Source organism: Congzhengia minquanensis, from assembly GCF_014384785.1.
GTDB classification, from domain to species: Bacteria; Bacillota; Clostridia; order UBA1381; family UBA9506; genus Congzhengia; species Congzhengia minquanensis.
On record NZ_JACRSU010000001.1, the window covers coordinates 976,194 to 1,073,544 of the forward strand.

The 97,351-nt window shown below is 45.5% G+C and carries 95 protein-coding genes, 3 tRNA genes and 1 riboswitch (1 of these 99 running past the window's edge); of the genes, 54 read left to right on the forward strand and 44 right to left on the reverse strand.

Features of this window, described 5'->3' with window-relative positions; genetic code table 11:
- Positions 1 to 1,392, forward strand: partial view of a glycoside hydrolase family 2 protein gene (locus H8698_RS04690; protein ID WP_249311366.1) — the 3' portion only. The gene continues 360 nt to the left of window position 1, outside the view; the window shows 1,392 of its 1,752 coding nt (coding positions 361–1,752); the start codon falls outside the window, past its left edge; it ends in the stop codon at positions 1,390 to 1,392.
- 54 nt (positions 1,393 to 1,446) lie between these two features.
- Here H8698_RS04690 and H8698_RS04695 read toward each other — a convergent pair whose 3' ends face one another.
- Both H8698_RS04695 and trhA read right to left on the reverse strand, forming a co-directional pair.
- Positions 1,447 to 3,174, reverse strand: a complete 1,728-nt coding sequence (locus tag H8698_RS04695) for a hypothetical protein (RefSeq protein WP_249311367.1) — start codon at positions 3,172 to 3,174, stop codon at positions 1,447 to 1,449.
- A 61-nt stretch (positions 3,175 to 3,235) separates the two neighbouring features.
- Positions 3,236 to 3,910, reverse strand: coding sequence for a PAQR family membrane homeostasis protein TrhA (trhA, locus tag H8698_RS04700; protein WP_249311368.1), 675 nt, complete (start codon positions 3,908 to 3,910; stop codon positions 3,236 to 3,238).
- A gap of 245 nt (positions 3,911 to 4,155) precedes the next feature.
- Between trhA and H8698_RS04705 the strand changes: the two genes are divergently transcribed.
- Both H8698_RS04705 and gdhA read left to right on the forward strand, forming a co-directional pair.
- A tRNA-Thr gene (locus tag H8698_RS04705) sits at positions 4,156 to 4,231 on the forward strand.
- A 90-nt stretch (positions 4,232 to 4,321) separates the two neighbouring features.
- Positions 4,322 to 5,665: an NADP-specific glutamate dehydrogenase gene (gdhA, locus tag H8698_RS04710; RefSeq protein ID WP_177678978.1), complete on the forward strand. Its 1,344-nt coding sequence runs from the start codon at positions 4,322 to 4,324 to the stop codon at positions 5,663 to 5,665.
- A 48-nt stretch (positions 5,666 to 5,713) separates the two neighbouring features.
- Here the strand turns inward: gdhA and H8698_RS13275 are convergent, their stop codons facing one another.
- Both H8698_RS13275 and H8698_RS04715 read right to left on the reverse strand, forming a co-directional pair.
- Positions 5,714 to 7,039 carry a 2-hydroxyacyl-CoA dehydratase gene (locus H8698_RS13275; protein ID WP_283245367.1) on the reverse strand — a complete coding sequence of 442 codons (1,326 nt, stop codon included), beginning with the start codon at positions 7,037 to 7,039 and terminating at the stop codon, positions 5,714 to 5,716.
- A complete protein-coding gene (locus tag H8698_RS04715; protein WP_283245368.1) occupies positions 7,036 to 9,981 on the reverse strand; it encodes an acyl-CoA dehydratase activase in 2,946 nt (981 codons plus the stop codon). Before H8698_RS04715 ends, H8698_RS13275 begins: the two co-directional genes overlap by 4 nt.
- Before the next feature lie 193 nt (positions 9,982 to 10,174).
- Here H8698_RS04715 and H8698_RS04720 point away from each other — a divergent pair, with 193 nt between their 5' ends.
- Entirely contained in the window at positions 10,175 to 10,582 is a 408-nt protein-coding gene (locus H8698_RS04720; protein ID WP_249311369.1) for a putative ABC transporter permease, read from the forward strand.
- Between the two features lie 48 nt (positions 10,583 to 10,630).
- Here the strand turns inward: H8698_RS04720 and H8698_RS04725 are convergent, their stop codons facing one another.
- Positions 10,631 to 10,846: a helix-turn-helix domain-containing protein gene (locus H8698_RS04725; RefSeq protein ID WP_249311370.1), complete on the reverse strand. Its 216-nt coding sequence runs from the start codon at positions 10,844 to 10,846 to the stop codon at positions 10,631 to 10,633.
- 96 nt (positions 10,847 to 10,942) lie between these two features.
- Here H8698_RS04725 and H8698_RS04730 point away from each other — a divergent pair, with 96 nt between their 5' ends.
- Entirely contained in the window at positions 10,943 to 11,551 is a 609-nt protein-coding gene (locus H8698_RS04730; RefSeq protein WP_249311371.1) for a GNAT family N-acetyltransferase, read from the forward strand.
- A gap of 56 nt (positions 11,552 to 11,607) precedes the next feature.
- On the opposite strand, the gene H8698_RS04735 is transcribed toward H8698_RS04730, so the two are convergent.
- The 4 genes from H8698_RS04735 to H8698_RS04750 are packed head-to-tail and all read right to left on the reverse strand — an operon-like array spanning position 11,608 to position 17,981.
- Positions 11,608 to 12,285, reverse strand: coding sequence for an SGNH/GDSL hydrolase family protein (locus H8698_RS04735; protein ID WP_249311372.1), 678 nt, complete (start codon positions 12,283 to 12,285; stop codon positions 11,608 to 11,610).
- Positions 12,275 to 13,201: a DMT family transporter gene (locus H8698_RS04740; RefSeq protein ID WP_249311373.1), complete on the reverse strand. Its 927-nt coding sequence runs from the start codon at positions 13,199 to 13,201 to the stop codon at positions 12,275 to 12,277. Before H8698_RS04740 ends, H8698_RS04735 begins: the two co-directional genes overlap by 11 nt.
- Positions 13,202 to 13,223: 22 nt before the next feature.
- Entirely contained in the window at positions 13,224 to 14,477 is a 1,254-nt protein-coding gene (locus tag H8698_RS04745) for a glycoside hydrolase family 28 protein (RefSeq protein WP_249311374.1), read from the reverse strand.
- A gap of 18 nt (positions 14,478 to 14,495) precedes the next feature.
- Positions 14,496 to 17,981: a DNA polymerase III subunit alpha gene (locus H8698_RS04750; protein ID WP_249311375.1), complete on the reverse strand. Its 3,486-nt coding sequence runs from the start codon at positions 17,979 to 17,981 to the stop codon at positions 14,496 to 14,498.
- Between the two features lie 188 nt (positions 17,982 to 18,169).
- Between H8698_RS04750 and trxA the strand changes: the two genes are divergently transcribed.
- The 5 genes from trxA to leuS are packed head-to-tail and all read left to right on the forward strand — an operon-like array spanning position 18,170 to position 22,800.
- A complete protein-coding gene (trxA, locus tag H8698_RS04755) occupies positions 18,170 to 18,490 on the forward strand; it encodes a thioredoxin (RefSeq protein WP_177680060.1) in 321 nt (106 codons plus the stop codon).
- 17 nt (positions 18,491 to 18,507) lie between these two features.
- On the forward strand, positions 18,508 to 18,810 hold the full coding sequence (locus H8698_RS04760) for a YhbY family RNA-binding protein (RefSeq protein ID WP_177680059.1): 303 nt from the start codon (positions 18,508 to 18,510) through the stop codon (positions 18,808 to 18,810).
- Positions 18,811 to 18,812: 2 nt separating this feature from the next.
- Positions 18,813 to 19,409, forward strand: coding sequence for a nicotinate-nucleotide adenylyltransferase (gene nadD / locus H8698_RS04765; RefSeq protein WP_177680058.1), 597 nt, complete (start codon positions 18,813 to 18,815; stop codon positions 19,407 to 19,409).
- Between the two features lie 9 nt (positions 19,410 to 19,418).
- Positions 19,419 to 20,369: a bis(5'-nucleosyl)-tetraphosphatase (symmetrical) YqeK gene (yqeK, locus tag H8698_RS04770; RefSeq protein ID WP_249311376.1), complete on the forward strand. Its 951-nt coding sequence runs from the start codon at positions 19,419 to 19,421 to the stop codon at positions 20,367 to 20,369.
- Positions 20,370 to 20,388: 19 nt separating this feature from the next.
- Positions 20,389 to 22,800: a leucine--tRNA ligase gene (gene leuS, locus H8698_RS04775; protein WP_249311377.1), complete on the forward strand. Its 2,412-nt coding sequence runs from the start codon at positions 20,389 to 20,391 to the stop codon at positions 22,798 to 22,800.
- A 39-nt stretch (positions 22,801 to 22,839) separates the two neighbouring features.
- On the opposite strand, the gene H8698_RS04780 is transcribed toward leuS, so the two are convergent.
- Positions 22,840 to 24,165 carry a GH39 family glycosyl hydrolase gene (locus H8698_RS04780; protein ID WP_249311378.1) on the reverse strand — a complete coding sequence of 442 codons (1,326 nt, stop codon included), beginning with the start codon at positions 24,163 to 24,165 and terminating at the stop codon, positions 22,840 to 22,842.
- 209 nt (positions 24,166 to 24,374) lie between these two features.
- On the opposite strand from H8698_RS04780, the gene H8698_RS04785 reads away from it, so the two are divergent.
- The 4 genes from H8698_RS04785 (at position 24,375) to H8698_RS04800 (ending at position 30,254) form a co-directional block, all read left to right on the forward strand.
- Positions 24,375 to 27,050 (forward strand): rhamnogalacturonan acetylesterase, encoded by a 2,676-nt coding sequence (locus H8698_RS04785; protein ID WP_249311379.1) that lies wholly within the window; start codon positions 24,375 to 24,377, stop codon positions 27,048 to 27,050.
- A 9-nt stretch (positions 27,051 to 27,059) separates the two neighbouring features.
- On the forward strand, positions 27,060 to 27,938 hold the full coding sequence (locus H8698_RS04790; RefSeq protein ID WP_249311380.1) for a Ppx/GppA phosphatase family protein: 879 nt from the start codon (positions 27,060 to 27,062) through the stop codon (positions 27,936 to 27,938).
- Positions 27,939 to 28,105: 167 nt separating this feature from the next.
- Positions 28,106 to 29,038 carry a GerMN domain-containing protein gene (locus tag H8698_RS04795; RefSeq protein WP_249311381.1) on the forward strand — a complete coding sequence of 311 codons (933 nt, stop codon included), beginning with the start codon at positions 28,106 to 28,108 and terminating at the stop codon, positions 29,036 to 29,038.
- Positions 29,039 to 29,105: 67 nt separating this feature from the next.
- Positions 29,106 to 30,254, forward strand: coding sequence for a Pr6Pr family membrane protein (locus tag H8698_RS04800; RefSeq protein ID WP_249311382.1), 1,149 nt, complete (start codon positions 29,106 to 29,108; stop codon positions 30,252 to 30,254).
- Between the two features lie 33 nt (positions 30,255 to 30,287).
- On the opposite strand, the gene H8698_RS04805 is transcribed toward H8698_RS04800, so the two are convergent.
- The 4 genes from H8698_RS04805 to H8698_RS04820 form a co-directional block, all read right to left on the reverse strand.
- Entirely contained in the window at positions 30,288 to 31,736 is a 1,449-nt protein-coding gene (locus H8698_RS04805; RefSeq protein ID WP_249311384.1) for an ADP-ribosylglycohydrolase family protein, read from the reverse strand.
- 86 nt (positions 31,737 to 31,822) lie between these two features.
- Complete coding sequence (locus tag H8698_RS04810; protein WP_249311386.1) at positions 31,823 to 32,695, reverse strand: AraC family transcriptional regulator; 873 nt, start codon at positions 32,693 to 32,695, stop codon at positions 31,823 to 31,825.
- A 231-nt stretch (positions 32,696 to 32,926) separates the two neighbouring features.
- Positions 32,927 to 33,388, reverse strand: coding sequence for a GNAT family N-acetyltransferase (locus tag H8698_RS04815; protein ID WP_249311388.1), 462 nt, complete (start codon positions 33,386 to 33,388; stop codon positions 32,927 to 32,929).
- Positions 33,389 to 34,177, reverse strand: coding sequence for an AraC family transcriptional regulator (locus tag H8698_RS04820; RefSeq protein WP_249311390.1), 789 nt, complete (start codon positions 34,175 to 34,177; stop codon positions 33,389 to 33,391).
- Positions 34,178 to 34,305: 128 nt separating this feature from the next.
- Between H8698_RS04820 and H8698_RS04825 the strand changes: the two genes are divergently transcribed.
- The gene (locus tag H8698_RS04825) at positions 34,306 to 36,372 is read left to right on the forward strand and encodes a beta-galactosidase (RefSeq protein WP_249311391.1); all 2,067 of its coding nucleotides are present in this window, start codon (positions 34,306 to 34,308) and stop codon (positions 36,370 to 36,372) included.
- A gap of 35 nt (positions 36,373 to 36,407) precedes the next feature.
- On the opposite strand, the gene H8698_RS04830 is transcribed toward H8698_RS04825, so the two are convergent.
- From H8698_RS04830 to H8698_RS04900, 15 genes are all read right to left on the reverse strand, one after another.
- Positions 36,408 to 40,100, reverse strand: a complete 3,693-nt coding sequence (locus H8698_RS04830; protein ID WP_249311392.1) for a phosphoribosylformylglycinamidine synthase — start codon at positions 40,098 to 40,100, stop codon at positions 36,408 to 36,410.
- 2 nt (positions 40,101 to 40,102) lie between these two features.
- Positions 40,103 to 41,356 carry a phosphoribosylamine--glycine ligase gene (purD, locus tag H8698_RS04835; protein ID WP_249311394.1) on the reverse strand — a complete coding sequence of 418 codons (1,254 nt, stop codon included), beginning with the start codon at positions 41,354 to 41,356 and terminating at the stop codon, positions 40,103 to 40,105.
- 66 nt (positions 41,357 to 41,422) lie between these two features.
- Positions 41,423 to 42,607 carry a phosphoribosylaminoimidazolecarboxamide formyltransferase gene (locus tag H8698_RS04840; protein ID WP_249311397.1) on the reverse strand — a complete coding sequence of 395 codons (1,185 nt, stop codon included), beginning with the start codon at positions 42,605 to 42,607 and terminating at the stop codon, positions 41,423 to 41,425.
- Positions 42,608 to 42,620: 13 nt separating this feature from the next.
- Positions 42,621 to 43,340: an IMP cyclohydrolase gene (locus tag H8698_RS04845; protein WP_249311399.1), complete on the reverse strand. Its 720-nt coding sequence runs from the start codon at positions 43,338 to 43,340 to the stop codon at positions 42,621 to 42,623.
- The gene (gene purN / locus H8698_RS04850) at positions 43,337 to 43,960 is read right to left on the reverse strand and encodes a phosphoribosylglycinamide formyltransferase (RefSeq protein ID WP_249311401.1); all 624 of its coding nucleotides are present in this window, start codon (positions 43,958 to 43,960) and stop codon (positions 43,337 to 43,339) included. Before purN ends, H8698_RS04845 begins: the two co-directional genes overlap by 4 nt.
- Positions 43,954 to 44,997, reverse strand: a complete 1,044-nt coding sequence (gene purM, locus H8698_RS04855) for a phosphoribosylformylglycinamidine cyclo-ligase (RefSeq protein ID WP_249311403.1) — start codon at positions 44,995 to 44,997, stop codon at positions 43,954 to 43,956. Before purM ends, purN begins: the two co-directional genes overlap by 7 nt.
- A 27-nt stretch (positions 44,998 to 45,024) precedes the next feature.
- The gene (purF, locus tag H8698_RS04860; protein WP_249311405.1) at positions 45,025 to 46,461 is read right to left on the reverse strand and encodes an amidophosphoribosyltransferase; all 1,437 of its coding nucleotides are present in this window, start codon (positions 46,459 to 46,461) and stop codon (positions 45,025 to 45,027) included.
- Between the two features lie 30 nt (positions 46,462 to 46,491).
- Positions 46,492 to 47,202: a phosphoribosylaminoimidazolesuccinocarboxamide synthase gene (gene purC, locus H8698_RS04865; protein ID WP_177681072.1), complete on the reverse strand. Its 711-nt coding sequence runs from the start codon at positions 47,200 to 47,202 to the stop codon at positions 46,492 to 46,494.
- Between the two features lie 15 nt (positions 47,203 to 47,217).
- Positions 47,218 to 47,712, reverse strand: coding sequence for a 5-(carboxyamino)imidazole ribonucleotide mutase (gene purE / locus H8698_RS04870; RefSeq protein WP_177681074.1), 495 nt, complete (start codon positions 47,710 to 47,712; stop codon positions 47,218 to 47,220).
- Positions 47,713 to 47,775: 63 nt separating this feature from the next.
- A riboswitch (ZMP/ZTP riboswitch) is annotated at positions 47,776 to 47,858 on the reverse strand.
- Positions 47,859 to 48,021: 163 nt separating this feature from the next.
- Positions 48,022 to 48,852 carry a sugar phosphate isomerase/epimerase family protein gene (locus H8698_RS04875; RefSeq protein ID WP_249311407.1) on the reverse strand — a complete coding sequence of 277 codons (831 nt, stop codon included), beginning with the start codon at positions 48,850 to 48,852 and terminating at the stop codon, positions 48,022 to 48,024.
- Positions 48,853 to 48,869: 17 nt separating this feature from the next.
- On the reverse strand, positions 48,870 to 49,268 hold the full coding sequence (locus tag H8698_RS04880; protein ID WP_249311409.1) for a sigma factor-like helix-turn-helix DNA-binding protein: 399 nt from the start codon (positions 49,266 to 49,268) through the stop codon (positions 48,870 to 48,872).
- Positions 49,228 to 50,937 carry a recombinase family protein gene (locus tag H8698_RS04885; RefSeq protein ID WP_249311411.1) on the reverse strand — a complete coding sequence of 570 codons (1,710 nt, stop codon included), beginning with the start codon at positions 50,935 to 50,937 and terminating at the stop codon, positions 49,228 to 49,230. Before H8698_RS04885 ends, H8698_RS04880 begins: the two co-directional genes overlap by 41 nt.
- Positions 50,938 to 51,115: 178 nt before the next feature.
- Complete coding sequence (locus H8698_RS04890) at positions 51,116 to 51,307, reverse strand: hypothetical protein (protein WP_249311413.1); 192 nt, start codon at positions 51,305 to 51,307, stop codon at positions 51,116 to 51,118.
- A gap of 196 nt (positions 51,308 to 51,503) precedes the next feature.
- Positions 51,504 to 52,190 carry a hypothetical protein gene (locus H8698_RS04895; protein ID WP_249311415.1) on the reverse strand — a complete coding sequence of 229 codons (687 nt, stop codon included), beginning with the start codon at positions 52,188 to 52,190 and terminating at the stop codon, positions 51,504 to 51,506.
- A 20-nt stretch (positions 52,191 to 52,210) separates the two neighbouring features.
- Positions 52,211 to 52,972, reverse strand: coding sequence for a hypothetical protein (locus H8698_RS04900; RefSeq protein ID WP_249311417.1), 762 nt, complete (start codon positions 52,970 to 52,972; stop codon positions 52,211 to 52,213).
- 499 nt (positions 52,973 to 53,471) lie between these two features.
- Between H8698_RS04900 and H8698_RS04905 the strand changes: the two genes are divergently transcribed.
- Positions 53,472 to 53,789: a helix-turn-helix domain-containing protein gene (locus tag H8698_RS04905; protein WP_177681092.1), complete on the forward strand. Its 318-nt coding sequence runs from the start codon at positions 53,472 to 53,474 to the stop codon at positions 53,787 to 53,789.
- A 133-nt stretch (positions 53,790 to 53,922) separates the two neighbouring features.
- Here the strand turns inward: H8698_RS04905 and H8698_RS04910 are convergent, their stop codons facing one another.
- Genes H8698_RS04910 through H8698_RS04920 form a run of 3 tightly spaced genes read right to left on the reverse strand, consistent with a single transcriptional unit; the run spans position 53,923 to position 55,092 of the window.
- Positions 53,923 to 54,369 (reverse strand): hypothetical protein, encoded by a 447-nt coding sequence (locus H8698_RS04910; RefSeq protein ID WP_249311419.1) that lies wholly within the window; start codon positions 54,367 to 54,369, stop codon positions 53,923 to 53,925.
- Positions 54,366 to 54,758: a HEPN domain-containing protein gene (locus H8698_RS04915; RefSeq protein WP_249311420.1), complete on the reverse strand. Its 393-nt coding sequence runs from the start codon at positions 54,756 to 54,758 to the stop codon at positions 54,366 to 54,368. The genes H8698_RS04910 and H8698_RS04915 overlap by 4 nt, the downstream gene beginning before the upstream one ends.
- Positions 54,748 to 55,092 carry a nucleotidyltransferase domain-containing protein gene (locus tag H8698_RS04920; RefSeq protein WP_249311422.1) on the reverse strand — a complete coding sequence of 115 codons (345 nt, stop codon included), beginning with the start codon at positions 55,090 to 55,092 and terminating at the stop codon, positions 54,748 to 54,750. Before H8698_RS04920 ends, H8698_RS04915 begins: the two co-directional genes overlap by 11 nt.
- A gap of 203 nt (positions 55,093 to 55,295) precedes the next feature.
- On the opposite strand from H8698_RS04920, the gene H8698_RS04925 reads away from it, so the two are divergent.
- Together H8698_RS04925 and H8698_RS04930 are read left to right on the forward strand one after the other, a co-directional pair.
- Positions 55,296 to 56,177: a rolling circle replication-associated protein gene (locus H8698_RS04925; protein WP_249311425.1), complete on the forward strand. Its 882-nt coding sequence runs from the start codon at positions 55,296 to 55,298 to the stop codon at positions 56,175 to 56,177.
- 59 nt (positions 56,178 to 56,236) lie between these two features.
- The gene (locus H8698_RS04930; RefSeq protein ID WP_249311427.1) at positions 56,237 to 56,425 is read left to right on the forward strand and encodes a hypothetical protein; all 189 of its coding nucleotides are present in this window, start codon (positions 56,237 to 56,239) and stop codon (positions 56,423 to 56,425) included.
- Between the two features lie 10 nt (positions 56,426 to 56,435).
- Here H8698_RS04930 and H8698_RS04935 read toward each other — a convergent pair whose 3' ends face one another.
- The 4 genes from H8698_RS04935 to H8698_RS04950 all read right to left on the reverse strand — a co-directional run bounded on the left by H8698_RS04935 (position 56,436) and on the right by H8698_RS04950 (position 59,871).
- On the reverse strand, positions 56,436 to 57,917 hold the full coding sequence (locus tag H8698_RS04935; RefSeq protein ID WP_249311428.1) for an ATP-dependent nuclease: 1,482 nt from the start codon (positions 57,915 to 57,917) through the stop codon (positions 56,436 to 56,438).
- Between the two features lie 73 nt (positions 57,918 to 57,990).
- Positions 57,991 to 58,491: a helix-turn-helix domain-containing protein gene (locus H8698_RS04940; protein ID WP_249311430.1), complete on the reverse strand. Its 501-nt coding sequence runs from the start codon at positions 58,489 to 58,491 to the stop codon at positions 57,991 to 57,993.
- A complete protein-coding gene (locus tag H8698_RS04945) occupies positions 58,491 to 58,940 on the reverse strand; it encodes a sigma factor (protein WP_177681116.1) in 450 nt (149 codons plus the stop codon). Before H8698_RS04945 ends, H8698_RS04940 begins: the two co-directional genes overlap by 1 nt.
- A 127-nt stretch (positions 58,941 to 59,067) precedes the next feature.
- Positions 59,068 to 59,871 (reverse strand): AraC family transcriptional regulator, encoded by an 804-nt coding sequence (locus H8698_RS04950; protein ID WP_249311432.1) that lies wholly within the window; start codon positions 59,869 to 59,871, stop codon positions 59,068 to 59,070.
- Between the two features lie 114 nt (positions 59,872 to 59,985).
- Here H8698_RS04950 and H8698_RS04955 point away from each other — a divergent pair, with 114 nt between their 5' ends.
- Both H8698_RS04955 and H8698_RS04960 read left to right on the forward strand, forming a co-directional pair.
- Positions 59,986 to 61,056 carry a uroporphyrinogen decarboxylase family protein gene (locus H8698_RS04955; RefSeq protein ID WP_249311433.1) on the forward strand — a complete coding sequence of 357 codons (1,071 nt, stop codon included), beginning with the start codon at positions 59,986 to 59,988 and terminating at the stop codon, positions 61,054 to 61,056.
- Positions 61,057 to 61,164: 108 nt separating this feature from the next.
- On the forward strand, positions 61,165 to 62,010 hold the full coding sequence (locus H8698_RS04960; RefSeq protein WP_177680382.1) for a hypothetical protein: 846 nt from the start codon (positions 61,165 to 61,167) through the stop codon (positions 62,008 to 62,010).
- Between the two features lie 32 nt (positions 62,011 to 62,042).
- Here the strand turns inward: H8698_RS04960 and H8698_RS04965 are convergent, their stop codons facing one another.
- A complete protein-coding gene (locus H8698_RS04965) occupies positions 62,043 to 62,609 on the reverse strand; it encodes a 4'-phosphopantetheinyl transferase superfamily protein (RefSeq protein WP_249311435.1) in 567 nt (188 codons plus the stop codon).
- A gap of 105 nt (positions 62,610 to 62,714) precedes the next feature.
- Here H8698_RS04965 and H8698_RS04970 point away from each other — a divergent pair, with 105 nt between their 5' ends.
- Positions 62,715 to 63,245, forward strand: a complete 531-nt coding sequence (locus tag H8698_RS04970; protein WP_177680384.1) for an inorganic diphosphatase — start codon at positions 62,715 to 62,717, stop codon at positions 63,243 to 63,245.
- Between the two features lie 43 nt (positions 63,246 to 63,288).
- Here H8698_RS04970 and prfB read toward each other — a convergent pair.
- A protein-coding gene (gene prfB / locus H8698_RS04975; protein ID WP_249311436.1) for a peptide chain release factor 2 occupies positions 63,289 to 64,414 on the reverse strand; the annotation gives its coding sequence in 2 pieces (ribosomal slippage) (positions 63,289 to 64,335 and positions 64,337 to 64,414; 1,125 coding nt in all).
- A 37-nt stretch (positions 64,415 to 64,451) separates the two neighbouring features.
- Positions 64,452 to 67,187 carry a preprotein translocase subunit SecA gene (gene secA / locus H8698_RS04980; protein WP_488153823.1) on the reverse strand — a complete coding sequence of 912 codons (2,736 nt, stop codon included), beginning with the start codon at positions 67,185 to 67,187 and terminating at the stop codon, positions 64,452 to 64,454.
- 271 nt (positions 67,188 to 67,458) lie between these two features.
- Here secA and H8698_RS04985 point away from each other — a divergent pair, with 271 nt between their 5' ends.
- From H8698_RS04985 to H8698_RS05065, 17 genes are all read left to right on the forward strand, one after another.
- A complete protein-coding gene (locus tag H8698_RS04985) occupies positions 67,459 to 68,448 on the forward strand; it encodes an ABC transporter substrate-binding protein (RefSeq protein WP_249311439.1) in 990 nt (329 codons plus the stop codon).
- A 97-nt stretch (positions 68,449 to 68,545) separates the two neighbouring features.
- Positions 68,546 to 69,268, forward strand: a complete 723-nt coding sequence (locus H8698_RS04990) for a glycerophosphodiester phosphodiesterase family protein (RefSeq protein ID WP_249311441.1) — start codon at positions 68,546 to 68,548, stop codon at positions 69,266 to 69,268.
- 19 nt (positions 69,269 to 69,287) lie between these two features.
- On the forward strand, positions 69,288 to 70,289 hold the full coding sequence (locus H8698_RS04995; protein WP_177680389.1) for a deoxyguanosinetriphosphate triphosphohydrolase: 1,002 nt from the start codon (positions 69,288 to 69,290) through the stop codon (positions 70,287 to 70,289).
- Between the two features lie 24 nt (positions 70,290 to 70,313).
- Complete coding sequence (locus tag H8698_RS05000; protein WP_249311443.1) at positions 70,314 to 70,973, forward strand: SGNH/GDSL hydrolase family protein; 660 nt, start codon at positions 70,314 to 70,316, stop codon at positions 70,971 to 70,973.
- Between the two features lie 2 nt (positions 70,974 to 70,975).
- Positions 70,976 to 71,224: a TIGR03905 family TSCPD domain-containing protein gene (locus tag H8698_RS05005; RefSeq protein ID WP_177680391.1), complete on the forward strand. Its 249-nt coding sequence runs from the start codon at positions 70,976 to 70,978 to the stop codon at positions 71,222 to 71,224.
- Positions 71,224 to 72,126 carry a radical SAM protein gene (locus tag H8698_RS05010; RefSeq protein ID WP_249311445.1) on the forward strand — a complete coding sequence of 301 codons (903 nt, stop codon included), beginning with the start codon at positions 71,224 to 71,226 and terminating at the stop codon, positions 72,124 to 72,126. The genes H8698_RS05005 and H8698_RS05010 overlap by 1 nt, the downstream gene beginning before the upstream one ends.
- Positions 72,127 to 72,148: 22 nt before the next feature.
- Complete coding sequence (locus tag H8698_RS05015; protein ID WP_177680392.1) at positions 72,149 to 72,445, forward strand: Dabb family protein; 297 nt, start codon at positions 72,149 to 72,151, stop codon at positions 72,443 to 72,445.
- 17 nt (positions 72,446 to 72,462) lie between these two features.
- A complete protein-coding gene (locus tag H8698_RS05020) occupies positions 72,463 to 73,248 on the forward strand; it encodes an amidohydrolase family protein (RefSeq protein ID WP_249311446.1) in 786 nt (261 codons plus the stop codon).
- Positions 73,249 to 73,343: 95 nt separating this feature from the next.
- A complete protein-coding gene (locus H8698_RS05025) occupies positions 73,344 to 74,432 on the forward strand; it encodes a Gfo/Idh/MocA family protein (protein ID WP_249311447.1) in 1,089 nt (362 codons plus the stop codon).
- 69 nt (positions 74,433 to 74,501) lie between these two features.
- Positions 74,502 to 76,127 (forward strand): hypothetical protein, encoded by a 1,626-nt coding sequence (locus tag H8698_RS05030; protein ID WP_249311448.1) that lies wholly within the window; start codon positions 74,502 to 74,504, stop codon positions 76,125 to 76,127.
- A gap of 74 nt (positions 76,128 to 76,201) precedes the next feature.
- Positions 76,202 to 76,288: transfer RNA gene (locus H8698_RS05035), tRNA-Ser, on the forward strand.
- A gap of 29 nt (positions 76,289 to 76,317) precedes the next feature.
- A tRNA-Ser gene (locus tag H8698_RS05040) sits at positions 76,318 to 76,409 on the forward strand.
- A 213-nt stretch (positions 76,410 to 76,622) separates the two neighbouring features.
- A complete protein-coding gene (locus H8698_RS05045) occupies positions 76,623 to 77,666 on the forward strand; it encodes an ArsR/SmtB family transcription factor (RefSeq protein ID WP_249311449.1) in 1,044 nt (347 codons plus the stop codon).
- Between the two features lie 396 nt (positions 77,667 to 78,062).
- The gene (locus tag H8698_RS05050) at positions 78,063 to 78,545 is read left to right on the forward strand and encodes a helix-turn-helix domain-containing protein (RefSeq protein ID WP_249311450.1); all 483 of its coding nucleotides are present in this window, start codon (positions 78,063 to 78,065) and stop codon (positions 78,543 to 78,545) included.
- 85 nt (positions 78,546 to 78,630) lie between these two features.
- Positions 78,631 to 79,899 (forward strand): cytochrome c biogenesis protein/redoxin, encoded by a 1,269-nt coding sequence (locus H8698_RS05055; protein WP_249311451.1) that lies wholly within the window; start codon positions 78,631 to 78,633, stop codon positions 79,897 to 79,899.
- Between the two features lie 141 nt (positions 79,900 to 80,040).
- Positions 80,041 to 80,502, forward strand: coding sequence for a LytTR family transcriptional regulator DNA-binding domain-containing protein (locus tag H8698_RS05060; RefSeq protein WP_249311453.1), 462 nt, complete (start codon positions 80,041 to 80,043; stop codon positions 80,500 to 80,502).
- A complete protein-coding gene (locus H8698_RS05065) occupies positions 80,495 to 81,181 on the forward strand; it encodes a LiaF transmembrane domain-containing protein (RefSeq protein ID WP_249311454.1) in 687 nt (228 codons plus the stop codon). The genes H8698_RS05060 and H8698_RS05065 overlap by 8 nt, the downstream gene beginning before the upstream one ends.
- A 34-nt stretch (positions 81,182 to 81,215) precedes the next feature.
- Here the strand turns inward: H8698_RS05065 and H8698_RS05070 are convergent, their stop codons facing one another.
- Positions 81,216 to 81,710: a methylated-DNA--[protein]-cysteine S-methyltransferase gene (locus H8698_RS05070; protein ID WP_249311455.1), complete on the reverse strand. Its 495-nt coding sequence runs from the start codon at positions 81,708 to 81,710 to the stop codon at positions 81,216 to 81,218.
- A 121-nt stretch (positions 81,711 to 81,831) separates the two neighbouring features.
- Between H8698_RS05070 and H8698_RS05075 the strand changes: the two genes are divergently transcribed.
- The 16 genes from H8698_RS05075 to H8698_RS05150 all read left to right on the forward strand — a co-directional run bounded on the left by H8698_RS05075 (position 81,832) and on the right by H8698_RS05150 (position 95,152).
- A complete protein-coding gene (locus H8698_RS05075; protein WP_177678476.1) occupies positions 81,832 to 82,149 on the forward strand; it encodes a PadR family transcriptional regulator in 318 nt (105 codons plus the stop codon).
- A complete protein-coding gene (locus H8698_RS05080) occupies positions 82,142 to 82,741 on the forward strand; it encodes a DUF1700 domain-containing protein (RefSeq protein WP_249311457.1) in 600 nt (199 codons plus the stop codon). Before H8698_RS05075 ends, H8698_RS05080 begins: the two co-directional genes overlap by 8 nt.
- A complete protein-coding gene (locus H8698_RS05085; RefSeq protein WP_249311458.1) occupies positions 82,738 to 83,535 on the forward strand; it encodes a DUF4097 family beta strand repeat-containing protein in 798 nt (265 codons plus the stop codon). The genes H8698_RS05080 and H8698_RS05085 overlap by 4 nt, the downstream gene beginning before the upstream one ends.
- Positions 83,536 to 83,706: 171 nt before the next feature.
- Positions 83,707 to 83,952 carry a DUF6061 family protein gene (locus H8698_RS05090; RefSeq protein WP_249311459.1) on the forward strand — a complete coding sequence of 82 codons (246 nt, stop codon included), beginning with the start codon at positions 83,707 to 83,709 and terminating at the stop codon, positions 83,950 to 83,952.
- Positions 83,953 to 84,216: 264 nt separating this feature from the next.
- Positions 84,217 to 84,588, forward strand: coding sequence for a hypothetical protein (locus H8698_RS05095; RefSeq protein ID WP_249311461.1), 372 nt, complete (start codon positions 84,217 to 84,219; stop codon positions 84,586 to 84,588).
- A 193-nt stretch (positions 84,589 to 84,781) separates the two neighbouring features.
- Positions 84,782 to 85,723 (forward strand): helix-turn-helix domain-containing protein, encoded by a 942-nt coding sequence (locus H8698_RS05100; RefSeq protein ID WP_249311463.1) that lies wholly within the window; start codon positions 84,782 to 84,784, stop codon positions 85,721 to 85,723.
- Between the two features lie 65 nt (positions 85,724 to 85,788).
- On the forward strand, positions 85,789 to 85,992 hold the full coding sequence (locus tag H8698_RS05105; RefSeq protein WP_249311465.1) for a helix-turn-helix domain-containing protein: 204 nt from the start codon (positions 85,789 to 85,791) through the stop codon (positions 85,990 to 85,992).
- A gap of 153 nt (positions 85,993 to 86,145) precedes the next feature.
- Positions 86,146 to 86,442: a hypothetical protein gene (locus tag H8698_RS05110; RefSeq protein WP_249311515.1), complete on the forward strand. Its 297-nt coding sequence runs from the start codon at positions 86,146 to 86,148 to the stop codon at positions 86,440 to 86,442.
- A 132-nt stretch (positions 86,443 to 86,574) separates the two neighbouring features.
- On the forward strand, positions 86,575 to 86,787 hold the full coding sequence (locus H8698_RS05115; RefSeq protein ID WP_249311467.1) for a helix-turn-helix domain-containing protein: 213 nt from the start codon (positions 86,575 to 86,577) through the stop codon (positions 86,785 to 86,787).
- A gap of 35 nt (positions 86,788 to 86,822) precedes the next feature.
- Positions 86,823 to 89,216, forward strand: a complete 2,394-nt coding sequence (locus H8698_RS05120) for a M48 family metallopeptidase (RefSeq protein ID WP_249311469.1) — start codon at positions 86,823 to 86,825, stop codon at positions 89,214 to 89,216.
- Positions 89,217 to 89,232: 16 nt separating this feature from the next.
- Positions 89,233 to 89,985, forward strand: a complete 753-nt coding sequence (locus H8698_RS05125; protein WP_249311471.1) for a TerB family tellurite resistance protein — start codon at positions 89,233 to 89,235, stop codon at positions 89,983 to 89,985.
- A 12-nt stretch (positions 89,986 to 89,997) separates the two neighbouring features.
- Positions 89,998 to 91,011: a hypothetical protein gene (locus H8698_RS05130; protein WP_249311472.1), complete on the forward strand. Its 1,014-nt coding sequence runs from the start codon at positions 89,998 to 90,000 to the stop codon at positions 91,009 to 91,011.
- A 308-nt stretch (positions 91,012 to 91,319) separates the two neighbouring features.
- Positions 91,320 to 91,637 carry a DUF3847 domain-containing protein gene (locus H8698_RS05135; RefSeq protein ID WP_249311474.1) on the forward strand — a complete coding sequence of 106 codons (318 nt, stop codon included), beginning with the start codon at positions 91,320 to 91,322 and terminating at the stop codon, positions 91,635 to 91,637.
- Positions 91,585 to 92,862, forward strand: coding sequence for a MobQ family relaxase (mobQ, locus tag H8698_RS05140; RefSeq protein WP_249311476.1), 1,278 nt, complete (start codon positions 91,585 to 91,587; stop codon positions 92,860 to 92,862). The genes H8698_RS05135 and mobQ overlap by 53 nt, the downstream gene beginning before the upstream one ends.
- A 263-nt stretch (positions 92,863 to 93,125) precedes the next feature.
- Positions 93,126 to 93,392, forward strand: coding sequence for a hypothetical protein (locus tag H8698_RS05145; RefSeq protein WP_249311477.1), 267 nt, complete (start codon positions 93,126 to 93,128; stop codon positions 93,390 to 93,392).
- Positions 93,389 to 95,152, forward strand: coding sequence for a recombinase family protein (locus H8698_RS05150; protein ID WP_249311479.1), 1,764 nt, complete (start codon positions 93,389 to 93,391; stop codon positions 95,150 to 95,152). Before H8698_RS05145 ends, H8698_RS05150 begins: the two co-directional genes overlap by 4 nt.
- Positions 95,153 to 95,660: 508 nt before the next feature.
- Here the strand turns inward: H8698_RS05150 and H8698_RS05155 are convergent.
- The 4 genes from H8698_RS05155 to H8698_RS05170 all read right to left on the reverse strand — a co-directional run.
- Positions 95,661 to 96,107, reverse strand: coding sequence for a hypothetical protein (locus tag H8698_RS05155; protein WP_249311480.1), 447 nt, complete (start codon positions 96,105 to 96,107; stop codon positions 95,661 to 95,663).
- A gap of 400 nt (positions 96,108 to 96,507) precedes the next feature.
- Positions 96,508 to 96,801: a phage holin family protein gene (locus tag H8698_RS05160; protein ID WP_249311481.1), complete on the reverse strand. Its 294-nt coding sequence runs from the start codon at positions 96,799 to 96,801 to the stop codon at positions 96,508 to 96,510.
- Positions 96,802 to 96,815: 14 nt separating this feature from the next.
- Positions 96,816 to 97,073 carry a hypothetical protein gene (locus H8698_RS05165; RefSeq protein ID WP_249311482.1) on the reverse strand — a complete coding sequence of 86 codons (258 nt, stop codon included), beginning with the start codon at positions 97,071 to 97,073 and terminating at the stop codon, positions 96,816 to 96,818.
- An 11-nt stretch (positions 97,074 to 97,084) separates the two neighbouring features.
- The coding region (locus H8698_RS05170) for an S-layer homology domain-containing protein (protein WP_249311484.1) at positions 97,085 to 97,351 on the reverse strand (267 nt) is incomplete at its 5' end.

Below are 97,351 nucleotides of genomic sequence, written 5' to 3' on the forward strand. Positions count from 1 at the left end.
GCCAACATTACAAAATTCTTAAAAGAAAGCGGAAACGTAATTACGCTGTGCGCTGAAGACGACACAAGGTCCGGCAACCAGCCCTGCGGAAAGCAGAGCAGCAAGCTGAATTCCTATGGCTGCTGCTACACCAGAACAACCGGAATTTGGCAGACGGTTTGGATGGAGGCGGTAGACGCCGCCCACATTCAAAACGTGAAATATACTTCCAATATTCACGACTGCTCCGTGCTCACCCAGGTGTATGTGACAAACGAAGCGCTGGGCTGCAAGCTGCGGGTGCGCACTTTTTTTGAAGGAGCGCCCACGGGGGAGGCCGAAACAGTGATTCACACAAACGAAGCCTGCGTCACCGTTGCGCTGTCTCAAAAGCATTTGTGGGAGGCCGGCAAGGGAAATTTATATGACACAGAAATCGAGCTGATAAAAGACGGCGTTGTCTGCGACAGCATAAAAGGATATTTTGGCCTGCGCGAGGTGTCGCTCAAAGACAAGGCCTTTTGCCTGAACGGAACCGCGTTGTTCGGCAGATGGGTGTTAGACCAGGGCTTTTATCCCGACGGAATTTATACCGCCCCCAGCGACGAGGCCTTAAAAAACGACATTTTATACTCCATGGAGCTGGGCTTTAACGGCGCCCGCCTGCACGAAAAGATTTTTGAACCCCGGTTTTTATACTGGGCGGACAAACTGGGTTACCTCGTTTGGGGCGAGCACGCAAACTGGGGCCTGAACATCACCGAGCCAGGCCAGCTGATGCACTTCCTGCCCGAGTGGGTAGCGTGCTTAGAGCGCGACTATTCCCACCCGTCTATCATTGGCTGGTGCCCGTTTAACGAAACCTGGGACTGGAGCGACTTAAGGCGTCAGTGCGACGACATTTTGCGCACGGTGTATCAGGTGACAAAGGCCATTGACAAAACCCGCCCGGTGATTGACACCAGCGGAAACTTCCATGTGATTACAGACATTTTCGATGTGCACGACTATGAACAGAACCCGGAAAAATTGAAAGAACATTATAAAGATGCAAAGAACGGTGTTCTGCTGTGCCAGGTTGAACGCAACCCAAACCTTGCTGGGCGGCAGAAGCCAAAGGGCGAGCCGCTGTTTTTAAGCGAATATGGCGGCATACGGCAAAAAAATGGAAACGAGGGCTGGGGCTATGGCGAAGCGCCGGAAAACGACGAGGCGTTCATTGCGCGTTACCGGGGCCTAACAACGGCTATCTTAGACGACGAGCTGTTTATCGGCTTTTGCTACACCCAGTTATACGACGTGGAACAGGAGATTAACGGCCTGATGACCTATGACCGAAAATTTAAATTCGACCCGAAAATTTTCAGAGAAATTAACACCTTGCCGGCGGCAATTGAAAAGAAAAACAAATAAAAAAAACGGGATATTGGCGTTTCTGCCAATATCCCGTTTTTTTATGCAAAACAATTATTTTTTCATCATTTTTTCCGAATAGCATTTTCCGTCCGCACCGCTGAATTTGCCGCATCTTAACTGAATCACTCTGTCAACAGGGGTAAAATCTGTAAGCATAATTCGAAACAACCCATTGGTTTCGCTGTGCATGGGCGTAATCATTTTATGGGCATAAAAACCGCCGCAAATTTTAATGGAATCATTGCCTTTTACATATATGGCGTCGTCTTTTTTCAAAAACATTGTCTCATCCTTGCACGCACGAAAGGAACAGTGCTCCGTCTCAATGCTTCCGCCAGGCTCAAAGAAAAAATCCATGGAGAATTGAACGCCGTCTAATCCTTTGTCCGTCTTAACGTGCAAATCAAATCCGTTTTCCGCCTTATAAATGTCAATCCAAACGTCAAATTCAGGCCGCTTGTTCAGTTCTCTTCTTTCAACGTCACGAAATCCCAAAAGCTCGTTTATTGCAACCGTTTCGCCCAGCGGCATCCAAAAGGCCGGATGCTGCTTCACGTTATGCTCCGATTTCATATACACGCGAATGCCAAAGTCTGTTTTCTCTATGGAAGCCGCTTTATAAATTGCATTAAAATAATCCATCACGAGGCTTACCCTCGGCATTTTTACCTCTCCATAATTCAGCTTTAAAAATGCCGGATTATCGCATTTTACCGTAGCGCTGAGTTTCCCCTCTTTCACACGGTAAAGCTGCGACTCTTGCATAAACCGCTCAACATGGGTTCTGATGGGCGCAGGTTCCAGCTCCGCTTCGCGCCAGTGCGGGTGTTTGAAGAAAAAATACAGGCAGGTAGACAGCTCTCCATAACCCTGATTCGTTCCCGGGCGCATGCTGTCAACGGCTATCTCTGCGGCAGCGGCATATTCCCCGTTTTGTTGTTCAATGGACATATAGATAAAAGCAGCCGCATTTCCCAATTCATATTTCTTACCATAATCCTGTCTTCCCGAAATATCGGTGTCAACGATGTTGTCAAAATCGGTGAAATCAAGACGGTTCTTCAAATTAACGTCCACAATCTTTAAAAAATCCTCAGCCGAATAAAGCTTGCTTTTACAGCATTCAGAAAGAATCAGCATTTTTTTACTCAATATCTGGTCGTAAACACCCAGACTTCTTTCGGTGAATAAACCGTCGGAATTGATGTCAATTCCCTCTTTGAGGTAGCTGTCTAAAACATCAGAAAAATCGCATTTTTCAGGTTCTAACGCCATGATCAAAGCCAGTGCGGCACAAATGACCCATCTGTGATTGGGGGTGTGAAAGCCTCCCTTTGCAACAGCCACAGCCGACGGCACCAGAAACTCCATTAACGCGGTGTAAAGCTCTGTGTCGTCCATCTGTTTGGCCGCATAAGCAAGATATCCGATGGGTGTTATGGCAAACGCGGTGTCCGGAGGGCTGTCATAATTGTTAAAGCGCAAATCAATCAGGCCGTCTTCACGCGTACACCGCTTCATATAATCCAGTGCGTCAAACAGGCGCTGTCTTAAATCGCTGCTGTGATAAAACTTTGAGGTTTTCTCATAATAAAGAAATCCAATAACCGGAATAAATTCCGCAGTTGAACAATGATCCGGCAGCGCAACCCCATATTCGCTGTAAAACAATCCGCCGAAATCGGGCCTGCTTTTGTCCGTAACCTGATTCTGAAACGCGTTGTCGGCATAGCGTTCCGCCCCTTGAATGATTTTGTTATATAAATCATTAAATTTCATTGAAATATTCTCCTTCCTGTATCAAAGGCCGCTGATTTTTTTATTTCATTAAAACGCCCGTTTAAACGACGTAAAGCAAAATACAAAAAAAGTGGAGCACGCTTCCAAACACAACAAACAGGTGAAAAACCGAGTGCATATACCGGTGATTTTTCGCCTTGGCATACAGCACCGCGCCAATGGTGTAAAGAATGCCGCCGGCAACTAAAAAGGCAGTTCCGCCAAATCCCAGCGTGAAATAGGTGGCCTTTGCCGCAAACACAATGCACCACCCCATTGCAAGATAGCAAATCATGGAAAATCTTTTATACTTTTTAATATCAATGGCGTTCAGCACAATTCCTAACACCGCGCTGCCCCAGATGACGCCGAAAATCCACCAGCCCAAAGGCGCGGAATATTCCCTGAATGAGCACAGGGCCAGCGGCGTATAGGTGCCTGCAATGAGCAGAAAGATAGAGCAGTGGTCAATTACCTGAAACACCTTTTTGGCCATTCGGTTTGGCCTCAGTCCGTGATAAATGCTGGACATGGTGTATAAAATAATCATTGTTGCGCCGTAAATCGCGCTTGCCACCACGCCATAAACATTTTTGTGCAGGGCCGAAAAAACGACGCACAGCACCAGCGCCGCCAACCCAAGGGCGCCGCCCACAATGTGGGACACCATGTTAAAAATTTCTTCGCCTTTTGTGTAGTCGGGCAGTTCCCGTTCTGAAAGTTTTGTCCGCTGCATTTTCATTTTCCATCCCCTTAACCTTTTTAAATCTATTATAAATCCACATGCAGCCGCTGTCAACAGGCACGGCGCAATATTTAAAAATCGTTTGCAAATCCCAAAAAATTTCAAATTTTTATTGACAAGCGTGCGCTGTTTATAGTATAATAAATTTCGTGCCAAATAAGGGATTGTAGCATTTTTCTCATAAATTTTCAAATTTCGGCAAAACTCTTTTTTGAGGACAACTACATACTTTATAAGCTGGAGTGGCACAGTTGGTAGCGCAGCTGATTCGTAATCAGCAGGTCGTGGGTTCAAGTCCCATCTCCAGCTCCAAATTTAGGCTGCGTTGAGATTGATACTCTCACCGCGGCCTTTTTTCATATACATCCCAAAAATCTAAATCGGAAAGCGGAGGTAAAAAAAATGTTTAAAAGCAAGTATTTAAACGACGTTATGGAAACAGTGACAAAAAGAAACCCTGCCGAGCCTGAATTTTTGCAGGCTGTAAAAGAGGTTCTGGAATCGTTAGAGCCCGTTATTGAGGCGCATCCGGAATTTGCGGAAAAGGGAATTGTTGAACGAATTGTTGAACCCGAACGGGTGATCACATTCCGTGTGCCCTGGGTGGACGATTCCGGCAAGGTTCAGGTTAACCGCGGATTCAGAGTTCAGTTTAACAGCGCTATTGGGCCTTATAAGGGCGGTTTAAGATTTCATCCTTCCGTATATCTTGGAATCATCAAATTCTTAGGATTTGAACAAATATTTAAAAATTCACTGACAGGTCTGCCCATCGGCGGCGGCAAGGGCGGATCGGATTTCGACCCCAAGGGCAAGAGCGACAACGAGGTAATGCATTTCTGCCAGAGCTTTATGACAGAGCTTTCCAAACACATCGGCGCAGATACCGATGTTCCTGCAGGTGACATTGGTGTTGGCGGCCGTGAAATCGGATTTATGTACGGTCAGTATAAAAGGCTCAGAAACGAATATACCGGTGTGCTGACAGGAAAAGGCCTTACATACGGCGGTTCTTTGGCCAGAACAGAAGCAACAGGATATGGTCTTTGCTACTTCACGGAAGAGATGTTAAAAGACGCTGGCAAGTCCTTTAAGGGCGCAACGGTGGTTATTTCCGGTTCCGGAAACGTTGCCATTTACGCAACGAAAAAAGCCACAGAGCTGGGCGGAAAGGTTGTTGCTTTAAGCGACTCTAACGGCTATATTTACGACAAAAACGGCATTGATTTAGACGCTGTAAAGCAGATTAAAGAAGTAGAAAGAAAGAGAATTAAAGAATACCTTACCTATCACCCGGAAGCGGAATATCATGAAGGCTGCAGCGGCATTTGGGGAATTCCGTGCGACATTGCACTGCCCTGCGCAACACAGAACGAAATTGATGAAGAATCGGCAAAAAAACTGGTTGCCAATGGCTGCTACGCTGTGGCAGAGGGCGCAAACATGCCTTCCACGCCGGAAGCGATTGCGCAGTTCCAGTCGAACGGCCTGCTCTTTGGGCCTGCAAAAGCTGCAAACGCCGGCGGCGTTGCAACATCTGCACTGGAAATGAGCCAGAACTCTATGCGCTATAGCTGGACATTTGATGAAGTTGACGCAAAACTGAAAGACATTATGGTGAACATTTATAAAAACACCAGAGACGCCGCTGAAAAGTATGGCAAGAAAGGTGACTTTGTTGCCGGCGCAAACATCGCGGGCTTTATGAAAGTTGCAGAAGCCATGATGGCACAGGGAATTGTTTAAAAAAAGCGAATAAAAAACTCCGGACAAAATGTCCGGAGTTTTTTTATTTTACATCTCTGCCGAAATTCCGCCGGTGGCCGGAACTGTAATTTCTTTTTCTTCCGTTTGTTCCACATCGTCCATTTTTGCGTTTGCCAGCATGAGCTTAATTCGGTTTTGCTGGTTTACCTGGCTGGCGCCGGGGTCATAATCCACCGCAACAATGTTCGCGTCAGGGTGAATGGCCTTAATTTTATTCTGCATCCCCTTTGCAACAATGTGGTTTGGCAAACATCCGAAGGGCTGTGTGCACACAATGTTTTTCACGCCTTCTGTCACCAGCTCCGCCATTTCAGAAGTTAACAGCCACCCCTCGCCCATTTTCACACCCTGGCCAATATATTGTTCTGTAATGTCCTTCTTTTCAGAAAAGCCCAGGGGCGCGCGGAACACGCCGTGGTCTTTCACGATTTTATACATGCTGTTTTGCCGCTTGGTCAGATAATGATAAGCAATCTTACTGATTTTAGCTTTCACAGCCTTTCCGCCGTAAAGCTTTTGGTCCACCACGCCGTTATAAACACAATAAAGACAAAAGTCTAAAAGGCCCGGAACAACGACCTCAGCTCCTTCCGAAACCAAAAAGTCCTCTAAGTGGTTGTTTCCGATGGGGGAATATTTTACATAAATTTCGCCCACAATTCCTACTCTGGGCCGGCGCTCTTCCCGCTTTTCCACCGCCGCAAAATCGTCTAAAATCTGCGGAAAATACTTTTTTAAATAGCCAAAGGTCGTGAGGCTCCCCGTTTCCCATTTTTTCAGAAAAAACGCCTGCCATTTTTGAATCACCTTTTCCGTGTCTCCGCTGTGGACTTCATAGGGCTCACACTGGTTTTTAATCATCATTAAAAAGTCGCCCACAATCACGGCCGTCATGGCCTTCAGCAAGAACGGAACGGTAATTTTAAAGCCTGGCGAAGGCGAAAGGCCGGAAACGTTCAGCGAGATAACCGGAACCTTGTGAAAGCCCGCCTTGTCAAGGGCTTTGCGCAAAAGATGAATATAGTTCGAGGCCCGGCACCCGCCGCCGGTTTGGGTTATCATCAACGCGGTTTTTTCCGGGTCAAAATCCCCGCTTTCCAAGGCCTGCATCATCTGGCCAATTACAATAATGGCCGGATAGCACATGTCGTTGTGCACATATTTTAAGCCTGCCTCAACCACCGCAGGCCCTTCATTTTTCAAGATATGGGTTTTATATCCGTCCTGCCTTAAAATCTGTTCGATAAAGGAGAAATGAAGCGGCAGCATATCTGGAATTAAAATGGTATGGGTATGCTTCATTTCCTCGGTGAACACCGGCGCACCGGTTTGAACTGTTTTTTCGTGCTTCATTTCGGCTTCACCTCCGTTTTTTGTTCAATGGCGCACAAAAGGCTTCTCAGCCGAATTTTCACCGCGCCGGAATTATTAATTTCATCTATCTTAATTTGTGTATAAAGCTTATCCTCCCGCTCTAAAATGCTTCGGCACTCGTCGGTTGTAACCGCGTCAATGCCGCAGCCGAACGAAACCAGCTGCACGAAATTTGCACGCTCCGACTGTGCACAGAATTTCGCCGCGCTGTAAAGCCGCGAGTGATACGTCCACTGGTTTAAAACCGACACTTTTGGCGGGGAAACAAAATCGCACACGCTGTCGTCAGACAAAACCACCACCCCCAGGGAAGAAACCAGCCGGTCAATGCCATGGTTAATCTCCGGGTCAATGTGATAGGGCCTGCCCGCAAGCACAATAATTGGCAAATCGTGCTCCTCGGCATATGCAATTCCCCTTCTGCCGAATTCCCGAACCTTTTCGCGGTAAGCGCCAATCGCCGCATAGGCCTTCTTCGCCGCCCGTTTTACCTCGGCGCGTTTTATGTCGGGATAAACTTCTGCAAGGCACTTCATCATTTGTTTTGGAAACGTATCCGGGTGATCAATCCCCAAATAGGGGTATAAAAACCGAACAGATTTCACAGCCGGCATGTTGGCGGCAATCAATTCTGGATAATATGCCACCACAGGGCAGTTAAAGTGGTTATCCCCTTTCTCTTCATCTAAGTTATACGACATGCAGGGGTAAAAAATGGTGTCAATTCCGCGATGAATTAACTCGCTAATTGCCCCGTGCACCAATTTTGCCGGATAGCACACCGTGTCGGACGGAATGGTGTCCCGTCCCAGCTCATAGGTCTTTCTGGTGGTCGGCTCAGAAAAGACAACCTCAATTCCAAGCTCAGCAAAAAATGCCGTCCAAAAGGGATAAAGCTCCATGATATTCAGTGCATAGGGCATGCCGATTTTCCCCCGTGTTCCGGGTTTTATCTTCGCTTTTTCCTCATCGAAAAGGCTCCGTTTATACTGATAGGCATTGGGCAAATCCTTCTGTGCGGCGGTCTTCAACGGTGTTTCACACCGGTTGCCGGAAATAAATTTGCGCCCGCCGGAAAACGTGTTCACTGTGAGCCTGCACTTATTGGTGCATCCGCCGCAAACTGCTTCCTTCGTGGTGTTCACAAAATTTTCAAGCTCTTCTTTCGGGCTGATGGAAGATTGCGCCTTCCCCTGCTCTTTTGCATACAGAGCTGCGCCGAACGCGCCCATAAGACCGGCAATGGTGGGCCGGGTAACCTCTTTTCCAATTTCACGTTCAAAGGAGCGCAAAACCGCATCGTTATAAAACGTGCCGCCCTGCACCACAATTTGGTTTCCTAAATCGTCAGCGCTTTTTGCACGAATGACCTTATAAAGGGCGTTTTTCACCACGCTGACGGAAAGCCCTGCCGAAATGTCGTGAATAGAAGCGCCGTCTTTTTGCGACTGCTTCACCGACGAATTCATAAACACCGTACACCGGGAGCCTAAATCTACCGGGTGCTTTGCAAAAATGCCCAGCTTTGCGAACTCTTCGGCGTCATATCCCATGGATTTTGCAAAGGTTTCAATAAACGAGCCGCAGCCCGATGAGCACGCTTCGTTTAGCATAATGTTGTCAATTGCGCCGTTTTTAATTTTAAAGCATTTAATGTCCTGCCCGCCGATGTCGATGATAAAATCCACATCCGGCCGGAAAAAAGACGTAGCTTTAAAATGAGCCATGGTTTCAACCAGGCCAAAATCCACGCCAAACGCATTTACCATTAAGCTTTCGCCGTAGCCTGTGGCGGCAGAGCCGCGAATGGTTACCCTGTCTTCGCACAGGCTGTAAATTTCAAGCAGACACTTTTTCACAGCTTCTAACGGGTTTCCCTTGTTTGAGCTGTAGTAGCTGTATAAAATGCGGTTATCGCTGTCTGTCAGCACCAGTTTCACCGTGGTGGAACCGCAGTCGATGCCGAGGTAGGCGTCCCCTTTATATTCCGATAAGTCAGCGAACTCCACCGCGGCCTTTTGGTGCCGCGCAGAAAACGCCTGATATTCCTCCTCCGTTTCAAACAGGGGACGCATATAGGTGTTGTGCCCCGTGTCGGCAGCGGCATTTTTCAGGCGCTCCGCTAAACTGTTATAAGTTAAGGCTGTGCCGCTTTCCTTTGCATATATCGCTGCGCCTGCGGCAACAAAAAACAGGTCATATTCCGGGAACACTGCATTCTCATCCGAAAGTGCCAGCGTTTCTTTAAACTGCTTTTTTAAACAGTCAAAAAAGTGGATCGGGCCGCCCAAAAAGGCGATTTTGCCCGTTAGCTGCCGCCCTCTTGCAAGGCCGGTTATGGTCTGCTCCACCACCGCATGGAAAATGCTTGCGGAAATGTCCCGCTTATCCGCGTTTTGGTTTAACAGCGGCTGAATGTCAGACTTGGCAAACACGCCGCACCGCGACGCTATGGGATAAAGCCTTTCCGCCGCAAGCCCCTGTTTGTCCATTTCGTCGGGGGACAAGTTTAAAAGCACCGCCATCTGGTCGATAAACGAGCCGGTTCCGCCGGCACAGGTGCCGTTCATACGTTCTTCCACGCCGCCCGTTAAAAACAAAATCTTGGCGTCTTCTCCGCCCAACTCCACCACAATGTCAACATCGCCCAAAAGGAGCCGTACGGCTTTTTCCGTTGCAAAAACTTCCTGCACAAAGCTCACATTTGCGCTGTTTGCCAGCCCCAAACCGGCAGAACCCGAAATTGACACGGTAAATTCTTCGTCGCCTACAAGTGCTTTCACTTTTTCTAAAATCTCCAGCGTCTTTGTCCGCACCTGGGACATATGACGCTCATAATGCGTAAAAAGAATGCGGCTGCCTTCCATTACCGCAATCTTCACTGTTGTCGATCCAATATCTATTCCTATGCTGAGACGCAAAATTAATGCCTCCTCACGATTTTTCTACATAATATGACAAAAATCAAATTTTGTCCACAATCACTTTCATTTTATTCTAATTTATCGTATTCATTTTATCACAAAATTCGCGCTCCGTCCAGCAATAAGTTCATTTTTTAACAATGTATTAACGTTTTCATTTCGGGCATATTAAACAGAGGTGATTAAATTTATGAATGAAAAATTAGCCGGCGGGCCTGTCCGTCTATTCGGATTGGCCGCGCTGTTTTTAATCGGCGCCTTTGGGTATGGCGCCATAGAAATTTTGTGGCGCGGATATACGCACTGGACCATGCTTTTCGCAGGCGGAACTTGTTTCACGATATATTACAAACTATGTGAAGATGAAAAAAATATGCCGCTTTTCGCAAAATGCTTCTTCGGCGCACTGATTATCACCTGTGTGGAGCTGATGTTCGGCACGGTGGTAAACGTTTTGCTGAACTGGAACGTGTGGGACTATTCAAACATTCCACTGAACTTTTTCGGGCAGATTTGTCTGCCGTTTTTTGTACTTTGGTTTTTGTTGTGTGTTCCAATAACTGCGCTGTGTAACGGAATTTGCAAATGGATGGCGTAAAATGAAACTGCGTTGCTCCCGGAAATTCCGGGAGCAACGCAGTTTTATTTATGTTTGTTCAGAATAAAATGTCGGATCATCACTTCTTTCGAGGAGATAGTCCAATGAAACATGAAAATAATCGGCAATCAGAATCAATTCCCGATAGCCCGCCTCGCGTTCGCCGTTTTCATAACGGGAGATGGTATTTTGGTTCATATTTAAATCCATTGCAAGTTTTAGCTGCGTTATATTTTTTTGTTTTCTTAATTCTTTTAATCTCATACACACATCCTCTTGACATGATTATACCAATTTGGTATAATCAATATTATCCCAAATTGGTATATTTTAATTTTATTATTCGGAAAGGAAAAAGAAATGTTTCTATATAAAGATGCGTGTGAAGCCGAAATTCCCGAAATTGTTCAGGTTCACTTAAAATGCTTTGAAAGTTATTTTCTCAGTTCTTTGGGTGAAACGCTGCTTGAAAACTATTACAAACAGTTTTTGAAAGAAGATAATTTATTTGTGGTTGCAAAGGATTTTAAAAATGATAAAATAATTGGTTTTTGTATGGGATATTACAGCGGTAGTCAGGCCAAAAATCATTTTGAACAAAAAAATAAAGCCGCTTTAGCAAAAAAACTTTTCTTTCTGTGCTTAAAATTAGATAGAGCAGCAATATCACGGTGTTTAAAAAAAATCTCCACTGTTTTCAAACCCAAAAATAAACATACGACAGCGGAACATGCAAACACAGCGGATTTGCTGTCTATTTGTATTTTAAATGATTATAGAGGAAAAGAATACGGCGTGTCAGAAGCATTGCTTCAAAATTTTGAAAAAAAATTAATAGAAAACAAAATAAAAAGCTACACATTATCTGTCAACAAAGATAACGGAAGAGCAAGAAATTTTTATCTGAAAAACGGTATGAAATGTATCGCAGAACATGACGGCAGCGCCATATATATCAAAACTTGTTAAAATTTGATGATATAAAACCAGGCCGGAAAGCAAATGCTTTCCGGCCTGGTTTTATGTTACTGTGAAAGGGCGCGGCTGAGGCGTGAAAAGTCGAACCCAACTTCTTTTAAAAATTCCATTGCAATCAGCGTGGCGCCTGTGCCGTTGGGGTGTACCCGGTCCCAGGTGAGGTAGCTGGAATGGCGCACCTTTAAATATTCGTCAAACACCCTCTGCAAATCAATGCAGATAAATCCATAATCCTTTGCTATGCGTTTTACTGCCGCCACATATTCATCCATGCGTTTTCGCATCATGTCCTCTTTTAACGGTTCCATGTAATAGGGCGTCATCAGCGTAACGCCTTTCACATAGGGAACGGTTCTGTCTAAAAGCTCCCGGTAGGTTCTTTCATAAATTTCAGGCGTAATGCAGCCTTTGGCGCAGCAGTCCGGCGTGTCGAACTGCCGCCACACGTCGTTAATCCCAATTAAGATGTTCACCCAATCCGGCTCCAAATCTAAAACGTCAGACTGCCACCGGTCGTCTAAATCCAAAACATTGTTGCCCGAAATGCCCATGTTCGTAATTCTGATGTTTCTTTCCGGGTAATAGCCATTGATGAAATTGCTGATTACGCGGATAAACCCTGTTCCCACGCCGTCGTGCAGGCCCTCGCCCACAGGGCGCGCTCTTCCGAAGTCTGAAACAGAGTCGCCGATAAACAAAACCCTGTCTTTTGCGTCAAATATCATTTTCTGCCATCTCCTTATTATTTTTCAAAACAGCCGCCCTTTCAGGAAGCTGAACCAGCACAATGGCGGCAAACATCAGCGTGCAGCCAAAAATCTGCGGCACGTTCATGCGCTCGCCCAAAAGAATCCAGCCGGAGAGCACCGCAAACACCGACTCTAAGCTCATCAGCATGGAGGCAGACGTGGGGTCTGTATATTTTTGCCCCACAATCTGCAGGGTGTAGGCCACACCGCAGGACATAATTCCCGAATATAAAATCGCGCCGATGCACTGCTTAATTAAGGCCCAATCAGGGCTTTCAAAGAGAAACATTGCAATGCAGTTTAACAGTCCGCAAACAAAAAACTGCGTGCAGGCAAGCTTAACCCCGTCGGTTTTCGGCGCAACCCTGTCAATGACTAAAATATGGAACGAAAACACAATGGCGCACAAAAAGGTTAAAAAGTCGCCGAAGCAAAAATTGATTTCCGCTCCAAACAGGCACAAAAAATACATTCCCAAAACCGCCAGAAGCACGCCGGACACTATTTTCAGGTTCAGCTTCCTTCCGGCAAAAATACCCATGACGGAAACAAAAATAATATAAAGCGCCGTGATGAACCCGCTTTTTCCCGCCGTTGTTTCTTTAAGTCCCAGCGACTGCAGCGTGGAAGCTACGCACAGCAGCACGCCGCAAACAGCGCCGTAAAGCAGCAGCTTTTTAAAATTGCACTTTTTATACGTTCCCTTTTTCTTTTTCCCTGCGTCTGTTATCAAAATCACGGGCAAAAGAACCAGGCCGCCTAACAGCGTTCGAATTCCGTTAAAGGTGTTTGCGCCAATATAATCCATCCCTATGCTTTGGGACACAAACGAAATTCCCCAAACCAATGCGGTAATTGCCAAAAGAAAATTACCGCGCATTTTCGTTGACATTTTACTCCTCCAAATTCACAATTTATTCTTTTATATCTTCTGTAACACACATCGGCCGAACATCCTTACTTTTCAGCGTCAGGTTCACGTTTTCCGCACGAAAGCCGTCTGCATGGCGCACATAAATTCCCCAGGCGGGCAGCACGCCGAAGTTATGAAATTCAGGATAGCGCACGCCCATTTCAGGAACTTTGCCCACAGGCGCCATGGCCTCCCCGCCTGCCATTTGCATGTCCACATTGCGGATTACAATGTTTTTAAGGCGCGCGGTTTCCGTTCCCGAAACCACAATGCAGCTTTTCGCGTTTCCCCAGGCCTCGCCTTTGTAGGTTGTGCCGATTGCGTTCACCGCGTCGCCGTGAATGTCAGAAATCAAAAGGTTTTCAATCACACCCGGTTCCTTTCGCTCATGCCCTTCATGGTAAACCCGCAGGCGCTCGCCGTTGGCAATGAAAATCGGCCCGGTGGTGTTTAAAAACGTAATATTTTGAATGGTGACGTTTTTCGCGTTTCCGCCGTCAACAGGAACAATCTTAATGCCGCAGCCGTTGCAGTCGTAAACAAAACAGTCGGAAATGGTGATGTTCTCAAAATCGCCCACCGACTCTGTGCCGATTTTGATTGCCGCCCAGTTGCTAGTAATGACACAGTTTTTCACCGTAATATCACGGCACGGCCTGTCTACCGTGGCTTTCAGGCAAATTGCATCGTCGCCGGTGTCTAGGCTGCAGCCCGAGATGACGCACCTTCTGCATGCGTCAATGTCAATGGCGTCGTTGTTTTCATTCACGCGGCTTTTAATGGTAACGTTTGTAACCGTTACGTCCTCACAGTCCATCAAATGCAGGTTCCATGCCGCGGAATCGCGAAGTTCAATTCCGTCTAACGCAATGTTCTTACAGCCAATGAGCCGCACCAAAAAAGGACGCTCCAAATGGTTGGGGTGTTCCTGGTTAAAAATGCCGCCCCTGCCGGAAATCACGCCGCCGCCATAAATTTTTACGTTTGTCACATTTTCGGCATAAATTAAACTTTTGCCCCGCAGGTTGTCCACCGCGTCGGTAAACAAATCCACGTCAGAGGAATATTCGCTGAAATCTGCCGTGCCGAAAAGATAAGCTCCTCTTTTTAAATTCAGTTTTAAATTGTCCCGCAAAAAAATGGTTCCCAGCACATAAGCTCCCGGTTCAACCGTAAGTTCCGTCCCGCTCTTTGCGGCGCTGTCAACCGCCTCTTGAAACCGTTTTGTCGTCATATTTTCAGGTGTAATGTTCATTGTTGTGTTTCGTCTCCTCTATTTTAAAATAACGTTTTTTTCTCCAAGCAGGCGCTTTAGCGCGCCAATTACATCGTCTCCCCCGCTGCACCAAAGGCTTTTTGGGGCCAGGGCCGTCATATTTTTTTCCTCCACAAAAATATATGCAGGCACGTCTCCTGTGTGCTCCGCCAAAATGGCTTTTGCCCGGTCGATTAAAAAGTCCTTCCCCAGCTCAAATTTCATAAAGAGCTTTTGCTCGCCTGCCGGAGGCTTCATGCCGTGCTCTAAGGGAGAAATGGCGTCGCAGAGAATTTTTGGCTCCTCGTCCTCCCGGAAAGACAGCCTGCCGCTGATAACAATGGGAGCATCCTCGGTTAAATATTGTTTGCACCGCTCATACACGTTGGGAAACACCAAAATTTCCGCCTGGCCGGTTAAATCCTCAGCGGTGACGAACGCCATCATCTTGTTATTTTTTGTTATCTTTGTTTTCACTCCGGTGGCTAAAGCGCAGATTTTCACTTTTGCGCCGTCTGTAACGTTCCGGTTTTCTTCAAAAACCGCCGCCACGTCCTCTCCGTCCGGGGTGCTTCCCCGCTGCAATTCAGAAAAAGACAGCGTTGAAATGTCCGCAATTTCGTCTGCAAACTCGTTTAAGGGGTGGCCGGAAATGTAGTAGCCAATGCTCTCTTTTTCCAGCTTTAACAGTTCCTTTTGAGAAAACTCTGCAATGTCTGTGGAAAAAGCGTCGGCGGTTTCTTCTTCGTCCCCCCAGAGGGACATCTGACCGGAAATGTTCCGCTTAAAGTCGTCGGCAAACGAATCGATAATACCTTCAAAATCCTTTAGCAGACAGGAGCGTTTTTCGCCCAGGGCGTCGAACGCGCCGGCCTTGATTAAATACTCATGCACGCGCTTCGTAACGTTCAGCGAAAGGGTTCGCTTTGCAAAATCGCGGTAGCTTAAATATGCCCCGCTGCTTCTGCGCTCCTCCACAATCGCCTCAACACAGCCAACGCCTACGTTTTTAATCACCGCCAGCCCGAACCGGATATCCCCGTCGGCAACGGTGAACCCTGCGGCGCTTTTGTTAATGTCCGGCGGCAGAATTTTAATGCCCATCCGCGCCGCCTCCGCGGAATAGCCGTTTACCTTGTCCGGCGAATCCAGCACCGAAGAAAGCAGCGCCGCCATATACTGGGCGGGATAGAAATATTTTAGATATGCGGTCTGGTAAACCACAAACGCATAGGCCGCGGCGTGGGATTTGTTAAAGGCATAGTTGGCAAAGTCCATCATTTCGTCAAAAATCGCGTTTGCGGTTGCCTCGTCCACGCCACGCCGCAGGCAGCCTTCAATCTGAACTGAGCCGTCTTCATTTTCCTTGCCGTAAATAAAGTTTTTGCGTTCTTCGTTCATCACATCGGCTTTTTTCTTGCTCATGGCGCGGCGCACCAAATCTGCCCGGGCCAGAGAATAGCCGCCTAATTTCCGCACAATTTCCATAACCTGCTCCTGATAAACCATGCACCCGTAGGTGACGTTTAAAATTGGCTCTAACGCAGGGTGTTTATATTGCACGTTTTCAGGGTGAATTTTGTTTGTAATATACCGCGGAATCTGGTCCATGGGGCCGGGGCGGTAAAGAGAAATGGCGGCGACAATATCCTCTATGTTTTCCGGCCGCATTTCTTTAATAAACTGTTTCATGCCCGGGCTTTCCAGCTGGAAAACCCCCTCTGTTTCTCCCCGGGAAATCATTTTATAAACGCCGTCTTCGTTTAAATTAATGTCGTCAATGTTAATTTCCTCGCCGGTGGAATCCTGAATAATGTTCAGAGCGTCTTTAATAATTCCTAAATTCCGCAGCCCCAGAAAGTCCATTTTTAAAAGCCCAAGCTCCTCCACGGTGTCTTTCGGAAACTGCGTGATTAACACATCATCATTTTTTTGCAGAGGCACATATTCCGTCAGGGGCTTTTGCGAAATCACCACGCCTGCCGCGTGGGTGCCCGCGTTGCGGATTAAACCCTCTAAGGCCATTGCGTCGTCAATCAGCTCATGAACGGTTGCGTCGCCGTCATATTTTGCCTTCAGCTCCGGATTGAGCTTTAACGCCTTGTCTATGGTCATGTGCAGGTCAAAGGGAATCATTTTCGCAATTGCGTCCGTGTCACTGTAGGAGATATCCAGCACGCGCCCAACGTCGCGAATGGCGTTTTTGGCCTTCATTTTGTTAAACGTGATGATTTGAGAAACGCAGTCCCTGCCATATTTTTCAACAACATAGTCAATTACCTGCTGCCGGTCTTCGTTGCAGAAGTCAATGTCAATGTCCGGCATGCTGATGCGTTCCGGATTCAAGAACCGTTCAAAAATCAGTCCGAACCGAATGGGGTCGATGTTGGTAATATTCAGGCAATAGCTCACCACACTGCCGGCGGCGGAGCCTCTGCCCGGCCCCACGGGAATTTTTCTGTCTTTGGCAAATTTAATAAAATCCCAAACGATTAAAAAATAGTCCACATAGCCCATGCTGCGGATCACTTCAAGCTCGAAATCAAGGCGTTCCTTCACCTCATTTGCTTTTTCGCCGTATCGTTTGTGAAGCCCTTCATAGCAGAGGGATTTTAAATAGTCAAACGCATCGCCGCTGTTTGGCACCGCAAACTTTGGCAGCTTCAGCACGCCGAATTCAAATTCCAAATCACACATGTCCGCAATTTTCTGTGTGTTAGAAAGCGCGCCCGGAACCTGGCCGAACAAAGCGTTCATTTCCTCTTCGCTCTTTAAATAAAACTCGTCGGTCTCAAAGGCCATTCGGTCGGTTTCCGCCACCTTGCGGTTGGTTTGAATGCACATGAGCAAATCCTGATATTTTGCATCCTTTTTTTCTATGTAGTGCACGTCGTTGGTGGCAACCAGCCCAATGCCGGCTTCCTGGGCGTAAGGAATTAAAAATGCGTTCACGCGGCGCTGGTCGGCAATTCCGTGATTTTGAATTTCCAAAAAGAAATTTTCTTTTCCGTAAAGGCTGCTGTACTGTGCGATCAGCTTCTTTGCCCGTTCCTCATCTCCGTTCACAATGGCCTGGGGAATTTCCCCGGCCAGACAGGCAGAAAGGCAAATCAGCCCCTCTGCGTGCTGTTTTAAAACAGAAAAATCCACCCGGGGTTTATAATAAAACCCGTCTATGAACCCGGCGGAAACGACTTTAATTAAATTGCGGTATCCCGTCATGTTTTTTGCAATCAGCACAAGGTGGTGGGTGGTGTTGCCGTTATCGTGAGACTTTATGTTCCTGTCCTTCGCCGCCACATACACCTCACAGCCGATTAACGGTTTTATTCCGGCTGCTTTCGCCTCTTTATAAAACTCAATTACGCCGCACATGTCCCCGTGGTCTGTAATTGTCAAGGCGTTCATATTCAGTTCTTTGGCTCTTTTAACCAGCGGCCCGATTCTGCAGGCGCCGTCTAAAAAGCTATATTCCGTATGGGTGTGCAAATGAACAAAGCTCATAATTCTCTCCTTTTATATAAATCTTACATCTATTGTACATTGATTCCGTAAGAAAATCAACATTTTTCTCAATATTTTTATCGTTTAGCATTTGACTTTTTTCCTGCATGCCTGTATAATATTATAGTATAAATAGGCAAACTATATTGAGCATGTTATGTGCAAACTAAAAAAAGGAAGTGTGCTTTATGGCGGCAATTCATTTGACAAAAGAAAATTTCGACGCTGAGGTATTATCCTCCGACGTTCCGGTTCTGGTGGACTTCTGGGCATCCTGGTGCGGCCCGTGCAAAATGGTTGGCCCGCTGATTGAGGAGCTGTCAGACGAATTCAGCGGAAAAGCAAAAATTGCAAAAGTGGATATCGACAAAGAGGGGGAGCTTGCTATGCGCTTCAACGTGATGAGCATTCCCACCATAATTGTGTTCAAAAACGGCGAGGTTGCCGACCAGAGCGTTGGCGCGTTCCCCAAAGGCCATTACAGCGATATGCTGACAAAACAACTTTAACACAAGGCGGTAAGACTATGATAACCAGCAAACAGAGGGCATATCTTCGTTCCCTTGCAAACGGCGTGCCGTCCATTTGCCAAATCGGCAAGGACGGAATTACGGAAAATTTAACAAAACAGCTCGACCAAGCACTTGCGGCAAGAGAAATTGTAAAAACCAACGTTTTGGAGAATGCCCCCTGTTCCGCCAGGGAAGCCTGCACCGAGCTTTCTATAATTTTGTCGGCGGAGCCGGTTCAGGTAATCGGCAAGGTGTTTGTGCTCTACCGGCAGGCGCCCGATGAGAAAAAAAGGACCATTGCGCTGAAAGGGAACTGAAAATGAGTAAAATCGGTCTTTTCGGCGGGACGTTCGACCCCATTCATTTTGGACATTTAATGCTTGCGGAACAAGTTTTAAAGGAATTTTCCCTTGATGAAATTAAATTTATTCCGGCGGGCATTCCTCCCCACAAGACAAAAAAAAAGGTGACGGATAAACAGCACCGGCTTAACATGGTGCTGCTGGCCACAAAGGACAACCCCCGGTTTTCCGTTTCAGATTACGAAATTTGCAATGAGCGCTTAAACTATTCCTATATTACGATTTCACATTTTAAAGAACAAAATCCAAAGGACGAATTTTTCTTTATTGTGGGCGGCGATTCGTTCCGTAATTTTCCCGAGTGGAAAAATTACAGAACCTTAATTTCGCTGTGCACTTTTATTGTTGTGCCGCGGCCGGGAATCGAGCCGACCGGGTATTTTGAAAAGTTTTGCGGAGATGAGGCGCCGCCCCGGGTGTTTTTTTTAACCGGATTTTCGTGCGGAATTTCCTCAACAGCAATCCGAATGCAGCTGAAAGAGGGAAAAGAAGTTTCAGGGCAGGTGCCGCCTAGTGTAGAGCAGTATATAAAAACCAACAAACTTTATATTTAGGAGCCGGAAATGACTACGGAACAAATGAAAGAAAAACTTGGCGGTATGCTGACCGACCACAGATATACACACTCTTTGGGCGTGATGGAAACGGCCGAAAAAATGGCAAGGCTGTTCGGTGCAGATGTGCAAAAGGCGCAGACAGCCGGCCTGCTTCACGACTGCGCCAAACAAATTGACCGCGAAACCCAGCTCGCCATGTGCGACAAGCTGGGCGTGCCGTTAGACGATTTAAAGCGCGAAAACACTGCACTCTTGCATGCGGAGCTGGGCGCACGCTTAGCAGAAACGGAGTTTGCCGTATGCGACAGCGAAATTCTGGGAGCCATCAAGTATCACACCCTGGGCCGCGCAAACATGACGGATTTAGAAAAAATTTTGTATCTTGCCGACATAATTGAGCCCAACCGCAGGGAGTTTGAGGGATTAAAAGAATTGCGCGCCCTGTGCGAAAAGGATTTAAACGAGGCGCTTTTGTATGGGCTGGAGCTTACCATTGCCCACATTGGCAGAAAGGGCCGCATTTTACATACACAAACCATGGAAGCAGAAGCATTTTACCGAAACCTGCTCCACAAGGAGGCTTACCATATGAAACCACTGGATGCATTTGAAAAAGCAAAAAAGGCTGTGAAGGTGTTAGACGCAAAAAAAGCCAACGACATTGCGCTTTTAAAGGTCAGCGACCTAACAATTTTGGCGGACTATTTTGTAATCTGCTCGGCAAATTCCACAACCCAGGTGCGCGCTTTGGCCGACAGCATTGAAGAAGAATTTGAAAAGGTTGGGATAATCCCGCTGTCCCGGGAGGGCAAGCAGGGGCTGAACTGGATTTTATTGGACTACGGCGATTTTATTCTTCACATCTTCTATCAGGAAACCCGGGAGTTTTACGGTTTGGAAAAGCTGTGGGACGACGCGGAAAAGATGGATGTTGATAAAATTATAAACGAATTATGAAATAATTTGGAGGCTCTAAATGGACTATAATTTTAAAGAAATTGAAAAAAAGTGGCAGGATAAATGGTATTCGGAAAATACCTTTGCCGCAAAAAACGACTTTACGCTTCCGAAGTTCTACGCCCTGGTGGAATTTCCCTACCCTTCCGGTCAGGGCCTGCACGTGGGACATCCCCGAAGCTACACCGCCTTAGACATTGTGGCGCGAAAAAAACGCATGGAGGGCTTTAATGTGCTCTACCCCATGGGGTGGGATGCTTTTGGCCTGCCTACGGAAAACTACGCGATAAAGAACAAAATCCACCCTGCAATTGTTACAAAAAATAACATAGAAAACTTTAAACGCCAGCTGAAAAGCATTGGGTTTTCGTTTGACTGGTCGAGAGAAATCTCCACCACCGACGAAGCATACTACAAATGGACCCAGTGGATTTTTCTGCAGTTGTTTAAAAAAGGCCTGGCTTATAAGCAGGAAATGCCCATTAACTGGTGCACCAGCTGCAAGGTTGGCCTGGCAAACGAAGAAGTTGTTAACGGCGTTTGCGAGCGCTGCGGCAGCGAGGTTGTGCAGCGGAACAAATCGCAGTGGATGCTGAAAATTACCGACTATGCCCAAAGGCTAATTGACGATTTAGAAGGCCTTGACTACATAGAAAAGGTGAAAACCCAGCAAAAAAACTGGATTGGCCGCTCTGAGGGTGCAGAATTGGATTTTCAAATTGACGGCACCGACGACGCCATCCGCGTTTACACCACCCGGGCCGACACGCTGTTCGGCGCAACCTATATGGTGCTTTCGCCGGAACACAAAATCATTGAAAAATATGCGGACAAACTGCAAAATATTGACGAAGTGCGCGCATACCAAAAAGAGGCCGCAAGAAAGTCAGAATTTGAGCGCACTGAGCTGACAAAAGAAAAAACCGGCGTAAAGCTTTGCGGAATTACAGCAATTAACCCGGTAAACAATGAAAAAATTCCGGTGTTCATCTCCGATTATGTGTTAACCAGCTACGGAACCGGCGCCATTATGGCGGTTCCCGCCCACGACGACCGCGACTGGGAATTTGCCAAAAAGTTTGGCCTGCCCATTGTGGAAGTGGTTGCCGGCGGCGAGGACGTGCAAAGCAAAGCCTACACCGACACCTACAGCGGCAAAATGGTGAACTCTGGCTTTTTAAACGGCTTAGAGGTGAAAGACGCCATTCGTAAAATGATTGACTTTTTAGAGGAAAAGGGTATTGGAAAACGGAAAGTCAACTACAAGCTGCGCGACTGGGTGTTCTCGCGCCAGCGGTATTGGGGCGAACCCATTCCCCTGGTTCACTGCGACAAATGCGGCTGGGTTCCGCTGCCGGAAGACCAGCTGCCGCTGACCCTTCCTGAAACCGACAACTTTGAACCCGGTGAAAACGGCGAATCGCCTTTGGCAAAAATGACCGACTGGGTAAATACGACCTGTCCGCACTGCGGCGGCCCCGCCGTGCGCGAAACAGACACCATGCCCCAGTGGGCAGGTTCCTCGTGGTACTTTTTACGCTACATCGACCCCAAATGCGACACCGCCCTGGCCGCCAAAGAAAAGCTGGACTATTGGCTGCCGGTGGACTGGTATAACGGCGGCATGGAGCACACCACGCTTCACCTGTTATATTCCCGGTTCTGGCACAAATTTTTGTATGACATTGGCGTTGTTTCTACGCCGGAACCGTATAGAAAGCGCACCTCCCACGGCATGATTTTGGGCGAAAACGGCGAAAAGATGTCTAAATCCCGCGGGAACGTTGTAAATCCGGACGACATGGTAGCAGAATTCGGCGCAGACACCTTTAGAACGTATGAAATGTTTATCGGCGCGTTTGACCAGTCTACCCCCTGGTCGATTAACGGCGTTAAGGGATGCTACCGTTTTATTGAGCGCGTGTGGAATTTACAGACAATTGTAACAGACGAAGAGGGCTTAAGTCCCGACTTAGAAAAGGCGTTCCACAAAACCATCAAAAAGGTGTCGGAAGATTTCGACAAAATGAAGTTTAACACCGCGATTGCAGCTTTAATGGCGCTGATTAACGAGATTTATAAAAAGGGCAGCATTACCCGGGGTGAATTGAAAATTTATATTACGCTCTTAAACCCCGCCGCTCCCCACCTGACGGAGGAAATGTGGGTAAACGCCGGATTTAGCGGCTTTCTGCACGACACAAAATGGCCGGAATTTGACGAAGCAAAAACAAAGGACGATACGGTTGAAATTGTTGCGCAGATTAACGGCAAGGTGAAAGACAAAATTGTGATTTCCGCAGACCTTTCCCGGGAGGAAATGGAAAAGGCCGCGCTGGAAAACGATAAAATTAAAGAGCTTGTCAGCGGCAAAACCATTGTTAAAGTGATTTGTGTGCCCAAAAAGCTTGTAAATATTGTTGTAAAATAAATTAAAAACCGCACGGGGAAATTCCCGTGCGGTTTTTATTTACTGAGTGAGAAAAAGAATGGAATTGGGTTTTAGGTGAAACACCGCTTCATTGCCGTTTAATTCCGTTATACCCGTCTTCTCAAAATCATGCCCGTCGTCCAACAAAAATGTATCAAACCCGCCTTTGCCGCCGGACGTGTGGACGGTAACTGCTTGATTTTCAGCGTTTCCGTCCTGGGGATAGTAGCAAATCACTGCGGCACACTTGCCGTCTTTTCCTCTTGCTGCAACGGTATAAAGTTCGCCTAAATCACTGTCCGCCTGAACCTGCGTGCCCATTTTTGAAAGCTTTGAAAAAATGAAAAACGGATAGTAGCCTTTCAGCGGACGGTAGGTGTAAAAATCAAATAAGCCGTTAAATGCACAAGGCCTCGCGTCATAATACATCATCATATCAATGGTGCTATTTTGTCCCAGGCACATGCTGGCCTGGGTAAACGCCGCGCCGCGCATGGAAATAATCATTTCAATGCTGTGAATGAACTGGTCCGTCCACCCCTCCACATAATTCCACTCATTTAAAATGCTTTCGGTTGTTTCATATCCTGCCCGGTTGAGCTTTTCGCGGATTACGTTTGCCATTTCGATAATGCGTTTCGGATCGGTTGTGTAAATGTGCCAGGAAAAAAAGTCTAAAGGAACGCGGCCGCCGTTTTTAGTTAAAGAGGCCAAAAATCCGTCCAGCCATTTGCCCGTTTGTCCCGCCAGCGCAGGGCCGCCGATTTTAAGGTGCGGAAACCGTGATTTTAAGTGGCGCGCCGCAACCGCATAAAACGTATAAAACTCCGCCGCCGTGCCGCCCCAGGTGCGCTTGTTGTCTGAGTCATCTGGGTCTAAATCCGGCTCGTTCCAAATTTCCCAATAGTCAATGTCCCAATGAAAGCCGTCTGCCCAGCCCTCGTTATAGTGCTTGATAATGTGTTCGCATATAACCGCCCACTTCTGGAAATCCTTTGGCGGCAGCGTGCCATATTTTTTGCTCCAGTGTTCAATTTTGCTGCCCAGACGATAAAAAATTTTCGTTCCCGCGTCTAAAGTTGTTTTTAAATATTCGTCTGTTAAGACAAAATCATAAGAATCAGGATTTTCAGGGTCACTGACGAAATCGGGAAAAACGGCACTGATGTCTACTGCATGTTCGCCGCCGTAGCTGCTGCAAAAAGATGCATCATGGTTCCGGGCATAGGGAATGTTTGCTGCGGAATACGCATCAAAATTTCCCCTTGTCTGGTCCGATTTTGCTTTGATTGGCCCGTTGTTCACCGCGTGCATGGGCTTGATTGCGCCGATTTCTTTTGTGAAGTCTATGGTAACCTCTGGCATATACAATACTCCTTTACACCATTTTTCTTTTATTATAGCACCCGCTTTCTCCATGTCAACGAAAAAAATAACGAAAACTTTTCGTTTGTCTCCTTCATGGCAAAAACTGTCCTTTTTGCGGCTCAAAACAGCAAAATATGTAGTTGAATCTCCGCTTTCTATCCGGTATAATAAAGATATTCAATATCAATATGAAAGGCGGTTTTTTTATGAATTTAAAATTTAAAAAACCAGCAGTGTTGCTTTTGGCGTTTGTGTTTTCTGCCATTTCTCTTTGCACCGTTGGGTTTGCAGAGGGCGGTTCCTATCGGGAGTTATTTTCGGGTACGGCCGAACAGAACAATTTTTTATTTGCACCTTTTAACCAGACAGGAGCAACGGTTGACGGCGAGAAAACATCCAACACCTCCGGTGACAAGGCTTTTGGCATAGGCGATTCTTATTATCAAATGGAAATGCATGCCGGTTATCGGGACGGCATGGTAATGACCTTTGACAACAAGTCGGAAAGTCTGCAGGACACAAGCGCAGGCGCTGGTTATACTGCGGAGGTAGCTTTTGATTTTCGGCCGGACAGAACAACGGATAAACCAACCAAAATCCGCCTTTATCCCGCCGATAAATCCGGAACGGTTCATTTGGGCAACAGAATTGTGCATCTCACATTTATTACCCAGCCTGACGGTGCTACCAAACTCACGGTTTATGACCGGTCCGGCTCCGCGATTTTGGGCGAGGTGAACCTTTCTGACGTTTTAGGCGACTATACGAAAAACCCGGAGCATTTCTTCCGTATCCGCGCCGTTTTCAATCCCACAGATGCTTCCGGCAGCCTTACACGGTCGTTCAAACTGTTTGTGGACGGAAAGCTGTGTTTAGATACCACATATGTGGATAACGCAAAGGAATGGCGGATTGCTGGATTTGGTATTCAGAGCGAAGCAGAATATTTTGGCGATTTGGACAACCTGACCATGTGCGACTATATTGGCCAGCGGACAGACGCAGACGGAACGGAACATATCAATGACGACAGGGCGGTTTCGGCTATCCGATGCGCTTCCATCCTTTTGTCAGGTGCCGCAGAAGAAAATGAACTTACACAAAAATTGCGCACGGCCATTTCCGAAGCAAAAGAAGCGTATCAAAGCATGACAGTTCAAGACGACTGCGACAAGCTGGCCGAAACGCTGGAGGAAGAAATGAAGACCTATTCCAATGAAGATATTTTAAGGAACCTTGTATTTTCCGACTTTACGGACGAAGATGCAGAAATGATTACAAAAGATCTTTCTCTGCCGGCAAATTACATGCCCGCAACTGGCGGTGTGTTCGACTGCTCTTTTCTTTCCGACAAACCTGAAATCATAGCAAGAACGGGCGAAGTTACCCGTCCTAAATATAACGAAACCGTGACGCTTACAGCAAAGCTCACAAGAGACACCGACGGCGCCGCCCTTGAAAAGAAATTCACTGTGCGGGTTTTGGCAGACGGTGATGTAACCCCGCTGGGAACAATTGCAGGTGATAAAACCGTTCCTCTGCCCACAGGCGGCAAACGAATCTTGTTCGGCGGAATTGCAGAGGGAGACGCTTCCGTTTCCATTTCATTCGGCGGAGCAAACACGGTTACGGTGGAAAATGCAGGAGAATTTTCTGTCATTGCGAATTTACAGACCGAAGAGCTGATTCTTTATTCCGCGGGAACTGTGCTGGAAACGAAATTGCTTGAGGGCGATTTGCAGGCCCTTTCTATTTCCGGCGGTACGGTGAATAACAGCGTTCTGATAAAAACCGACAACTATGGCTACACCGTGAAAAACCTGTTGTTTGCAACAAGCGACGGTCAGCCCAGAAGCATTCCCGTATCCGGCGGAACGGTAACGGGGGCGGAGATTGTTTGCAAAGACGATACCATTGAAAGCGCCGAAGTTCTTGCAGCAGTGTATGACAACGGCGTTTTATACGACACCAAAGCGGCGTCTATTACCAAAAGTGCAGGATATAATGAAACCTTTACATTAGAGTTTGGCGCTTCTTTGCCTGAAAATATTGAAACTGCCGTGGTTAAGCTGTTCTTTTTAAATTCCTTAGCCAGCTTAAAGCCAATTGCACCAGAATTCTCTTATGTGGTATCGGAGGAAGTGAACTTCAATCCTGTCATTTATGTGGCGGGAGATTCCACCGCGTGTAACTACAGCGACAGCTTTTTTCCGCAAACAGGCTGGGGGCAGGCCTTAGGCGGCTATTTCGACCAATCGAAGGTCACGGTGTCCAACCATGCCATGGGCGGCAGAAGCTCCAAAAGCTTCATTGACGAGGGCCGCTTAGACACTATTTTCTCCGCCATTAAACCGGGTGATTATCTGCTCATTCAGTTTGGCCACAACGACCAAAAGGACGGCGACCTGCATACCGACGCGGACACAACCTATAAAACCTATATGACAAAATACGTTGAGGGCGCTAAAGAACGCGGCGCAATTCCGATTATTCTCACCTCGGTTACACGACGGATTTATAACAATGGTATTTATGACAACGGAAATAGTCTGGGTAAGTATCCGCAGGCCGCAAGAGAGCTGGCGGCAGACTTAAGTGTGCCGTTGATTGACATGTTCAATTTCTCTGTGGATTTGGTAAACACCCTTGGCGAGGAGGACTCAAAGGACATTTTCCTGTTTATCAACCCCAACGATCCGCGGTTTACCGGCGACGAACGGTTTACCCAATCCCGCTATAACAAAAATGAAGCCACGGAAGATAACTCTCATTTTCAATATTACGGTGCAGAAGTGCTGGCAGGCTTTGTAGCCCAGGAACTGGATAACTTAAATTTGTCCCTTTCCCCGTATTACAGGCCCTACACGCCGGTGAAACCTTAAGGAGGAACCATGCGGTACGCAGTTGCAGACACAGGCTCTAACACCATTCGTCTTGGTGTTTACGACGATGAAAACGGACAGCTGAAACAACTATGCAACACGGCGGTTTTTGCCAACCTGGCAGGATTTATTCACGACGGAGTCTTAACGCCGGATGGGATTTGCGCCGCAGAGGCGGCAATAAAAAAACATCAGGAAACAGCGGCAGAATTTGGCTGCCAGCTAAACGTGTTTGCCACGGCAGCAATTCGCAACGCGAAAAACACGGAAGAAATTTGTAAAGAAATAAAAATGCGCACCGGCGCAGCGGTAGACGTATTAACCGGCGAAGAGGAAGCGCTGTTCAGCTTTGCCGGCGCGGCGGAGGATTTTCCCTGTGCAGACGGCGTAATGGCAGACGTCGGCGGCGGAAGCAGCGAGGTGATTGTGTTTTCAAACAAACAACCGATCTCTACGCTGTCTGTTCCGTGGGGATCGTTAAAAGCCTACAAAGCCTTTGTCAGCGGTTCTCTTCCAACCGAAGAGGAAATTTGCGCAATTCAGGAAGCAATAGCAAAAGCTTTCGCCGCCCAGCCAAGATTTTGCGGCGTTGTGCGGCAAAACTTGTGTATTGTGGGCGGCGGCGTGAGGGCATCCACAAAATTGGCGAAGATTTTTCTTAACGAAACAGCACTTACTGTTAATGCCGTAAACAAAATGCTAAAAATGATAACGGAAAACCCGGAGCATTCCAAAAATGTGATTGACCAAACCACGCCAAAACGTGCGCTAACCATTGCCCCCGCCATGGCGATTTATTCTGCGGTAGGCGCACAGTTTGCCTCAGAGCAGATTTTCGTGTCGGACAAAGGGATCAAAGAGGGGTATATTTTAAAAAAATTGTTATAACTGGGACGTTTCTTAAAAAACAAATTAGCCGCTCTTTGTCTTAAAGAAACGAATTCTATCGCATTGTGTATGCTAATTTTAATATTAATGTTATTGTTTTTTAATATATTGATAGTATAATTACAATAAGGATAGTATGAAAAGTTTTGGCAAAGAAGGTTGATACAATGAAACGGTGCATATTATTAATCCATGTGCTGCTGCTCACATGCGTCTTGGTTTTGACAGGCTGCAGCAAAACAGAAGCACCTCAGGCGCAGACAAGCGAATCTAAAATTTCAGCCGGCGTGTACTATATCAGCGAAAGCGGTTCAGACCTTATTGCAGAAAAGACAGAAATTCCCGACACCTCCAGAAAAGGACAGTTAAAATATTTAATTGAACAGCTGATTTCTCCGCCCGCCGGAAAAACGAGCCCCCTGTGCGACGGCACAAAGCTGAATTCCGTCACCATTAAAGACGATGTTGCAGTAGTGGATTTTTCTAAAGAATTTTCCAATAAGGACGACTTAAAACAAACCCTTGCTCCGGCAGCTGTAGCAAAAACACTTTGTACGCTGGACTTTATTTCAGGCGTTCAAATTTTAGTTGACGGCAAGGAGGCCATTGGAACCGATGGAAAACCGTTAGGAATTATCCGGGAAAACGATTTGGTAATCAACAAAGGCGAGCCTACCCAGGCCCCCAAGACAACTTTGGTGTTATATTTCAGCGATGAAAACGCAGAATATCTTGTTCCCGAACGGAGAAACGTTGAAATTGCCAGCGGCGACACGGTTGAAAAGGTTATTGTAAACGAGCTTTTAAAAGGCCCTACAGAGGGCGGACATTTTAAAACCATTCCAGCTGAGGCAAAGGTTCTTTCCATTGAAACGAAAAACAATGTTTGTTTTGTGAACTTCTCGAAAGAGTTTGTCGACAAACATTCAGGCGGCTCCGCCGGAGAACGGCTGACGGTTTATTCCATTGTAAACTCCTTAACAGAGCTGGGCACCATCGACATGGTGCAGTTCTTAATTGAAGGCGAAAAAAGAGAAGAATTCGTTCACATGGCGTTTAACGAACCAATCGTGCGGGATAAATCAATCATAAAACAATAATTGAAACGAGGGCGCCTTATCCCTTTTAGGCGCCTTGTTTATTTTAGATAAAGGATTTGAAATACATATGAAACAAACAATTTCAATGATATACCGGCTGGGGTTTATCCTGTTTTTCATTTGGGCGTCTTTTGAAAATGCCGCCCTTTCCCTGCAGGGGTTTTTCGGCTCGTTAAAAGACCTTGCAGTTTTAACCGACACCATCTGCTTTATTTGCATTGCCGTGGTGTTTGTTCTTTCTATATCCGGCCGGTTTCCGGAATTTCTTTTGAAAACGAAAGCAGTTTGCACAGCCATGGCCGTGCTTGTGCTGATGATGAATTTCACCATATGGTTTGTGCCGGCAGCCCCGGGCTGGATTTTAAAGGTTCTGCTTCCTGCCCTGATGTTTTTTGACTGGCTGCTGTTTGACAAAAAAGGTATTTTTAAGCCATATGACCCTCTGCTGTGGCTGTTGGGCATTGTTTTGCTTTACGGTATATGGTCGCTGCTTTCCAGACAATTTTTCAATTTAGACTTTTTGCTGAAGTTGTTCGGCGGCAAAGAGGCGCTGATAAAAACCCTGCTTTTCACCCTTGCTGCCGGCGCGCTGATGTATCTGACCGACCGTTTGTTTTCCAGCAAGGGCGTTAAGCTGTGGGACGTTTTCGCTTATCTTTACAGAATTCTGTTTTTGTGCTTAGAAGGCTGGGCGCTGTCGAATGCCTGCGGTCACAGTCTGCTGAACTTGTTTTTCAGCCTGAAAAATTTTGGCTGGCTGTTTAACTTTTTAAGCTTTTTGTGTATTGCAGTGGTAGTGATAACCTGTCTGGTGCGTTCCCGCGGCCTGCACGCCTCCACCCCGTTTCCCCGGGTTAAGGGCGCGTTTACAGCATCTGCGCTGATTGTGCTTTTTGGGTATCATTTTGTGTTAAAGGGCGGGTTTCATCCAAACGACCCCGTTTCAGTAATTTTGCATTATGCAGGGCCGCTGATGATGATTTTCGACTGGATTTTGTTCGATTCCAAAGGAAAATTTAAGCTTCCGGACCCTTTGTGGTGGTCTGCCGCGCCTTTTGCATATGGCGTTATTTCGCTCGTCAGCGGCGTACTGTTTCAAATTTATCCAGCCCTTTTGCCGTTCCGGCTTGAAACAGTTATCACCTTTGGCATTTTGGGCGTGCTGGCCTGCGGATATGCAGTATATCTGCTGGATTTGTGCTTTAAACGAAAATAAAAGGACGCAAATGCGTCCTTTTATTTTTTTGCGTCAGCCTAGAAATACAATGGGAACATATGCCGCCATTGCCTTTCCCGGCGAGGTAATTTCCACAATTACTTTGTTCACCGGCTCTAACCGTTCTCCGGCGGTAATGGTCACGCTCCACACCGCGCTGCCCGTGTCTGTAAATCCAGTCACGTCGCCATGTGCCACATGAATGCATTTTTCGTAAGCCGAAGCGGTAAAGCCCTCTGGCAGAATTGGTTTAAAATAAAAATTTCTGGGATCGGGAAACCGATTCTTGATGGTAATATAGGCGGTTAGCGACTCGCCCTCTTTTATCTGCGGTTTCGCTGCAAACGACACATACATCTGTGCGTAAACAACGTCTGCCCCAAAATAAGAATATGGCTTGTAAAATTCAAGCTCTTTCATTGCATGCTTTGCTTTTTTGTTGTCCTCTTCGTCAGACAGGTCTGTGGCCCCGTTTGAAATTGCGGCGTCAATCCAGTGGGCTTTCATTACAGCCGGAATCATTTTCATTACACGTTCGGTCAGCTCAGAGCAGGTGGCAGGCGCTTTCCAGCAAGATGCGTCGATTGCCTTTGTCACAATGCCGTCTCCGATATACTCGCTCCAATCAGCCGGAACGCCCTCACTTCCGTATAAAATACCCAAAAACGCCCCCACGGTTGCACCTGTGCAGTCGGTGTCGTCGCCGCAGTTGATGGCATAGATCATAGACTTTTTAAAGTCCCCCTCACCGTAAATTAGCCCCAACACGGTAAAACCGATGTTGGCAGGCGCCTGAAACCAGCCCAGATCCTCACTGTCTTTCACCAGAAGCTCTCTGGTCTTTCTGTAGTCAACCCCTTTGTCGAAAGAAGTTAAAACCAGGCGAACACTTCTCGCTACGCGGGAGTCTGCCGGTATAAAAGAAAGGGCCTGTTCAATCAGTTCCCGAATTTCCCCTCCGCGGAATGCCAGACTGTCCAGCGCAGCGGTGAACCACTCGGCATAGGTTCCCTCACTCATACCATGGTCTACCGATGCGTCCATCTGCGCATATTTTACCGCAATCTCCGGGAAACCCGGCGCCATGCACGCCCACACCTCAGAGCGTATCCATGCGCCGTTAGACGTCTTCCATTTGCTGTTATGAATTTCGCCGGAAAGCGGCGGCAGCAGCCCCGCCCGCAGGTTTGATTTTCCCACGCCATATTCGTTCCATTCCGGCGGAATATATTTGAGCCAATATTCCCCCAGCACATTGGCGTTCATCTGATATGGTCCATATTCCTCCATGGCCACCAGCCAGATGAGCTGCAAATCCAAATCGTCATTGGGCAGAATAACGCCTTTGTCTGTGACAAATCCGGAAATATCGTTCATTTCGCGCTTGCCTTCATAGGGCGTTCCCATGGTGCCGCCAATGTTTTTGCCCACCCAGCAGGCGTGGATTTTGTCCCGCAGTTCTGCTTCGTTATACGTTATCATTGTTTTTCCCTCCATAAAAAAATAACTTCTTTTTCTGTTTTTCATCATATCAAAAGAAGTTATTCTTGGCAAGCGCAAAAATTTACTTAAATTTCGTATTCAATATTGACTTTTTTTCGATATTCCGCCGGCGACATGCCGGTTTTTTCCCGAAATTTTTTATAAAACAGCGTTTTGTTGGTATATCCCACGCCCAGGCTGATTTCCTCCACGCTTTTGTGGGAATGGAGCAGCAGGCCGCAGGCCCGCTTGATTCTGTTTTCGTGAATAAATTCTGTGATGGTCATGCCGCTGTAGGCCTTAAACATTCTGCAGAAATAGGAGGGATTGTAAAAACATTGCTCCGACAGCTCGGTTAAAGACAGCTTTTGGGTGCAGTTCTCTTCAATATATTGAATTAAGTCTCCAATTTTATTTCTCGTGTCTCCCGGCTGCACCCCGCCAAACGCCGCCATTTTCCGAAACACGTAGGTTAACAGTATCATCAGGTAAGACTGAAGCACCGTTCCCGTTCCGTTTTCCTTGTGTTCATATTCCCGCAGCATGGCGAACAAACAGGATTCAACCTCCGCCATCTCACCGCCTGAAAAGCGCACCACAGGGCTTTCCTCTCCAACGGTTTCACGAAAATCCTCAAAGGCGGTGAGCGTCAGCATTTGCATGGCGTTGTCCGCATTAATCAGCTCGCTGGAAATAAAGCCGGGCTTTAAATAAATATTATAATATTCCATGCCCTTATCCGTGGTAAACGCATGGGTGTGGTTTAAATTGATAAAGAGCATGTCGCCGCGCATAACGGAATATTTTTTTCCGTCAATATACTGATGTCCCCTGCCCCCAGCGATATACACCAGTTCAACAAAGTCGTGAATGTGAATTTCTTCGTTATGGGCTGGATGAAACACCACGGCGATGTTCTCGTTTTCACAAAATACGTGGTTTTCCGTGTAGTGATGCATTGCTTTCCTTTCCGCCGCTGAAAAGGACAAGCACTCCTTTTCACCGCAGCATTTATCTTTCTGAAGAGCATAGTTTAAACATTTTTAAATAAACAAACTTCGATACAGAAAAAAATTTGACCGTCGTCATAAAAACTAGGGGAGGCTCCCCATGGGATAAACCTCCTTATGCGGTTTATCCGACTTTACAGTCCTTTCAAAATCCGGTATGAACTGCGCGCATGTTCCTCTTCATTCAGCTTCATCACGCAGCTGAGCAATATCAGGCCTTTGAACACTAAAATTCGTGCTATATGCTTCATGCTGGAAGCTCCGCCAAAATCCCTGCCCGGAAACATTTTTTGTGAGGCACGAAAGGCCAATTTCTTCTACCCCCAGATGCTTCATTAACAACCTTACCGCCTCTCGTCCATATCCTCGGCGTCTGTATATTCGACAAATAAAGAAATGCCGCAACCACCTTTCAGACACATCAATCAGCGCATAACCGATAGTTTCTCCATTTAACTTGAACACAAATCCCGTATAGGTATCCCCTTGCAACCAATGATACATACGGCTTTCCAGTTGTGGATCTGCCATTGTGCTGTCGTCACCGCCGTCGTCAATTAATTGCCGATTCATCAAAGCCAACACAGGACAATCGGCAGGCGTTGCTTGCTCAATCGTTATCATCTTATTTTCACACAGCATTTACACGTCACCCTCTCCTAATTCATTTCTACTAAATGCGGGGCTATAACCATACCTCCTCCGATAGCGCAGGCAAAAATAGCTTACGTCGTCAAATCCGCTTTGCCGGGCGCACTCCGCCACCTTCAGTTTCCCATTGCTTTTTAAAAGGGACTGTGCATGGGAAAGGCGCATATCCATAATTTTTTCAAACGCCGTCATGTTCCAGCGAAGCTTTGCCATGCGGCAGAATTTCGATTTGGAAAAGCCTGTTATCTGCACCAAATCGTCCAGCGTAATCTTTTCTGAAAAATTGCGGATCATGTAAAGCTCTGCTCTGTCCATTGCGGTTTCTTCCGTTGTCGCGTTGCTTCTGAAAAACTCAATGATAATGCGGTAAATCATGGTAGACATTACGGTTTCCCGGTGCTTTCCAAAATATTCTACACTTAGCTCCTTTAAGAGTGCAAGAAAGTTTTCCATGTCTGCCTGGCTGCACACCAAATAGCCGCGGACGCCAAAATGCTGGCGGATTGCGGCAAGCGCATCTCCCCGGAAGGTTACCCACGCCGTTTTAAACGCGCCGCTAAAGCCACGATATGCGTGAGGCACATTATTTTCAAAATAAACGGCGCTTCCGGGCTTTAAGGAAAACCGCTTTCCCTCGCAGCAAAACACGCCCTCGCCGCTTAAAACCAGCATAATTTGGTCAGAATCAAACCCATTTGGCCGAAATACTTCTTCCTGTTCGTGCTCACAGCAGATAGACGTAAAATAAAGCGGCAGATTTGCAATGGACTGTGTTACCATAAAACATCACCCAATGTGTAATATATTCATATTCAAAAACACCATTTTCATATTTACAAGGCTTTTATCGTGTTCTATAATAATATTGTAGCATGTTTTTTTTGAAAATCAAGAAGGAGCGACGAAAAATGAATAAATTTAAACCGACTTTTCCCGATTATCCCCACTTTTTACACGGCGGGGACTACAACCCCGAACAGTGGCGGGACACGCCCGAAATTTGGGACGAGGACATGCGGCTGATGAAATTGGCAAACTGCAACGAAATGACCATGGGTATTTTCTCCTGGGCGGAGCTTGAGCCGCAGGAAGGCGTGTTCGATTTTTCTGTTTTAGACACCTTAATGGATAAAATCTATCAAAACGGCGGGAGGGTAATTCTTGCCACGCCCTCCGGTGCGCGCCCCCACTGGCTGGCAGACAAATATCCTGAGGTGCTGCGCAAAAATGAGGATTTTGTGAACGAACATTTCCGCACAAGGCACAACCACTGCCCCTCCTCCCCGGTGTACCGTGAAAAGGTGCGCATCATAAACGAAACGCTTGCCCGGCGCTATGCCGGCCACCCGGCGCTAATCGGCTGGCACCTTTCCAACGAATATGGCGGCGCGTGCTACTGCGAACAATGCGCTGAAAAGTTCCGCGAATGGTTAAAACAAAAATATGGCTCCATTGAGGAGTTAAACCGCCGCTGGTGGACGCGGTTTTGGAGCCATCGCTGCGATTCATTCGAGCAAATTGAGCCGCCCATGCCAAGGGTTGGCGAAACATGCGTTCACGGCCTGAATTTAGACTGGAAACGGTTTGTCAGCGACATTACCGTTGATTTTATGAAAGCAGAAATTAAGGCGGTGCGCGCCTTTTCTGACAAACCCGTCACCACAAACTGCATGGGCTTTTACCAGGGGCTGAATTACCGCGACTTTGCAAAAGAACTGGACTTTTTCTCCAACGACACCTATCCCTTCTGGGGTGCGGGCACGAAGCAAACGGCAGAAGATATCGGCTTTCTTTCCGATTATTGCCGCGGCATGAAGCAGGGCCAGCCCTTTATCACCATGGAGAGCGCGCCGGGCATTAACATTGGCGGCATGAATTTTAAAAAGGTGAAATCAAACGGCCAGCAGCTGTTGGAGGCTGTGAAAATGGTTGCCCACGGTTCCGACTCTATTCTATATTTTCAGTGGAGGAAAGGCCGCGGCGCGTGGGAAAAGTTTCACGGCGCGGTGGTTGACCACTACGGCAAGGAAGACACACGTGTTTTTCAAAACGTTTCTAAAGTGGGCGAAATTTTGCAAAAATTAGACGGCGTTGTTGGCACAGGCGTGAAAAGCGACGTAGCCATCACCTTTGACATGGAAACCCTGTGGGCGTTAAACGGCAGCGCGGCCACCGGCGGCTGGAGCGACGATTACAACGGATATCGGAAATGTGCCGCGGCATTTTACAATGCGTTTTATGAAAGCAACATTCCAACAGACGTAATTGGTTATGAAGACGATTTTTCAAAATATAAAGTTGTGGTGCTCACTGTGCCATACCTCATGACAAAATCCTTGGCGGATAAATTGAAAAACTATGTGAAAGGCGGCGGCATTCTCATTTCAACTTATCTTACCGCAGTTGCCGACAGCACAGACTTGTGCTATTTAGGCGGCGTTCCCGGGGCGGGCCTTTCTGATTTGTTCGGCCTCAGGGTAGACGAGGTGGACTCCTATCAAAATCCCAGCGTGGACGGGCTGCATCACAACTGCAAAAATGCCGTGTCCTACAGCGGTAAGACATATCCGCTTTCCGGTATTGCGGAAATTATCGTTCCCCAAACGGCACATGCCGTCGCACACTATACCGGCGATTTTTATGCAGGCACCGGCGCCCTGTTTGAAAACAGCTTTGGCGCCGGCAAGGCCTATTATATGGGATTTGAGCAGGAGGGAGAACTTCAGAAAGCTCTCGTTAAAGCATTGATTGCCGAACTTGGCTTAAATGCTCCTATGAATATAACGTGTGACAGCGGTGTATGCATCAGAAAACGGGAGGGCGACGGGGAAAATTATTATTTTGTTATAAACGAATCGGACGAAGAAAAGAACATAACCCTCGACAAGACATATCGAAACGTGTTAACCGGAGAAGCTGTTTCCGGAAAGCAAACGCTTTCCGCCTGTGGATTTCTTATTTTAACAGACAGTTAAAAAAAGCACCCAATATTGGGTGCCTTTTTTCTTGATTATTTAAAATATTCAACTGCAGCTTCAAACATACCCATATCAAACTTGCCCGGAACGTTTTTGTAAAGCCCGTTTCCAATTCGTTCAGAGTGCCCCATTTTACCGAACACTCTTCCGTCGGGGGAGGTAATTCCCTCAATGGCAAGAACGGAGCCGTTGGGGTTAAACAAAATATCCGTGGTGGCGTTGCCGTCTAAGTCAACATACTGGGTTGCAATCTGTCCGTTTGCAATCATTTTCTGCAAAACCTCATCGCTTGCGATGAACCTGCCTTCGCCGTGAGAAATTGGCACAGTATAAACGTCGCCCACATTGGTTTTCGATAGCCACGGGGACTTATTCGACGCAATTCTCGTGCGCACCAGTCTGGACTGGTGGCGGCCAATGGTGTTATATGTTAATGTGGGGCAGGTTTCGTCTGTGTCTATAATTTCGCCGAACGGCACCAGTCCCAGCTTAATAAGCGCCTGAAACCCGTTGCAAATGCCGCAAATCAGGCCGTCGCGCTGGTTTAACAGGTTGCTTATTTCCTGCTTAATGACCGCATTTCTCATAAACGCAGTGATGAATTTGCCCGAACCGTCTGGCTCGTCGCCGCCGGAAAATCCGCCGGGAACAAACATAATTTGTGAGGTCGACAGTTTCTTCGCAAAAGCATCGGTAGATTCCGACACCGCCTGAGGCGTTAAGTTTTTAATCACAAAAATGTCGGCCTCTGCACCTGCGGTTTCCAATGCCTTTGCCGTGTCATACTCACAGTTGGTGCCCGGGAACACCGGAATTAAAACTTTTGGTCTTGCCATTTTTATTTTAGGCGACACTCTGTTTTCCGCCATATAAGAAATGTTGTCGAGCTGTTCTGCTTTCCCATCTGTTTGGCTGGGGAAAATAGGCTCTAAGGTCTCCTCATAGCTTTTTAAAAGCTCTGCGCCGGAAACGGTTTCGTTTTTTAACTGAATTTCAAACGCGTCTATTGTTTCGCCAAGCACTTCGCCTACAGAGACAGCCCCATCAAGCTCTAAAACAAACGCGCCGTAACAGTAGGAGAAAATGTCTTCTAATGTCACGCTGTCTGCAAACCGAAACCCTATGGAGTTGCCCAAACACATTTTCAGCACCGCTTCTGCAACGCCGCCCAAGCCCGGGGTGTAGGCCGCTTTCACGCTGCCCTGCCGCACAAGCTCCGACACCGTTTCATAAATTGCTTTTACGCTGGCGGCCTTCGGCAGGCCGTTTTCGTCATAGTCCGGCTTGAGCAGCGCCACTTTGTGGCCCGCTGCCTTAAATTCCGGCGAAATAATATTGTTTGTGCTTTCCGTTGTTACTGCAAACGAAACCAGTGTGGGCGGAACGTCAATGTCCTCAAAGCTTCCGCTCATGGAATCCTTTCCGCCAATGGCCGCAATTTCAAAATCGAGCTGGGCACGGAATGCGCCCAACAGCGCCGCAAGGGGCTTGCCCCAGCGTTTTTGGTCCTTCATCGGCTTTTCAAAATATTCCTGGAATGTAAGATAAACATCGCTAAACGAAGCACCTGTGGCAATGAGCTTGGAAACTGACTCAACCACTGCAAGATACGCGCCGTGGTATGGGCTCTTTTCCGAAATAAACGGATTATAGCCCCACGCCATCAGCGAGCATGTATCTGTGTGGCCATGCTCTACCGCCACCTTGTGCACCATGGCCTGAATGGGCGTGAGCTGCCTTTTGCCGCCAAAGGGCATTAAAACGGTGTTAGCACCGATTGTGGAGTCGAACCGCTCAGAAAGCCCGCGCTTTGAGCAGATGTTTAAATCCCCCGACAAGGCCAGCAGACTTTCAGAGAATCCGTCCTTGATATAATTTGTCTGATATGATTTTGGTGCAGCAGGCTCAATGTCAATGTGCTTTTCCGCGCCGTTGGAATTTAAAAATTCCCTGGATATATCAATTATTTTTTTACCGTTCCAGTTTAACACCAGCCTGGGTTCTGCCGTTACATATGCAACCTGGGTCGCTTCTAAATTTTCTTTTTCTGCAAGGGCAATAAAACGGGAAACGTCTTCTTTTGCAACTACAACCGCCATTCTCTCCTGAGATTCGCTGATGGCAAGCTCCGTGCCGTCTAACCCCTCATACTTTTTAGGCACCTTGTTTAGGTCAACACAAATACCGTCTGCCAGTTCGCCGATGGCAACCGAAACGCCGCCGGCGCCAAAGTCGTTGCAGCGTTTAATGAGCAGGGACGCCTCTTTGTTTCGGAACAGACGCTGAAGCTTGCGTTCTTCCGGCGCGTTGCCCTTTTGCACCTCTGCGCCGCAGCTTTCCAGCGACTGCACATTGTGAGATTTTGATGAACCTGTCGCACCGCCGCAGCCGTCGCGTCCAGTTCTGCCGCCCAGCAGAATAATGCAGTCCCCTGGCACGGGGCACTCGCGGCGGACATTTTCAGCCGGTGCCGCGCCAACCACCGCACCAATTTCCATTCGTTTTGCCACATAGCCGTCGTGATAAATTTCGTCCACTTGTCCGGTTGCAAGCCCAATCTGGTTGCCGTAGGAGCTATACCCCGCCGCAGCAGTGGTTACAATTTTACGCTGGGGCAGCTTTCCCTCAATGGTTTCTTTTACAGGCTTTAACGGATTTGCCGCGCCCGTTACGCGCATGGCGCTGTAAACATAGCTGCGGCCGGAAAGCGGGTCACGGATTGCGCCGCCAATGCAGGTGGCCGCGCCGCCAAAGGGTTCAATTTCCGTGGGGTGGTTATGGGTTTCGTTCTTAAACAATAACAGCCACTTTTCTGTTTTGCCGTTCACGTTCACGTCCATTTTCACTGTGCAGGCGTTAATTTCTTCCGACTCGTCCAGCTGCTCCAGTTTGCCCTGCTTTTTTAAATATTTCACCGCAAGAGTGGCAATGTCCATCAAATTAACGGGTTTTGTTCTGCCCAGTTCTTTTCTGACGTTTAAATATTGATTATATGTATCCTCTAACAGCTTATCATGAAACTTTACGCTGTCAATCGTGGTTAAAAACGTGGTGTGGCGGCAGTGATCCGACCAATAGGTGTCAATCATTTTAATTTCCGTAATGGTGGGGTCGCGGTGTTCGCCGCTGAAATAGCTTTGGCAGAACTTGATGTCGTCTAAGTCCATCGCCAGGCCGTTTTCGGCCATAAAGTCTGAAAGCTCTGTTTCGTTAAAATTGCAAAAGCCGGAAATTACGCTTACTTCGGTGGGAATATCATAGTTCGCGGCCAGCGTTTCCGGCTTTTTGAAAGAAGCTTCGCGGCTTTCCACCGGGTTGATTACATATTTTTTTACCGCGCTAACATCTTCGGCGGAAAGGTTGCCATATAAAAGATAAACCTTCGCCGTGCGGATTAAGGGACGTTCCTTTTGCGAAATCAGCTGAATGCACTGCGCCGCAGAGTCCGCCCGCTGGTCGAACTGTCCCGGCAGGAATTCCACTGCAAAGGAAACATCTGCATCGTTATCTAAATCGTTTGTCACAACGTCTAACTGCGGCTCGGAAAACACCGTGCTTTTGCAGTATTCAAACAAATCTTCTTCAATGTTTTCCACATCATAACGATTTAAAATCCGCACCTTTTCAATGCCTTTTATTAAAAGAAGCTTCTTTAAATCGTCACGCAGTGTGTTGGCCTCATGGGCAAGAGCTTCCTTTTTTTCCACATAAATTCTATATACCATTTTTATACCTCCAACGCCTTTTTCCCAATGTCGCGTCTGAAATAAGCATTTTCAAACTGCACCGTTTCGGCTAATGCATAGGCTTTGTCAATTGCGGGTTTTAGGCTTTCTGCCACGGCGGTAACGCCCAGTACCCGTCCGCCGGATGTTACGAGCTTTCCGTCCTCTATCGCCGCACCGGCAACATAAATTAGCTCCCCCTCCGGCATGGTAATTTCAAAGCCTTTTTCGTAATGGCCGGGGTATCCGTCTGAGGCCAAAATCACACAGCACGCCGCGCCATCTGAAAATTCAACGTCACAGTTTGAAAGTGTTCCTTCCCGCACACTTTTCATAATTTTTAGCAAGTCGCTTTTTAAAAGGGGCAGCACCACCTGGGTTTCCGGGTCGCCGAACCGGCAGTTATATTCAATTACCTTCGGCCCGTCCGGGGTCAGCATTAGGCCAAAATATAAACAGCCGCGGAACGTTCTGCCCTCTTTGTTCATGGCTTCAATGGTGGGAAGAAAAATTGTTTTCATGCAGAGGTCGGCAACCTCTTTGGTGTAATAAGGATTGGGCGCAACCGTGCCCATTCCGCCTGTGTTTAAACCCTTATCGCCGTCCTTGGCGCGTTTGTGGTCCATGGAAGACGCCATGGGCACAACGGTTTTTCCGTCTGTAAACGACAGCACCGAAACCTCGGGGCCGGTTAAAAATTCTTCAATTACAATGTTAGAGCCGCTTTCGCCGAACACCTTGTCCTCCATCATAGACCGAACCGCCGCTTTCGCGTCATCCCTTGTTTCCGCAATGATAACGCCTTTTCCCAGTGCAAGGCCGTCTGCCTTAATAACGGTGGGGATTGGCGCAGTGTCTAAATAACGAAGGGCCGCGTCCACGTCTGAAAACACCTCATATGCCGCCGTGGGAATATGATATTTTTTCATCAGATTTTTTGCAAACACCTTGCTCCCCTCAATGATGGCCGCCTTAGCCTCCGGTCCGAAGCAGGGCACGCCGGCTTTTTCCAGTTCGTCCACCGCGCCTAAAACCAGCGGGTCGTCAGGGGCAACAACCGCAAACTCTATTTTTTCCTGTTTTGCAAAGGCCACAATTTTGTCAATCTCTTTTGCGCCGATGTCTACACACGTTGCATCTTTTGCAATTCCGCCGTTTCCGGGAAGGGCAAAAATTTCTGTTACCGCGTCGCTCTCGGCCAGTTTTTTTATAATGGCGTGCTCTCTGCCGCCGCCGCCAACTACCATAACTTTCATGGATTTTCCGCCTTTCTATATGCAAGATGAAGTCACCCCGCTTAGTTCGCGAAGTGACTTTATTTTTTAATGGTGGAACAGCCTCATGCCTGTAAACGCCATTGCCATGTTATATTTGTTGCAAACCTCAATGACGTTATCGTCCCGGATGGAGCCGCCTGGTTCAGCAATGTAAGTTACGCCGCTTTTTGCAGCGCGCTCAATGTTGTCGCCAAAGGGGAAAAAGGCATCGCTGCCCAATGCCACGCCGCTGATGGTGGAAAGATAGGCTCTTTTTTCTTCTTTCGTAAACACTTCGGGCTTGTGGCTGAACAAGTGCTCCCAATTGCCGTCGGTTAACAAATCCTCATAGTCATCTGAAATGTAAACGTCGATGGCGTTATCCCTGTCAGGGCGTTTCACGCCGGGCAAAAACGGAAGGTTTAAAACCTTATCGTGCTGCCGCAGATGCCAGTTGTCGGCCTTCGAGCCGGCCAGGCGCGTGCAGTGAATTCTAGACTGCTGCCCCGCCCCAACGCCAATCGCCTGGCCTTGCGCTGCAAAGCACACAGAATTGGACTGGGTGTATTTCAGCGTTATCAGCGATATAATCAAATCCCGCACGGCATCTTCCGGCATATTTTTGTTCTCCGTAACAATATTCTCTAATAACGTACGGTCAATTTTAAATTCGTTTCTTCCCTGCTCAAAGGTTATGCCATAAACCTGTTTGCGCTCAACGGGATCGGGTTTAAAGCCGGGATCAATTTGAATGATATTATAATTCCCTTTTCGTTTTCCTTTTAATATTTCCAACGCCTCCGGCTCGTAGCCCGGCGCGATAATTCCATCCGATACTTCTCGCGCTATCAGTTTTGCTGTTGTGACGTCACACACGTCGCTCAATGCAATAAAATCGCCGAAAGAGGACATTCTGTCTGTTCCTCTTGCCCGCGCATAGGCTGTTGCCAGGGGGGAATCGTCAAGCCCCTCCACATCGTCTACAAAGCAGGCCTTTTTTAGTTTTTCCGGCATTTTTATACCGACTGCCGCAGAGGTGGGGCTCACATGCTTAAATGATGTTGCCGCACACATACCTGTAGCTTCTTTAATTTCTTTAACCAGCTGCCAGCTGTTAAACGCATCTAAAAAATTAATATATCCCGGCCGGCCGCTTAAAATTTCAATGGGCAGCTCGCTTCCATCTTGCATAAAAATTTTGGCCGGCTTCTGGTTGGGGTTACAGCCGTATTTTAATTCAAATTCTTTCAATTTTGCTGCCTCCTTAACTGTTTTTGTTGATTAACCGGTTTTCGGTTTTCCCGGTTTCAATGTCTATGTAACGCACATAAAGAGAAATTTTGTTTTCCTCATTTAAATTGCTCCAGAGGCTGTTTGTCAGCTCGTCAATGCTGTCGGGAATTTCCACCCGCTCCGGCTCACCGCAGAACGTAGGAATGGGCGTTCCGTCGCACATGTAGGTGTGGATAAAATGGCCCAATCCATCGTCCGGTTCATAAGAAAAGGTAAACCGGTTGCAGCCTGCGCCGTCAGGCGTGCTGCTTTTTAAAATGCTCATTTCATAGGTAAACTCGCCCTCTTCAATCGTCACCATTCCGCTGATTCGGGGCGTAAAATTGGGGCAGTCCGGCTCAAACTCACGAACTTCCAATGCTTCCGAAAACCGTGCGCCCTGGGCCAGAAAGTCGTAAATGGTGTCTGTCTGGTCGCCGTTTGTAACAATGGTGTGGTTGTCGCAAACGCGGATCGGGGAATAGATGATTAACGACGGATCCTCCACTTTCGATTCGTCAAACGGATAAATGGTTACGCTGTCGCCTTCTTCGCGAAAAATGCGGTTGCGGCTGTTTTCGCTTCTGCCCATAATAAAATATGCAATTGCGGCTTTTTTCCCGTCTTTGCTTTTTCCAATTACAATGCCGCGGCCCACATAGGTGTTGTCGCGGATTAGCTCACCGATGTTGTTAATTTTATAAATGTTCATGAAATAAATCCTTTCTGCCTGCAAATTTTCTCTGAAACCTTTTCCGCCGCCTGGGGCAAAATGATCCACTCGGCCTGCTCCATTACACGCTTTTGCAAAATTTCCGGCGTGTCGCCGTCTTCAACCTCCACGGCCTTTTGCATGATGATTTTTCCGCCGTCACACACCTCGTTCACAAAATGAACCGTAGCCCCTGTTACCTTTACGCCGTAAGACAGCGCCGCCTCGTGAACATGCAGGCCGTAAAACCCCTTGCCGCAAAAGGATGGGATTAAGGAGGGGTGCACATTGATAATTCTGCTTGGAAACTGCGCGGTGAAGTTTTCGCTTAAAATGCTCATAAAGCCTGCAAGCACAATAAAATCTATCTTGTTTTCTTTCATAATTTCAGTAAGCCTTTCTTCAAAGGCCTGCTGAGAACCGCATTCTTTTTTGGTTACTGTAAAGGCCGGAATTCCGTTCTTCTCTGCTCGGGTCAGGGCATATGCCCCCGCCCTGTTGGATATCACTGCCTTTATCTCGCCGCTTTTTAAAACGCCGTTGCTTTGCGCATCAATTAAAGCCTGCAAATTGGTTCCGCCGCCGGAAACCAAAACCGCTATGTTCGCTTTTGTTAGCATATGGTCACACTTTCGTCGGATGCTACAATCTCTCCGATGATGTAAGCGTCCTCACCGTTCTCCTTTAAAATTTTAAGCGCACAATCAGCGTCATCGTTAGAAACTACAACACTCATGCCAACACCCATATTATAGGTGTTAAACATATCCCGCTCTGGAACGTTTCCTGTTTTGGCCAACAGGTCAAAAATCGGCAGAATGCGAATTGCGCTTTTTTCAATTTTTGCGCCGAAGCCTTTTGGAATACTTCTCGGAATATTCTCATAAAATCCGCCGCCGGTAATGTGGGAAACCGCTTTTACCGTAATTTTCTCAAACAGCGCCGTCATGGGTTTTACATAAATTTTTGTAGGCGTAAGCAGGGCCTCATCCAAAGATTTCCCGCCCAGTTCCGGTAATGGCTTAGTTAAGTCGTTGTTTTCCACGTCAAAAATGCGGCGCACCAGCGAAAATCCGTTTGAATGTACGCCGGAGGACGGCAGAGCAATGATCACATCGCCCTCTTTTATGGTTTTGTTGTTTAAAATTTTCTCTTTGTCTACAACGCCCACAGAAAATCCTGCCAAATCATACTCATCTTCCGGATAAAATCCGGGCATTTCGGCAGTTTCGCCGCCGATTAACGCACAGCCGGACTGAACGCAGCCCTCTGCTACGCCCTCCACAATCTGTGCGATTTTTTCAGGATAATTTTTGCCGCAGGCAATATAATCTAAGAAAAACAGAGGTTTTGCGCCGCAGCAAATAATGTCGTTTACACACATTGCCACGCAGTCAATTCCTACGGTGTTATGCTTGTCCTGCAAAAAGGCCATTTTCAGTTTGGTTCCCACTCCGTCCGTGCCGCTGACCAAAACGGGATTTTTTATCCCGGAAAGGTCCAATGAAAAAAGCCCTCCAAAACCGCCAATGTCAGACATTGCGTCGGCGGTCATCGTTCTTGCTATATGGTTTTTCATGAGCTCAACCGCTCTGTATCCAGCCGTGATGTCCACGCCGGCAGCCTTGTAGCTTTCACTCTGACTTTTTGTGTTCATAAACGTTGTCCTTTCTTTATCTAAAAATTATTTCTTTTTGCTTTCGCTGATTTTAGTTTCAAACTTGTCCTTGCAGGTAGAACAGGGCATTTCTGTGGGATAGTTTGCGTCGAAGCATGCGCTGCAATAGCCCTCGCCAAGCTTTGAGCCGATTAAAAGCGGTAAATGCTCCGTTTCTAAAAATCCCAGACTGTCCACGCCAATAATTTCTGCAATTTCTTCAACGGTGTGATTGCAGGCAATCAGCGAATCCCTGGAGGGAATGTCTGTTCCATAAAAGCAGGGGTTTAAAAACGGCGGCGCCGAAACCCGCATATGCACCTCTGTTGCGCCGGCTTCGCGAATCAGTTTAATAATTCTTGCACAGGTAGTGCCGCGCACGATGGAGTCGTCCACCAAGACAACCCGTTTTCCCTTAATGTTTTTTGAAATCACGTTTAATTTAATCCGCACCAAATCCTCCCGGGCAGACTGTCCGGGCGCAATAAATGTTCTTCCGATATATTTATTTTTAATCAGTCCAATGCCATAGGGAATTCCAGACTGTTGCGAATAGCCAATGGCCGCGTCAATGCCCGAATCCGGCACGCCAATTACAATGTCTGCGTCCGCAGGGTGTGAAAGCGCCAAGCAGTGGCCGGCCTTAAGCCGCGCGCCATGCACGCTCACGCCGTCGATAACAGAGTCTGGCCGTGCAAAGTAAATATATTCAAAAATGCAGGACCGCTTGGGGCTTTTCCCGCAGTGGTCTTTTAAGCTTTTCACGCCGTCTTTCGAAAAAACAACAATTTCACCGGGCTCAATGTCGCGAATCAGTTCCGCGCCCACAGAATCCAGCGCGCAGGTTTCCGAAGCAACAACAAAGCTTCCGTCCTCAGTTTTGCCGTAGCAAAGCGGATGAAAGCCAAATTCGTCCCGGGCCGCAATCATTTTAGAAGGCGACATCACAACCAAAGAGTATGCACCCTTAATTTTGCACATTGCACGGTTCACCGCTTCTTCAATCGACGGTGCAGTGAGACGTTCTTTTGTGACAATATAAGAAATCACTTCGGTGTCGCTGGTGGTGTGAAAAATGGAACCCTCCAGCTCTAAATCATGCCTGAGCTCATAAGAATTCACTAAGTTTCCGTTGTGTGCCAGCGCCATTCTGCCCTTCACATGGTTCACCACAATGGGCTGGGAGTTTAATCTGTCGTTGGTTCCCGTGGTGCCGTAGCGAACATGGCCCAAGGCCGCGTTGCCCAGGCCCAGCTTCTCAATCACCGGCTTGGTAAACACGTCGTTCACCAGGCCTAAATCCTTATAGGAATGAAACAGACCGTCGTCGTTCACTACAATGCCGCAGCTTTCCTGCCCCCTGTGCTGCAGGGCAAACAGCCCGTAGTAACAGGTGGAGGCAACGTCTTGCCTGTCCGGTGCAAAAATTCCAAATACTCCGCATTCTTCATGAAGCTTTCCCATACAAAATCTCCTTAAAAAAATATTTGCTGATTACTCACCCAAAAGGCGTTTTAAAATTTCGTTGTAAGCGTCTTCCACGCCGCCTAAATCTCTTCTGAAACGGTCCTTGTCCAGCTTCTCCCCGCTGACAGAATCCCAGAACCGGCAGGTATCAGGCGAAATTTCGTCAGCCAGCACGATTGTGCCGTCTTCTGTTTTGCCAAATTCCAGTTTAAAGTCAATCAGTTCAATGTTTGCGTCTTTTAAATAGTCGGTTAAAACCTGGTTCACTTTTAATGAATACTGCGCAATTAAGTCCAGTTCTTCTTTTGTGGCATATTCCATTGCTAAAATGTGATATTCGTTCACCATGGGGTCGCCCAGCTCATCGTCTTTATAACAATATTCTAAAACCGTGCGTTTCATTTTTGTGCCTTCTTCAAGCCCTAAACGCTTCGCCAGCGAACCTGCTGCAATGTTTCTTACAATAACCTCCAGCGGAACAATAGAAACCTTTTTCACCACGGTTTCGCGGTCAGACAATTCCTCCACAAAATGAGTGGGAATTCCGTTTTTCTCCAAAAGCTTCATCAAATGGTTTGTTACGCGGTTGTTAATGGCGCCCTTTCCCATAATTGTGCCTTTTTTCTGGCCGTTAAAAGCGGTGGCGTCGTCTTTGTAAGATACGATGCAGAACCGTTTGTCATCTGTTGCAAATACTTTTTTTGCCTTTCCTTCATACATCTGAACTGTTTTTTCCATGTCTATCTTCCTCCGTTAGTTTTGATATTCTTTTTCGATGGCCGCATTTTTCTCTAAAACCTTTTTTGCATTTTCCTCACGGCTTTTTAAAAGCTTGTCCGCAAGGGCTTTGTCTTCAACGCTTAAAATTTGAACGGCCAAAAGCGCCGCGTTCTGTGCGCCGTCAATGGCAACGGTGGCAACCGGAATTCCGCCGGGCATCTGGACGGTGGAAAGCAGGGCGTCAAGTCCGTCTAAAGTTGAAGATTTTACCGGAATTCCAATAACCGGAAGCGTCGTATTTGCAGCAATTGCGCCTGCCAGGTGCGCCGCCTTTCCTGCTGCGGCAATGATTGCACCAAAACCTTTCTCTCTTGCAGAAAGGGAAAAATCTCTTGCCTCTACCGGGGTTCTGTGTGCAGAAAACACATGCACTTCAAAGGGTACGCCAAAATTTTTTAACGTGTCTATCGCCTTAGACACCACGGGCAAATCGCTGTCGCTGCCCATAATCACTGCAACTTTTTTCATAACCAACTGCCTCCTTGCAATTTTGCTTTTAAAAGTAAACAGGGCGGTCCTATCTGTTTCGGATAGGACTGCCCAGACGGTCGACAAAAAATATTGTTTTTTGCTCCCCTGTGGTAGTCCACGCTCCGTCAGTTGCAAAAAACCGCTCCTTTTTTATACATAAATAAACGAATTATTCATAAATAAAACAAAATCTAACATTATCATTTTAACACTCAGAAAGGCCTGTGTCAAGGCGAATTAAAAAAATCAGAGAGTATGACAATTGGCTTTATTCGATACCGTCTTTTTATAGTAATTTTAAATAATCTATCTTCCGAAAACTTCCTTTATCCTCTCTGTAATCCGGTTTAAATCCTTTTCCTTCACTTCCTCTAACAGCAACGGAATGTACGGCTTTTTATCATTTAATAATTTTGCTAAAAATGCATAGTCCAGCTCGCCTTCTGTAGGCAGGGCATATTTTAAAGCGCCGTTTTCCACCGTAAAATCCTTTAAATGCACCACCGCAATGCGGTCGCCATAGAGGTCAAAAGCCGTTTGAAAAATTTCCCGCTGATTTTTGTAATTGGAATCATCTAAATAATTTACCGGGTCAAAAATGACAAAGATATTGGGCATATTAAGGTCGTCTAACATGCGCTCCATGGTTTGCGGCGAATGAATGGTAAAGATGCTCACCGCCTCAATTCCAATACACACGCCCAAATCCCGGGCATATTCTGCCAGTTCCCGCATAACAGACAGAAAATCCTGATAGTTCTCCTCCGAACGGTTTTTTTCGTGAAAGCTTCCGTCTAAATTTACAGAGCCGGTTTCCGTTCCTATCATGTCTGCACCCAAAAACTTTGCATATTTTATGTGCTCTTTAAACCGGTTTACCTGAACCTGCCGCTCTTGTTTGTCCGGGCAAACCGGATTAATGTAACACCCCAAAACGGATATGCTGATGTTATTTTTATCCAGCGCCTGCTTAATTTTTCGTGCTAAGCCCGGCGAGAACGCCCCGTCTTTTAAGCCTAAATTCGTAATCGATTTAAACAGCGCAAGCTGAATGGTGTGCTTGTCAAACTGCGCAAGCTTCTCCGACAACACCTCAATGTCGCCATATTCTAAATCGTGTGCTCTCATTCCTATCATTTGTAATCAACTTCCTTTCATTTACATTCGTCAAAACATTTTGCCAAAGCGCCCAGCGCCTTTTTTTCAATTCTGGACACATAAGACCTGGATATTTTCATCTTTCTCGCAATCTCCTGCTGGGTATATGCCCGTTCCCCTAGTCCATACCGCTTAATAATAATTTCCTGTTCCCGGGGCGTAAGGCATTTATCCATGTAAGCGCACAGCTTTCTAATGTCAAGATCGGTGCCGACACGGTCTGCAATTTCTTCGTCGTCAGAGGGTAAAATGTCCATAAACGTCACTTCGTTGCCGTCTGTGTCGTGGCCCAAACATTCATTCAGCGAGATTTCCTGCTTCAGCTTTTTCCCAGCCCGCACCGTCATTAAGATTTCATTTGCTACCCCCTCCCAACGGCTCTGTTTCCGCTTCATTGGGGAGTTCGATTTCATCTTCATTTGCACCGAACAGATAGACATGGACGTTTTCCCCGTCCCACACGATTTTCTTGATAAAATTCCGCAGGGCCATGCGCTTTTGCTCTACCGTCATGGTATCGAAGGAGGAGGCAAACGAGGCCAGCAATTCCCGCAATATATCAAATTCTTCATCGGACAATACATTTTCTTTCGTGAGGCTTTCCAATTCTTCCATGCTCTTTTTAATGAATTTGTTCTTTTCGTGCAGTTCGTTGATTTGGTCGGTAATGTATCCGTTTGCGGCTGTGCCTTCCGTTTCTGCCAATTTGGAAACAAGGGCTTTGATTTCTTTTTCATTGTCAGACAGAGTTGCTTTGAGATTTTCCATTCGTTTATCATATTCACTTGTGTTGGCTGTGATGGACTTTTTCGCTTCCTCCAACTGCTTCACAAATTCTGAACTGTTTTCAGACAATTTCTTGACTTCCTCACAGATTGCCCGGTCAAGCACATTCCCGTTGGGATTTTTCATATCACATTCCTGCATCCGGCTTTTCTCTTTCATCTCACACAGATAGGAATACCGTTTTTCGCCTTCGGCATAGTCGGTATTATACACCTTCGGACGCATATAGCTCCCGCAATGTCCGCACCGGAGCAATCCCGACAGCAGCGCCATATTGCTTTTTGGCTTCCGATACGCTTTTGAAGCATTTTGTCCTAAGTAATTTTGCACCATTACCCACTCCTTTCCCGAAATCACGCCTTTGTGCTTTCCAACCGCGATAATCCATTCGTCCATATCCCGGAACTGATTGGCTTTGCCCGCTTTCTGGACAGTTTTGTTGTAGGCCATGATTCCATGTTTGCCGTCAAATTCCGCTTTATCGGCGTACAACTCCACACCTAAATCCTCATAGTATTTCCATGCGTCCTTATCCGCTATCATGTAGACGGGGTTTTGCAGTATCGCTTTGATGGAAAACCGGGTGAAATCCTTTCCCATCTTTGTTTTGAGATGGTTTTGTATCAGATAGGTTTCCACCTTCGTCAGACTGTTCATTTCGAGGAAACGGCTGTAAATCGTCTTCACAAGCTCCATTTCGTCCTGCACAATGTCTAACTTGTAGGCACTTCGCTTCTTGCCGTCAACCGTTATCTTTTGTACCTGGGTGGATTTGTAGCCCGTTGGCGTGTTGCCGCCCAGCCACCGTCCCGTCTTTGCCAGCTCGTGCATATTGTCCCGGATACGTTCCGCTATGGTTTCCCGCTCCAACTGGGAGAACACCGAAGCAATATACATCATAGCACGGCCGAGAGAGGACTCCGTATCAAATTTTTCCTTGATGGACTCAAATGAGATTTCCAAATCACTGAACTCGTCAATCAGTTTTGCAAAATCCCCGATATTACGGCTGATACGGTCCAACCGATAACAGATGATAACGCTGAATTTCTTTTTCCTTGCGTCCTCCATCATCTTTTTGAATTGGGGACGTTCGGTGTTTCCGCCGGAAAATCCCTCGTCCTCATAAATCAATATGCTGTCCTCTGGAGTATCAGGGTAGTTGACGTCTATGTACTTCTTACACAGTTCTATCTGGTTTTCAATGCTTTCGCCCTTGCCTGTAAATCTGGATTTCCGGGAGTATATGGCGATTGCAGGACTTTTTTGCTCTTTCATATTCTATCCCCTTACCTTATGTGATGTTATTATTTCTAACCATACATAATGGCTCTATTCTTATTATAGCAAATAATTTGAGAAAAAGCAAAAACTTTTTTACGAATTCGCATAAAAAATGCCACTTACAACCATTGAATACGGTCATAAGCGGCTTAAAGCAAGGGGAATATAGGTTTTATAGCATTTCTTTGATAGACATTACTTTGCGGCGACAGGCTTCCACATCATAGGAAATAGCTTCACTCAACTCTGTATCAATTTTGAGATAAGTCTTTATCTGGCCGAATGACGCTAATATACTGTCAAGCTCTTTGCTGACAACACTTTTCGCCTGTTCCACCGGGGCTTCTTCCATAATTGGTATCATATCAATATCTCTCCTTTCCTTCATAACTTCACTTATTCAGGCAGAGAATGTGTATCTTTTATGAAAATAGTAAAAGTGCCCTGCACTTGGCAAGGCACCTGTTATGATGTTATTCCCGTTTATTTTGTCCTGTAGACGTTGATTTTTTATTTTGCGGACAAGGGGGTAGGTGATTACTGCAACCCTGCTTAACCGACTAATTTAATTTTTCCATTGCGGAGTAAAATCCACCCAATACAGCGTCTAACAATGCTTCGTCCGGCTGTGCTTCCCAACGCCCGCCGTTCTTTACAACAGAAATTTCTACTGTGTTGGTAACGGTTCCATGTTTCTTTTGCATGGATTCCAGTAATAATTCCTGCATGAGTTCATCTTCGCTTGCAGCAGAGTTTTTTGAGGCCAACTTTTTATCAATCATGCCGGTCATGACTTCTTTTAAAACTTCGGACATATCCATTGCCGTTATTTCAACTGTAACAACTGCGCTTTCTTCATCCTCTTGTGTAGTTGACACTATTTTATATTTCAGATTGTCCAAAATCGGCTGTAGGATTTTTGTTTCCTCGGTTGGCTGTGTGCCCATCTGCTCCGCAATCGTTTCTACTGACTGATATGTATGGAACATGTTCTTCACTGCGTTTTCCGGCGACAGGCTGAGTTTTCCTACCACTTTTGAAATGCCAACAGCAACAAACAATATAAGAATAACAGCAACAACGGATATGGCAATCCATTTCACTTTCTTTTTGTTGAGTTTCTGCATACCTTCCTGGCCTGTCTGCTTTATTTCATCTATCTTTGCTTTATAGTCATAACTTTTGGCTTCCTCTAATTTTTCCATGCTTTTGTTCTTCATGGTATCAAATTTATTTTTATAATCCATTTTATTATCCCCCTTTTTAATCATAAACAACTGATTACAAATGTAACACACCAAACAATGAAGTAGGCCTTGCTATGATGGAACATTTCTGCACGTTTATATAAATATACAGGTATTAACCATGCATTCCCTAATACAGAAGTGTCATATCCGGCTTTTTTCAAATTATTTTCATCAACCGTACACAACACGATATTTACAATCAGAAATGCCAGAAATCCAAATGAAAATAATGCACCGATAACTGGGACAAGGGCAATAATCCATACCATTGTGTTATTAACTGTAGCTGTATTTTGTGCCGCATTATTTATGTTCTGTTGATAGTTGGTTTCCGTTGTATCCCTGTGTGTTTTTTCTGTCTGACAATCTGCTTCGGATGACGGAGCAGCACAAGTTTCTTCATTATTAGTTTGAATGGTTTGTTCCTCGTTTTTACTGCTATTTTTATAAGATTGAACAACCTCTGTAATCTTCTGTTTCCATTGCTCTTTTTGCTTACCCGTTACAATAAAACCATGGTTTTTTCCGTCGGTTGTTATAACTCGTATCATATTTGGAGTTGGCATAAGCATATTTAAGGTATTACCAGAAAATGCAATTTTAGAAAATGGAATTTCATCAAACGCTGAACCCAAATTAAATGCATGGGCTTTAAAAACCAGCCTCTTGTTTGTTAGATAGAGATGTCCTCCTTTTGAGGCAAGTCCACCTGCCTGTCTTTTGTTCGCTGGGCCTACCATAATAACTTGTTCTCCTGGCATTAAAAAATCATAATCCACAGTTTGTATCCCCTTTCATACTACATAAAATTTGTATTCGTATATTCCTGCCTTGTTACTATCTCTCCACACCGCCGGCATAGATAGGTTACTTCATAATAGGTACGGACAACAGGAACATCTTTACTGTACTTTAACCATTGATTTTTTCTCACAGTCATATTACACGTTCCGGTTTCAGTGCGTTTGACTTCTGACAGCGTACACCACGATTTGCACCGAGGGCACTCAATATCAAATATCTTCGGTACAGCATGAAGTACAACAAGACCGAAAATTGCTAATGTGCTTGATTTCATGCGAATTCACCTCCTTCAAGAAATGAATTCGTGTGGTAATTACAATTTCCTTCTTTTTCCATATTGTTTTAGCGTTATAAATACAAAAAGCGACATGATTATTATATTACAAATTATTTCTAATGTCAAGCATAAATATCAATATGATAATGAAATATCTTTTTGGTTATAATAAAATCGTTTACAAAAGAGGTGTTTCTATGTCGAAAGGTTTATTTTTATTAGCGGATAAAATAAAATCCATGCGAGAACAGTTGGGGATTACACAGGCAGAACTTGCCCGAAAATTAGGGTTGACCCGCTCCAGTATCAACGGCTGGGAAATGGGCTTGTCTGTTCCGTCAACACAATACATTGTTGAGCTTGCAAAACTATTCCATATCTCAACTGATTATTTACTGGGGATGGAGCAAGGAGCTGTATTGAATATAGATAATTTAACAGAAAAAGAGGTATCTGTATTGATTGACCTTGTAGCCTGCTTCAACGCTAACCGGGAAATACACAAAGACTGTTAGACGTACTGAAACTATTCTGAAGCTTTAGAATTTATTAACCGCCCCCTTCCCAAAAACAAAATAAAAAAGCTCTGTAAGCCGTTTATACGCTTACAGAGCCTATCAGAGGGACTTCTATTGATAGAAGCCCCTTTTAATGTTGTTCTTTATGTAGTTTATCAACTGGTTCGTTTACCGATTCCAAAACATCTGAGGAATATCGTTTCATTATTTTTTCTATGATTTGTTGACTGTATTCTTGATAGAGGGTATTGTTATAAACATTATTTTTTACATTACAGTCATTCAGAGAAATTTCAAGAGGGTCTTTTGTAAATACATCCAACCATAAAACCTTTACAACCATATTTTCGGCTTCTTCCTGTTTATGTGCAGATTGAGTTACAATACCAATCGCTTTTACACGCAACATACGTCCTCTTGGAACAAATGCTTTCACATATACAATATCGTCAACCTGGATTTGACGAAACATCACATGTAAATCGGGAGCTGCTTCCCTATCCCAATCAATCCGAATATAATCTTTTCTTAATGGAAATTCATTAATATCATTTGTGCCTACGCCCCATACTTTCACGTTAAACCCTCCAAATACTCCTTTGTTTGCTGTATAAAATATTCAGCATTTTTTATTTGTTCTTCTACATCAGCCTTGTTTACAACATAGTAATCGTCATAATCACTCTCTGTCCGTATCTGGAACACATCTGTGATAATATCTGACAAGGCTACATTTAATTTTCCGGTCTTAATGTATTCTTTCCGGAAATAGGCAATCAACCCGGAATGTTTTTTGAAATCCGTCCCCTCTAACGCAAGAATACTCCTCATGCAATGGAACACACAATAGTAGGAACGGTTCGCAGCTCCTTTATAGTCATTGCTATCCAATAATATCTTTGCAGATTTTAGGCATTGTTCCGCTTGTTCCAAACGATATTGGGACAAATCCCTCTTAGTTTCCATAGATGGACACCCCCTCGTTTGCTACATTGCGGTAAAAGGGCAGTATTTCTTGATGATTCTCAAAGAATTGCTTATCTTTCAATGCAATCGTAATCATAATATCGTGCTCAAGTCCGATTTTGCTCGCAACACGGTTAACCTGCTTCCGATATGTGCCAATCTCACCGGCAGGTACATCCGCCAGTACCATCATATCAATATCCGATTCATTGTCATAGTCCCCACGGGCGTAGGAGCCATACAAGATAATCTTGTGAAGTCTGCTCCCCAGCATATTCTGTATATTCTGTTTCACTTCCGAAGTAATCTGATTCAACTGTAACTGTGTGCACATATAGGCTCCTCCTTTCAAGACCTTTCATTTTATTTACTATATGTTCATTATAACATCCTTTGTTAATTTTTTCAATCCCATTCTTATTTATATTTAGTTTTACGCTTTAACACAAAAAAATGTCATATTTTTCGCTGATTTTGCAACGCTATCACGTTATATCCCTCTGCAACCAAAAAAATTTTGCAGAGAGGAGCTATAACATGCATGTTTATGATGAGAGAACTTTTATAGAAAGAGGGGAATTGGTAGAGCTTCACAGCAAGACACCAGCAACGGTTTATATCAATGGAAATATAGTGGAAATCGTAACGAAACGCTCTGATTCCAACAAATTGATGTTTTGCCGTAGACAGTCGAGAAGTCAATACTTCAACTCTAAGACAGGGGAATGCCTCACCTACAAACCGTATGACAAGCGGATTGATTCCACGGATGGTATTAGAAAATCTCTAACAACACTTAGACGGATTATCAACCTCAACTTCTGCGGGGATGACTCAGAACTATTCCTAACGCTCACCTATTCAGATTTTATGAATGATACCATTGAGCTATATGAGGATTTCAACCGTTTCAAAACCGCCTTACGTTATTACTATTCCTTTGAATATGTCTGTATTGCTGAGCCGCAGGACACCGGCTCATGGCATTTGCATATTCTGCTGAAACAACCGGACGGGAAGCCCCTCTATATTCCGAAATCCCTTCTGGACAAATTATGGCCTCATGGCTTTACCTATGTCAAACGGCTTCCCTTTGTTGATAACTTTGGTGCTTACTTCTATGCCCGGCTTGCAAATGCTGATACCCTAAATCCCGTTGATGATGGCCCAGTAACGAAAAGCGAGGTCAAGGGGAGCAGGCTGCGCTTCTATCCTGCCCATTTCAGAATTTACCGTTGTTCCAGAGGGATTCAACGTCCGAAGCCTGTCAAAATGAAGTATTGCGAGGCTCGGAAGCTGGTACATGACTATGAGGAAGTGGTTGGATATTCCAAGAAAATCATCCATCAGGACATTTCCGGCGAACAAACCGTCCTAAATGTCATCAATTATGAACAGTACAAAAAACCGAGATGTTAGCCATATCGTACAGGCAGTCGGTCATATACTGAATTGATGGCGTGATGGGAGGTTTTCGAATGAATGTGATTATGCACTATCCAACGGATTTGGTTGATATAGAAGAACTAAAAAACCGGGTTGCTTCCGTACATATTGAGGCGGTGAATAACTATCTCAATTGTCAGAATTACCCGGTGGAGCAGAAAATGGAACTGATTGAATCAGTGAGAAATATCATAGATAAACGAAGCGGCCAGATTACCTGACCGCTTTTGTTTATAGTAATAACGCTTCTAAACTTTTCACAAAACTTGTCATATCCTCATATTCATAAATATCTTCACATAAATATTTCACAAAATCGTCTTCTTTTATCCCAGACTTAGATAAATTGGCTAAGATGACTTTATAAAATCCCTTTCCATCACTTTTGCCTTTTCTTGTTCGTTCATCATTTTTATAATCATAAATTATGTCTCTAAGGCTTCGTTGATTAAAATACTTATCTCCTAATAGTTTAATAAATTTTGAATCTTCATTTACTACACATTTATTAAATAAATATTTCTCTATACTCTTAATTGGTAAAAAACATTTCGGTAAATCCTTGTATTCCTCTTTTTTACATATTAATTCCTTTACATCTCCGTCATATATGCTAATTATCTTCTTTCCAACACCTAACGTATTATATGTCACCATGTCATGATGTAACTTTATCATTTGGTTGCAACCACCTGCCGCCAATACACAACATAATTTGCTGGCATACAAGTTATTTTGGCGCAATACTTTTTCTACTAAGCACTTTGATAATTCATCCTCAACTAGCAAAAGAAAATCAAATCCATTTGGAATGTATAGATTTCTAATGGCATAGTTGGGGTAACATGGATTTATTATATCTACTACCCCATTATTGTTTTCAATAAGAAAAATATTTTTGGGGGATATTCTATGAATTAATTCTGCTGAATGTGTTGAAAAATAAATAATTAACTCAGTATCATTCTCCTTAATTAAATTTTCCAAAAATAACACTAATCTATCAATAGCACTTGGATGTAGAGCCAATTCAACCTCATCTATGAGAAAAAATAATTTAGAATATGTGGCTTTGATTACAAGGTTATTAATAAAATCAATTAATGAGATTAGCATACTTTCACCGCTACTCATTTTATATTGACTAATTATATTATCTTCAGTTTTTACAAAATAAGGTATTCCATTAAAACCCTCTCTTTTAGCAATCTCTCGCGATTTTATTTTCATTAATCCATTATAGTATGATTTGTCATTGTGAAGAATGTATCCTAGTGTTTCGGAAACAAAATCGTCCGCTTTGACAAGAACTTCTTGGAAATTATCTTTAGCTACAAAATCATCTATTTTGTTATAATCATGAAAACGACTTCCATAAAATATACTTCCTTCATAAAATCCATGATAATGAACACTAGTCATCAATTGATTTCGTTCATTATATTTTCCTGTTGATAGTTTTCCGGCTTTATTGGGGGTCCACTCATCTTTTTTGTTTTCCAAAGCAATATTAATATATGAATCAGGCGATATGTCATTTGACATCAACATATGTGATGATGATGTTTTTACAATAAGAGATAATGCTAACATTATTGTACTTTTTCCGCAACCATTTTCTCCAACAAGTGCAAATAGACCTTTTTCAAAAGGTAATTCAAGCGATGCAGACTTAATATTTTTAATATTCTTAATTTCAGTAGATAATATCATGTAAATCACCTCTTAAATAATAGCACTTAGATTATATAATATAATCCAGTTATTGTCTATCCTTATAATGTAATTATATATATACTTTCTCCCACGTCCCTTTAAACATTCGCACCTTTCCCTGTTCCCAGCGTTTCACCATTCCTGTCTGAACGCCCATCTTCTTAGCAAATTCAGCTTGAGTGAGATGTAAGGACTTACGGATTTTCTTCACTTGCTGGCCCTGTCCGTTATACAGGAACAAATTATAATCGTCAAGCAGTTCGGTAACTGGAACGCCGAACAGCTTGGCGATTTTTTGCATATTCTCAATTGGGTAGTAATCCCTTCCATATTCCTCATAGCTGGAATAGGTTCCCCTGTCCATCCCGACATACTCTGCAACGTCAGACTGGAACAGATTGTTTTGATAGCGGTAATAGCGGAGCTTGTCCGACACATGGGTACAGCTTTCGGGATTGGGGAACAGCAGATTGAACCGCTGTGCTTCTGTCATGGTATGGGGTGTAACGAACCGGAAGGTGTGGACATACATGGGCATGATGGCAACGCCCTTTTTCGTCTGGCGGTACATCAGATACAAATTCCTGCCGGATTTATGCAGCAGCCGCCATTTCTCTGAAAAAGAAGCAACTCTTTCCCCTTCTTCCTCCAAAAGAGCCAACTTGATAGGGTTGGTTTTTCAATACATCTTGCAGCATAAGTTGCAAGCCTAGCCTGTTTTGTATAATCAAACGAAGCAATTGCCTTAATGAGCCCAATAGTGCCGATGGAAATTAAATCGTCGTCGTCGCAGCCCGACACCTGGTTATATTTTTTCGCAATGTGGGCCACCAGCCGCAGATTTCGTTCCACTAAAACGTCTTTGGCGCCTTTGTCGCCTTTTGCCGCAAGCTCTAAATAACGTTTTTCCTCGCTGGCGGATAGCGGTTTTGGAAAGTTATTCTGTCCCGAAACATAAGATATTAGAAACAGGCCATATCTTAAAAAATAAAGCAGTGCAAAAAAACAAGAAGAAAACATATCATCTACCTCATTCATTTAAATATGTTGAAAGTATATGTTTTGCTTCCGCCCTTTTTGCCAGTCCAAACGGAATAAGTTCGCCAACATGCAAATGAGAAAAACAGGGCTTTCATTTTATATCATTTTAGTAAGAGTTCCTTTTTTCTGAAGGCATATAGTTTTTAAATTTTTTGAAATTTCTATAAAACGAGGTAAGACTGTTAAATCCGCATTCATATGCTATTTCTGTAACAGTTTTCGGCAGGCGCAGCATTTTTTCTGCCATATTAATCCGAAAAAACTGCAAATAATTTTTAAAGGTCATTCCCGTCATTTGTTTAAACAACCTGCAAAAATGCGGCACGCTCAAATTTGATGCCCGGGCCGCATCTTCAAGGGTAATTTCTGTTGAATAACTGTTCTGCACAAGCCCGAACGTGTTTTTTAACACATTTTTATATAAGTCGTTATACCGTGTTGTTTCAGATACATAATCGGAAAACCTCAGCAGCATGGAAAAGAAATTATAAAGGCTGGAAATCGCTTTATACTCATATGCCTTATCTTTTTGTGTAAGTTCTCTATGAATCTCCTCAATACAGTTTTTCATATCCGTGTATTTTGGATTTTTGTCATTAATGGGATTTTGAAACGCAATCGTTTCATTGTTAAAAATAAAGCCGGAGTCTGCCATAATCACCAGAACCTGACACGGTTCTTCCTGATAGGAATAGGTGGAATGAAGCTGATTTTTTGAAATCACAACAATATCGCCCGGAAAGGTAATGACATATTTATCGTCAATTTGCTGAATGCAATGACCCTTCTGAAACAAGAGTATTTCAATCTCACTGTGCCAATGCGGCACGACTTCAAGCTTTTCATTGTTAAGGCCCGAATACATGCTTCTTATCTTAACGTTATCCATATCAACAAATTCAAAATGCAAAACAAAGACCCCTTAAATGATAATTTTTGAAAGTATTTTAACAAAAAATGATATGAATTTCTGTTTCTATATTATATAATAATAATATAAATTTAAAAAAGGAGCAATAGTTTTATGAAAAAATTTGACAATAAATTTATTGACATCAACAGTTTTCTCGAAAAACCGCACAAGCCCGATTTTGACAACATTTTGAAAGTGTTAAAAAAAGAAGCTCCGAACCGTCCTACCCTGTTTGAATTCATTTTAAACGGCGATTTGGTAGAAGCTTTTACAAAGCACAAAACGTATGAGGGAACAGAGGAAGAAATTTCGTGCAAAAAGCTTGCCGACACCTATTATTTCTGCGGATATGACTATGCCTGCATGCATGGAAGCTATTTTTCGTTTAAAAGCGCCACCAAACACGAAGCAGGCAAAAGCACCATTTCGTTAAATCAAGGATTTGTCATAACCGACCGCGAAAGTTTTGAGAACTATGAATGGGCAAACCCCGAAGATTTTGATTATTCCCGCATTGAAATGCTAAGCAATTATCTACCCGAGGGCATGAAATTAATTATATACGGCCCCGGCGGAATTTTGGAAAACGTAATCCGCCTTGTTGGTTATGAAAATCTTTGCTACATGCTGTATGAAGACCCCGAACTTGTGGAACAGATTTTTAAAGAAGTTTCAGAGCGGCTTTTAACCTATTACGACATCTGCGCTAAGCACGACTGCGTAGGTATTTTAATGTCCAATGATGACTGGGGCTTTAACACCCAGACCATGCTTTCTGTAGACCAAATGAGAAAATATGTTTTCCCGTGGCACAAAAAAATTGCCGAACTTGCTCATTCTTACAACAAGCCCATCTGCCTGCATTCCTGCGGTAAATTCGACGCCGTTGTGGACGACATTGCCTATGACATAAAGTATGACGGCAGACATTCTTATGAAGACAACATTCTTCCCGTTGAGGAAGCATATAAAAAATACAAAGACAAATTTGCAATCCTCGGCGGTATTGATGTGGACTTTTTAACCAGAGGCACCCCGGAAGAAATTTATAACCGCAGCGCAAAAATGTTAGAATTGGCGAAAACAGGTTATGCTTTGGGTTCAGGCAACTCCATTGCGTCCTACATTCCCATTCAGAACTATTTGGCCATGATTGCCGCAGCAGTATTCAACGAAAATTGAAATTGAATAAGAATGAAAGATGTACATGCAGGGCCGGTCACAAACCGCAAAGGCTTTCATATTATATTGTAGAGATAAATTCTCAAATAATATTTATGGAGGTTCATTATGGGAGAAAAACGTTATCCCTCGCCCAGTTCACCCTGCGAGGAATTTAAAGGTTCGGTTTGTATACATACAGATAAAGTTTATGATTCATGCAAGGACAAAGACTGCATTGAAGACGCCCGCGTGTTTCTGACCGCCTGCGGCCAGGAACTGATCGACAAGGCTGTAAACGTAAAATGCAGAAAGGCAGAAATTATTTGGGCGTTCCCCGACGTGGAACCCATCCCGTTCAACAAGGGCTATTTTACAGTTGACATTAAGTTCTTCTTCAAAATTACTCTTGATGTATTCTTAGGCGTTGGAAAACCCACAACGGTTGAAGGCCTGGCCACCTTTGACAAAAAAGTAATTTTGTTCGGTTCGGAGGGCGCGGCAAAAATATTTGAGTCCCGCTACAGCTACGACAGCTTTGACGAACAGCTCTGGCAGAAGACAAACATGCCGAAAGCAGTTGTAGAGGTAGTTGACCCGCTGTGCCTGTCCGCCAAGGTAGTGGATTTGGACGACAAAATTTGCTGCTGCACAGACGACATTGACTTTACTACAATTCCGGAATGTATCTGCAACGTATTTGATGACAGGCTCGTGTTGAGCGGTGAGAAAAAGCGCGTGTTTGTTTCTATCGGCCTGTTCTCAATCGTTAAGATTGAACGGAGCGTACAGCTTTTAATCCCGGCTATTGACTTCTGCGTACCGCAGAAGGAATGCACAACATCCTGCGACGACAGTCCTTGCGATTTGTTTGACAAAATCTGCTTCCCCTTTGACGAATTCTTCCCTCCTGAAAGAGAAGACTGCGATTTTGACGACCGCGACCATGACCATGGGCACTGCTGCCGCGACTAAGACAACGAAAAACAGGGGCGCTTTAAGCGCCCCTATTTTCTTGCCACGGATACCGTGTAATTCTGATAGAAAATGGTGTCAATTGTTTTGTTTCCCACAACATTAAATTTCAAAAAATCTTGAATTCCCGTGCCCAGCAGCTTCACATAAGCTTCTTTTTTTGTCCAAACCTCAAAAAAGCGCTGTTGGCTCTTTTCTTTTCTTGACAAAACATATTGCAGTTCTGCTTTTGTAAAACACCGTCTGGCCACATTGAAATTGGCCTTTTTGTTCTGCTCCACGTCAATGCCCACAGGCTTGTCGGATATGGCGCATACCGCTAAATTCCCCGAATGGCTCAAACTAAAATGAATGTCCAACCCTTCCGCATAGGGCTTTCCGCCCTTGTGGTTTCGAAAAGAAATATCCTCCGGCCGCAGGTTTAATTTTTGTGCAATGGAAACGCGCGCCAGCATCCCGGCTGCTAACGACAGTTTTTTTGAAGGCAAATGCTTGAGCCTGTCTGCCTTTTCCTGCCGCTGTTTATCCGACAGCTGATACATTCTTAAAAATTCTTCGTCTGTCAGCTTTGAAACATCACAACAATAAAGATGAAGCACTTCTTTCACCCCAGAATAAATGTTTTAATTTAAAATGAACCGCGCATATGAATAGCCGTAAAGGTAAAAATAAATGTGCAGAGTTTCACAAAAAGGAGAACGATTATGAATATTTGGCACGACATTAACCCAAAACGGATTTCAAAAGACAATTTTGTTGCTATTATTGAAATTTCCAAGGGCAGCAAAAACAAATATGAGTTGGACAAGGAAACAGGAATATTAAAGCTGGACAGAATTTTATACACCTCAACCCACTATCCCGCAAATTATGGCTTTATCCCCCGCACCTATGCAGACGACTTAGACCCCTTAGACGTTTTGGTGCTCTGTTCCGAAAGCATTCACCCCTTAACCATGGTAAACTGCTATCCCATTGGCGTAATATCTATGATTGATAACGGTTACGCCGATGAAAAAATTATCGCCATTCCCTTTAACGACCCAAACTATAATACCTATACGGACATTTCCCAAATTCCAGCCCATATCTTTAACGAAATGACGCACTTTTTCACGGTGTATAAGGAGCTTGAGGGCAAGCAGACAGCCGTCAGCGAAATGAAAGGAGCCGCCGACGCAGTTTCCATTATTGATAAGGCGCTCATAAGCTACATTGAAAACTATTGTAAATAAAATTATAAAAAGAAACAGCTAAAAACTGTTTCTTTTTATTTTATTATTTTAAGTTTAAGTTGCCCGTGTTCGCCGCCTTTAAATAAGCGTTGATAAATCCGTCTAAATCGCCGTCCATCACAGCGCCAATATTGCCCACCTCAAAATTTGTTCTGTGGTCTTTCACCATGTTATAGGGATGGAACACATAAGAGCGGATCTGGCTGCCCCAGGCAATGTCTTTCATGTCGCCCTTTAAGTCTTCAATTTTCTCCATTTGCTCACGTTCGGCCATTTCCACCAGTTTCGCTTTCAGCATTTTCATTGCGGTTTCCCGGTTTTGATGCTGAGAACGCTCGTTCTGGCACGACACTACCACTCCGGTAGGAATGTGGGTCATGCGAATTGCAGAATCCGTTTTGTTAATGTGCTGGCCGCCGGCACCGCTGGCCCGGAACGTGTCCACACGAATGTCTTCAGGATTAATGTTTACCTCAATGTCGTCGTTAATTTCCGGCATAACATCCACCGACGCAAAAGATGTGTGCCGCCTGCCGGAAGCGTCGAAAGGAGAAATGCGCACCAGCCGGTGCACGCCTTTCTCGCACTTGGCATATCCATAGGCGTTGGGGCCGGAAAGCTGAATGGTAACGCTTTTCACACCTGCCTCATCGCCGGCCAGAAAATCCAGTGTTTCAACCGAGAAACCTCTGCGTTCGCCCCAGCGCTGATACATTCTCAGCAGCATGGAGGCCCAGTCCTGCGCCTCAGTGCCGCCTGCACCCGGGTGAATGGAGATGATTGCGTTGTTTGCGTCATATTTGCCGGACAAAAGCGTTTCCAGCCGCATGTTTTCCAAATCGGTTTCCAGTTTTTTATATCCCGCTTCAATTTCCGAAAGCAGCGATTCGTCGTCTTCGTCAATGGCAAGCTCCACTAAGGTGGACATATCCTCCCACTCGCTTTTTAATCCCTCAAAACCAGCTACTTTGTCCTTTAATTGTTTTATTTCTTGAAGCACCTTCTGGGAATTTTCCAAATCCTCCCAAAATCCGTCTTTCGCAGACACCGCTTCCAGTTCCTCAATTTTTAATTTCACTTTGGGGATTTCAAAGTGAATCCCCCATCTCTGTAATATCGTTTTCCATTGATTCCAAATCCAACCGGTATTGGTCGAACTCAACTGTCATACATTTCAGTCCTCTCGTAGTAAAATAAACCAAACAATTACTCTAAATTAGCGCCGCAGCATTTTTTATATTTTTTGCCGCTTCCGCAGGGGCAGGGGTCGTTTCTTCCCACTTTTTCTTTTGCCTTCCTCTGCGCCGGCGCCGCTGTTCCGTCCCCGGCAGGCTCAATGGGCTTTGCCACCTGAACGCGCTCTACCGGCTTTTCAATGCGGGCGTGGTAAATGAGCTTTAAGGTATCCTCGCGGATTGCCGCAATCATTTCCTCGAACATATCGAAGCCTTCAAATTTATATTCCACAACCGGGTCGTGCTGGCCATAAGCCCGCAGCGATATGCCGTTTTTCAGCTGCTCCATGGCGTCGATGTGGTCAATCCACTTGCTGTCCACCACGCGGAGAAGGGCCACGCGTTCAATTTCACGCATCATCTCGCTGCCAAACTCTTCTTCGCGCTGCTCATAATACGATTTAGCGGTTTTTAAAAGCATATCTTTCAAGCCAGCTTTTGTCAGGTCCGCAATCTCATCTTCCGAAAGCTGAAGCGCGTCCTTCGGCAGATATACGCTTTCCAAATATTCAATTAAGCCCGTAATGTTCCAGCCCTCGGGGTCTTCGTCCTCGCCGGTGTAGCGAAGAATTACTTCATCGGTGAAGTCGTCAATCATCTTAAAGATATTGTCCTTAATACTGTCGCCGTTTAACACCTTCTGCCGCTGGGAATAAATAATTTCCCTCTGCTGGTTCATCACGTCGTCATACTGCAAAACGTGTTTTCTGATGTCAAAGTTCCTGCCTTCAACGCGCTTCTGCGACGTTTCAATGGCATTGGTAAGCATTTTATTTTCAATTGCTTCATTTTCATCAAGGCCTAAGGTTTCCACAACGCCCTTTACACGGTCGGAACCGAACAGGCGCATTAAATCGTCCTCTAAAGAGATATAGAATTTAGAAGAACCCGGATCGCCCTGACGGCCGGCACGGCCGCGCAGCTGGTTGTCGATACGTCTGGACTCGTGCCGCTCGGTACCGATGATAAACAGGCCGCCTGCCTCTTTCACCTTTTCTGCTTCCGGCGCGATTTCCGCCTTATATTTGTCCATCAGCTCAGAAAAGGTCTTTCTCGCCTCTAAAATTTCCTCGTTGTCAGTTTCACCAAATCCTGTTGCTTCTAAAATCATTTCGTCGGAGTATTCGCGGCGCTTCATTTCATGCTTCGCCATAAACTCCGCGTTGCCGCCCAGCATAATGTCGGTACCACGGCCGGCCATGTTGGTTGCAATGGTAACCGCGCCGAGTTTACCGGCCTGGGCAATAATCTCCGCTTCTTTTTCGTGGAACTTGGCGTTTAACACCTCGTGTTTAATGCCGTTTCGCTTTAGCATGCCGGACAAAAGCTCCGACTTTTCAATGGTAACCGTGCCCACCAGCACCGGCTGTCCCTTTTCGTGACACGCTTTCACCTGCTCCACAACGGCACCAAACTTGCCGTTTTCCGTTTTATAAACCGCGTCAGATAAATCCTTTCTGGCAAGCGGCTTGTTTGTGGGAACAACAATAACATCCAGCTTATAAATTTCCTGAAATTCCGACTCCTCCGTCTGCGCCGTACCGGTCATACCGGAAAGCTTGGTGTAGAGCCTGAAATAGTTCTGGAACGTAATGGTAGCAAGGGTTTTGCTTTCGCGCTCCACCTTTACGTTTTCTTTTGCTTCAATTGCCTGGTGCAATCCGTCGCTGTAGCGGCGGCCAAACATCATACGTCCCGTGAATTCGTCCACAATGATAACCTGTCCGTCTTTCACCACATAGTCCCGGTCGCGGGCCATGGTGCCGTTCGCCTTCAATGCCTGGTTAATGTGGTGGGAAAGCGTCATATTCTCCGGGTCTGAAAGATTTTCTAAGTTAAATGCATGCTCCGCCTTTTCAATACCCGCTTTCAACAGCGTGGCTGTTTTTGCCTTTTCATCAATTAAATAATCTGCATCAATATCGTCATCTAACTCTTTTGTGTCGGATTCAGCCACCCTGTGTGCCTTTAAGGTTTTTACAAACCGATCCACAATCTGGTAAAGCTCGGTAGATTTGTCCCCCGCGCCGGAAATAATCAGCGGCGTTCTCGCTTCGTCGATTAAAATCGAGTCCACCTCGTCCACAATGGCAAAGTTCTGGCCCCGCTGCACCATCTGCTCTTTATAAATCACCATGTTGTCCCGCAGATAGTCGAACCCAAACTCGTTGTTTGTGCCGTAGGTGATGTCCGCCTCATAGGCGGCCTTTCTGTTCTGAGGCTCCACGTCGTGAATAATCAGACCAACGGTAAGTCCCAGAAATTTGAACACCTTGCCCATCCACTCGCTGTCGCGCTTTGCTAAGTAGTCGTTCACCGTAACAATATGCACGCCCTTGCCCGGCAGGGCGTTTAAATAGGCCGGCAGCGTGGAAACTAAGGTTTTACCTTCACCTGTTTTCATCTCGGCAATTCGGCCCTGGTGCAGAATAATTCCGCCCAAAACCTGAACATAGAAATGCTTCATACCCAAAACACGGTAAGACGCCTCCCGCACGGTTGCAAACGCTTCCGGCAGCAGGTCGTCTAACGATTCGCCTTTATCAATGCGCTCACGGAACAGGGCGGTTTTTCCCTTTAACTCCTCGTCGGACAGCGCGCTGAATTCATCTTCCAAGGCCATCACCTTGTCGGCAATGGGACGAATCCGCTTCAGCTCCCTGTCGCTGTATGAGCCAACGATTTTTTCAATCAGTTTTTTCAAAATATTTCACCTCAATCAAATTAAGTCACCAGCTAAAAATCCAACATTTAGTATACCATAAATCCATTCCCCTGTCAAAGTATTCTAAAAATTTAACGGTTTATTTATATTTCGAATACAATTATCAAAATTTCATCTCGTTTTCTGCTTTTATGGCAGATGATTCCGCCTTTTTAGTTGACAACATACATTTTGTTATGGTACTATCATGTATATATATTTTTGCCTGTTTTTGCAGGTTTTATCATCATCAAAAATTTTTGGAGGTAAAAACATGAAAAACGCGAAAAAACTTTTGGCGCTTTTACTGTCTGCTGTTCTTTTAGCGGCCTTTGCCGGCTGCGGCAACAGCGGCGGCACAGCGCAGTCCCAGTCTGAGGAAAAGAAGCTGAAAATCGGCCTGGTAAAACTGGTTGACCACCCCTCGTTGAACGAAATTAACGACTCCATTAAGACTGAGTTTGAAAAATTGGGAACCAATGTGGAGTTTATTGAGAAAAACGCCAACGGCGAAACTTCCACCCTGCCGTCTATCATGCAGAGCTTAACCGGGGCAGGCGTAGACATGATTATTCCAATTGCAACGCCAACGGCACAGGCGGCATCTGCTGCAACCTCTGCCATTCCCATTGTGTTTGCGGCAGTCAGCGCGCCAATTGAAGCAGGGCTTACCACCTCGCTGGAGGCGCCGGACAAGAACGTCACAGGCGTATCTGACGAAATTCCCGTTGAGGATATTTTCAAGCTGGCGCAGACGCTTACACCGGACGTGAAAACCTTCGGATTTTTCTATAACTCCAGCGAAATTAATTCGGTAACGGCAGTTGACAAGGCAAAAAAATTCTGCGACGACAACAACATTGCGTATAAGGAAGCAACCGTTTCTACCACAGCAGACATTCAGCAGGCCGCAAGCTCTTTGGCAAATGATGTAGACGCAATGTTCACTCCCATCGACAACATGGTTGCGTCTGCAATGCCCACCTATATCGACGTGACAAACAAGGCAAACGTGCCGGTTTATGTTGCAGCAGACTCCATGGTGAAAGACGGCGGCTTTGCCACCGTGGGCATTAACTACACGCTGCTGGGCCAGCAGGTGGCGCAGATGGCGGACAAAATTTTAAAGGGCCAGAAAATTTCGGAAACGCCCATAGAAACTATGCGGGAATATTCCAACATGGTGAACATGAAGGAAGCAGACCTTTTGGGAATTCACATTCCGGAAGATGTAAAAGCAAATTTAACTGTTTTGGTTGACTAAGTAAAACAGCCTGCAAAATTTTTGCAGGCTGTTTTTTGTTTCATACTCTTGAAAACAGCGGTGTTCTGCTGTATAATGAAACGCGAGGTGAGAAAAAATGGATACGGTTCGCATAAACCATAAAAATGTTCTTTTTATCGCCCACAGGGGCGCAAGCTGTTTAGAAACGGAAAACACCCTGGCTGCGTTTATTGCGGCTGGAAACAGAACCTATTTCGGCATTGAAACGGATGTACACATTACGAAGGACGGAAAATTTATACTAATTCACGACGACACCACCGGGCGGGTTGCAGAATCCGACCTTGTAGTTGAGGAAACAGATTTTAGCACACTCCGCACCCTGCCGTTAAAAGACACAAGCGGCAAATGCGGGCGGATTGATTTGCGCATGCCCACCCTTTTGGAGTATATCGGCATCTGCAAAAAATATGAAAAAACTGCGGTTTTAGAGCTGAAAAACAGAATCGAAACCGAAAAAATTGCAGAAATGGTGCAGGAAATTCAGTCCGCAGGCTATTTTGAAAACGTAATTTTTATTTCCTTTTATTTAGAAAACTTAATGGATTTAAAAACAATTGCCCCATCGGCCGCCGCGCAGTTTTTAACCTCCAACGAAATTGACGATAAAATGATTGCAAGCTTAATGCAATTTAAGCTTGACATTGACGCAAAAGATTCCCTTTTGTCCCCTGCGCTTGTAAAACAGCTGCACGACAGCGGGATTAAAGTAAACTGCTGGACCTGCGACGACGCAAATTCCGCCCAGTCGCTGATTGACATGGGCGTAGACATGATAACAACAAACTGTTTGGAATAATTGAAAAAGGCGGGATGTTATGACCATTCGAGCAATTTCAGAAAAAGTGGAACGGGAAACTCTGTCACCATTTGCTACGCTTTCTGAACATTCAAAAGGCAGGCTGAGACCCATCGTTGAGTGCGACATCCGAACGGATTTTCAGCGGGATAGGGACCGAATCATTCACGCAAAATCTTTTCGGCGGCTGAAACACAAAACCCAGGTGTTTTTGGCGCCGGCAGGCGACCACTACCGCACCAGGCTGACCCACACCATGGAGGTTTCGCAAATTGCCCGCACCATTGCCCGCGCCCTGCGCTTAAACGAGGATTTAACCGAGGCCACCGCTTTAGCCCACGATTTGGGCCACACGCCCTTTGGCCATTCGGGTGAAAATGTGCTGAACGAAATTTGTGCAGGCGGCTTTCGCCACTATGAGCAGAGCCTTCGGGTAATTGACTTTTTGGAAAACGGAACGGGTCTTAATTTAACGTTTGAGGTGCGGGACGGGGTTTTAAACCACGCAGGCGACCACGAGGCCGAAACCCTGGAGGGGAAAATTATTAAACTGGCAGACCGCATTGCCTATATCAACCACGACATTGACGACGCGGTGCGCGGCGGCATTATTCAGGCGGAGGCCATTCCAAAGGACTGCACCGACGTGTTGGGACGAACCCACGGCGACCGGATTGACACCATGATTCACGACATTATTAATACCAGCCTGGGAAAACCCTTTGTGAAAATGTCGGACGAAATTTATTCTGCCATGATGAACCTGCGCAGCTTTATGTTTGCTTCGGTTTACACAAACAACGTGGCAAAGGGCGAAGATGAAAAGGCCAAAAACGTGGTTTACATGCTGTTTGATACCTTTATGAAACACCCGGAAAAGCTGCCGGAGGACACAAGGGAAAATATTTCACGGTTTGGTTTAGAGCAAACCGTAACCGACTATATTGCAGGCATGACCGATAATTTCGCCATTTATAAATTCAACGAGCTGTTCGTCCCGAAAAAATGGGTTGTGAACTAATTTGAAATAAAGGACTGAAAAAACATGAATATTTTATTTCAGGGGGACTCCGTAACCGACGCAGGTCGGGGCCGGGACGTTACCGCCCCTAACACGGCGCTGGGCCAGGGCTATGCCACAATGGTGGCAGGAAGGCTGAGTGCAAAATACGATGATTTAAACTTTTTTAACCACGGCGTCAGCGGAAACCGTGCCGCCGACCTTTACGGACGCTGGCAGGAGGACACGCTGAATTTTGAGTTTGATGTGTTGAGCATTCTTTTAGGAATCAACGACGTGGGATTTTCTTTAAGGCTGGGTCGCGGCTCCGACAAGGAGCGGTTTCGCTTTCTCTACGACCGTATGATTTATGAGGCGTTAGAAAAAAATCCTGACGCAAAGCTTATTTTAATGGCGCCGTTTGTGCTGAAAATGAAGTATGCGTGGGAAAACTTTGGAACGGATATTTATGATAATTTTCACACTTGGAGCAGCCGCGTCCGCGAAAACGGCCAGGTAACCAAGGATTTGGCCAAAAAATATCACGCACAGTTCGTTCCGCTGTTCGACGTTTTCGAGTCATTGACAAAATCCGCGCCCGCCGAACGTTATTCAGTGGACTGCATTCACCCCACCGCAGCCGGTCACGAAATCATTGCGGAAGAATGGGTGAAAGCATGGGAAAAAATAAAGAAAGGAGAATAAAAATGGAATATATTTACAGACCAAAAGGCGTTTGCTCCATGCAAATTAAATTCGAAATTGACCACAATAATGTTGTGAAAAACATTCGGTTTACCGGGGGCTGCAACGGCAACCTCCAGGGCGTGTCGAAGCTGGCAAACGGCAAAAAGGCAGAGGAAATCATCACGCTTTTAGAGGGTATCAACTGCGGCGGCAAGGGTACTTCGTGCCCCGACCAGCTTGCAAGGGCGCTGCGCGAAGCAATTGGGTGATGGACGCTTTGCTATCTAACTGCCGCCTCTGTCCCAGGGAATGCGGTGTGAACCGCTTGCTGGGCGAACTTGGCGCTTGTCGTTCCGGCCCTGAAATTACAGCTGCCCGGGCTTCCCTCCACCTTTGGGAGGAACCCTGCCTTTCCGGCAAAAACGGTTCGGGAACGGTATTTTTTTCCGGCTGCAATTTGGGGTGTGTCTACTGTCAAAACGCCCAAATTTCCCGCGGAAATACCGGAAAAAAAATTTCGTCAGGCAGGCTTTGTGAAATCTTTTTTGAACTGAAGGAACAGGGCGCCCACAACATAAATCTGGTAACGGCAACGCACTTTTTACCCGCTGTGCTGAACGCGGTGGAAAAAGCCAAACAAAATCATCTTGGAATTCCCTTTGTTTACAACTGCGGCGGCTTTGAAAAGGCAGACATGCTAAAGCGGGCTGAGGGGCTGATTGATATTTTTTTACCGGACTTGAAATATATGTCCCCGCAGCTGGCTATGGCCTATTCCAACGCGCCGAACTACCCGGAGGCCGCGAAAAGCGCGTTAACTGAAATGGTGCGCCAGCAACCGGAGTGCGTGTTTGACGAAACCGGCATGTTAAAGCGCGGCGTTATCGTTCGTCATTTAATGCTGCCCGGAAATTTAAAGGACTCAAAAAAGGTATTACGATACCTGCACCAAACCTTCGGCGACAAAATTTTTATCAGCATCATGAGCCAATATACCCCGCCGGCAAAAGGGGTTAACGACTTCCCGGAGTTAAACCGAAAGGTTACGAAAACCGAATATGAAAAACTGATTGAGTATGCAATATCCCTTGGCATCACACAGGCCTTCGTGCAGGAGGGAGAAACGGCCGACGCCAGCTTTATTCCCGATTTCGACGGCCGCGGAATTTAATTTAGAGAGGAAGATTTACAGCATGGTAAAACACATTGTCATGTGGAAGTTAAAAGAAGAAGCATTAGAACATACAAAGGCTGAAAACGCCAAAAAAATAAAAGAGCTGCTGGAGGCACTGCCGGGCGTAGTTCCAGATATCTTAGAGCTGCAGGTGGGAATTAATGAAAACGGCGGCGAATTTGACGCTGTTTTGGTGACAAAATTTCCGTCCTACGACGCACTGAAAGCCTACGATATCCACCCGGAGCACCAAAAAGTGCGCGGGTTCATCGGTCAGGTTTCAAGCGGCAGAGCTGCTGTCGATTTCACAATTTAAACTTAGGAGAATTACAAATGGTTATCGATTTTCACACACACTGTTTCCCGGAAAAAATTGCGGAGCGGGCAATTGGAAAGCTCAGCGCCACCAGCGGGCTTATGCCCTATACCGACGGCACGGCGGAGGGATTAAAAAAACTGATGAAGCAAGACGGCGTGGACATCTCCGTCGTTTTGAGCATTGCCACCAACGCCGCCCAGCAGACGTCTGTAAACAATTTTGCAAAATCCATTGAAAGCGAAACAATTGTCCCGTTCGGTTCGGTTTACCCAGACGCAGAAGACGCGCTCAATGAACTGGAACGTATTCACAGCATGGGGCTTAAAGGCGTTAAATTTCACCCGGAATATCAAAACTTTTTTGTTGACGACGAAAAAATGAAGCCGATTTATAAAAAAATATCAGAGCTTGGCCTAATTTGCGTGTTCCACGCCGGGGAGGACTATGGCTACATGCCTCCCTACCACGCTACGCCAAAGCGTCTTTTGCGGGCGTTATCGTGGCTGGACACTCCGGTGGTGGCGGCCCACTGGGGCAGCCAGGGCATGGGGCAGGACACGCTGCAATATCTTTGCGGCACCGAAATTTACATAGACACAGCCTTTGGATATGGCACCACACCGAAGCCGATTCAACAGGCCATTTTAGAAAAGCACGGCGTGGAAAAAATTTTGTTTGCCACCGACTGCCCGTGGCATGCCCCGGCTATGGAGCTGTTTCAAATAGAAAGCTTGGGCCTGTCTGACGGAGAAAAAGAGCAAATTAAAAGCGGTAACGCCCGCCGGCTGTTAAAAATTTAAATTGATGGCGGCGCAGAAAAAAAGCTTGAAAAACCATTGGGCATATGGTAAAATTTCCATATGGTATATTAATCTTTTATATAAGGAGAATGATTATGAGTAAAACTTACAGAGTCGGAATTATCGGCTGCGGCGGCATCGCCAACGGAAAGCATATGCCGTCGCTATCGAAACTGGACAACGTTGAAATGGTTGCGTTCTGCGACATTGTGAAAGAACGCGCGGAAAAAGCAAAGGCAGACTATGGCACGCCCGAGGCAAAGGTTTACACAGACTATAAAGAACTTTTAAAAGACGGGTCAATTGACATTGTGCACGTTTTGACTCCTAACCGCGAGCACAGCTTTATTACCGTTGACGCATTGGAGTCCGGCAAACACGTTATGTGCGAAAAGCCTATGGCGAAAACCTATGAAGAGGCCAAAAAAATGCTTGACGCCGCAAAAAGAACAGGCAAAAAGCTGACCATTGGATATCAGAACAGACAGACACCGGAAGCACAGTATGTAAAAGGTGCCTGCACAGAAGACGCTTTGGGCGACATTTACTACGCGAGGGCACTGGCTCTGCGCCGCCGTGCCGTTCCTACTTGGGGCGTGTTCTTAAACGAAGAGGAACAGGGCGGCGGGCCGTTAATCGACATTGGCACCCACGCTTTGGATATGACCCTTTGGCTGATGAACAACTATAAACCAAAAATGGTTGTGGGCAAAACTTTCAGAAAGCTTGCCGACCAAAAAGAAAACACAGGCAACGCCTGGGGCGACTGGGATCCGGAAAAATATACAGTTGAAGACTCTGCATTTGGTTTTATTACCATGGAAAACGGCGCGACCATTGTTTTAGAGTCCAGCTGGGCATTAAACATTGCAGACCCCATTGAAGCGAAGTGCGTGCTCTGCGGAACAAAAGCCGGCGCGGATATGTATGACGGCGTTCGGATTAACGGTGTGAAATATGGACGGCAATACATAGAAAAAGCTGCTTTGGGTGCCGGCGGCGTCGCTTTTTACGACGGCAGCTCTGAATCTCCCGCAGACCGGGAAGCACGGCTTTGGATTGATGCCATTGACAAAGATACCGACCCTGTTGTTCTGCCGGAACAGGCCATTGTGGTTACACGGATTTTAGAGGCGATTTATGAGTCCTCCAAAACAGGAAAACCGGTTTTCTTTAACGAATAAACAATTCTGCGCCGGAAATTGGGTTCCATTTCCGGCGCCATTTTATAGTAAAAAAGGAACGATTGCTCTATGCGCGAAAATTCAAGCACCACCATTTTTGAAAAAAACGCACTTTCCTGCTTCCTTCTGCTGGTTTCGGTAATCGCCTCTGCGGTTTTAGGATTGGCGTTTCATATTCCCGTTGGGGCGCACACGTTTGTCACAGCAGTCATTGTCACGGGCGGTGTGCTGTTTTTCTGCGACCGTGTTCTGCTTCGTTTATTTTTGTTAAACGTTTGCGTGCTTGCCCTTTGGTGCGTGGTTTGCAATTTTATTTTCGACTGGTCCTACGACGGCATGTATTATCATAAAGAAGCGATAATTGATTTAAAAGAGGGCTGGAACCCCTTTTACCAAAGCTCCCTTGACGCCACCGTTTTTGCTTCCTATCCAGACATGGACCTCTGGCTGGACAATTATCCGAAAGGTCTGTGGCTGTTCTCCGCCGTGATTTACAGCCTTACAAACCTTTTAGAGACCGCAAAAGCAGTCAATATCCTGTTTATCATCCCGGTTTTCTCTGTGGCAGTTGACGTGATGAAAACTGTCTATCAAATGAACAGGCAAAAAAGCGTTATTTTTGGATTGCTGTTTGCAATGAACCCTGTTTTTATTTGCCAGCTCCTCACCTCATATAACGACCTGGCAGTTGGAGCAATTGTCATTATTACCATGCTTTTAAGCATGAAAATCGTAAGTGAAAAAGCGAGCAATTACACCTATCTGCTTCTGGCTGCCGTTATTGCCGTCTCCTGCACAGTGAAATTCACCGCACCGGTGCTGGCAGGAATTGTTCTGATAATTTTCGGGATTTGGTATGCCATGAAACACCGCAGGGAACCAAAACATTTGGTAAAGCCTGTGGCTGTGGTTTTAGCGGCGTTTATTGCAGGCGTTTGCCTGTTGGGCTTCGATCCGTATATAAAGCATATAATGAACCATCAAAACCCGGTCTATCCCGTTTTGGGCGAAGGGGCTTATGACATTATGAACACAAACCCGCCCAAAGGGTTTGAAAATAAAAATGCGGTGGAAAAGCTGCTTGCCTCTGTGTTTTCAAAAACGAACAATCTGCCGGAGGAAGCGCCGGAGCTAAAAATCCCTTTTACAATCCACAGCTCTGAGTGGATTCATTTGAGCAATGCCGATATTCGTGTCGGCGGGTTTGGCGTTTTGTTCAGCGGTATTTTTCTTTTAAGCCTCGTAATTTTTTTCGTTGCTTTGTGCCATAATAAGAAAATACGCATGGAAACTGCCGCCGCTTTTGCCGCCATTTTTCTTCTGCTTCTGTTTATCCCGGAATCCTGGTGGGCCAGGTATGCAAGTTATGCCTACTACCTCCCTGTATTTATTTTGGCCGAAGCTTGCAATCTGCGAAAAACAAAGGTTTTCAGTGGTGTAACTATCTGTTTGATTGCCTTAAACAGTCTTTTTTTTGCGGGGTGTGTTTTAAAAACAGGCGTGGAAGTGACGCATCAGCTTAAGGTTAAACTGGAAGAAATTAAGTCGCACCAAAAAACGGTTATTGTCAGGGTCAACGATTTTCCCACACACAGAAAGCTGTTTGAAGAATTTGGAATTGATTATGAGGTTTCTCATACTTCCTTAGACGATCCTATGATTTTTTACCGGAACACAAAATATAAATTCCGCTAAATTACCGAAAAATAAAAAAACTATTGACAAATTCCCCCGAAACTGTTATAATAATTTCGTTGTTCAGCGTATGAGGAGAGGTGTCCGAGCGGTTTAAGGAGCTGGTCTTGAAAACCAGTGATGCGCAAGCACCGAGAGTTCGAATCTCTCCCTCTCCGCCATAAGTTTATATTGTTTTTAATTTCAGTTTGGAGATGTACTCAAGTTGGCTGAAGAGGCGCCCCTGCTAAGGGTGTAGGTCGGGTAACCGGCGCGAGAGTTCAAATCTCTCCATCTCCGCCAAAGCCTTGAAAGACGATTTCAAGGCTTTTTTTATACCTCCTTTTACCGCGATTTAAGGTATAACTTTAAAGTAAAATTAGACAATTTTCTAACTTTATAGAAATTATTCTGAAAATGATTCTTTGTTTTTCATTTTTATGATAAAATACCTCTTGATTTTACAAAACCTCTATGATATAATTTGTTTACAATGTAATAACGGAGGTGTTTTTTATGCCCCAGATTCGTTTGTTAAAAGAGCCAGGTTATATTTATGATTTAATTTTTATTTTTTACCTCAAGTTTAATACAAAATTATGCATCAATAATCTTGACAGCAATGACAAAAAACTGTCTGAAAATATAAAATTTTTTAATGACTTATTAGACCAGTTTCCTGAAATTTCAGAGGATTTATATGTGTTCTTTCACGCTGTTGAAAATGGCCGTTGTTTTATCACAACGCAATATTTTAATCCGCATAAAGAACAGTTTTCTACAACCTTTAATTTTAAGTTTTTGCAGAAAGAGTTATCTGATAAAGACAAAATAATTCGCAATATGGTTCGATTTTATTTTTACGACCTCACAGATGAACAAGTAGATGACTGTGTAAATTCAAGCTCTGCGCTGTTTTCATACATTAAAAACTCGAACTATGGCGCTGAGATAAAAAGCAAGCTGTATGAGTTTTTTCATGACACTGAGCACCACATTCAAACGCTTTACTATGAGTTAATGACGAAAGAATTTATGCTTTCACAGTATTACGAAAAAAATTATCAGAAAATTCTTGACGTTTATAACCAGACTACGTTTGAAACTTTAAGCAAAAATTTGAAAGGTTTAGATGATTTAAACTTTATTAAAAAAGACAATTTAACACTATATGTTTCCTTTTGCCTTTTAAGAAAATATTGTATGAACTTTTTCGGCGTGCAGGAAGGTGTTGTTTATCTTCTTGGCTACGACTATTTTTCTGTTTTAGATTTTGTTAAAAACAAAAAGGATTTGAACTTATTAGACTTCGGCAATGCGATATGTGAAGAAAGCCGCGTGAAAATTTTGGAGCTGTTGTTAGAGCGCAGCGAAGTCACCTGCAAGGATTTGGAAAAGATTTTCAGTTTCTCCGGCTCCACGGCCTATCACCACATCACCATGATGACGAAAATTGGGGTTGTAAAAACGCGGAACGAAGGAAAAACCATTCTTTACAGCCTGAACAGAAAGTACTTTGACGCCATAATCGACGTTTTAAGTAAATATTCAAGCAAATGACACGAAAGGGGGAAAGACATCATGATTAAAACCTGGAAAAAGCCTGTTTGCTCCACCGTAAAGGCGGATCAATTATCAGCGTACATTAAGGCGGCAGCCCGCTCCGGCTGCCATTACTTTGTTGGCCGCTAAATAGCATTGAAAAAATTGCAGCAAAAACGCTGTTGCGTTTTTGCTGCAATTTTTGTTTTGCCCAGTTACTGAAAAGCATGTTTTCAGTCAGTTCGTTTACTTTCAAAAACAGTAGAGTCTTCTTTCAAAAGATATCACATGGCTATCAGGACTATGAAAGGCGCATTTTCGTTTTGGCATTATTGACAAAGACCACCCGCTGTGGTATATTTAGAGTATATAATAAGCAAAAGTAGTATTATTTTTTAAACAGGGGGCATTTACTTGAATTTTTCGCAAAGATTGCAGGAAATTATGAAAAACAATGGAATTACGAAATTTAAGTTGTCGAAACAGTTAAATGTGTCCCCCAGCACGGTTGCGAATTGGCTGAACGGAGAAAGCAGGCCTAATATTGAGCGTATTCGGCAAATTGCAGAATTCTTTAACGTTTCAACAGATTTTCTGCTAACCGGCAATAACGCTTCAAGCCAGCAGATGCTCGTATCAAATGAATCTTTTGAGCAGTTGGAACGTATTTTATTAGACGCGTTCCGCAAGGTTTCGGTCAGCGATAAAATTGCCATTCTGCAGCACGCGGAGTCACTTGCTCACAGCAGGCAAATATATGATATGATTGGCGATATTCCTCACAACGAAAATTTTTCGTTTGCTGAAAACGGAAATCATACGAAGTCTCTGCTGACTCCAGATGATGTCAGACGGATAAAAGCACTTCTAAAAAAATACGATGAGGATAATCAATAAAAAATTGGAATAAAAACTCCTGCATAAAAATGCAGGTTTTTTTATAAAATACGTTCCAGGAAGAGGAACGATAAGGAGATGTTTTATGGGATTTTCAATTGAAACCAGTGTACCGGTATTTACCGTGTTCCTGCAGGGACTGATTAGCTTTCTATCACCCTGCATTCTTCCCCTTGTTCCGCTGTATGTGAGCTATCTGGCCGGGGGGGCAAAAATGGTGGATGCAGACGGAACCATCCGCTATCCCCGCCGAAAAGTTTTGATAAATACGCTCTTTTTTGTGATTGGAATTAGCTTTGCCTTTTTCCTGCTGGGATTTGGTTTTACTGCTCTGGGACGGTTTTTCAGCGACAACCGCATTTGGTTTGCGCGTATCAGTGGAATTGTAATGATTTTGTTTGGCCTGTACCAGTTCGGTGTGTTTGGAAAATCCGGCGCACTTGACCGGGAGCGCCGGCTGCCGTTCTCACTGAACCGTTTTACCATGGGGCCTGTTCCTGCGCTGATTTTAGGGTTTACGTTCAGCTTCGCATGGACGCCTTGTGTGGGTCCCACCCTGGGCAGTGTGCTTTTAATGGCGGGTGTATCGCAAACCGCTGCAAAAGGATTTTTGCTCATCGGCGTTTATACACTGGGCTTTGTTTTGCCCTTTATCGCAGTAGGGCTTTTTACCACCACGGTGTTAGAGTTTTTTAAAAAGCATCAGAACATTGTGCGTTACACCGTGAAAACCGGCGCTGTTTTGCTGGTGCTCATGGGAATTATGACGTTAACGGGCTATTTAAACGGCATTACCGGCTATTTATCGAACTTAGGCACGGGTTTTGGAAATAACCAAAGCACGCAAAGCAGCGAACCGGAAAATCCCTCTGCCTCCCCCACTGCAGCGCCCGGCGCAGAAGAGGAAGAAAAAACAGTGCCGGCGCCGGACTTTACCTTAAAAGACCAGTATGGGAACCAGCACAGGCTGTCTGACTATAAAGGAAAAACTGTGTTTTTAAACTTTTGGGCCACCTGGTGCCCGCCCTGCAAACAGGAAATGCCGGAAATTCAGGCGCTTTATGAACGGTATGGCAAAAACAGCGGTGATTTGATTGTGCTGGGTGTAGCAGGCCCCAATCAGGACCGGGAAGGCTCTGCAGACCATGTAAAAGAGTTCCTTTCAAAAAACAATTATACCTTTCCCGTTGTGCTGGACGAAAGCGGCGATTTGTTTTATCAATACCGCATCAGCGCATTCCCCACCACATATATGATTGATAAAGACGGCAATATTTACGGCGGCGTGGCAAGCGCCCTGACCGGCGATATGATGGAAAGCATTGTAAAACAAACGATGGACGCAAACCAGTAAAGCAAAAAAAACAGGGTACAGTAATAATGCTGTATCCTGTTTTTTACCTCTTACTGTAAAAAAACAACCTGTTAGCAGAAAAGAATTTACATAGCAGCGAAATTCAGCTATAATAAGAACTGCGGGAAAGGAGCTGAAACTGTGAAAATTCGAATTGAAGTTGACGATGCAATTTCCGACGAAGAGGTCATCATCCGCTGCAGGGAAATCAGCAGCACCATTCAAACGCTTCAGCAAACCTTGCTTCAATCCCTGCAAAAGGTGAAGCTGGTCTTTTATAAAAATAATGTTGAATATTATCTACCGGTCAGTTCCATTTACTTTTTTGAAACCGCGCAAACAACCATAGATGCCCACACAAAAGACGACGTTTATAAAATTAAATATAAATTATACGAGCTTGAGGATCTGCTTCCCCGCTCTTTTGTCCGTATATCCAAATCCACTATTATAAATGTGGATTTCGTATATTCGATTGACAAAAACCTGACTTCCTCCGGCTGCGTACGGTTTTACCACACCCATAAGCAGGTGTTTGTGTCCAGACACTATTTCAAAGCTTTAAAAAACAGGTTAGACGAAAGGAGAACTTATCATGAATAAAAAAAATATTGTGTGGGGGCTCATTTTTATTATGGCCGCAATCTTAGTTGTGTGCGGGGCCTTTGGGATTTTGGGAAATCCGGTGAATTTAATTATAACGGTGCTGTTAATTCCAATTATCATTTCAAATGTAGTTCACTTAGCATACCCGGGCATTTTTTTCCCGTTGGCAATAATTGCAATTTTGTATGACGATTATCTGGGCATTCAGGCGCTTACGCCCTGGCCGGTTTTATTTATTGCTTTATTTTTAAGCATAGGGCTTTCCTTTTTGTTTCCCAAGTATAAGCATTTTTACAAACACTCGGGGGAAAAATCGTTTCACGAAATTATTAACGAAGCGGACGACAGCGTTATAAACCTTTCTGCTAAGTTCGGCGGCAGTGTGAAATATGTCAATACAAACCAACTGCAAGAGGTGAATATTGACTGCGCGTTCAGCGGAATGAAAGTTTATTTCGACCATGCGGATATGGCCGGCGAAAAGGCCTCTGTTAACGTTCGTTTAAGCTTTTCCGGCTTAGAACTCTATGTGCCAAAAAATTGGAATGTAGTAGATAATTTAGGCTGCACCTTAGGCGGTGTGGAGCGCAGAGGTACTGCTTCTGAGACCACCGACAAAACACTTGTGTTAAACGGCTCTGTCAGCTTTTCCGGCGTAACAATTATTTATGTATAATAAAAAAACACCGCTTAAATTAAGCGGTGTTTTTTTATTTCTCCTGCTTCTCTAGTTCCAAAAGCGTTTGTTTCACGTCAAGCCCGCCGGCATATCCCGTCAGTTTGCCGCTTGTGCCAACCACACGATGGCACGGAATGATAATGGAAATGGGGTTGTGCCCCACCGCACCGCCCACTGCCCGGGCTGATGTACCTTTCCCGGTTATTTGTGATAGCTGAGCGGCAATTGCGCCATATGTGGTGGTAGCTCCATAAGGAATGGATCGCAAAACCTCCCACACCGCCTGACGAAAACTGCTTCCCTTTGGCTTCAGCGGAAAATCAATTTCAGGGGCCTGTCCGTTAAAATATGCGGTCAGCCAGCTTGCGGCCTTTAAATGAACCGGCGTTTCCTGTTTTTCAGCATCTGTGGAAAGGGTTGCAGCATAATATTTTTGTCCCTCTATCCATAGCCCTGTAAGGGCTTCCCCGTCGCTGGACAGAAGCAATCTGCCAACCGGCGATTTATATTCATAAATAAAGTCCATCTTCATTCCTCCTTTTGTTTCTATTGTACCATAGTTTTCACAGGTTTTCAAAAACTTTTTCAATACTGCTTGACATATTATACTATGCGTTATATAATATAATGTGAAAGGAGGGATATGTATGGATGCGCAATTAAAACGGGGCGTTTTAGATGTCTGCGTTCTTACTGCAATCAACAAAGAGGATTCTTATGGCTACAAAATCATTAAGGACATTTCCCCCTATGTTGAAATTTCTGAATCTACCCTTTACCCCATTTTAAAGCGGCTGGAAAGCTCCGGCTGTATTACGGTTTATACGGTAGAACATAATGGCCGGCTTCGGAAATATTATAAAATAACACCGTCGGGCATGGATAAAATACGGCTATTTTTAACGGAATGGAAAGAAATTATGAAAGCATACGAATTTATAAAGGAGGAGTATGGAAATGAATAAGCAGGAATATTTAGAGGCCTTAAATAAGGCGCTTTCCGGCATCCCTGAAAGCGAAAAACAAAAAACGCTGGATTATTACACAGAAATAATTGATGACGCCATAGAAGAAGGAGAAGAGGAAGCAAGCATCATTGCGCGGCTCGATGCCCCGTCGGATATCGGCAGACGGCTCATTGATGAAACGCCGCTGCGCAAATTTGTCACAGAAGATGTAAAAAAACATAAAATCGACACTTTAACCGCCATCTTGCTGGCAATATCATCCCCGCTGTGGGTTTCACTGTTGCTGGCCGCAATTGTTGTGATTTTTGCGTTGTATATCGCGGTGTGGTCGTTGGTTATTTCCCTTTTTGCTGTGTTTGCCGCTCTTGTGTGTTCCGCAATTGCATTTCTTTTGGCAACACCGTTTGTGTTTGCCGAAGCGGCACTTAAGGCCATGCTGTTTTTTGGCTTTGCCCTCATTTCTATCGGACTTTCAGTATTTTTATTTTTCTTTTCTGTGTGGTGTTCCAAGCAGGTCATTCGCTTTACCCTGTTTTTATTCCGCAAGGTGAAAGAATCATTTGTTAAGAAAGGAAGTGCGGCAGTATGAAATCGAAAAAAATTATTATGCTCACAGCCGGAATACTCCTGCTGGGCGGAATTATAATTGCAGGCGCCGCGGCTGCGATGGGCGCGCTAACAAAGACGGGGCCTGTTCTGCAGACAAAATCGTTTCCATCCGAAGGGGTCTTTAAAATTGATATAGACCTTTCGTTTGACGATATTTACATTACCACAAAAGATACAAGCGAAATTAAAGTAACTTACTATACGGGAAAAACAAAAGATTATCGTATCAGCACCGAGGACGGTGTTTTCACAATGCAAACCATGCCCGCCTCAGAACTGAATAAGCGGTGGTATGATTATATTGATATTAATTTCCGCAATACCGGCCGCGTTACTGTTGAGCTGCCGAAAGATTTGGCGCCTGAATTTGACCTTCATACAGATTATGGCGACATTAAGGCAACAAATTTACAAGGAACCGTGCACGCCTCTGCCAACGCCGGAGATATTGAATTAGAACGCAGCGCGTTTTTAAAGCTAGAATGTGTTGCAGAGTTTGGTGACATTGACCTAGAAGATGTAAGTGCTGACGTGCTCTCCGCCGACAACTCCTGCGGAGACATCGATTTTGAAAATATTGTCAGCAATTCCATGCGCTTTAGCTGCCAGTTTGGAGATATATCGGGCACGATTAACGCAGCAAAAAGCGAGTTTACCATTTCTGCCAAAACAGAATTTGGCGACTGTAACCTTTCAAACCAGGCAAATGGACTTTATGACCTAACAGCAGAAAACGAATGCGGTGATATTAAAATTAAGTTCAACCGGCCTTAATCATTAACAAAAACCCCGCAAGCCTTGGCTAAACAGTGATAAGGAACTAATTCACTTATCAACTGTTAGCTGACGGTACCGGGGTGCATACGGAAATCCCGTCTGATTTCTAACAGGAAGTCAGACGGGATTTTGCTATCTATCAACAAAATGAACATACGGAGGTTTCTTATGAAGTCTTTACTTTCATGCGCCTATAATATGGATAACTGCTGTGTCGAGCTGAAATTCAGCGACGGCAGTATGATCGCCATTGACACTATCGCCGTGGAAAATGAGGTTGCCGACAATATGTATCAACGGTCGGAGCTGGACTATCTCATCTATAACGCCCCCATTTCTTACGCCGACCTTGTGCTGAACGGCGATCCCGAAACATATCTCAAAACGGTTACGGAATACACGCCCCTTGACTGACCTAACCGAGGTGGTATCCGAGTCTTGGTAGCTCGGATACCACTTCTTTTTTTGCCATCGCTGGAAACAATAGATTTATTCACATTTTTCCTGTATAATAATGATAATATCGTTTATTTCGCTTCGATCACGATGTCAATCGTAAAAAAATGAAAAATTTCCAAAAATTTTTGAGAAGTTGGAAAAAAACGAGCCTTCTCGTGCCCTCTGTTATAGAGGGGTATGAAAATCCCTCATAATTTTTTCAATACGGAGGATGCACAAATGATTTGGAACAGCGAATGGGAATATAACAATCAAGACTACTTGAAAGCAAAGTATGAGAAGAAGGTCTCCGGCGAATGCCCCGACCTTGCGGTCAGAAAGATTTACTGCAAGGGCTGCGGCAGGGTATTTTACACACAGATTGAAACCAAGAAGTATTGCCTGTACTCCCTGTGTGGCAACCGGGGCTATCAAAAGGAATTAAAGTGGCGGCGAAAGTATGCAAGACAAGACCGCACCTGCCAGACCTGCGGCAATACCTTTACCCCAAAACGTTCGGATGCCAAGTTCTGCTGCAATGCCTGCCGGCAGAAAGCATGCCGTGGAAGCGTTACGAATAAGGCAAGTTGTCAAGTTGACAACTTGGAATAAGCGTAACGGAATACCGCAAAATGTTACAATTACCGCAAGTGGACATTTTGCCCACTTGCCTAACCGTAACGAAAAGTCCGAAAATGAGACTTTTCACTTTCAGCAAAATCGTTACAGATGAGTCAAGTTCCCAAGTTGGTAACCTACACTATCCGTAACGCAGATAAGAATAAATCGAAGGGAGATGAACCACATGAGCCTGCGCTACAGCTTCTTCGCCGTCGTACCCGATGGCATTATCGAAATACCCCAAGGGAGCAATCTTTCATGGCTGACACTGTTCTATGCGCTTCCGAGAGAGCTTGTCGAGAAATATCCCCCTGCGCTGTCCCTGCCGAGAAACATTTATGAACTGCTTGACGATCCCGACAGTATGGAAATTGTTAAAAACGATATGTTCCTGTTGCTTGTATGGGACTGCTATGCGTGGTCTGCGTGGCAATTCTTCCAAGTGCCAAGTAAAGACGGCACATACAAGGACATCCCCGGTGATTGGAAGAACTACTCCGGTGACTTCCCATTGTGGCGGCTGTCCTATGAAATCATCAAGCATTTCCGCAAAAAGTTTGAAACGGAGATGGATTGGAGTTTCCAACGGCTGTTTCTGATGGACAGAGATGATGAACACCCCTGGCTCACCTATCAGCAGTTCAGTAATCTGATTGGCAATCTTACGGATATGATCGTTGCCGAGGAAAACTGGCAGCCGATGATCGACGAGTTCTGGAAAAACCGCAATCCCGACGATTATAGCGGCTCCAGCGTCCACAAGCGGGACTTCAACCGTTCGTGGTATCACGACCGCAATCACAGACACCTCTCTATCGAGGAAATCGCAGAGACCGGCGCTATGATCGACGGCGAAATGCTGTTTGATATTCCCAACCCATCGGCGGAGTTTGAAACAAAGGTGCTGCAAAAAATCGGTATTGAACAGTTTGAGCGAAAGCTAACAGAGCAGGACAAGCAAATCCTGCGGATGCGAATGGACGGCAGCTCACTCAAAGACATTGCCGCCGCTGTTGGATTCAGGACACCGAGCGCCGTCAGCAAACACATTGAGAAGATCGCCGGTGCGTATGAGGATTATGTGTCCGGCGAGTACGGCAGCTTTTTGGATAAACACGCAAAATAACAATTTGCTCATCAAGGCAGTCACGATAACCGTGGCTGCTTTTTTGATGTCCGAAAGGAGTTTATATGACCAGAGAACCCTTTGAAACCATGCCCGACGTGATGGATGCAAAGCAGCTTGCCAAAGCCTTGCAGATTTCCAAAGCAGGAGCCTACAATCTGTTGAACGAACCAGATTTTCCAACGCTGAAAATCGGTGGGCGAAAGATGGTGATGAAGCGAGATTTGCTCGTTTGGCTGAAACGCCACACCAACGGTCAAGAGCCGTAAAATATCAAAATTATCGAACAGAAATGGCTCAGACAAGGAATGGTACGATACAGCGTTTTCTTTTTGAAAACCGCTGATTTTGCCAAGTCAAGAACCGAGAATAACACACGAAAGAAGCTCTTGCTTTCAAACAAGGGCGTAGAAAGGAGCTTTATGCGAACAGGACTGACAAAAGCACAAAAGACCACCGAAATTATCTTTGATGAAACCGGCAATCCCGTTTTTATCCGTACACACAACACCAATCTGAAGAAACGGCTGACCGCTTATGCGGAGCAGTATCCCGATTTTTGCAAGCTGACTGAGGATGATGCAGAAATCGGTTGTAAGGCTTTTGAAATTCAAAAGGGTCGCTTCTCTATTCGGTTGACTGCCCCATACAGCGAGGAACGCCGCCAAGCGGCAAGCGAATGGGCGAAGAAGAACGGGATAGCGATAAATTGTGGTTGATTGGATAAAATATAACTGTCTTGTTTCTTGCAATTTACAAGAATATCTTGATTTTTGACATTTTCTGTGCTATAATTAGTGTAGATTATTTTCTGCAATGGTAAGCCGCAAGACTGAAACGGAGGTTGTTGTATGGCGGTCAATTACAATAAACTTTGGAAGATGATGATTGATAAAAATATGAGTAAAACAGAGCTAACACATCTTGCGGGAATCAGTACAAATGCAATGGCAAAGCTTGGAAAGAATGAAGATGTCCGAGTAAATATTCTGGAAAAGTTGTGTACCTCTCTTGATTGCAAACTGGACGATATTGTTGAGTTTGTGCCGGACTCAAGAGAATAAAGCTTCCTACAAAACCAGAGAAAGGATTCGATGCTATGTCGTTCAGTCCGAATTTATATAAACACGAATTAGATCAGAAAGCGTTTGATGCACTTAGCATTTTCCCGAAATTTGCTAAGTTGCGGGAATCATATATCGCCAATGTGGATGAGAAAGCAGCTAAAATCAATTTTCTGTCTTCTGCAATCAGACTGAGCGAAAATCAATTCCCCGAAATATATAATTTGCTTCCTCCTATATGCGAGAAGTTGGGAATAGATGTTCCCGAACTGTATTATATAAAGTACAAAAAGATGAATGCCGCTACGGGCGGTAGCACAAGCCCCTATATTTTCGTTACATCGGAATTGGTTGAGAAAATACCCGTCGAGCTGATTGCCACAGTGCTTGCACATGAATGTGGGCATATCGCCTGTCAGCATTATCTTTATCATTCCATGGCGAGTCAGCTGATTGATGGTATTGACAACAGCCCCTTATCCAGAATACCTGCTATCAGAAAATACCTTACTCCCACTTTGGTACGAGCCTTGTTGTTTTGGGATCGGTGCAGCGAGCTATCTGCTGACCGAGCCGCCGTTCTATGTGATGGCACAGCAGATAAAACAATAGATGTTCTTTTGAAACTTCACGGGTACGAAAATATCAATCGTGCAGAATTTCTGAAACAGGCTATGGATTTGAAGGCATTTGTAAATGATTCAAAGTCCAATAAGCTCATGGAGCAAATGCTAACACAGGATGAGAGTCACCCCAGATTGGCGACCCGTGCCTATGAAAGCCACGGATGGGCAAATACAGAGCAATTCCAAAGAATCCTTGATGGCACATACACTGTTGAGGAAAAGAATAGAACAGAAAATCAACCGCAGGAACAGGAAGTTGTCGCCGCTGAATTGGTTGCAGAATCGGCAAATCCGCAGCAAGCCGCAGACATTGATGCTCTCAATAATGCGCTTCGTAAGGTAAACTGCGAATTGGAAAAATATACCAGCAAAACTGACAAAGGGGATTATGCTTTTGCCGTGTTTAGTGGGATTATGGCAGGAGCGATAGATGCGTTATTTGTTGGCGAAACAATCATTACGGATGGGGATGTTGCGCTCTCACATCAGCAGGTCAACAATTTTATTCAAGAATATGCCAATGCACGGGGCTTTGACCGTGAACGTTTGAAAGATGCTATTGGAGATCTCGAAAAAGCGTTTAAGGTAGCGCAGGACAATGTTTGGAAAGGTGCCGGAATAGGTGTTTCTGCAAAAAATCACCATCTGGCTGATCTGGCACATCATCCTACTCCGCTGGGGCTTGTTTCTTCCGTAATTGTTCAATTTCTGAGGATCGGAACATTCGTAAACAAAGATGGCGAGTGGCACTTTGCCCTTGTCGAAACATCGGCAAAAGACATTGTTGAAATCCTTACCCCGGCTGTAATCACCGGCATATTGAATTGGCTGGTGTTTATTGCAACAAAAAAATATGAACAGGACGAGGTTAAAGAAATTCCTGCCGCACTCCGTAAGCTTGCTCATTTGGTGGCATCAACACCGATGATTATCGAACTTGCCAAGTGCGCAGATAATTGGTTTGGGCATTTGGTGAGTGACATGGGCGGCTCCAAGAATACTGCTGGTGGAGGCATGGGTATTCCGGGCGTGTTCATTTCTCTCTTGTACGAATTTGCCTCGCTGCCGATCATGCGGAACACTGGGCTGCCGATGTTTGTCAATGAACTTTACGAAAAGCAAAAAATTGATCTTCGCCATGAAATTCCTCTTTATAAAGCGGCGGGCAAACAAGCCATCCCCGTAGCTTTCAATGAGATTTATGTTCGCATCGGTTATTTTGTTTCCCATCTGGCGGCTGAACTCGCAGAACACGGAAGTGATGTTGCGAAGATCAACTGGAACAATGTGGTTCCTTTCCGCAACCGAACCGTTGACCGTATGCTTGCGGTTGCCAGTATGACATTTACCGTTGCAGATACGGCAGATGCGGCGGTACACGCAGCGATTGAATCTGGCGGGAACTGGGTGCTGTTTTCCGGACGCTTTGTTACAAGGTTTAACTATGTCGGTGCCGGCAGAGCTGCTGTTGCCATTGTCAAGGAAATCTCAAATGAGCGAAAAGAAACGCAGCTTATCCATGAAAAGATGATCCTGTCCGAAGCGAAAGCTGCTGTTTTCTTGGGCCAGCTCCAGCAATTTAAGGAGCAGCTTGAAGAAAAGGTTTCTCAGTATTTTGCAGAGGATATAGAAGCGTTTATGTGCGGCTTTGACTTTATGAATCAAGGTATTGCATCCAGCGATTCTGATCTGGTGATAAAAGGCAATGTTGTAATACAAAGAGTTCTCGGCAGAGAGCCGCAATTTGCAAATCAAAAGGAATTTGACGACTTGATGGAGTCTGATATTCCTCTTGTACTATGATCCGGGAGGGACGGTTATGGCTATAAAAGATTTTGGCAAGGGATTAAAAAGTTCTTTGCACGATGCCGTAGATACAGTCAAGGCAAAGGCGAAAGAAGTTGAGCTTCCCGACATTAAGGAAACAGGCGAAAAAACATCGGAGCGCATAAAAAGCCTTTTCAAAAAGGCCGAAGAGGACAAGCCTTCTGTCGAGGTGACTTCGCCGCCGCAAACTATTACAAGCATCTCAACCCACTCTGCGATTAAGCTCATATACTTCCTTATGGCGGCAGATGGAGAGATATATCACATGGAAGAAGAAAAATTTGATTTGATTGGCATGGAGCTTGACCCGGATTTCTCTAAATCCAAGGAGCAGATCATCCAGGAGTGCCAAGCTGCTTTGGACAAGGTTATAGACCCGGAAGATTATTACGATGCACTTCAAGACGGTGCAGAAGAAGCTCTGCTTTCTTCTCATAAAACGGAGGGGGCATCCATTTCTCCAAAACACCTTGTATGGAATCTTTTGTCGGTTGCCTACAGCGATGAAAAGTATAATGATGCCGAAAGAAGATTTCTGAAATATGTTGTTAGGAAACTCAACATTGATAAAGCGGTGTTCCTCGAAATGGAGAGCAGTATGTTGACACTCATGGATATTGAGCGAGAGTTGGCGTGGATTAAAACTACCAACAGACCGTATCTCACGATTGAAGCCATGGTCAATGAACTTGCGGATAGAAAGAATGTCATTTTTGAAAGTGTTTTAGATCTTATAGCATTGTAAGGAGGACGCAATATGCCGTTGCCATTACTGTTTATCGGCATTGCCGCAGCAACAGGCGGGCTTGGTGTTGGAAAGACCATTAAAGCCGGAATTGATGCGAACAATGCGAAGAAAATCAATAAGAATGCGAATGAAATAGTGGAAGCCTCTACCGAGTGGCTTAACGCTCAGAGAATGGCTTGCGGAAATTCTCTGCGTCAGCTCGGTGAAGAAAAACTATTTATTCTTAACAGTAGCATTACAGGATTTCTTGATACATTTACGAAAATTAAAAATGTTGACTTTCGTGAGTCTGAGGGATTAGAAGAACTGAAAAAGCTCCATGTTGATGAGAAAGAATTTGTGGAACTGAAATCTATGGTGAGCTTTGCGGGATCACTTGCAGGAGGCGCAGTAGCGGGAACTGCCGGTGGAGCATTGGCTGCCTTTGGCGCATACGGTGTAGCGCAGGCACTTGCCTGTGCATCTACAGGAACAGCGATTGCTTCTTTAAGTGGGGCTGCCGCCACCAATGCTACCTTGGCATTTTTCGGTGGAGGGTCGCTTGCTGCCGGAGGACTTGGTATGGCAGGAGGTACAGCAGTCCTCGGTGGGCTTGTTGCCGGTCCCGCACTTATGGTTATGGGATTTGTAGCAGGTCATGCCGCAAAGAAAGACCTTGAAAAAGCTTATACGAATAAAGCAGAGGCGTTGCAAATTGCATCTCAGCTTAACACGGCATCTTTGCAATGCGAAACCATCCGCAGACGAACTTATATGTTCTACAATCTGCTTGCACGACTTGACACCTACTTTCTCCCCATGATCTATAAAATGGAGGATATTTTCCAAGCAGAGGGTGATGACTACAAGCAATATAGCGCAGAGTCCAGAAAAGTGATTGCTTCTTGTGCAAGTACTGCCGTATCTATCAAATCCGTGCTGGACACGCCCATTTTGACAGATGATGGTCTGCTCACAGATGAGTCCGAAGCAACAGCAACAAATATCGAAGGATTCTTGCAGAACATGAGAATCAACATCTGATTAACAGTCACGAAAATCCCTTTGGAACAAAGGGCGCACTTCTATACCGGGTCATGCCCGGTATGTGCGCTCTGCGAGGCAGACAGCCCAGACACTCGAAGTCTGGGCTGTTTTGCGTCACTCCGTTCCGAACAAGCGGGCTGCACCCTCTTGCGATGCTTCGCATCTATCACCTGCGCACCAGCCGCCGTGAAGCAGTTTTGACAAACTGCTCCCCGTCGGCAGGTCTTAAAAACATATACCGAAACCTTTTACATACCGATTGCTCATCCGGGCAGTCGGTACTTTTATTTGAAGGAGGAAAGCCTATGTCCAAGAAGAAAACCATTCCCGAACTGGAAGCTGAAAAGACAGCAGCCGAGCAGAAGATCGAACAGCTCAGGCATCAGAACGAACGGCTGGACAACCGCATCCGGTATCTGAACAAGGGCGACCGCAGTAAGCGCACCCATCGGCTCTGCTCCCGTATGGGGTATATCGAGCATTGTGCCCCCGAACTGCAAACGCTGACCGAAACCGAGTTCTACGATTTATTTGAACATCTGCTCCGTCAGCCGGATGTGCGTAAAGCCATTGAGAGAGCCGTACACAGCCACAACAGCCGTATCAATCGAGGAGGTGAATAACCTGTCCCTATACCATTTCCATGTTTTCCAAATCAAGCGCAGCAAAGGACAGTCTGCCATTGCTGCCGCTGCCTATCGTGCGGGAGAAAAGCTGCACAGCAATTACTACGGCGAGGATGCGGACTACACCAAAAAGGGCGGCGTGATTTGCTCGGAGATTCTGCTGCCGCCCCATGCGCCCAAAGAATTTGCAGACCGTGAAACTTTATGGAACGCCGTTGAAAAAATCGAGCAGCACCCGAAAGCACAGCTCGCATACAGCTTTGACATTGCCTTGCAGAACGAGTTTTCTATGGAAGAAAACATCGACCTTGCAAGGCAGTTTTTACTGGATGAGTTTGTGAGCCGGGGCATGACGGTAGACTTCGCTGTTCACTCGCCAGATAAAGAGGACGGCGGCATTGCCAATCCCCATTTCCATTTTCTCTGCCCCATCCGACCGATCAACTCCGATAGCACATGGGGAACAAAACAGCGGCGGGAGTATGTGTTGGACGAAAACGGAAACCGTGTCCGTGACGATGCCGGTCACTATGTATTCAACGCCGTCCCTACTACCGATTGGGGCAGACCGGAAACCTTGGAGCATTGGCGGCAGGCATGGGCTGAACTGTGCAACGCTAAATTTGCGGAGAAGAATTTGGATTGCCGTATCGACCACCGCAGCTATGAACAGCAGGGCCTTGACATCGTTCCCACCATCCACGAAGGACCGGCTGTGCGTGAAATGGAAGCAAAAGGCATCCTCACCGACAAGGGTGAGCTGAACCGCTGGATTCGCCGTATCAACAGTATGCGAAAAAATATCGTTTCCATGCTGAGTGAGCTGTTTGCTGCCATCCGTGAGATTAACCGTGAGCTGAAAGCACCGAAAGAACCTACCCTTACCAAACTGATTACCGACTACTACAGCGGACGCAACGCCGGTGCGTGGAGTGTTTACGCCAAGGTTGGCAATCTCAAAAATATGAGCCAGCTTGTAAACTATGTCCGAGAGAATAATCTGCGTACCGTTGCCGATCTGGAAGCAAGGGTATCTGACCAGCAGGAAAAGCTGGACGCACGATCTGCTTCCTGCAAATCGGTTGAAGCCAAAATAAAAGAAATATCTGAACTTCTCCGGCAAGCACAGAATTATGCAGATACCAAACCCGTGTATGACGAGTGGTATCGCATCAAGTTCAAGGGCAAAAAAGACAAATTCAAGGGAGAACACGAAAGCTAGCTTCGCAAATATTACGCCGCCGAGCGCAAGCTGAAACCGCACTTCCACGATGGGAAGCTGCCGCTGACGAAGTGGCGAAAAGAGGTTGCGGAACTGGAAAGCGAATACGCATCCCAGCAAAAAGCAATGGATGCGCTCCGTGACGGTGTCCGCAATCTTCGTCAAGTAACCCTTGCAGTCAAAGGTGCCACAAACGAAAAGCAGCAGCTTCACGAACAGAGCAAAACCCGCCACCACGAAAATGAACTTTAAGGAGGAATTGCATGACCAACGAATTTACCACAGCATACGAACCCATCGACCTTTGCGCCTGTTTTGATATGCTCTATTTTCCACCGGAAGATTTTTTGGAGGAATGCCGCATCTACTGGCTCAATCATAACCCGTTCCACGGTACGATTGAGCGCCGCATCGGTAATACCTGGTTTACCATCGAAACCGAGTGTGCCGGAACCGAGAAACTGACCGATAAGGTCAGGCGGCTCATTTTTTCTGACAAAAATCTTGGGAAAGGGGGCTGTTGTTCATGACAGATACAAAAAGTTATGTTAATATAGAACCATGCACAACGGTTCTGTCGGCTGACCAACAACCAAAGGAGGAAATTATGTTGGATCAGCAGAAAATCACCATCATCTACTGCCGCCTGTCCGTGGAGGACATCAAGGATGACGCCAAAGACGGAAAGGGCAATTCCAAGGCAGATGAGTCGAATTCGATACAGAACCAAAAGGAACTGCTTCTTCGCTACGCAAAAGACCATGGCTACACGAATCTGAAAGTCCTGATCGACGACGGTTATACGGGTACGAATTTCAACCGTCCGGGCGTGCAGGAGGGCTTCGAGCTTGTCAAGCAGGGGCTTGTGGGCTGCTGGCTGGTCAAGGATATGTCACGCTTCGGTCGTGACTATCTGACCGTCGGACAGTACACGGATATTATCTTCCCCAGCTATGATGTTCGCTTCATCGCCGTCACCGATGGCGTTGACAGCGAACGGGGCGACAATGAGGGTTTTACCGCAATCCGCAATCTTTTCAACGAATGGTATCCCAGAGATACTTCAAAGAAAGTTCGTGCGGTGTTCCGTCAGAAAGGAACAAGCGGAAAGCACCTCGGTCAAGCGCCCTTCGGCTATATCGAAGACCCGAACAACCCCGGCTACTGGCTCGTCGATGAGGAGGCGGCAAAGGTGGTCAGACACATCTTTGCTCTTTGCATCGACGGAAACGGACCGTCAAGAATCGCAAGGATGCTTGAAAAGGAACAGGTGCTTACAGTCAAATCCTACTATGCCATGAAGAAAGGCAAGCCCCTGCCGGAATTTCCGTACCGTTGGAATGACAATTCCGTGGTCGGTATTCTGGAACGGATCGAGTACACCGGCTGCACCTGCAATTTCAAGACCTACTCCAAATCCTTCAAGCTCAAAAAGAGACTGCCTAATGCCCCAGAGAATATGTATATTCTGGAGGACACGCAGGAAGCCATCATCACCAAGGTACAATGGGACAGAGTACAGCAGCTTCGGCAAAACAAACGCCGCCCCGCAAAAGCGGAACGGCAGGGATTGTTCTCAGGTCTATTGTTCTGCGCCGACTGCGGCAACAAGCTCCATTTTGCCACCTGCAAGAGCTTTGAGGGAAAGCAGGATCACTATGTATGCTCCAGTTACAAGAGCAACAGAGGAACCTGCAGCGCACACTATATCCGTGAGGACACCCTGCGGGATTTGGTGCTGGAACGTATCCTTGCTGTGAACGCCTACATCCGCAGCGATGTGAATGGATTCAAGGAAGAATGGCTCCGTTGCAGGCAAGAGGATTGGGAAGAAGGTATCCGTGAGGACAAACGGAGAGTAGCGGCCGCAAAGAAACGCTGTGCCGACCTCGATATTCTGATCTCCCATCTGTATGAAGATTTCGTCCTCGGCAATCTGCCTATGGAACGGTACAGGAAGATGAGCGCAGAGTACGAAGCGGAGCAAAAGCGGTTACAGGACGAAATCGCCATCAGAGAAGGATGGGTCGAAGAACAGGAGAATATGAGCCACGGCCTTGACGGCTTTGTGGAACTGGTCAACAAATATGTTGACATGACGGAGCTGACACAGGCCATCGTAAATGAGTATATCCGAAAAATCGAAGTGTTTGCCTCGGACAAGTCCAGCGGCAAGCGCAAGCAGAAAATCAAGATTTTTTGGAACTTCGTTGACGAGCTTGACCTCGAAATCTTCTCTCAGCCTATCGTCTATGAAAGAATTACGAAACAAATGCAGAAAACGGCGTGACCTTCGGGTCACACCGTTCTCTGGGACAAATAGTTACTTGTCACTGTTTAGCCTTGCAGCTGCGGGGTTTTCTGGTGGGAAGAGTGAACAATTTAGATATCCTTCGCGCCGCAGGCGTACTCGCAAAAAGGTGGTAGCGACAGCGAGCCGTCGCAAGCGCGCAGGCGAGCCGAGCAGGCCTTTTTGCGAAAAAGGAGGAGTAGCGGCGCGGGCGATTGATTTTTTCTGCAAAAAAAATCGGAGCAAGCAAAGCTTACTCCGACGTGGTACACCATCGGGGGCTCGAACCCCGGACACCCTGATTAAGAGTTAATCAAACGCCTTTTTACGCTGTTTATCAAAAACCCTCGCAACGCAGGCTACATAAGGCTTTTCTTCGTTTTTCTGTACATCTCATTTACCGTAAATTACCGCTGTTTTTTGCCGCTTAATCAGTCAAAAATTCAGTCAAATAATAATCACATTAAAACACAAGAGGCGGAACGTTCCGCCTCTTGTACAACCGAATTTAATGACAAACCTTACACGCCGAATAACCTTGCGCCTTTGCTTTGCTCAGCGTTAAAGTTCTCGTGTCGTTCTTTCCTCTAACATACCTGCAAGAAGCAGTATGATACTTCTCCCCCGTCCGGGTCACAACAACCGTTGCTTCTTTTTTGGCCGGCGCCTTCGTTGCCTTTGTAGTTGGTGCAGGCGTTGGTTCAAGCGTAGCTATCGGAGTCGGCACAGGCGTTGGTTCAGGCGTAACCACGGGAGTCGGTTCGGGTAGTGTCTCGGGCGTAACCTCCGGAGTCGGAACCGGTGTTGCGTCCACAGTAACCACTGCCGTGCTGTTCGCCGCACTGCTGGCCCCATCTGACGTTCCACCGCAGCCAGACAACACCAACATAGACGCAATCAATGCAAGAAAAACAGCCCAAATGCTTTTAACTTTGTGAGAAAAATATCCGTTCATGTTACAAAATTCCCCCTTGTTTGTCGATATTGTATTTTAAAATAACAGTTTAACAATAATTTATTTTGTCAAAACCGTCAATCAATTGTCACAATTCGAAACAAAATTGAAATACATGATACACGCCGGGACAAACTCCGCTTTGTTCAAAATTTTCTTACGAAAATTTCTCATGTCATTTCGCCATTGCTCCGTGGTTCGCGCCGTTCCAATCAGGCTGCGCCATTGGCTTGCCCGCTTGGGGCGCTATCACATGGGCGCTATTTGCAAAATTAAAAATTTTGATGGCGCTCCATCTTTCCCAAAAGGCTATCGCCTTTCACCCGTTCCGAGTACAGGTGGAAATCCTACTTTTAAGCCGCTTTGCACCCATTCCCGCCACATGCGGGACCTCCATTATTTATTCCTTTTCCCCTTTTTGCTTCGCCAGCTGATTCACATACACACTGGCCCCAGCCACCAATACCCCCTGGGTAATTCCCGCGAATAACACAGCCAACACATCTCGCCACCCAACAACCTCCGAATTGGCGATTAAATATACCGTGCTCAACAGTATGCCAACTACGCCCAGCAGCCAAGGAATATGCTTGTCCTTAAACGCGCTCTTTTTCAGCGCAAAACCAATTAAGTACAATACCGGAACCAGCACAAGCAATTCCGGACATATCAGTTCATTCAAAACATCAAACATGGTGTTTTCCCCTTTCATTTCTTGTTCACAGTTTCTAAAACCGTAATCCGCTTTTCGTGATTATTCACTTTCCCATAAATATCCTCATGGGTCTTGTGAAACTCCTGAAGCTGATTTGTATATCGTTTTTTAAATTCGTCCAAACCGTTCATAAACGCTTCCATTTGCGTTGTAAGCTTTGCTATGGTGGAATTTAACCTTGCAATCGGGGTGGCTACCGCCGCCAGCAAACCAACCAAAGAAACAATAACGGTTACAACCGTCCATTCCATAGTCCACACCCCTACTTTCCCGTAATATACCGCACAACATTCCGCGCAATGATAGCCGCCTGTGCTCTTGTCACTGGTTCATTCGGGTTAAAATGGGTTTCGTCCACCCCGTTCATAATCCCCATTTCAAACACTTCCCGAATCTGCTTTTCTCCGTAGTGCCCGCTGATGTCTGTAAATTTACATTCTGCCATTTTTATTTCCTCCCTTATCAACTGTTTAAACTTTTCCCACAGCGCCCAGTTATTTGCGCTCATTGAGGCCGGACAGTTCTTTCT

Coding starts and splice junctions, on each gene's coding strand:
- H8698_RS04695 (WP_249311367.1), bottom strand. CDS start 3,174: ATGAAATTTAATGATTTATATAACAAAATCATTCAAGGGGCGGAACGC.
- trhA (WP_249311368.1), bottom strand. CDS start 3,910: ATGCAGCGGACAAAACTTTCAGAACGGGAACTGCCCGACTACACAAAA.
- gdhA (WP_177678978.1), top strand. CDS start 4,322: ATGTTTAAAAGCAAGTATTTAAACGACGTTATGGAAACAGTGACAAAA.
- H8698_RS13275 (WP_283245367.1), bottom strand. CDS start 7,039: ATGAAGCACGAAAAAACAGTTCAAACCGGTGCGCCGGTGTTCACCGAG.
- H8698_RS04720 (WP_249311369.1), top strand. CDS start 10,175: ATGAATGAAAAATTAGCCGGCGGGCCTGTCCGTCTATTCGGATTGGCC.
- H8698_RS04725 (WP_249311370.1), bottom strand. CDS start 10,846: ATGAGATTAAAAGAATTAAGAAAACAAAAAAATATAACGCAGCTAAAA.
- H8698_RS04730 (WP_249311371.1), top strand. CDS start 10,943: ATGTTTCTATATAAAGATGCGTGTGAAGCCGAAATTCCCGAAATTGTT.
- H8698_RS04735 (WP_249311372.1), bottom strand. CDS start 12,285: ATGATATTTGACGCAAAAGACAGGGTTTTGTTTATCGGCGACTCTGTT.
- H8698_RS04740 (WP_249311373.1), bottom strand. CDS start 13,201: ATGTCAACGAAAATGCGCGGTAATTTTCTTTTGGCAATTACCGCATTG.
- H8698_RS04745 (WP_249311374.1), bottom strand. CDS start 14,477: ATGAACATTACACCTGAAAATATGACGACAAAACGGTTTCAAGAGGCG.
- H8698_RS04750 (WP_249311375.1), bottom strand. CDS start 17,981: ATGAGCTTTGTTCATTTGCACACCCATACGGAATATAGCTTTTTAGAC.
- trxA (WP_177680060.1), top strand. CDS start 18,170: ATGGCGGCAATTCATTTGACAAAAGAAAATTTCGACGCTGAGGTATTA.
- H8698_RS04760 (WP_177680059.1), top strand. CDS start 18,508: ATGATAACCAGCAAACAGAGGGCATATCTTCGTTCCCTTGCAAACGGC.
- nadD (WP_177680058.1), top strand. CDS start 18,813: ATGAGTAAAATCGGTCTTTTCGGCGGGACGTTCGACCCCATTCATTTT.
- yqeK (WP_249311376.1), top strand. CDS start 19,419: ATGACTACGGAACAAATGAAAGAAAAACTTGGCGGTATGCTGACCGAC.
- leuS (WP_249311377.1), top strand. CDS start 20,389: ATGGACTATAATTTTAAAGAAATTGAAAAAAAGTGGCAGGATAAATGG.
- H8698_RS04780 (WP_249311378.1), bottom strand. CDS start 24,165: ATGCCAGAGGTTACCATAGACTTCACAAAAGAAATCGGCGCAATCAAG.
- H8698_RS04785 (WP_249311379.1), top strand. CDS start 24,375: ATGAATTTAAAATTTAAAAAACCAGCAGTGTTGCTTTTGGCGTTTGTG.
- H8698_RS04790 (WP_249311380.1), top strand. CDS start 27,060: ATGCGGTACGCAGTTGCAGACACAGGCTCTAACACCATTCGTCTTGGT.
- H8698_RS04795 (WP_249311381.1), top strand. CDS start 28,106: ATGAAACGGTGCATATTATTAATCCATGTGCTGCTGCTCACATGCGTC.
- H8698_RS04800 (WP_249311382.1), top strand. CDS start 29,106: ATGAAACAAACAATTTCAATGATATACCGGCTGGGGTTTATCCTGTTT.
- H8698_RS04805 (WP_249311384.1), bottom strand. CDS start 31,736: ATGATAACGTATAACGAAGCAGAACTGCGGGACAAAATCCACGCCTGC.
- H8698_RS04810 (WP_249311386.1), bottom strand. CDS start 32,695: ATGCATCACTACACGGAAAACCACGTATTTTGTGAAAACGAGAACATC.
- H8698_RS04815 (WP_249311388.1), bottom strand. CDS start 33,388: ATGCTGTGTGAAAATAAGATGATAACGATTGAGCAAGCAACGCCTGCC.
- H8698_RS04820 (WP_249311390.1), bottom strand. CDS start 34,177: ATGGTAACACAGTCCATTGCAAATCTGCCGCTTTATTTTACGTCTATC.
- H8698_RS04825 (WP_249311391.1), top strand. CDS start 34,306: ATGAATAAATTTAAACCGACTTTTCCCGATTATCCCCACTTTTTACAC.
- H8698_RS04830 (WP_249311392.1), bottom strand. CDS start 40,100: ATGGTATATAGAATTTATGTGGAAAAAAAGGAAGCTCTTGCCCATGAG.
- purD (WP_249311394.1), bottom strand. CDS start 41,356: ATGAAAGTTATGGTAGTTGGCGGCGGCGGCAGAGAGCACGCCATTATA.
- H8698_RS04845 (WP_249311399.1), bottom strand. CDS start 43,340: ATGAACATTTATAAAATTAACAACATCGGTGAGCTAATCCGCGACAAC.
- purN (WP_249311401.1), bottom strand. CDS start 43,960: ATGCTAACAAAAGCGAACATAGCGGTTTTGGTTTCCGGCGGCGGAACC.
- purM (WP_249311403.1), bottom strand. CDS start 44,997: ATGAACACAAAAAGTCAGAGTGAAAGCTACAAGGCTGCCGGCGTGGAC.
- purF (WP_249311405.1), bottom strand. CDS start 46,461: ATGGGAAAGCTTCATGAAGAATGCGGAGTATTTGGAATTTTTGCACCG.
- purC (WP_177681072.1), bottom strand. CDS start 47,202: ATGGAAAAAACAGTTCAGATGTATGAAGGAAAGGCAAAAAAAGTATTT.
- purE (WP_177681074.1), bottom strand. CDS start 47,712: ATGAAAAAAGTTGCAGTGATTATGGGCAGCGACAGCGATTTGCCCGTG.
- H8698_RS04875 (WP_249311407.1), bottom strand. CDS start 48,852: ATGATAGGAATGAGAGCACACGATTTAGAATATGGCGACATTGAGGTG.
- H8698_RS04880 (WP_249311409.1), bottom strand. CDS start 49,268: ATGAAGCGGAAACAGAGCCGTTGGGAGGGGGTAGCAAATGAAATCTTA.
- H8698_RS04885 (WP_249311411.1), bottom strand. CDS start 50,937: ATGAAAGAGCAAAAAAGTCCTGCAATCGCCATATACTCCCGGAAATCC.
- H8698_RS04890 (WP_249311413.1), bottom strand. CDS start 51,307: ATGATACCAATTATGGAAGAAGCCCCGGTGGAACAGGCGAAAAGTGTT.
- H8698_RS04895 (WP_249311415.1), bottom strand. CDS start 52,190: ATGGATTATAAAAATAAATTTGATACCATGAAGAACAAAAGCATGGAA.
- H8698_RS04905 (WP_177681092.1), top strand. CDS start 53,472: ATGTCGAAAGGTTTATTTTTATTAGCGGATAAAATAAAATCCATGCGA.
- H8698_RS04915 (WP_249311420.1), bottom strand. CDS start 54,758: ATGGAAACTAAGAGGGATTTGTCCCAATATCGTTTGGAACAAGCGGAA.
- H8698_RS04920 (WP_249311422.1), bottom strand. CDS start 55,092: ATGTGCACACAGTTACAGTTGAATCAGATTACTTCGGAAGTGAAACAG.
- H8698_RS04925 (WP_249311425.1), top strand. CDS start 55,296: ATGCATGTTTATGATGAGAGAACTTTTATAGAAAGAGGGGAATTGGTA.
- H8698_RS04930 (WP_249311427.1), top strand. CDS start 56,237: ATGAATGTGATTATGCACTATCCAACGGATTTGGTTGATATAGAAGAA.
- H8698_RS04935 (WP_249311428.1), bottom strand. CDS start 57,917: ATGATATTATCTACTGAAATTAAGAATATTAAAAATATTAAGTCTGCA.
- H8698_RS04940 (WP_249311430.1), bottom strand. CDS start 58,491: ATGTACCGCCAGACGAAAAAGGGCGTTGCCATCATGCCCATGTATGTC.
- H8698_RS04945 (WP_177681116.1), bottom strand. CDS start 58,940: ATGTTTTCTTCTTGTTTTTTTGCACTGCTTTATTTTTTAAGATATGGC.
- H8698_RS04955 (WP_249311433.1), top strand. CDS start 59,986: ATGAAAAAATTTGACAATAAATTTATTGACATCAACAGTTTTCTCGAA.
- H8698_RS04960 (WP_177680382.1), top strand. CDS start 61,165: ATGGGAGAAAAACGTTATCCCTCGCCCAGTTCACCCTGCGAGGAATTT.
- H8698_RS04970 (WP_177680384.1), top strand. CDS start 62,715: ATGAATATTTGGCACGACATTAACCCAAAACGGATTTCAAAAGACAAT.
- H8698_RS04985 (WP_249311439.1), top strand. CDS start 67,459: ATGAAAAACGCGAAAAAACTTTTGGCGCTTTTACTGTCTGCTGTTCTT.
- H8698_RS04990 (WP_249311441.1), top strand. CDS start 68,546: ATGGATACGGTTCGCATAAACCATAAAAATGTTCTTTTTATCGCCCAC.
- H8698_RS04995 (WP_177680389.1), top strand. CDS start 69,288: ATGACCATTCGAGCAATTTCAGAAAAAGTGGAACGGGAAACTCTGTCA.
- H8698_RS05000 (WP_249311443.1), top strand. CDS start 70,314: ATGAATATTTTATTTCAGGGGGACTCCGTAACCGACGCAGGTCGGGGC.
- H8698_RS05005 (WP_177680391.1), top strand. CDS start 70,976: ATGGAATATATTTACAGACCAAAAGGCGTTTGCTCCATGCAAATTAAA.
- H8698_RS05010 (WP_249311445.1), top strand. CDS start 71,224: ATGGACGCTTTGCTATCTAACTGCCGCCTCTGTCCCAGGGAATGCGGT.
- H8698_RS05015 (WP_177680392.1), top strand. CDS start 72,149: ATGGTAAAACACATTGTCATGTGGAAGTTAAAAGAAGAAGCATTAGAA.
- H8698_RS05020 (WP_249311446.1), top strand. CDS start 72,463: ATGGTTATCGATTTTCACACACACTGTTTCCCGGAAAAAATTGCGGAG.
- H8698_RS05025 (WP_249311447.1), top strand. CDS start 73,344: ATGAGTAAAACTTACAGAGTCGGAATTATCGGCTGCGGCGGCATCGCC.
- H8698_RS05030 (WP_249311448.1), top strand. CDS start 74,502: ATGCGCGAAAATTCAAGCACCACCATTTTTGAAAAAAACGCACTTTCC.
- H8698_RS05045 (WP_249311449.1), top strand. CDS start 76,623: ATGCCCCAGATTCGTTTGTTAAAAGAGCCAGGTTATATTTATGATTTA.
- H8698_RS05055 (WP_249311451.1), top strand. CDS start 78,631: ATGGGATTTTCAATTGAAACCAGTGTACCGGTATTTACCGTGTTCCTG.
- H8698_RS05065 (WP_249311454.1), top strand. CDS start 80,495: ATGAATAAAAAAAATATTGTGTGGGGGCTCATTTTTATTATGGCCGCA.
- H8698_RS05070 (WP_249311455.1), bottom strand. CDS start 81,710: ATGGACTTTATTTATGAATATAAATCGCCGGTTGGCAGATTGCTTCTG.
- H8698_RS05075 (WP_177678476.1), top strand. CDS start 81,832: ATGGATGCGCAATTAAAACGGGGCGTTTTAGATGTCTGCGTTCTTACT.
- H8698_RS05080 (WP_249311457.1), top strand. CDS start 82,142: ATGAATAAGCAGGAATATTTAGAGGCCTTAAATAAGGCGCTTTCCGGC.
- H8698_RS05085 (WP_249311458.1), top strand. CDS start 82,738: ATGAAATCGAAAAAAATTATTATGCTCACAGCCGGAATACTCCTGCTG.
- H8698_RS05090 (WP_249311459.1), top strand. CDS start 83,707: ATGAAGTCTTTACTTTCATGCGCCTATAATATGGATAACTGCTGTGTC.
- H8698_RS05095 (WP_249311461.1), top strand. CDS start 84,217: ATGATTTGGAACAGCGAATGGGAATATAACAATCAAGACTACTTGAAA.
- H8698_RS05100 (WP_249311463.1), top strand. CDS start 84,782: ATGAGCCTGCGCTACAGCTTCTTCGCCGTCGTACCCGATGGCATTATC.
- H8698_RS05105 (WP_249311465.1), top strand. CDS start 85,789: ATGACCAGAGAACCCTTTGAAACCATGCCCGACGTGATGGATGCAAAG.
- H8698_RS05110 (WP_249311515.1), top strand. CDS start 86,146: ATGCGAACAGGACTGACAAAAGCACAAAAGACCACCGAAATTATCTTT.
- H8698_RS05115 (WP_249311467.1), top strand. CDS start 86,575: ATGGCGGTCAATTACAATAAACTTTGGAAGATGATGATTGATAAAAAT.
- H8698_RS05120 (WP_249311469.1), top strand. CDS start 86,823: ATGTCGTTCAGTCCGAATTTATATAAACACGAATTAGATCAGAAAGCG.
- H8698_RS05125 (WP_249311471.1), top strand. CDS start 89,233: ATGGCTATAAAAGATTTTGGCAAGGGATTAAAAAGTTCTTTGCACGAT.
- H8698_RS05130 (WP_249311472.1), top strand. CDS start 89,998: ATGCCGTTGCCATTACTGTTTATCGGCATTGCCGCAGCAACAGGCGGG.
- H8698_RS05135 (WP_249311474.1), top strand. CDS start 91,320: ATGTCCAAGAAGAAAACCATTCCCGAACTGGAAGCTGAAAAGACAGCA.
- H8698_RS05145 (WP_249311477.1), top strand. CDS start 93,126: ATGACCAACGAATTTACCACAGCATACGAACCCATCGACCTTTGCGCC.
- H8698_RS05150 (WP_249311479.1), top strand. CDS start 93,389: ATGACAGATACAAAAAGTTATGTTAATATAGAACCATGCACAACGGTT.
- H8698_RS05155 (WP_249311480.1), bottom strand. CDS start 96,107: ATGAACGGATATTTTTCTCACAAAGTTAAAAGCATTTGGGCTGTTTTT.
- H8698_RS05160 (WP_249311481.1), bottom strand. CDS start 96,801: ATGTTTGATGTTTTGAATGAACTGATATGTCCGGAATTGCTTGTGCTG.
- H8698_RS05165 (WP_249311482.1), bottom strand. CDS start 97,073: ATGGAATGGACGGTTGTAACCGTTATTGTTTCTTTGGTTGGTTTGCTG.